96 protein-coding genes, 1 tRNA gene and 4 pseudogenes (1 of these 101 running past the window's edge) are annotated in these 115,343 nt (G+C 58.3%); 54 read left to right on the forward strand and 47 right to left on the reverse strand.

Annotation, left to right across the window (positions count from 1 at the left end):
• Together BR48_RS25125 and BR48_RS0120345 are read left to right on the forward strand one after the other, a co-directional pair.
• Positions 1–255: pseudogene (locus BR48_RS25125) on the forward strand (homoserine dehydrogenase); the annotation flags it as partial.
• A 188-nt stretch (positions 256–443) separates the two neighbouring features.
• Positions 444–818 (forward strand): hypothetical protein, encoded by a 375-nt coding sequence (locus BR48_RS0120345; RefSeq protein WP_027232992.1) that lies wholly within the window; start codon positions 444–446, stop codon positions 816–818.
• A gap of 26 nt (positions 819–844) precedes the next feature.
• Here BR48_RS0120345 and kynA read toward each other — a convergent pair whose 3' ends face one another.
• The 3 genes from kynA to BR48_RS0120360 are packed head-to-tail and all read right to left on the reverse strand — an operon-like array spanning position 845 to position 3,686.
• The gene (gene kynA, locus BR48_RS0120350) at positions 845–1,684 is read right to left on the reverse strand and encodes a tryptophan 2,3-dioxygenase (RefSeq protein WP_027232993.1); all 840 of its coding nucleotides are present in this window, start codon (positions 1,682–1,684) and stop codon (positions 845–847) included.
• On the reverse strand, positions 1,681–2,928 hold the full coding sequence (gene kynU, locus BR48_RS0120355) for a kynureninase (RefSeq protein ID WP_027232994.1): 1,248 nt from the start codon (positions 2,926–2,928) through the stop codon (positions 1,681–1,683). The genes kynA and kynU overlap by 4 nt, the downstream gene beginning before the upstream one ends.
• Before the next feature lie 14 nt (positions 2,929–2,942).
• A complete protein-coding gene (locus BR48_RS0120360; RefSeq protein ID WP_027232995.1) occupies positions 2,943–3,686 on the reverse strand; it encodes a GntR family transcriptional regulator in 744 nt (247 codons plus the stop codon).
• A gap of 106 nt (positions 3,687–3,792) precedes the next feature.
• Here BR48_RS0120360 and BR48_RS0120365 point away from each other — a divergent pair, with 106 nt between their 5' ends.
• The 4 genes from BR48_RS0120365 to BR48_RS0120380 all read left to right on the forward strand — a co-directional run bounded on the left by BR48_RS0120365 (position 3,793) and on the right by BR48_RS0120380 (position 7,433).
• On the forward strand, positions 3,793–4,767 hold the full coding sequence (locus BR48_RS0120365) for an ABC transporter substrate-binding protein (RefSeq protein ID WP_027232996.1): 975 nt from the start codon (positions 3,793–3,795) through the stop codon (positions 4,765–4,767).
• A 97-nt stretch (positions 4,768–4,864) separates the two neighbouring features.
• Positions 4,865–5,659: an ABC transporter ATP-binding protein gene (locus tag BR48_RS0120370; protein ID WP_228020643.1), complete on the forward strand. Its 795-nt coding sequence runs from the start codon at positions 4,865–4,867 to the stop codon at positions 5,657–5,659.
• A gap of 3 nt (positions 5,660–5,662) precedes the next feature.
• A complete protein-coding gene (locus BR48_RS0120375; RefSeq protein WP_027232998.1) occupies positions 5,663–6,574 on the forward strand; it encodes an ABC transporter permease in 912 nt (303 codons plus the stop codon).
• Between the two features lie 25 nt (positions 6,575–6,599).
• Entirely contained in the window at positions 6,600–7,433 is an 834-nt protein-coding gene (locus BR48_RS0120380; RefSeq protein WP_027232999.1) for an alpha/beta hydrolase, read from the forward strand.
• A gap of 73 nt (positions 7,434–7,506) precedes the next feature.
• Here the strand turns inward: BR48_RS0120380 and BR48_RS0120385 are convergent, their stop codons facing one another.
• Complete coding sequence (locus tag BR48_RS0120385; protein ID WP_027233000.1) at positions 7,507–7,767, reverse strand: helix-turn-helix transcriptional regulator; 261 nt, start codon at positions 7,765–7,767, stop codon at positions 7,507–7,509.
• A 779-nt stretch (positions 7,768–8,546) separates the two neighbouring features.
• On the opposite strand from BR48_RS0120385, the gene BR48_RS0120390 reads away from it, so the two are divergent.
• From BR48_RS0120390 to BR48_RS0120405, 4 genes are all read left to right on the forward strand, one after another.
• A complete protein-coding gene (locus BR48_RS0120390) occupies positions 8,547–9,503 on the forward strand; it encodes a sugar-binding protein (RefSeq protein ID WP_027233001.1) in 957 nt (318 codons plus the stop codon).
• Positions 9,504–9,582: 79 nt separating this feature from the next.
• A complete protein-coding gene (locus BR48_RS0120395; RefSeq protein ID WP_197030376.1) occupies positions 9,583–11,151 on the forward strand; it encodes a sugar ABC transporter ATP-binding protein in 1,569 nt (522 codons plus the stop codon).
• The gene (locus tag BR48_RS0120400; RefSeq protein ID WP_027233003.1) at positions 11,148–12,146 is read left to right on the forward strand and encodes an ABC transporter permease; all 999 of its coding nucleotides are present in this window, start codon (positions 11,148–11,150) and stop codon (positions 12,144–12,146) included. Before BR48_RS0120395 ends, BR48_RS0120400 begins: the two co-directional genes overlap by 4 nt.
• 17 nt (positions 12,147–12,163) lie before the next feature.
• Positions 12,164–12,928: an SDR family oxidoreductase gene (locus BR48_RS0120405; protein WP_027233004.1), complete on the forward strand. Its 765-nt coding sequence runs from the start codon at positions 12,164–12,166 to the stop codon at positions 12,926–12,928.
• 32 nt (positions 12,929–12,960) lie between these two features.
• Here the strand turns inward: BR48_RS0120405 and BR48_RS0120410 are convergent, their stop codons facing one another.
• Together BR48_RS0120410 and BR48_RS0120415 are read right to left on the reverse strand one after the other, a co-directional pair.
• The gene (locus BR48_RS0120410; RefSeq protein WP_027233005.1) at positions 12,961–13,602 is read right to left on the reverse strand and encodes a 3-oxoacid CoA-transferase subunit B; all 642 of its coding nucleotides are present in this window, start codon (positions 13,600–13,602) and stop codon (positions 12,961–12,963) included.
• 1 nt (position 13,603) lies between these two features.
• Entirely contained in the window at positions 13,604–14,326 is a 723-nt protein-coding gene (locus BR48_RS0120415) for a CoA transferase subunit A (protein WP_027233006.1), read from the reverse strand.
• Between the two features lie 80 nt (positions 14,327–14,406).
• On the opposite strand from BR48_RS0120415, the gene BR48_RS0120420 reads away from it, so the two are divergent.
• On the forward strand, positions 14,407–14,994 hold the full coding sequence (locus BR48_RS0120420; protein WP_155810942.1) for a LuxR C-terminal-related transcriptional regulator: 588 nt from the start codon (positions 14,407–14,409) through the stop codon (positions 14,992–14,994).
• On the opposite strand, the gene BR48_RS0120425 is transcribed toward BR48_RS0120420, so the two are convergent.
• On the reverse strand, positions 14,991–15,539 hold the full coding sequence (locus tag BR48_RS0120425; protein ID WP_027233008.1) for a cupin domain-containing protein: 549 nt from the start codon (positions 15,537–15,539) through the stop codon (positions 14,991–14,993). The two genes, BR48_RS0120420 and BR48_RS0120425, sit on opposite strands and share 4 nt — an antisense overlap.
• A gap of 136 nt (positions 15,540–15,675) precedes the next feature.
• Here BR48_RS0120425 and BR48_RS0120430 point away from each other — a divergent pair, with 136 nt between their 5' ends.
• Positions 15,676–17,007: an aspartate aminotransferase family protein gene (locus BR48_RS0120430; RefSeq protein WP_027233009.1), complete on the forward strand. Its 1,332-nt coding sequence runs from the start codon at positions 15,676–15,678 to the stop codon at positions 17,005–17,007.
• Position 17,008: 1 nt separating this feature from the next.
• Here the strand turns inward: BR48_RS0120430 and BR48_RS0120435 are convergent, their stop codons facing one another.
• Positions 17,009–18,223, reverse strand: a complete 1,215-nt coding sequence (locus tag BR48_RS0120435) for an ROK family transcriptional regulator (protein ID WP_027233010.1) — start codon at positions 18,221–18,223, stop codon at positions 17,009–17,011.
• A 218-nt stretch (positions 18,224–18,441) separates the two neighbouring features.
• Between BR48_RS0120435 and BR48_RS0120440 the strand changes: the two genes are divergently transcribed.
• From BR48_RS0120440 to ugpC, 6 genes are all read left to right on the forward strand, one after another.
• On the forward strand, positions 18,442–19,680 hold the full coding sequence (locus tag BR48_RS0120440; RefSeq protein ID WP_027233011.1) for an extracellular solute-binding protein: 1,239 nt from the start codon (positions 18,442–18,444) through the stop codon (positions 19,678–19,680).
• A gap of 90 nt (positions 19,681–19,770) precedes the next feature.
• A complete protein-coding gene (locus BR48_RS0120445) occupies positions 19,771–20,652 on the forward strand; it encodes a sugar ABC transporter permease (protein WP_027233012.1) in 882 nt (293 codons plus the stop codon).
• Positions 20,652–21,497, forward strand: coding sequence for a carbohydrate ABC transporter permease (locus BR48_RS0120450; RefSeq protein ID WP_027233013.1), 846 nt, complete (start codon positions 20,652–20,654; stop codon positions 21,495–21,497). The genes BR48_RS0120445 and BR48_RS0120450 overlap by 1 nt, the downstream gene beginning before the upstream one ends.
• 8 nt (positions 21,498–21,505) lie before the next feature.
• Entirely contained in the window at positions 21,506–22,516 is a 1,011-nt protein-coding gene (locus BR48_RS0120455; protein WP_245273648.1) for an SIS domain-containing protein, read from the forward strand.
• A complete protein-coding gene (locus BR48_RS0120460; RefSeq protein ID WP_027233015.1) occupies positions 22,516–23,451 on the forward strand; it encodes a PfkB family carbohydrate kinase in 936 nt (311 codons plus the stop codon). Before BR48_RS0120455 ends, BR48_RS0120460 begins: the two co-directional genes overlap by 1 nt.
• Complete coding sequence (ugpC, locus tag BR48_RS0120465) at positions 23,448–24,524, forward strand: sn-glycerol-3-phosphate ABC transporter ATP-binding protein UgpC (RefSeq protein WP_027233016.1); 1,077 nt, start codon at positions 23,448–23,450, stop codon at positions 24,522–24,524. Before BR48_RS0120460 ends, ugpC begins: the two co-directional genes overlap by 4 nt.
• Before the next feature lie 4 nt (positions 24,525–24,528).
• On the opposite strand, the gene BR48_RS0120470 is transcribed toward ugpC, so the two are convergent.
• Entirely contained in the window at positions 24,529–24,957 is a 429-nt protein-coding gene (locus BR48_RS0120470; protein ID WP_036815146.1) for a YbaN family protein, read from the reverse strand.
• 74 nt (positions 24,958–25,031) lie between these two features.
• Positions 25,032–25,748: a hypothetical protein gene (locus tag BR48_RS0120475; RefSeq protein ID WP_027233018.1), complete on the reverse strand. Its 717-nt coding sequence runs from the start codon at positions 25,746–25,748 to the stop codon at positions 25,032–25,034.
• 1,019 nt (positions 25,749–26,767) lie between these two features.
• Between BR48_RS0120475 and repA the strand changes: the two genes are divergently transcribed.
• The 3 genes from repA (at position 26,768) to repC (ending at position 30,421) form a co-directional block, all read left to right on the forward strand.
• Positions 26,768–27,970, forward strand: a complete 1,203-nt coding sequence (repA, locus tag BR48_RS0120480; RefSeq protein ID WP_027233019.1) for a plasmid partitioning protein RepA — start codon at positions 26,768–26,770, stop codon at positions 27,968–27,970.
• A gap of 68 nt (positions 27,971–28,038) precedes the next feature.
• Positions 28,039–29,043: a plasmid partitioning protein RepB gene (gene repB / locus BR48_RS0120485; protein WP_027233020.1), complete on the forward strand. Its 1,005-nt coding sequence runs from the start codon at positions 28,039–28,041 to the stop codon at positions 29,041–29,043.
• 157 nt (positions 29,044–29,200) lie between these two features.
• A complete protein-coding gene (repC, locus tag BR48_RS0120490; protein ID WP_027233021.1) occupies positions 29,201–30,421 on the forward strand; it encodes a plasmid replication protein RepC in 1,221 nt (406 codons plus the stop codon).
• Between the two features lie 25 nt (positions 30,422–30,446).
• On the opposite strand, the gene selD is transcribed toward repC, so the two are convergent.
• Positions 30,447–31,514 (reverse strand): selenide, water dikinase SelD, encoded by a 1,068-nt coding sequence (selD, locus tag BR48_RS0120495; RefSeq protein ID WP_027233022.1) that lies wholly within the window; start codon positions 31,512–31,514, stop codon positions 30,447–30,449.
• A gap of 368 nt (positions 31,515–31,882) precedes the next feature.
• Between selD and fdnG the strand changes: the two genes are divergently transcribed.
• The 8 genes and pseudogenes from fdnG to BR48_RS25600 all read left to right on the forward strand — a co-directional run bounded on the left by fdnG (position 31,883) and on the right by BR48_RS25600 (position 41,567).
• Positions 31,883–34,969 (forward strand): formate dehydrogenase-N subunit alpha, encoded by a 3,087-nt coding sequence (gene fdnG / locus BR48_RS0120505; protein WP_155810943.1) that lies wholly within the window; start codon positions 31,883–31,885, stop codon positions 34,967–34,969.
• Between the two features lie 11 nt (positions 34,970–34,980).
• A complete protein-coding gene (gene fdxH, locus BR48_RS0120510) occupies positions 34,981–35,925 on the forward strand; it encodes a formate dehydrogenase subunit beta (protein WP_027233025.1) in 945 nt (314 codons plus the stop codon).
• Positions 35,922–36,623 (forward strand): formate dehydrogenase subunit gamma, encoded by a 702-nt coding sequence (locus BR48_RS0120515; protein WP_027233026.1) that lies wholly within the window; start codon positions 35,922–35,924, stop codon positions 36,621–36,623. The genes fdxH and BR48_RS0120515 overlap by 4 nt, the downstream gene beginning before the upstream one ends.
• A 59-nt stretch (positions 36,624–36,682) precedes the next feature.
• Positions 36,683–37,600, forward strand: coding sequence for a formate dehydrogenase accessory protein FdhE (gene fdhE, locus BR48_RS0120520; RefSeq protein ID WP_027233027.1), 918 nt, complete (start codon positions 36,683–36,685; stop codon positions 37,598–37,600).
• 9 nt (positions 37,601–37,609) lie between these two features.
• Positions 37,610–39,034, forward strand: coding sequence for an L-seryl-tRNA(Sec) selenium transferase (gene selA / locus BR48_RS0120525; RefSeq protein ID WP_027233028.1), 1,425 nt, complete (start codon positions 37,610–37,612; stop codon positions 39,032–39,034).
• A pseudogene (gene selB, locus BR48_RS25970) lies at positions 39,031–40,857 on the forward strand (selenocysteine-specific translation elongation factor); the annotation flags it as partial. The gene selA and the pseudogene selB, both read left to right, overlap by 4 nt.
• A gap of 126 nt (positions 40,858–40,983) precedes the next feature.
• A tRNA-Sec gene (locus BR48_RS0120545) sits at positions 40,984–41,079 on the forward strand.
• A gap of 26 nt (positions 41,080–41,105) precedes the next feature.
• Positions 41,106–41,567 (forward strand): hypothetical protein, encoded by a 462-nt coding sequence (locus BR48_RS25600; RefSeq protein WP_051615305.1) that lies wholly within the window; start codon positions 41,106–41,108, stop codon positions 41,565–41,567.
• A 10-nt stretch (positions 41,568–41,577) separates the two neighbouring features.
• On the opposite strand, the gene BR48_RS0120555 is transcribed toward BR48_RS25600, so the two are convergent.
• Positions 41,578–45,042 carry an autotransporter outer membrane beta-barrel domain-containing protein gene (locus tag BR48_RS0120555; RefSeq protein ID WP_155810944.1) on the reverse strand — a complete coding sequence of 1,155 codons (3,465 nt, stop codon included), beginning with the start codon at positions 45,040–45,042 and terminating at the stop codon, positions 41,578–41,580.
• 397 nt (positions 45,043–45,439) lie between these two features.
• Here BR48_RS0120555 and fae point away from each other — a divergent pair, with 397 nt between their 5' ends.
• The gene (gene fae, locus BR48_RS0120560; protein WP_027233032.1) at positions 45,440–45,979 is read left to right on the forward strand and encodes a formaldehyde-activating enzyme; all 540 of its coding nucleotides are present in this window, start codon (positions 45,440–45,442) and stop codon (positions 45,977–45,979) included.
• Between the two features lie 358 nt (positions 45,980–46,337).
• On the opposite strand, the gene BR48_RS0120565 is transcribed toward fae, so the two are convergent.
• Positions 46,338–47,792 carry a sensor domain-containing diguanylate cyclase gene (locus BR48_RS0120565; RefSeq protein WP_027233033.1) on the reverse strand — a complete coding sequence of 485 codons (1,455 nt, stop codon included), beginning with the start codon at positions 47,790–47,792 and terminating at the stop codon, positions 46,338–46,340.
• 118 nt (positions 47,793–47,910) lie between these two features.
• Positions 47,911–50,181 (reverse strand): NADP-dependent malic enzyme, encoded by a 2,271-nt coding sequence (locus tag BR48_RS0120570; protein ID WP_027233034.1) that lies wholly within the window; start codon positions 50,179–50,181, stop codon positions 47,911–47,913.
• A 241-nt stretch (positions 50,182–50,422) separates the two neighbouring features.
• Between BR48_RS0120570 and BR48_RS0120575 the strand changes: the two genes are divergently transcribed.
• The gene (locus tag BR48_RS0120575) at positions 50,423–50,764 is read left to right on the forward strand and encodes a PilZ domain-containing protein (RefSeq protein WP_027233035.1); all 342 of its coding nucleotides are present in this window, start codon (positions 50,423–50,425) and stop codon (positions 50,762–50,764) included.
• Between the two features lie 7 nt (positions 50,765–50,771).
• Here BR48_RS0120575 and BR48_RS25135 read toward each other — a convergent pair whose 3' ends face one another.
• From BR48_RS25135 to BR48_RS0120610, 7 genes are all read right to left on the reverse strand, one after another.
• Positions 50,772–51,245 carry a hypothetical protein gene (locus BR48_RS25135; protein WP_036815149.1) on the reverse strand — a complete coding sequence of 158 codons (474 nt, stop codon included), beginning with the start codon at positions 51,243–51,245 and terminating at the stop codon, positions 50,772–50,774.
• Positions 51,242–51,670, reverse strand: a complete 429-nt coding sequence (locus BR48_RS0120585) for a hypothetical protein (protein WP_027233036.1) — start codon at positions 51,668–51,670, stop codon at positions 51,242–51,244. The genes BR48_RS25135 and BR48_RS0120585 overlap by 4 nt, the downstream gene beginning before the upstream one ends.
• Before the next feature lie 26 nt (positions 51,671–51,696).
• Complete coding sequence (locus BR48_RS0120590) at positions 51,697–52,269, reverse strand: rod-binding protein (protein ID WP_027233037.1); 573 nt, start codon at positions 52,267–52,269, stop codon at positions 51,697–51,699.
• 70 nt (positions 52,270–52,339) lie between these two features.
• Positions 52,340–52,735: a hypothetical protein gene (locus BR48_RS0120595; RefSeq protein ID WP_027233038.1), complete on the reverse strand. Its 396-nt coding sequence runs from the start codon at positions 52,733–52,735 to the stop codon at positions 52,340–52,342.
• Position 52,736: 1 nt separating this feature from the next.
• Positions 52,737–53,486, reverse strand: coding sequence for a flagellar biosynthetic protein FliR (fliR, locus tag BR48_RS0120600; protein ID WP_027233039.1), 750 nt, complete (start codon positions 53,484–53,486; stop codon positions 52,737–52,739).
• Between the two features lie 10 nt (positions 53,487–53,496).
• A complete protein-coding gene (gene flhA, locus BR48_RS0120605) occupies positions 53,497–55,587 on the reverse strand; it encodes a flagellar biosynthesis protein FlhA (protein WP_027233040.1) in 2,091 nt (696 codons plus the stop codon).
• Between the two features lie 98 nt (positions 55,588–55,685).
• The gene (locus tag BR48_RS0120610) at positions 55,686–55,991 is read right to left on the reverse strand and encodes a hypothetical protein (protein WP_027233041.1); all 306 of its coding nucleotides are present in this window, start codon (positions 55,989–55,991) and stop codon (positions 55,686–55,688) included.
• Positions 55,992–56,130: 139 nt separating this feature from the next.
• On the opposite strand from BR48_RS0120610, the gene BR48_RS0120615 reads away from it, so the two are divergent.
• Positions 56,131–56,538: a nuclear transport factor 2 family protein gene (locus tag BR48_RS0120615; protein ID WP_027233042.1), complete on the forward strand. Its 408-nt coding sequence runs from the start codon at positions 56,131–56,133 to the stop codon at positions 56,536–56,538.
• Positions 56,539–56,584: 46 nt separating this feature from the next.
• Here BR48_RS0120615 and BR48_RS0120620 read toward each other — a convergent pair whose 3' ends face one another.
• From BR48_RS0120620 to BR48_RS0120635, 4 genes are all read right to left on the reverse strand, one after another.
• Positions 56,585–61,246 carry a hypothetical protein gene (locus BR48_RS0120620; protein ID WP_027233043.1) on the reverse strand — a complete coding sequence of 1,554 codons (4,662 nt, stop codon included), beginning with the start codon at positions 61,244–61,246 and terminating at the stop codon, positions 56,585–56,587.
• A gap of 11 nt (positions 61,247–61,257) precedes the next feature.
• A complete protein-coding gene (locus BR48_RS0120625; RefSeq protein WP_197030377.1) occupies positions 61,258–65,562 on the reverse strand; it encodes a hypothetical protein in 4,305 nt (1,434 codons plus the stop codon).
• A 423-nt stretch (positions 65,563–65,985) separates the two neighbouring features.
• Positions 65,986–67,497, reverse strand: coding sequence for a mechanosensitive ion channel family protein (locus tag BR48_RS0120630; RefSeq protein WP_027233045.1), 1,512 nt, complete (start codon positions 67,495–67,497; stop codon positions 65,986–65,988).
• A gap of 197 nt (positions 67,498–67,694) precedes the next feature.
• Entirely contained in the window at positions 67,695–68,624 is a 930-nt protein-coding gene (locus BR48_RS0120635; RefSeq protein WP_245273650.1) for an adenylate/guanylate cyclase domain-containing protein, read from the reverse strand.
• A gap of 198 nt (positions 68,625–68,822) precedes the next feature.
• Between BR48_RS0120635 and BR48_RS0120640 the strand changes: the two genes are divergently transcribed.
• Positions 68,823–69,608 carry a phytanoyl-CoA dioxygenase family protein gene (locus BR48_RS0120640; RefSeq protein WP_245273652.1) on the forward strand — a complete coding sequence of 262 codons (786 nt, stop codon included), beginning with the start codon at positions 68,823–68,825 and terminating at the stop codon, positions 69,606–69,608.
• A gap of 83 nt (positions 69,609–69,691) precedes the next feature.
• Here BR48_RS0120640 and BR48_RS0120645 read toward each other — a convergent pair whose 3' ends face one another.
• The 3 genes from BR48_RS0120645 to BR48_RS0120655 form a co-directional block, all read right to left on the reverse strand.
• Positions 69,692–71,812, reverse strand: coding sequence for a catalase (locus BR48_RS0120645; RefSeq protein ID WP_027233048.1), 2,121 nt, complete (start codon positions 71,810–71,812; stop codon positions 69,692–69,694).
• A 48-nt stretch (positions 71,813–71,860) separates the two neighbouring features.
• On the reverse strand, positions 71,861–72,364 hold the full coding sequence (locus BR48_RS0120650) for a DUF892 family protein (RefSeq protein ID WP_027233049.1): 504 nt from the start codon (positions 72,362–72,364) through the stop codon (positions 71,861–71,863).
• A gap of 216 nt (positions 72,365–72,580) precedes the next feature.
• Positions 72,581–73,198 (reverse strand): Type 1 glutamine amidotransferase-like domain-containing protein, encoded by a 618-nt coding sequence (locus BR48_RS0120655; RefSeq protein WP_027233050.1) that lies wholly within the window; start codon positions 73,196–73,198, stop codon positions 72,581–72,583.
• A 312-nt stretch (positions 73,199–73,510) separates the two neighbouring features.
• On the opposite strand from BR48_RS0120655, the gene BR48_RS25140 reads away from it, so the two are divergent.
• The 6 genes from BR48_RS25140 (at position 73,511) to BR48_RS0120680 (ending at position 83,489) form a co-directional block, all read left to right on the forward strand.
• A complete protein-coding gene (locus BR48_RS25140) occupies positions 73,511–74,725 on the forward strand; it encodes a glycosyltransferase (protein WP_081815972.1) in 1,215 nt (404 codons plus the stop codon).
• Positions 74,726–74,826: 101 nt separating this feature from the next.
• Positions 74,827–77,079, forward strand: a complete 2,253-nt coding sequence (gene glf, locus BR48_RS0120665) for a UDP-galactopyranose mutase (protein WP_155810946.1) — start codon at positions 74,827–74,829, stop codon at positions 77,077–77,079.
• Positions 77,072–79,135: a glycosyltransferase gene (locus BR48_RS26865; protein WP_348625700.1), complete on the forward strand. Its 2,064-nt coding sequence runs from the start codon at positions 77,072–77,074 to the stop codon at positions 79,133–79,135. The genes glf and BR48_RS26865 overlap by 8 nt, the downstream gene beginning before the upstream one ends.
• A 16-nt stretch (positions 79,136–79,151) precedes the next feature.
• On the forward strand, positions 79,152–80,252 hold the full coding sequence (locus BR48_RS26870) for a zinc-binding alcohol dehydrogenase (protein ID WP_348625701.1): 1,101 nt from the start codon (positions 79,152–79,154) through the stop codon (positions 80,250–80,252).
• Positions 80,245–82,494: a glycosyltransferase gene (locus tag BR48_RS0120675; RefSeq protein ID WP_036815152.1), complete on the forward strand. Its 2,250-nt coding sequence runs from the start codon at positions 80,245–80,247 to the stop codon at positions 82,492–82,494. The genes BR48_RS26870 and BR48_RS0120675 overlap by 8 nt, the downstream gene beginning before the upstream one ends.
• A gap of 257 nt (positions 82,495–82,751) precedes the next feature.
• Positions 82,752–83,489, forward strand: coding sequence for an SDR family oxidoreductase (locus BR48_RS0120680; protein WP_027233053.1), 738 nt, complete (start codon positions 82,752–82,754; stop codon positions 83,487–83,489).
• Here BR48_RS0120680 and BR48_RS0120685 read toward each other — a convergent pair.
• Positions 83,452–84,375, reverse strand: coding sequence for a LysR family transcriptional regulator (locus BR48_RS0120685; protein WP_027233054.1), 924 nt, complete (start codon positions 84,373–84,375; stop codon positions 83,452–83,454). The genes BR48_RS0120680 and BR48_RS0120685 overlap by 38 nt on opposite strands.
• A gap of 220 nt (positions 84,376–84,595) precedes the next feature.
• Between BR48_RS0120685 and BR48_RS0120690 the strand changes: the two genes are divergently transcribed.
• Together BR48_RS0120690 and BR48_RS0120695 are read left to right on the forward strand one after the other, a co-directional pair.
• The gene (locus tag BR48_RS0120690) at positions 84,596–84,946 is read left to right on the forward strand and encodes a hypothetical protein (RefSeq protein WP_027233055.1); all 351 of its coding nucleotides are present in this window, start codon (positions 84,596–84,598) and stop codon (positions 84,944–84,946) included.
• Positions 84,947–85,014: 68 nt separating this feature from the next.
• On the forward strand, positions 85,015–85,677 hold the full coding sequence (locus tag BR48_RS0120695) for a hypothetical protein (RefSeq protein WP_027233056.1): 663 nt from the start codon (positions 85,015–85,017) through the stop codon (positions 85,675–85,677).
• 86 nt (positions 85,678–85,763) lie between these two features.
• On the opposite strand, the gene BR48_RS0120700 is transcribed toward BR48_RS0120695, so the two are convergent.
• Positions 85,764–87,068 (reverse strand): sorbosone dehydrogenase family protein, encoded by a 1,305-nt coding sequence (locus BR48_RS0120700; protein WP_027233057.1) that lies wholly within the window; start codon positions 87,066–87,068, stop codon positions 85,764–85,766.
• A gap of 779 nt (positions 87,069–87,847) precedes the next feature.
• On the opposite strand from BR48_RS0120700, the gene BR48_RS0120705 reads away from it, so the two are divergent.
• The 10 genes and pseudogenes from BR48_RS0120705 to BR48_RS0120750 all read left to right on the forward strand — a co-directional run bounded on the left by BR48_RS0120705 (position 87,848) and on the right by BR48_RS0120750 (position 98,064).
• The gene (locus BR48_RS0120705) at positions 87,848–91,276 is read left to right on the forward strand and encodes a response regulator (protein ID WP_036815155.1); all 3,429 of its coding nucleotides are present in this window, start codon (positions 87,848–87,850) and stop codon (positions 91,274–91,276) included.
• Positions 91,273–92,112 (forward strand): CheR family methyltransferase, encoded by an 840-nt coding sequence (locus BR48_RS0120710; protein ID WP_027233059.1) that lies wholly within the window; start codon positions 91,273–91,275, stop codon positions 92,110–92,112. The genes BR48_RS0120705 and BR48_RS0120710 overlap by 4 nt, the downstream gene beginning before the upstream one ends.
• Positions 92,112–92,675, forward strand: coding sequence for a chemotaxis protein CheB (locus BR48_RS0120715; protein ID WP_027233060.1), 564 nt, complete (start codon positions 92,112–92,114; stop codon positions 92,673–92,675). Before BR48_RS0120710 ends, BR48_RS0120715 begins: the two co-directional genes overlap by 1 nt.
• Before the next feature lie 7 nt (positions 92,676–92,682).
• Positions 92,683–93,741 carry a response regulator gene (locus BR48_RS25150; RefSeq protein ID WP_036815158.1) on the forward strand — a complete coding sequence of 353 codons (1,059 nt, stop codon included), beginning with the start codon at positions 92,683–92,685 and terminating at the stop codon, positions 93,739–93,741.
• A 309-nt stretch (positions 93,742–94,050) separates the two neighbouring features.
• Positions 94,051–94,669, forward strand: a pseudogene (locus BR48_RS25155) (NAD(P)H-dependent oxidoreductase).
• A gap of 76 nt (positions 94,670–94,745) precedes the next feature.
• Complete coding sequence (locus BR48_RS0120730) at positions 94,746–94,979, forward strand: hypothetical protein (protein ID WP_027233061.1); 234 nt, start codon at positions 94,746–94,748, stop codon at positions 94,977–94,979.
• A 153-nt stretch (positions 94,980–95,132) separates the two neighbouring features.
• Complete coding sequence (locus tag BR48_RS26360; RefSeq protein WP_155810945.1) at positions 95,133–95,471, forward strand: hypothetical protein; 339 nt, start codon at positions 95,133–95,135, stop codon at positions 95,469–95,471.
• Positions 95,472–95,996: 525 nt separating this feature from the next.
• Complete coding sequence (locus BR48_RS0120740; protein WP_051615310.1) at positions 95,997–96,407, forward strand: MarR family winged helix-turn-helix transcriptional regulator; 411 nt, start codon at positions 95,997–95,999, stop codon at positions 96,405–96,407.
• Positions 96,408–96,477: 70 nt separating this feature from the next.
• Positions 96,478–96,861 carry a hypothetical protein gene (locus BR48_RS25160; protein ID WP_036815163.1) on the forward strand — a complete coding sequence of 128 codons (384 nt, stop codon included), beginning with the start codon at positions 96,478–96,480 and terminating at the stop codon, positions 96,859–96,861.
• A 189-nt stretch (positions 96,862–97,050) separates the two neighbouring features.
• Positions 97,051–98,064: an IS30 family transposase gene (locus tag BR48_RS0120750; protein ID WP_027233064.1), complete on the forward strand. Its 1,014-nt coding sequence runs from the start codon at positions 97,051–97,053 to the stop codon at positions 98,062–98,064.
• A gap of 133 nt (positions 98,065–98,197) precedes the next feature.
• Here BR48_RS0120750 and BR48_RS26805 read toward each other — a convergent pair.
• A pseudogene (locus tag BR48_RS26805) lies at positions 98,198–98,317 on the reverse strand (ABC transporter ATP-binding protein); the annotation flags it as partial.
• 32 nt (positions 98,318–98,349) lie between these two features.
• Here BR48_RS26805 and BR48_RS25165 point away from each other — a divergent pair.
• Complete coding sequence (locus tag BR48_RS25165; RefSeq protein ID WP_051615312.1) at positions 98,350–99,570, forward strand: hypothetical protein; 1,221 nt, start codon at positions 98,350–98,352, stop codon at positions 99,568–99,570.
• Between the two features lie 117 nt (positions 99,571–99,687).
• On the opposite strand, the gene BR48_RS0120765 is transcribed toward BR48_RS25165, so the two are convergent.
• The 14 genes from BR48_RS0120765 to fliF form a co-directional block, all read right to left on the reverse strand.
• Positions 99,688–99,957, reverse strand: a complete 270-nt coding sequence (locus tag BR48_RS0120765) for a flagellar biosynthetic protein FliQ (protein ID WP_027233065.1) — start codon at positions 99,955–99,957, stop codon at positions 99,688–99,690.
• 2 nt (positions 99,958–99,959) lie between these two features.
• Positions 99,960–100,361 carry a flagellar hook assembly protein FlgD gene (gene flgD, locus BR48_RS0120770; RefSeq protein ID WP_027233066.1) on the reverse strand — a complete coding sequence of 134 codons (402 nt, stop codon included), beginning with the start codon at positions 100,359–100,361 and terminating at the stop codon, positions 99,960–99,962.
• The gene (gene flbT, locus BR48_RS0120775; RefSeq protein ID WP_027233067.1) at positions 100,358–100,798 is read right to left on the reverse strand and encodes a flagellar biosynthesis repressor FlbT; all 441 of its coding nucleotides are present in this window, start codon (positions 100,796–100,798) and stop codon (positions 100,358–100,360) included. Before flbT ends, flgD begins: the two co-directional genes overlap by 4 nt.
• 2 nt (positions 100,799–100,800) lie before the next feature.
• Complete coding sequence (flaF, locus tag BR48_RS0120780) at positions 100,801–101,145, reverse strand: flagellar biosynthesis regulator FlaF (protein WP_027233068.1); 345 nt, start codon at positions 101,143–101,145, stop codon at positions 100,801–100,803.
• A gap of 43 nt (positions 101,146–101,188) precedes the next feature.
• Positions 101,189–102,238, reverse strand: a complete 1,050-nt coding sequence (locus tag BR48_RS0120785) for a flagellar hook-associated family protein (RefSeq protein WP_027233069.1) — start codon at positions 102,236–102,238, stop codon at positions 101,189–101,191.
• A gap of 2 nt (positions 102,239–102,240) precedes the next feature.
• Positions 102,241–103,713 carry a flagellar hook-associated protein FlgK gene (gene flgK, locus BR48_RS0120790; RefSeq protein WP_027233070.1) on the reverse strand — a complete coding sequence of 491 codons (1,473 nt, stop codon included), beginning with the start codon at positions 103,711–103,713 and terminating at the stop codon, positions 102,241–102,243.
• 31 nt (positions 103,714–103,744) lie between these two features.
• The gene (locus BR48_RS0120795) at positions 103,745–105,007 is read right to left on the reverse strand and encodes a flagellar hook protein FlgE (protein WP_027233071.1); all 1,263 of its coding nucleotides are present in this window, start codon (positions 105,005–105,007) and stop codon (positions 103,745–103,747) included.
• A 125-nt stretch (positions 105,008–105,132) separates the two neighbouring features.
• The gene (locus BR48_RS0120800) at positions 105,133–105,804 is read right to left on the reverse strand and encodes a response regulator transcription factor (RefSeq protein ID WP_027233072.1); all 672 of its coding nucleotides are present in this window, start codon (positions 105,802–105,804) and stop codon (positions 105,133–105,135) included.
• A 231-nt stretch (positions 105,805–106,035) separates the two neighbouring features.
• Positions 106,036–106,635, reverse strand: coding sequence for a transglycosylase SLT domain-containing protein (locus BR48_RS0120805; protein ID WP_027233073.1), 600 nt, complete (start codon positions 106,633–106,635; stop codon positions 106,036–106,038).
• On the reverse strand, positions 106,568–107,791 hold the full coding sequence (locus BR48_RS0120810) for a flagellar hook-length control protein FliK (protein ID WP_027233074.1): 1,224 nt from the start codon (positions 107,789–107,791) through the stop codon (positions 106,568–106,570). Before BR48_RS0120810 ends, BR48_RS0120805 begins: the two co-directional genes overlap by 68 nt.
• Positions 107,788–109,011 (reverse strand): hypothetical protein, encoded by a 1,224-nt coding sequence (locus tag BR48_RS25170; RefSeq protein ID WP_051615314.1) that lies wholly within the window; start codon positions 109,009–109,011, stop codon positions 107,788–107,790. Before BR48_RS25170 ends, BR48_RS0120810 begins: the two co-directional genes overlap by 4 nt.
• Positions 109,008–110,249 carry a MotB family protein gene (locus BR48_RS0120820; protein ID WP_027233075.1) on the reverse strand — a complete coding sequence of 414 codons (1,242 nt, stop codon included), beginning with the start codon at positions 110,247–110,249 and terminating at the stop codon, positions 109,008–109,010. Before BR48_RS0120820 ends, BR48_RS25170 begins: the two co-directional genes overlap by 4 nt.
• Positions 110,246–110,902 carry a hypothetical protein gene (locus BR48_RS25605; RefSeq protein ID WP_051615316.1) on the reverse strand — a complete coding sequence of 219 codons (657 nt, stop codon included), beginning with the start codon at positions 110,900–110,902 and terminating at the stop codon, positions 110,246–110,248. Before BR48_RS25605 ends, BR48_RS0120820 begins: the two co-directional genes overlap by 4 nt.
• 1 nt (position 110,903) lies before the next feature.
• The gene (fliF, locus tag BR48_RS0120830) at positions 110,904–112,550 is read right to left on the reverse strand and encodes a flagellar basal-body MS-ring/collar protein FliF (protein ID WP_027233076.1); all 1,647 of its coding nucleotides are present in this window, start codon (positions 112,548–112,550) and stop codon (positions 110,904–110,906) included.
• Between the two features lie 169 nt (positions 112,551–112,719).
• Between fliF and BR48_RS0120835 the strand changes: the two genes are divergently transcribed.
• Positions 112,720–113,289 (forward strand): DJ-1/PfpI family protein, encoded by a 570-nt coding sequence (locus BR48_RS0120835; protein WP_027233077.1) that lies wholly within the window; start codon positions 112,720–112,722, stop codon positions 113,287–113,289.
• A gap of 43 nt (positions 113,290–113,332) precedes the next feature.
• A complete protein-coding gene (locus BR48_RS0120840; RefSeq protein WP_027233078.1) occupies positions 113,333–113,683 on the forward strand; it encodes a ribbon-helix-helix domain-containing protein in 351 nt (116 codons plus the stop codon).
• Positions 113,684–113,754: 71 nt separating this feature from the next.
• On the opposite strand, the gene BR48_RS0120845 is transcribed toward BR48_RS0120840, so the two are convergent.
• Together BR48_RS0120845 and fliP are read right to left on the reverse strand one after the other, a co-directional pair.
• Positions 113,755–114,537: a flagellin gene (locus tag BR48_RS0120845; RefSeq protein ID WP_027233079.1), complete on the reverse strand. Its 783-nt coding sequence runs from the start codon at positions 114,535–114,537 to the stop codon at positions 113,755–113,757.
• A 211-nt stretch (positions 114,538–114,748) separates the two neighbouring features.
• Positions 114,749–115,343 carry the 3' portion of a flagellar type III secretion system pore protein FliP gene (fliP, locus tag BR48_RS0120850; protein WP_027233080.1) on the reverse strand. Its footprint extends 143 nt past the window's final position, so only the last 595 of its 738 coding nucleotides appear in the window; the start codon falls outside the window, past its right edge; the stop codon is at positions 114,749–114,751.

Below are 115,343 nucleotides of genomic sequence, written 5' to 3' on the forward strand. Positions count from 1 at the left end.
GCCGTTGCCAAGAAGGACATGCAGCCCGGAGAGAAGCTCGATGCCATCGGCGAATATTGCTACCGCGCCTGGATCATGACCGCGGCGGAAGCGCGTGAAGCGGGGGCGATCCCGTGCGGGCTTCTGCAGGGCGGCAGCGTCACGGCGCCGATCCGCAAGGGCGAACTCATCACTAGCGCCAATGCCGCGCCGGTGCCAGGCTCGAAGATCGTCGAACTGCGCGCCCGCCAGGACAAGCTCGTCTACGGCGCATGAGCGAGAGAGAGCATCGATGTAGTCGATCCCATTCATTTCGCTTTCGGAACGACTGGAGAAGACCAAGGCTAATCAATACGTTGCTTGAGTGCGTCATCGATAAATTAATCTGTGCAAAACCCCGACATCCTTGAAAAAGACTGCATCGCAAACAATATTAAGAATTGGTTAACGCGGTTGAGTCTTTGATGCAGGAGCAGGTTTTGCCAGCATATCAAGTCAAGTTCGCTTATCTGACGAAGTATAAACAGACACGTCATCTTTATCATCAGCTTGTTATTGAAGATGATGAAGCGAGTGCGCTCAAGCGTGGCCGGCAAATGATGATGAGACGGTCGCCGGATGCGCGCATCGTGCACGAATCCTGTGTACTGCGTCCTGACAGCGCCGATATCGAAAGCGCCGCTGCCCAAGGCTGGAAACTCAATGAAAACTGGTGGTCGCGGCCAATCCGGCCCGATGACGATCTTGCAGCAATTGCCAAACATGGTTTTGCGCACAGTAACCAGGTCCATGCAAAATCGGCGATGGACTGCGTGATGATCGACAAGCGGGCAGCCTAGGCAGCAATTCTATCTCGACGAATAAGCTAAAGCTCGGTCCGCACGTTCCAGAGTTCGGGAAACAGCACCACTTCGAGCATCTTGCGCAGATAGTTGACGCCGGATGTGCCGCCCGTGCCGGTCTTGAACCCGATGATGCGCTCGACCGTCGTCACATGGTTGAAGCGCCAGCGCCGGAAGTAATCCTCGAAATCGACGAGCTTTTCGGCAAGTTCGTAGAGGGACCAATTTGCTTCGGGATCGCGATAGATTTGGAGCCAGGCATTGCGGACGCTCTCATTGGGCTGGTAAGGCCGCGACCAGTCACGCTCCAGTACGGCGTGATCGATGGCAAAGCCCTTGCGCGCGAGGAGCCGCAGGGATTCGTCATAGATGCTGGGCTTGTGCAGGATGTCCTTGAGCCAGGCGTGAATGTCCGGCTTGTGCTCATGCGGGCGCATCATCGCCGCGTTCTTGTTGCCGGCAAGGAACTCGATCGCACGGTATTGGAACGACTGGAATCCAGACGACATGCCGAGGGCTTCGCGGAACGTCGTATATTCGCTCGGCGTCATGGTGCGCAGCACATCCCATGCCGAATTGAGCTGATCGAGAATGCGCGAAACCCGCGCAAGCATCTTGAAGGACGGCGCGAGATCATCGCTTGCAATGTGCAGGCAAACCGATGTCAGTTCGTGAATGACGAGGCGCATCCAGATCTCTGATGCCTGGTGCTGAACGATGAACAGCATTTCGTCATGGGCGTCGGACAGCGGCGTTTGCGCTGAAAGAATCCTGTCGAGGCGCAGATAGTCGCCATAGGACATTCGCCCATCGAACATCATCTGCGCGCCTTCCTGTTCCGGATCGTAAGGCGTACGCGTCATGTCACGGCGCCCCGGACGTGGAATTCCGGCGCATCCCAGGCGCTTGTTTCGAGAATGTCCTTGAGGATTGCTGCCGCTTTTTCGACTTCGGCGAAACTCAGATAAAGCGGCGTGAATCCGAAGCGAATAATATCGGGCGCACGGAAATCGCCGATCACGCCGCGCGCAATCAGCGCCTGCATGATCGCATAACCGTTTTCGCAAGAATAAGAGACCTGGCTGCCGCGCAATTCCGGTTCTCGCGGCGTAACCAGCCGCAAACCAAGACGCTCGGCGAAGCTGTCGATCTCCTGGATAAACAGGTCGCAAAGCGCTATCGACTTGGCGCGGAGCGCCGCCATGTCGACGTCATCCCAGATGGCCATCGCTTCATCCATGGCGACCATCGCAAGAACCGGGGGCGTGCCGCATAGATACTGCTCGATCTTGTTGGAAGGTGTATAGGCGGAGTCGAAATCGAACGGCGCACGGTGACCGAACCAACCGGAAAGCGGCTGTCGGAAGCCGCCGTGATGCCGAGGATTGACGTAGAGGAAGGCCGGAGCGCCCGGGCCGCCGTTGAGGTATTTGTAGCCGCAGCCAATGGCGAAATCCGCCTCGGCTCCGCTAAGATTGACCGGCATTGCGCCTGCCGAATGTGCCAGATCCCAGATGACGAGAATGCCCTTGTCATGGGCGGCGCGCGTCAGTGCCGCCATGTCGTGGCGATAGCCGGTGCGATAATTGACATGCGTCAGCATGAGCACCGCGACGTCTTCATCGAGCAATCCTGGGATATCCTTGGGCGAATCCGACAGAACCAGCCGGTGACCCTTGCCGATCTGCCTGGCGACGCCCTCCGCGATATAGAGGTCTGTGGGGAAGTTTTCGCGCTCGGAGACGATCTTGTTGCGGCCGGGGTTCAAGTCGAGGGCGGCTGAAAGCACCTTGAACAGATTGATCGATGTGCTGTCAGCGGCGACGACGGCCCCCTCCTCCGCACCGATGATGCGGGCTATGCGGGCGCCAACACGTTGTGGAAGGTGCACCCAGTCGGCGGTATTCCAGCTGCGGATGAGATCGACGCCCCACTCCTTGTCGATCGTGTTCAACACACGCTGGCGGACGGATTTAGGCAAAGCGCCGAGCGAATTGCCATCGAGGTAGATGACGCCCTCCGGCAAATGGAAGCGTTTGCGAAAACCACGAAGCGGATCGGAACGATCTGCCGCCGCGGCGTCAATTCTTTGAGTGGTATTATCCATGGTGTCCCTATTCGTCAGGCGGCGGCATCAATGCCGGAAATGCCGCTGGCCTTGGCAAGTTTCAAAAAGGCGTCCTTGGCGAGACGCACGTGGTCGAGCATCAAGGCCTCGGCCTTCGATCTGTCCCGATCGAGCGCCGCCTGCATAAGCGCCGTGTGCGCATCGATACCAAGCGCTTCGCGTGACAGGACGCCCAGCGAGCCGTTGCCATTTTGCGCTGCGGAGCGATTGAGGTGATCGATGCGCAGGATGATGTGTCGGCGGTAGCGTTGCAGCTGGGCATTGACCTGTCGTGCGAAATTCATCAGCCAGAGTGAGGCGGCGCCGTCAATCAGGGCGAAGTGGAACTCCGTATGTGCGGCGTCCCAAAGATCGATTGCTTCCGATTGGGAAAATGAGTTGGGAACCTCGCATTTCGACAGCCGGTAATGGGCGCTGACGAGGCGCGCTTCCCAGTCGCGATCGCCCTTGTCGATCGATCGCAGCAGCAGCTGGGTTTCGATCGCAGCGCGGGCCGATTCCAGATCTTCAAGTTCCTCGAGCGTTACAGTTGCAACACGGAAGCCCTTGTTGGCTTCGGTCGTCACGAAGTTTTCGGCGTGCAGGCGATTGAGCGCTTCTCGAACAGGTGTTGCGCTGCCGCCCAATTCCTCGGCAAGCGCGCGTAGCCGCAACGACTGGCCCGGACGCAATCTTCCATTGAGAATGCGCGATCGCAGCGCCGCGTAAAGGCTGTCCGATTTGACGCTCTCGGCCATCGTTCCCTCTGTGGGTTTGCCCCATTTTGTATTGTATATCATTTCACGCTTGTTATACTATTTTCAAGCCTCAGGGGTTGGAACACACAAAAAAGGGAGACATTCGATGATTGGCGCAAAATATGCGGTGCGCACTGCGCTCGCGGCAGCACTCGGCCTTGGCCTGCACATGGGCGTTGCCTCAGCCGAAACGAAAATCGGCATTGCCCAGTTCGGCAAGCATCCGCAGCTCGACGAAACCGTGACCTCGTTCAAGGCGGAATTGGCGAAACTCGGCGTTGCCGATGCTGTCTATGATGAGTTGCAGGTCAATTTCGATGCGACCCTCATCCCGCAAATGGTCACGAAGCTCGTTTCGGGAAGCCCGAAGCTCATCCTCGCCGTCACCACTCCGGTCGCACAGGGCGCGCGCCAGATCGTCGGCAATTCCGGCACGCCAGTCGTCTTCGCAGCGGTGACCGATCCGGTCGCAGCAAAGCTGACGCCATCCTGGGAAGCTGGCGACACCGGCATGACTGGCGCGTCGGATTTGCAGGACGTCAGCTCAGTGGTCAAGTTCATCCGCAAGCTGCTGCCCGATGCCAAGCGCCTCGCCTATCTCTACAATCCGGGCGAAGACAACGACGTTGCCGTGCTCAAGCTGATCAAGGAAGCCGCTAAGGCCGAAGGCATGGAGCTAGTCGAAGTCGGCCTCGACAACACCAACGATATTCCGATCCGCGTCAGCTCGCTCGCCGGCAAGGCGGACGTCATCTACGTTCCGGGCTCGAACCTGGTTCAGCCAGCTGTGCCCGCCGTTGCCGCAGCCGCCCTCTCGGTCAACATTCCGATCGTCAACGCATCGGCACAGGCGGTACGTGACGGTCTCGTTGCTGCAGCTTTCGAGGTCTCGTACACCAAGGTCGGGCAGAATGCGGCAAAGCTTGCAGCGGAGATCATTGCCGGCAAGTCGCCAGCAAGTCTTGCTCCGATCAAGCCGACTTATGAAGACCATACTGCTTTGATCAATGAGGCCGTGCTTGCCAAAACCGGACAAAAAGTGCCGGAAAGCCTCAAAGATTGCGAGTGCTTCGTCAAATAAGCCTTCTCCTTTCGCCTGCAAACCTATAGTTCCTGCGCCAACCATGACGCAGGAATTATTGCATGGGGCATACAGCTCGGAGTTCGAGGGCTCATCAATGACAAAGAACATGCTTTCCGTAACGGGCGGCACAAAGATTTTCTATCGCGGTACGCAGGACGAGCGCCGGGCGCTCGACGGTCTCAATGTCAACCTTGCACCGGCGGACTTTTGCATCGTCATCGGCAGCAACGGCGCCGGCAAGTCCAGTTTCCTCAACGCGGTCTCCGGCAAGCTGCCGCTCGACTCCGGACGCATCTCCATTGACGGGCAGGACGTCACGCGCCTCAACGCGCATCGCCGGGCCCAGTTTATTGCCCGCGTCTTCCAGGATCCGATGATCGGTACCGCGCCAACGATGACCATTGGCGAGAACATGCTCCTGGCCGAACTGCGCGGCAAACGGCGGGGCTTTTCCTTCGGACTAACGTCAGCGCGGCGTGCCAGATACAGCGAGCAACTCGCCGAACTCAACCTTGGACTCGAAAAGCGTCTGGACATGCCGGTTGGGCTCCTGTCCGGCGGTCAACGCCAGTCGCTTTCGCTGGTCATGGCGGTCTCTACCCAGCCAAAACTGCTGCTTCTCGACGAGCATACGGCAGCCCTCGATCCGCGCACGGCAAAGCTCGTGATGGACACGACGGTGCGCGCGGTGGAAGAGCTCAAGCTCACGACGCTGATGGTCACCCACAACATGGAACACGCGATCAATTACGGCAACCGGATCGTCATGATGGACGCCGGCAAGGTGCTGGTAGAAATCGGCCCCGAGGAGAAGCGCGGCATCACGGTCTCTGACCTCATCGACCGGTTCCACACCAAATCCGACGCTATCGCGCTGCAGGGAAATTGAGCCATGGACGTTTTCACCAGCTTCTACGGACTGATCCCGGTCACGATTGCCCAGAGCCTCATCGTTGCCTTCGTTGTTCTCGGCGTCATGCTGCCCTTCCGAATATTGAACTTTCCGGATTTGACCTCCGAAGGTGCTTTTCCGCTCGGTGGCTGTGTCTGCGGCACGCTGATCGCAGGGGGCGTCAACCCGTTCCTGGCCTGCTTCGTTGCCCTGATCTGCGGTTTCATCGCCGGATGCAGCACGGCGTTCATTCATCTGCGCTTCAAGATTAATACGCTGCTCGCCGGTATCCTGGTGATGACGATGCTCTACAGCATCAACCTGCGCATCATGGGCCGCACCAATATACCGCTGTTCACCTACGACACCGTGTTCACGCTGCTCGCCGGCGCCTCGGCCAATCTGCCCTGGGTCAAGATCCTGATCGTCGGCGTTCTGATCCTGCTCGTCGTTGCGGCAATGCTCTATTTCTTCATGTCGGAGAAAGGAACATCGATGCGCGCGGTGGGGGCGAGCCCGGACATGGCCGAAGCGCAGGGTATCAATGTCGGCACCGCGACGATCGTCGGCGTCGGCGCCGCGAGTGCGCTTTCGGCAACCGGCGGGAGCATCATGGTGCAGACGCAAGGTTTTGCCGACGTGAACATGGGCTTCGGCATTCTGATCAATGGCCTTGCCGCCCTGATCATCGGCGAGGCTATTACCGGACGGCAGACTATTCTGCGCCAGGTGCTCGCGCCGGTCGTCGGCTCGCTGGTCTACTATCAGCTCATTTCATTCTGCCTTACGCTCGGCCTCGCTCCCGCGGACCTGAAATTTGCGACCGGCGCCTTTGTCCTGTTGATGCTGGCCTTGCCGAATCTGCGCAAGTCCGGCGGCGGGTTTGCCGTTCGCGAGAAGGTCAGGGAATAGCGTTAGAGCGCCGGGAGGAAACAGGATGGTCACGCAAGAACCAATCGACTGGGACGACGCCTATTCGAATTTTGCCTATATACCCGATGGCTTCGGATACCCGGCAAAGTGGCTGGAGCAGGCCACGAGCTTTCGCGAGGAAATGGACCGCAAGGGTCTGTTGAAACTCGACGCCAGCTACGGCGAACACGATCGCAATCGGCTCGACCTGTTCATGCCGTCAGGCGACCTGCGCGGCCTAGCGGTCTTCATTCATGGCGGCTACTGGATGGAGGATTTCGACAAGTCCGCGTGGTCGCATTTGGCAAGGGGTGCGGTGTCGAACGGGTTTGCCGTCGCCATTCCCTCCTATGTGCTCTGTCCGGAGGTGCGCGTCAGCGACATTACGGTTCAAGTCGGCCTTGCCATTGCGCACGCTGCAAACGAGGTCGCAGGGCCGATCCACCTGACCGGTCATTCAGCGGGAGGTCATCTTGTCGCCCGGATGATGACTGCAACCTCGCCCCTGCCGCAGGCAGTGCGCCAACGCGTCCGCAAGACGGTCCCGATATCGCCCCTCGTTGACCTGCGCCCGTTGATGAAAACGGAGATGAACGAAACTCTGCATCTTGATGCGGTCGAAGCACGGCTCGAGAGTCCTGCCCTCCTCGAACCACAGGAAGGGATTGACGTGACCGCATGGGTCGGCGCGCTGGAGCGCCCGGAGTTCGTGCGGCAGAATGCGTTGCTGGCCAACGTCTGGTCGGGATTCGACTGCCGGGTGGAAGCAGTCGAAGAGCCCGGCAAGCATCACGCGAACATCATTGAGGGGCTGACGGAGCCCGACCATCCGCTGACCCGTAATTTGCTTGGATTATAGCCAAACAAAAAGCTGCCAGAGTTGGGATATCACCCTGGCAGCTTTTTGAGTCCGATTTATTAATTTAAAGATTTCAGGCGCTTAGGCGCTTCGATTCTTCAATGATCATTGCATTGTTGGGAAGCCCCAATGCGTGGGCAATACGCTCCAGTTTGGCTGGGTCGTTGTTTTGACCGCTTTCGATCGTTTCAATTTCGAGGGAAGTCAGACCGCATGCTACGGCCAAATCCTCGACGGAATATCCGAATTGTTCGCGAAATGCCGTGACAATATTGGTACCTTTGGCTAGCGCCGTGGAAATTGTTTCTGGCAACGTATAGTCGCTGTTGTTCATCGCTTTGCTCCTAACGTGAAAGGTTTGGTTAACAAATCGGAAGGCCGAACTTATACGTCAATCCCGCTCGATCAAGCCTTTTGTGCAGGCTCACGGAAAACGTGAACACAACCTTGACGGGTACTTGCCTTATTCTGGCACCAGATTTTGCTAGACTGCTACGGCTGCCGATTGTCGGTTCGGTCAATTAGTGAAGAATATCAGTGGATTGTTACGCCACTGTGTCACTTTCAAACGCTCATATAGGAACGAGATCAAGGAAAATGAACCACCACGGCAGGAATTATTTCAGGGCCATATTCCTGGTGATTGTAACATTCGCTCCGCTGCTTTCGGGCTGCGCGCGCGTCTATTACGGGACGTTCCGTTATGATGCCGCCTGCGTCGAGCAGGATCCCCAGTACCCTGGCGCAAGCCCCGTCTGCGTCGTGAAACGGACGAGGTAGCGAGCCCCCACTCGTCGACAGCTCTGCGATTTCTGGCTTTCCTGATCTTCGAAGGCTGGTCGCTAGAATCAGATGGACCCAATCTTTGCTCAACCTCTCATGGTCCCGTTCCGCCGCCGGCCACCCCGCAGCGGCCTCGTACGACGCACGTGAAAGATTGATAATACTATATGATAATAGAGTTTACTAATAACAATTACCCAATTAAAGTCATGGTCGGAAAGCCGATTTCATCGGCTCCCCGTTGTGTCGTCGGCCTTGGAGGAAGGAACGACGCGATGGTCAGATTGCCAACGGTCCGGGCGCAATACGGACTTTAATGGGAGGTTAGTTATGAGACTTGCATTAGCTGCTGGCTTAACCGCTGCTCTTGTCCTTGGGGCAGCCGGAGTGCCCATCGCCAACGCCGCGGATAAGCCCACCCTGGCCTTTGTCGTCAACGGCGCCTCCGACTTCTGGAAGGCCGCAGAAGCCGGTGTCAAGAAGGCCCAGGCGGAACTGCCGGACTACTCGCTCGAGCTTAAATATCCGGAGCAATCCTCCGTTGCCATCCAGCAGCGGTTGATGGACGATCTCGTTACCGCCGGCGTCAAGGGCATCATGGTTTCAGCGGTCGATCCCAAAACGTCGACTGACGGGCTGAACAAGATTGCCTCGCAGACCGCGCTCTTCACCACTGACAGCGATGCGCCGCAGACCAACCGCGTCGCCTATATCGGGTCGTCGAACGTCGATGCGGGCAAGCAGGCAGCCGAAATTGCCAAGAAAGCCATGCCGAATGGTGGCAAGTGCATCGGATTTGTCGGCCTGCTCGGGGCGGACAACGCCAAAGAGCGCATTCAGGGCATGAAGGATGGTCTTGCCGGTACCAAGATCGAACTCGTCGATGTGCGCGGTGATGATATCGACCAAACGCGTGCCAAAAAGAACGTTGAGGATGCGCTTGTCGCGAGCCCTGACGTGACCTGCATGGTCGGGTTCTATTCGTACAATACGCCGCGAATCTACGAAGCGCTGCGCGATGCCGGTAAGCTTGGCCAGATCACGGTCGTCGGTTTCGACGATGATCCGATCACGCTGGGTGGCGTCAAGGAAGGGACTGTTGCCGCCACTGTCGTGCAACAGCCGTTCGAATGGGCCTACCGCGGCATGAAGCTGATGGCGGCTTATCTCGGTGGCGACAAGTCGGGTATCCCCGACAACAAGCTGATCATCATTCCAACCGTGATCATCGGCAAGGACGATGTCGACAAGTATGCGGCAAATCTGAAAGCAATGGCTGGAAATTGAACCAGACTATCAGGATAATCAGGAAGACGTCGCCCGGTGGCGGCGTCTTCGATGATCTCGAGTTCTGGTTTACGCAGCTATGTTGAATGTACCTGAAACATCATCGTGCGCCGGCGTCGAAGCGCCTTTCTTGAGCCTTGCTGGCGTGCGCAAGAGCTATCCCGGTGTCGTTGCCCTCGATAATTTTTCCATGGAGGTGGCTCCGGGCGAAGTGATCGGCCTCGTTGGCGAGAACGGCGCAGGCAAATCCACATTGATGAAGATACTCGGCGGCGTGGTGAAGCCCGATCGTGGAACGATCACGGTCGATGGCATCGAACACGACCAATTGACCGTCGAAGGCAGCATGAACGCCGGTATCGCTTTCGTTCATCAGGAACTGAACCTCTTCGACAATCTCGATGTCGCTGCAAATGTGTTTCTTGGCCGCGAACCATTGCGCGCCGGACCTCTGAAACTCGTCGACCGCGCCAAGCTCCGCGAAATGGTGGGTTCGCTTTTGAAGCGCGTCGGTGCGAATTTCAGCGCTGACACGCCGGTCTCGAAGCTTTCGCTCGCCCAGCAGCAGATGGTGGAAATTGCCAAGGCGCTCTCGATAAATTCGCGGCTCGTCATTCTCGACGAACCGACGTCGAGCCTTCCCCTCCCCGAGACAGAGAAGCTTCTGGCGGTCATCAAGAGCCTCAAGGCGGATGGCATCAGCGTCATTTTCATCTCGCATCGCCTGCATGAAATAGAGCGCGTCGCCGATCGCGTGCTGGTCCTTCGAGACGGAATCCTTGCGGGGGTCTTGCCGAAAAGTGCGATTGATCATGACGAGATGGTTAGACTGATGATCGGACGGGCACTGAAGGCCCGGACGGCCGTTTCAATGCAGACACCGGGAGCGGTAGCACTCTCAGCGCAAGATATTCGCACGACAACCTATCCGCACCACCCGGTCAGCCTCGAGATTCGTCGTGGCGAGATCCTCGGACTTGCCGGCCTTGTCGGTTCGGGCCGCACCGAGCTTGCCCGCGTCCTCTTCGGTATAGATGCCAGGCTCGGCGGCGAGGTCTATACCGATGGCAAGAAACTTGGGCTGCACTCTGCTGCCGATGCGGTCGCGAACGGCATCTTTCTTGTTCCGGAGGACCGCAAGCTCGAGGGTATCCTCCTCGATTTTCCGATTGCGCAGAACATTTCACTGCCTGACATGCCCGCGCATTCGAAACGATATCTCGTCTCGGCCCGCAGCGAAAACAAGACGGCGGAAAAGCAGCGATCAAGTCTCGGGATCAGAGCGCCTTCCGTCGCGACGCGGACGGGCTCTTTGTCAGGCGGCAACCAGCAGAAGGTCGTACTGGCCAAATGGCTCGCCATGAATCCGAAAATCATCATCATGGACGAGCCGACCCGCGGCATCGACATCGGCGCGAAGGCTGAGATCTACAATCTCATGCGGGTTCTTGCCGAGGCAGGTGTCGCGGTGCTGATGATCTCGAGCGACATGGAAGAAGTGATCGGCGTTTCCGACCGCGTAGCGGTCATGCACGAGGGCCAGATCTCGGGCATTCTCGACAAGGACGATCTCAGCCAGGAAAACGTCATGCTGCTTGCGGTTGGAAAAAAGCCTAGACTAGCAAAGAGAGAGCCGGAGGGGCGATGAGCAAGAAAGATATCGGGCTATTACTTCTCATTCTGGTCGTGGGCGCGGTCGTTGCTGCGATCAATCCCCGGTTTTTGCTGCCCATTAACCTCGCCAATACGTCCAACCTGATCGGCCTCTTCGGCATCCTTTCGATCGGCCAGGCCTTCGTCATCATAACCGGCGGCATCGAGCTCTCGGTCGGTTCGTCCATCGCTCTCCTCGGCGTGCTGTTCATAGATTTTATTGCGACGAGGGGCATGGATTGGCCCGTCGCGTTCATCCTCATCCTCATACTGGGCGGCCTTATCGGTCTTGCGCATGGCTGGCTGATCGCACGGCTGAAGCTGCAACCCTTCGTCGTCACCTTGTGCGGCCTTCTGATCTATCGCGGCGTTGCCCGCTTCTATACAGCTGACGGCACCGCCGGTTTTGCCTTCGGCCAGAATTTCCCGACACTCGAATTCCTCACCGCCGGCCGCACCTATGGTGTCCCAAACAGCTTTATAGCGCTCATCGTCATCATGGCGATAATGTGGGTCGTCCTGCACCGCTCGGTCTTCGGCCGCTACCTCTACGCAATCGGCAAGAACGAGGAAGCGGCGCGCTTCTCCGGTATCCGTACCGGTCGGATCATCATGGCGGCCTATGTGATCTGCGGTGTCCTTACCGCGCTCGCTGCAATCTACTTCGCCATGTATACCCGCTCGATCTCGCCGGCCAGCCATGGCAATTTCTACGAGCTCTACGCCATTGCTGCAGCGGTGCTCGGTGGCTTCTCGCTGCGCGGCGGCGAAGGCTCCATCGTCGGCGTCATCCTTGGCACAATCCTTTTGCAGGAACTGCAGAACCTGGTGAACCTCCTCGGCATACCGTCTTCCCTCAACTTCTCGGTGATGGGCGGCGTTATTCTCATTGGCGTGCTGGTCGACCAGCAATGGGGCGCGTTCCGCACGCGGCGGCGTCTGGTAAGGGCTGCCCGCGCCGAGCCTAGCACCGAGGGCCAGAGGAGCTAGCCGGAAAAGGACTGGACATGGACCTTTTCGATCTTCAAGGCGAAATTGCCCTCGTGACGGGTGCCGGCAGCGGCATTGGCCAGGCCATAGCTATTGGGCTTGCCGAAGCGGGTGCCGATATTGGCTGCTTTGGCCATTCTTCCGGCAGCGGGCTCGACGAGACGGCCAAGCGTATTCGCGCGACCGGGCGCAAGGTGATTACGATTGAAGGCTCGGTAACGTCGGCCGACGATATCGCAACCGCCGTGGAGCGAATCGAGAGTGAACTCGGCCCGCTGACGATTGCCGTCAACAATGCCGGCATCGGGGCGGGCGGCGCAGCCGAAACGCTGGCACGCGAAAACTGGCAGCATGTCTACGATGTCAACGTCACCGGTGTGTTCCTGTCCTGCCAGGCGGAGGCCCGCGTCATGCTGCCGCGAGGCAAGGGCTCCATCATCAATATTGCCTCGATGTCGGGCTCGATCGTCAATCGCGACCTCAAACAGGCAAACTACAACTCCTCAAAGGCAGCAGTCATCCACCTGTCGAAGAGCCTCGCAATGGAGTGGGTTGATCGGGGCGTGCGCGTCAACTCGATCAGCCCTGGATATACGCTAACGCCGATGAACCGGCGCCCGGAAGTTGCCGATCAGGTCAAGATCTTCGAACGGGATACGCCAATGGGCCGGCTTGCCGCACCCGAGGAAATGATCGGCCCCGCGGTGTTTCTTGCCAGCCGCGCCTCGTCCTTCGTGACGGGAATCGATCTCGTCGTCGATGGAGGCTTCGTCTGCTGGTGAATGGGCGCCGCCTCGCCGGCGGCGCTCAAGGCTCAGATGGCGACGTCGTATTTCGCCTGGGTTTTTGCCTTGATTTCGTCAAGCGTCACGCCGGGCGCAATTTCGATCAACGTCATCTTCGGCTCGCCGTGACGCTCGAAGGAAAAGACACCGAGATCGGTGATGACGAGGTCGGTGACGCGTTGTCCGGTAAGCGGCAGGGTGCACTCTTCGAGAAGCTTGGCTTCTCCCTTGGCCTCATGCTCCATGACGACGACGACACGCTTGACGCCCGCAACGAGATCCATGGCGCCGCCCATGCCCTTGACCATCTTGCCAGGGACCATCCAGTTCGCGAGGTCGCCGCTGCGGGAAACCTGCATCGCGCCGAGAATGGAAAGGTCGATATGGCCGCCGCGGATCATGCCGAAGCTGTCCGCACCGGAGAAATAGCTGGTCGTCGGCAGTTCGGTGATGGTCTGCTTGCCGGCGTTGATAAGGTCGGCATCTTCGTCTCCCTCATAGGGGAATGGGCCCATGCCGAGCATGCCGTTTTCGCTCTGCAACTGAACGCTCATGCCGGTGGGGATGTAATTTGCAACGAGGGTCGGAATACCGATGCCGAGATTGACGTAGAAGCCGTCCCGCAGTTCCTTGGCGGCGCGTTCGGCCATTTGATCGCGTGTCCAGGCCATGTTAGTTCACCTCACTTGCAGCAATGATACGCGGGCGGGTCGTTCGTTGTTCGATATGCTTGACCGGATTGGGCACATGCACGATGCGCTTCACGAAGATGCCAGGCGTATGCACCTGATCGGGGTCGATCTTGCCCGCATCGACAAGATGCTCGACCTCGGCGACGGTGACCTTTGCGGCCGTCGCCATGATCGGGTTGAAGTTGCGCGCCGTCTTCCGATAGACAAGGTTACCTTCCGTATCGCCCTTGAAAGCGTGGACGATGGAAAGATCGGCAAACAGGCCGCGTTCCATGACGTAGGATTCACCATCGAACTCGCGCACGTCCTTGCCCTCGGCAATGATCGTTCCGACACCGGTCTTGGTGAAGAAGGCGGGGATGCCCGCGCCACCGGCGCGAATACGTTCGGCAAGCGTACCTTGCGGATTGAACTCGAGTTCGAGTTCGCCCGAAAGATATTGCTGGGCGAAGAGCTTGTTCTCGCCGACATAGGACGAGACCATCTTGCGAATCTGGCGCGTTTCCAGGAGGACGCCGAGGCCTATGCCGTCAACGCCCGCATTGTTGGAAATCACCGTCAGATCCTTGACCCCTGAATCGCGGATCGCATAGATCAATGCTTCGGGGATGCCGCATAGGCCAAAGCCGCCGGCCATGATGGTCATGCCGTCGAACAGCAGGCCATCGAGCGCGCCGCTCACATCTGAATGAACTTTTTTCAAGGATAATCTCCCATTTCTCCATCCTCTGACAGCAACGGTATGGCTTGTCGAGGCGGTACAGGTAGTCGTATTAATACTGCATGACCGCAGCGGCATCTCTGAGTTCCGACATCGCAAATCCTGAAAGCGCCAAGCGCTTCTGGCTGGCCGACCTGCCGGTGCCGATGGTCTATGCGACGTACCGTATCATACGCGATTGCAATGTCGAATTCGCCAAGGAGTTCGGTTATGAGCGCGATGAACTGATCGACCAGAGTTTTTCCAAGCTCTATCCGAAGCTCAGGGATTTCGTGCGGACCGGCGAAATGTGGCAAACGAACTTCGCCGGCGGCAGGGTCTATTATGACGAGCGGCTCATGCGCCGGCGTGATGGCACGAGCTTCTGGTGCAAGGTTAGGGGGCGTAGCCGCAACCACGCAGACCCTTTCGCTGAGGCGCTATATTGCTTCGAGCCGATGACTCGAACGGTTGCCGCCACGACCAGCCTTATATCGGATAGGCAAAAGCAGGTGCTTACCCTCGTCTCGCAGGGCAAGACCAACTCCCAGATCGCTCAGGAAATCGGTTTGTCTAAGCGGACCATCGAAGCACACCGAGCGCGGCTGATGCGCGCCCATGGCCTGCGCAACAGCGCCGAACTCATCGCCTGGTTTGCGGCTCTCCGCTAAAAAGTCGGCGGAGTGCAAGCGCTGACAACCTCGCAGGGGTTGGGGCCGACGCAGCGGAACCGATGCGGCCTGCGGCTTTCGAAATAGTAGGCGTCACCGGGTCCAAGTATCCGCCGCTCATCGTCGACCGTGACTTCAAGACGCCCGCTTATGACGATGCCGCCTTCCTCGCCTTCGTGAACCAGAGGTATCTTTCCCGTATCCCCTCCAGGCTCATAACGTTCCTTGAGGATCTGCAGCGTTCGTCCGAAGAGATTTTCGCCGATCTGCCGGTAGGAAATATTGCCCTTGCCGATTTCGACCAGGTCGCCCGCTTCGTAGAAGACTTTCTGCCGGCGGTCGGGCTCGAGCGCAAAGAATTCGGCGAGGCCGATCGGAATGCCGTCGAGTATGCGCTTCAATGCACCGACCGAGGGATTGGTCTGGTTGGATTCGATGAGCGAGATGGTGGAATTGGTCACGCCTGCGCGCTTGGCCAGTTCCCGCTGCGAGAGTCCGTGCCTCTCGCGCAGGAAGCGCAGCCGGCCGCCGAGATCGATGCTCATTGCTGTTTCACCTGTTTCGTATAACGCAAATATCCCACGAGGTTTCAACAAAAACAATGGCTTGATTTTACCCAGAAAAGGACTTGTTGGGCAATTCAAAGCGTGGCCTTTTCGTGGAAGAAGAGGAGACCTCCCGATGTTAATGTCAAACACCCCATCGCTTGAAAATTTCTGGATGCCGTTTACGGCCAACCGCCAATTCAAGGCGGCTCCGCGGCTGCTCGCGGGCGCCAAGGGCATGTATTACACCGATGTGGATGGCGGACAGGTGCTTGACGGTACCGCAGGTCTCTGGTGCGTCAATGCAGGTCATGGCCGCGAAAAGATTGCCGATTCGGTATCGCGCCAGCTCATGACGATGGACTATGCGCCCCCGTTTCAGATGGGCCATCCCTACGTCTTCGATTTCGCTGAAAAGCTTGCGGCAATTGCGCCTGGCGGCAAGGCGGCAGGACTTACCAAGGTGTTTTTCACCGGGTCTGGTTCTGAATCGGTCGACACGGCACTCAAGATTGCCATCGCCTATCAGCGCGCAATTGGCCAAGGCACGCGCACACGCGTCATTGGCCGCGAGCGCGGCTATCATGGCGTCGGCTTCGGCGGCATTTCCGTCGGCGGGCTCGTCAACAATCGCCGCGTTTTCCCGACGCTGCCCGGCGTCGATCACATGCGCCATACACACGATCCGGCGCGCAATGCCTTCGTCAAGAATGGTCTGCCTGAACATGGCGCTGATCTTGCTGACGATCTGGAACGCCTTGTCGCCCTCCACGGCGCGGAAACGATTGCCGCTGTCATTGTCGAGCCGGTTGCAGGTTCGACGGGCGTGCTCTTGCCGCCGAAGGGCTATCTCGAAAAGCTTCGGGCCATCAGCAAGAAGCATGGCATCCTGCTCATATTCGATGAAGTGATCACTGGCTTTGGTCGCCTCGGAACGCCTTTCGCGGTCGATTACTTTGGTGTGGTTCCCGACCTCGTCACCACGGCGAAGGGTCTGACCAACGGCGTCGTTCCAATGGGCGCAGTCTTTGCCAGCGAAGCGGTTCATGATGCGCTGATGGTAGGACCGGAAAGCCAGATCGAACTTTTCCACGGCTACACCTATTCGGGACATCCTGTCGCCTGTGCCGCAGGTCTGGCGACGCTTGAAATCTACCGCGAGGAAGGCCTTCTCACCCGCGCCGCCGAACTTGCCGACCATTGGCAGGAGGCGATGCACAGTCTGAATGGCCTGCCGAATGTCATCGATATCCGCACCATCGGCCTCGTGGCCGGTATCGAACTCGCACCTCGCGCCGATGCGGCGGGCGCGCGCGGATATGATGTGTTCGTCGACTGCTTCAACAAAGGACTGCTCGTCCGCGTGCCCGGCGACACGATCGCGCTGTCGCCGCCATTGATCGTCCAGAAAGAACAGATCGACACGATGGCTTCGATGCTTGGTGATGCCATCAAGCGCGCCGCTTGAGCTAGGTGCTCTTCAAAATGGCCGAGAAGCGCGGATCAAAAGTCCGCGCTATCGGTTCGGCCGCCGCGCCAAGCGCCACCGACCATGGATCGGCCAATCCGGCCTGAAGCCGCGCCTCCGGGAAGCGGCTCGCCCGATCGGCAATCGAGGGCAGCAAAGGCCCAATCTCCTTGACGAGACGGTCGATGAGGCGACGCGGGGCGCCCCCGCAAAGGATGATCGTCTGCGGATCGAATATGGATTCGAGCGCCTGAATGGCTCGTCGAAGGCGCTGCGCCACGTCGGCAATCCATGCTTCGATTTGGGGACTGCCCTTTTGCAGGGCATCGCTCACCATTTCAAAAAGCTGCGGCTCCGATGGATCTATGCTCAGTAATTTGCATAGAGACGCCATCGATGCGTAATGCTCCAGCGGCTCGACATCAGCCCCATCGCCAGGAATCAATGCGAGGATCATGCCGATCTCACCGGCATTCGCATGCGCACCTCCGTAAAGTTCGCCGTTCAGAATAAGGCCAGCGCCAAGCCCGTAACCGAAATAGATGCAGATCGCATGGTCGAGACCGTGCGCCGCGCCGAGCAAGCGCTCGGCCGTAGCCGCCGCCGCCGCATCGTTCTGCAAGGCCACTTCAAGGCCGGTGCCCTCGGCGATACGATCGATCAACGGAAAGTTCTGCCACGCGGTCATCATCCATGGGTCGTCATAGAGCGTATTGATCCCGAACGGACCCGGCATGGCGACGCCGAGACCAACGAGGCGCTTGTCCGCGTCGCTCGTCCGGGCGGCAAGTTCCGCGCGCGCCCGCCTGACGAGATCGAGAATCACCAGCACGCCTTCCGCTGGTCCCCCCGGCGGCAGTTTCGCCTCGTACTTCACTAGTACTTCGCCGACTAAGTTCACGATCACCGTGCGGGTGACGTGGCGATCGATCTGCAAGCCGATTGCAAACGCGCCTTCCGGTACAAGCTGGTAGGGGGTGGCGGGCTGTCCCCTCCCCCGCCGCACGGTCGCCTGCGAGCGTACCAGACCGTCGGATGCAAGTTCCTCGATAATGTTGGAGACCGTCTGCGGCGTGAGGCCGGTAGCTCTCGCGAGATCGGCGCGCGACAGGGCGCCGTTGACGCGCAGCGCATCGATCATGATGCGGCGATTATGCGCGCTTGCACCGCCGAGGTTCGTCCCGCTCTTGGCTCTGATCGGTCTCTTGTCCGTCATCCACAGTCCCCACTTGACTCCAGAAGAATATTGAACAACTAATAAGTCAAGACAATTGATTTAATAAAAGACCGCAAGAGTCTTCGGGGAATGAGCACTGGCCGGACGAAGGGAAGTCGCGGGCAGGTCCTGGTTAAAAAGCTCTCGGACTTAACGACCAACCGGCGTCTCTCGCTCGAGTGGCTCCGCAACTGACCAAGGCCAAATAGGAGGTAATAATGTTGAAATCCGTGCAGACCGCGCTTCTCGGCGCGACACTCCTTGGAGCGGCGCTCTTCTCGCCAGCCCATGCGGAGACGAAGATCAATGCGCTGTTCATGGCGCAGGCTGCCTATAGCGAGGCAGACGTTCGTGCCATGACTGAGGCCTTCACCAAGGCAAATCCGGATATCTCGGTCAATCTCGAATTCGTTCCCTATGAGGGATTGCACGACAAGACCGTGCTCGCCCAGGGATCGGGCGGCGGCTACGACGTCGTTCTCTTCGATGTGATCTGGCCGGCAGAATATGCAACCAATAAAGTCCTGACGGATGTAACGGACAAGATCACGCCGGAAATGAAGTCGGGTGTATTGCCGGGAGCTTGGACCACCGTCGAATATGACGGCAAACGTTATGGCATGCCATGGATTCTCGACACCAAGTATCTCTTCTACAATAAGGAAATTCTGGAAAAGGCAGGCATCAAGGCGCCGCCAACGACATGGGCGGAGCTTGCCGAACAGGCCAAGACGATCAAGGACAAGGGCATACTTGCCACCCCGATCGCCTGGAGCTGGTCGCAGGCGGAAGCTGCCATCTGTGATTATACGACGCTCGTCAGCGCCTATGGCGGCAGCTTCCTCAAGAACGGCAAGCCCGCCTTCCAGACCGGCGGCGGTCTCGACGCGCTGAAATATATGGTCGATAGCTATACGTCCGGCGTCACCAATCCGAACTCCAAGGAATTTCTGGAAGAAGATGTGCGCCGCCTGTTCCAGAATGGTGATGTAGCGTTCGCCCTTAACTGGACCTACATGTACAACATGGCCAACGATCCGAAGGACAGCAAGGTCGCCGGCAAGGTTGGCGTGGTGCCTGCCCCGGGTGTCGAAGGCAAGAGCAAGGTTTCGGCGGTCAACGGTTCGATGGGCCTGGGTATTACCTCTACCAGCAAGCATGCGGACGAAGCCTGGAAATACATCACCTTCATGACCTCGCAGGCTACGCAGAACCAGTATGCTAAGCTCAGCCTGCCGATCTGGGCATCGTCCTATGACGATCCGGCCGTGGCAAAGGGTCAGGAAGAACTGATCGCCGCCGCAAAGGTCGGGCTCGCTGCCATGTACCCGCGTCCGACGACACCGAAGTATCAGGAGCTGTCGACAGCACTGCAGCAGGCGATCCAGGAATCGCTGCTCGGCCAGGCAAAGCCGGATGCAGCACTCGAAACAGCCGTCCAGAACAGCGGTCTTTGATTTTTCAGCGCGGGCGGCTGCAGACGTTGCTCCGCCCGCGCCTTTCACAATGATTCAATATTGTCGGATCGCATGCACAGGCGGATTTTCATGACGAACAACTGGATCACCACCCGCGCATGGTTCCTGATGTTGCCGCTCCTGATCGTGATGGTTGCGATTATCGGCTGGCCGCTGTTCGACACGGTGCGACTTTCCTTTACGGACGCCAAGCTCGTCGGCACCGCAGGCAATTTCGTTGGTTTCGAAAACTACGTCCGCATCCTTTCCGGTCCCAATTTTCAGCGAACGCTGATCACCACATTCTGGTTCGCTGTGCTTTCTGTCTCGGCGGAGATGGTCATAGGTGTACTTGCGGCGTTGCTGCTCAATCAGCAGTTCTACGGGCGCTCTCTCCTGCGCGCCCTGATGATATTGCCCTGGGCCTTGCCGACAGTGGTCAATGCCACACTTTGGCGTCTGATCTACAATCCCGAATATGGCGCACTCAATGCGGCCCTCACCCAGATGGGGATCATAGACGCCTATCAATCATGGCTCGGTGAGCCCGGGACCGCACTCGCCTCGCTCATCGTCGCCGATTGCTGGAAGAACTTTCCTCTGGTTGCGCTTATTGCCCTCGCCGCCCTCCAGGCCGTACCGCGTGATATTACGGCGGCGGCGATGGTGGATGGCGCTGGTGCATGGTCGCGCTTCCGCTTTGTCATCATGCCCTATCTCGCCGGTCCGTTGATGGTCGCGCTCGTCCTGCGCACGATCGAAGCGTTCAAGGTGTTCGATATTATCTGGGTCATGACGCGTGGGGGACCAGCCAACAGCACGCGTACCCTTTCAATCCTCGTCTACCAGGAAGCGTTTTCGTTCCAGCGGGCGGGATCCGGCGCTTCCCTCGCCTTGATCGTCACGCTGCTGGTGACGATCCTTGCCGTCGCCTATGCGGCCCTCATTCGTAAAAGCGCAGGTGTATCCTGATGGAACGTAGAAGCCTTGCAGCGACCATTTTCGTACATCTCGCGGCCCTGCTTTTGCTGGCGGTGATCCTTGCGCCGGTGCTCTGGCTCTTCGTCATGAGCATTTCTTCAACGCCCGATCTCATCGCCAAGCCCCTTCACTGGTGGCCGGATACCGTGGACCTGTCCCGTTACGGCGTCTTGCTGTCTTCGGTCGCCAACAGCGCCGGACAGGCCTTTGTCGCCTCCCTCTTCAACAGTATCAAGGTCGCTGGAATGGCGACAATCGCCGCGCTCATCGTTGCGATCCCCTCGGCCTGGGCCGTTTCGCGAACGCCATCCGTCGGCTGGTCGCTCTACGCGGTCATCGCGACCTACATGCTGCCGCCCGTCGCGCTCGCCGTACCGCTCTACATGGCCCTTTCCTGGCTGGGTCTTCTCAACAACGTCTTCGGGCTCGCGCTGGTTTACCTCACGATCCTCGCTCCGTTCACGACGTGGCTCCTCAAGTCAGGCTTTGACTCCATACCCCGTGAGATCGAAAGCGCGGCGACCATGGATGGCGCGCGCCTCGACCAGATCCTTCGCATTATTACGCTGCCGCTGGCCGCGCCGGTCATGGCGACCGCAGCGCTCTTCGCTTTCCTGCTCGCCTGGGACGAATTCTTCTATGCCCTGCTCTTCACCTCCGATCAGCGTGCGAAAACGCTGACCGTCGCGATCGCCGACCTCGCCGGCGGACGCGTCTCCGATTATGGCCTTATCGCCACAGCGGGTGTCCTGGCCGCCCTCCCCCCGCTGCTGATTGGCCTTTTCATGCAACGCGCCCTGATCTCGGGGCTGACCAGTGGCGGCGTCAAAGGATGACCAAGACCATGAACACCACCCGGCCCACCGGACTTGTCGCGATTGAATATGAAATGTCACGCCAGAATGCCGACGCCATCGCCTCTTTTGACGCCGCCTCTTCGCTTGCGGCGACGATTGCCGCATCGCTGCGCAAGAATGGTCGTCTGCTGCTGCTCGGCATGGGAGGCTCGCACGCCGTCGGACGTGCCGTCGAACCATTCTATCGCGCATTGGGGATCGATGCGGTTGCTATCCCGCTCTCCGAACAGCTCGGCCAGCCGCTGCCGCTGTCTGGAAAGACGGTCTTGCTCACATCGCAGTCGGGCGAAAGCGCCGAAGTGTTGCGCTGGTTCGCCGAGGTCGGCGTGCCCGCTGATACGTTCGGCTTGACGCTCGAGGGCGGCTCTACGCTCGCCCGGACTGTTCCGTCCCTCGTCGGAGCCGGCGGCACGGAAAAAGCCTTTGCGGCAACGCGCAGCCTCACGCTGAGTTTCGCCCTGCATCTCGCCATACTGAGCGCGCTCGGCGAAGATGCCGAACCAGCCCTCGCGCTGCTCCGATCCGAGCGCCAGCCCGACGTCAGGGCCGCTGTCGACGCGCTTGCAGATGTTGGTTCGGTGGTAACCTCCGCTCGCCGCCTGCAGGGCGTAGCCGAGGCGATCGCGCTTGGGCTAACCGAGCTTTCGCGAGTTCCCTGCTTTCCGCTGGAGGGAGGCCAGCTCCGGCACGGGCCTATGGAAATGCTTGGACCGAAGATGGGCGTCGTATTGTTCCGTGCGCGCGATGAAACCGCAGAGTTCGTAACACGGATGGCGATTTCCGCCCTCGAGGCAGGATCACCTGTCGTCGTGTTCGACGCCTCCGGGCAAGCGCCCGTCGAAGGCGCGGTGACGGTCGACGTCGGAACCGCGAGCGACATGGCCGCCGTATTTGCACTACTGCCGGCCGGCCAGCACTTCATGCTCGGCTTTGCTAGCATGCGGGTCGAGGATGTCGGTACGCCGGTCCGTTCGAGCAAGATCACCCGGAGCGAATGATGCGCCCGCTTGCCGTCATCGGAAACGTCAATGTCGATCTGATCCTCGGGCCTGCCGATCCCTGGCCGACCCCGGGAACCGAAATCATGGTCGACTATGACGAGTTGCGTGTCGGCGGATCGGCAGGCAATGCGGCCCTTGCCTGGCAGGGCCTCGGTGTCGACTTCCAGATCGCCGCCAATATCGGCAACGACCAGTTCGGCGAATGGCTGCGCCAGGGATTTGGTGCTGTGGCCGCAAATTGGCCCGTCGCGCCCACGGGCACCACGCTTTCGGTTGGCATCACGCATCCGAATGGTGAGCGCACCTTTTTTACCACGCGGGGTCATATCGGAGCGCTCTCCTGGCAGGAGGTGGCATCGATGCTCGACACTGAAACGCTGAAGGGTGGCATCGTCATCCTTTGCGGGGCCTTCCTGACAGACGGCCTCGTTGCCGAGTATGACCAGCTTTTCGCCTGGGCCGATGCAAATGACATTGCGCTTGCGCTTGATACCGGTTGGCCGATCGACGGATGGACGCAGGCAAATCGTGAAAAGGCGCGCCGGTGGCTCTCGCGCTGCACGGTTGCCCTGTTCAACGAAGTCGAAACAACTCAACTTGCCGATTGTGGTGATCCCGTTGAAGCGGCCCGGACATTGAAGGCGCTTATGCCACTCGGTGCGACCGTCGTCGTGAAGCGTGGTCCCGATGGAGCGCTAGCGATCGATCCTGACGACAGGCTCGTCTCGGTCGCGGCGCCGCTGGTTGCCGTTGCCGATACCATCGGCGCGGGTGACGTGTTCAATGCGGCTTTCATAGCAGCGCAAGCCGATGGCCAGACGCTAGAGCACAGCCTGAAATGCGGTGTGCGTATCGCCTCGACAGCCATATCCACTGTTCCGCGCCGCTACGACGGCGAGATCCTTCATTCATCCCTGGAGAACGCGCCATGAGCGCCCTTGAACTCGTCAATATCCGCAAGCGCTATGGCAGCGTCGATACGCTCAAGGGAATTAACCTGTCATTGGCGAGCGGCGAGTTTCTGGTGCTGCTCGGCTCGTCAGGCTGTGGCAAGTCCACTTTGCTCAACATCATTGCCGGCCTTGCGGAGGCGACGGAAGGTGACGTACGCATCGGTGATCGTTCGGTGACCGGCGTTCATCCAAAGGACCGCGACATCGCCATGGTGTTCCAGTCCTATGCCCTCTATCCCAATCTTTCGGTCGCTCGCAATATCGGCTTCGGCCTTGAAATGCGCAGAGTACCGGCTGCCGAACGGGCAAAGGCGGTCGAAAAGACCGCGAAGATGCTGCAAATCGAGAACCTTTTGGGTCGCAGGCCATCGGAGCTTTCCGGCGGCCAGCGCCAGCGTGTTGCCATTGGCCGGGCGCTTGTGCGCGATCCGAAGATTTTCCTGTTCGACGAGCCCTTGTCCAATCTCGACGCGAAGCTGCGAATGGAGACGCGTACCGAACTGAAGCGCCTGCACCAGATGCTCGGTACCACGATTGTCTATGTGACGCATGATCAGATCGAGGCAATGACGCTCGCCACGCGCATCGCCGTCATGCGCGACGGCCATATTGAGCAGCTGGCATCGCCTGAAGAGATCTACAATCGTCCCGCCACACGCTACGTCGCAAGTTTTGTCGGTTCGCCGCCCATGAACATGCTCGATGCGACGCTGGTGGACGACGTTGCTCAGATTTCCGGTTCACAAACGGCAATCCCCCTCCCCTCCTCCCTGCGAAGCCAGGCACCGCGCAAGGTGATCGTTGGCATCCGCCCGGAGAATCTCAGCCTCGCATTGGGCGACCCAAGCAAGCTCACTATCGACGCCAAAGTCGAAGTGGTCGAATTGACCGGACCTGAACTCGTGGTCACCTCATCTGTAGGCCCCCAGCGCCTTACCGCGAGCCTGCCGCCACGTTCGCAGGTGACGGTCGGCTCGCTACAGCGCTTCAGCATCGATGCCGATGAACTTCATGTCTTCGATGCGGTGACCGAAAAGCGGATCGACGCCTAACAGACTACGCTGCAACACTCGGGCGGCTGACGACATAGGCCGCGCAAGCGATGAAGAACAGCGCAACGATGCCGCCAAGCAGCGGCGACGGTCGGGCAAAATAGAAGAACATTGCATAGCCTAATGCCATGCCGCCGCAGGCGAGAAGCTTTACTCGCTTCGGTATCGCGCCATGTTCCCGCCAGTGTACCAGGGTTGGGCCGAAGACCGGGTGCTCCAAAAGCCATTTTTCAAAGCGTGGGGACGAACGGCTGAAACACCATGCGGCAAGAATGAGGAATATGGTGGTGGGCATGACAGGCAGAAGCGCGCCTATGAATCCGAGCGCCACCATCAGCCAGCCGAGTAAGAAATAGACTGTCCGCTTTGTTCGGTTCATTCCTGCGCTCCACACCAGTGGAGACTGTTTACATCGTCGTGGGTTAAATGTCAGCGATCCGGATAGATTTGCCGCGATAAGACTGCCCGGGGCTTACCCGGGCAATCGAGACTTCACTTAATGCAAGACTACTCGGCCTTCAGCCGTGTATTGCATGCGCTCCAATATTGCGGCCATGTCTTGCCACCCGTCTTGTTGCTCGCCTTGGCCTGCTGCCACTGCTCGCCACAAGCGCTGATCCGCTGACGGAAAGCGACCTGGCCGGGGGTCAGCGGCTTTCCATCCGCTGTCGTTGCAGCGGCGGCTGTCTTGGTCGTGGTCTTGGTGGCTGCCGGTGTCGGCTCCGGAGGCGTCGATGCATCGGAATTGTCAGATTTCAGGCTTTCGCTGCAGGACGAGAGAAACTGGTTCCACGTTTGGCCCTTCAGCGTACCGGCCGACTTTGCCGACTGGTATTGCGTGCTGCACTCCTTGGTGATCGCCTTGGCGGACATTCCGCCCGCCGCTGCAGTCTCGGTGGCCTTGGCGGGTTTGGCGGCCGCAGTATCCTTGGACTGCTTTGTCGTGGCCGTGTCCTTCGTCGCCTTCATCGTCGGCGTCGTGGCGGCGGGCGCCGCAGCATCAGTTGCTCCCGCGTCTTTCAGCTTCGCGCTGCAATCTGAAAGGAACTGGGGCCACTTCTGGCCGTTCAGGGTGCCGGCCTCCTTGGCGGCATTATACTGCGTGCTGCATTGTTTGGTGACGGATTGCGCCGCGGTGGCGGCGGAGGCCGGGAGCGTGAGAAAGATCAGCCCTGCGCCGGCGATGACCGTCGCGGCGACTGTAGTGATACGAAATTGAATCATAACGTGAGTTCCCTTGCGATCGTGTCCGCGGTTCCCCCGAGAACGCACCATGCGTTTCGGCTGGCCTGCACTGCAAGATGATCCCGCACCATTGAATGGCCCGCCGAAAAAACGGCGGACATCCCGGGTCATCGCTTGATGATTGCACTTTGATTGTGGCCAAAAATGTCTGACGTCCAATGAGTGCTCAGGTGAAATATGCATCATGCTCAAATAGACCTGCCCAACCAGACTCGTGATCAATGGCATCGCCATGCCAGCATCGCTCTTTCGACACGCGAATGCAAGAAATGCATAGACCGCCGCCGTGCCAATCCACCCGCACCTGACCAAAATGGGTATCACCGCATAGGCGCGTTGTACCAATGGCGAAATATCATTCTATTGTCTGCCGGGCGTAACATCCTGCAGGGCGGATGGGGCGTGCCGATGGCTGTATTGGGGCTGTTGCATTGCCCAGTGACCAAATCCCAAAGCCGACGATATTCACTGTCGCCTTTAGATTTTTGGAAGTCATCCCAATCTGACTGCAACTCGTGCAGTGTGGTTGTTATGAGTAGTCGTGCAAGCGTAACGCGTTGATAAATCGTTAACTATAACGATGAACGGAAGTTAAACTGGAGCTAATTTCTGTTCGGCAGGCTCTGGAGGGGAACGGAGCTTGGGAGGCCGAGTAGCCCGGCACATCGCCGGGCTACTACGGCTCTTGGCGATTTGCCTAGGATGCCACTCCCATCAATGGCCGGCAACGTGATCGCGATATTACCTGCCCGGCCGCGGTTTGTATGCGCGAAGGCTTCTTTAGCATTGTAACAAATAGTCCGCCGTCTAAACGGTGAGAAACCTGTTACCTATCAACGGATAAGCGCTGAAAGCCTCGCCAAGGCAGACGGTATCAGTCGGCCGCATCGTTAACCAGTTGTTAACAGTAAAGTTCTTGCTGTCTCGAGCGAATCGGACATAATGACGGCATTCGGACGGTTTTAATGGAAATGCCGTCATTTGAGGCCGGGTCGACGATGAACATCGCAACAACAGCAAAAAAAGCTTCCTTTGATGACACGATTCTCGCGCAAGGTCGCGAGATTTCGCGGAAGCTCAATATGCTTCGCATGGAAACATTTCCCCCGAATGCCCGCAAGACGTTGCGCCAGTTTTCTCTCGCCGAGGCCGCATATTTTCTTGGCGTTTCGACCAGCAATTTGAAAAAGCTTCATCTCGAAGGCAAGGGCGTCGAACCGACGATTCATACCGGCGGCCGCAGGAGCTACTCAGCCGAACAGATCATGCAACTGCGCCATTGGCTCGATCGCAACGGCCGCGCCGATGTCAAGAAATATGTGCCGCATCGCCGCGGCGATGAGAAGCTGCAGGTTATCGGCGTCGTTAATTTCAAGGGTGGATCCGGCAAGACGACGACTGCCGCCCACCTCGCCCAACATATGGCGTTGACCGGACATCGTGTTCTTGCCCTCGATCTTGATCCGCAAGCCTCGCTTTCCGCGCTCTATGGCATCCAGCCGGAACTCGACCAGAACCCCTCCATCTATGAGGCGATCCGCTACGACGATTCGCGCAAAGCCATTACCGACGTAATCCTGCCGACCAATATTCCCGGCCTTGACGTCGTTCCCGCCTCGCTGGAATTGCAGGAATATGAGTACGACACGCCGCTTGCCATGCAGAGCAAGAATTCGATCGCCGGCAAGACCTTCTGGAACCGCATCGAAAATGCGCTGAAGGAAGTTGATGGCCGCTACGACGTCGTCATCATCGATTGCCCGCCACAGCTCGGCTATCTGACGCTCACGGCGCTTGCCGCGGCGACGGCGGTATTGATAACGGTTCATCCGCAGATGCTCGACCTGATGTCGATGTCGCAATTCCTGTTGATGCTCGGCGATATCCTCAAGACCGTCGGGGCTGCCGGCGGCGATGTCGATCTCGACTGGTTCCGCTATCTGATCACACGCTACGAGCCGACTGACATTCCGCAAACGCAGATGATGGGCTTCATGCAGTCCATGCTGGCGCCGCAGATGCTGAAGCACCAGATGCTCAAATCGACGGCCATATCGGATGCGGGCCTTACCAAGCAGACACTCTACGAAGTGGAGAAGTCGGCAATGAACCGCCACACTTATGATCGGGCGATGGAATCTATGGAAGCGGTCAATTCGGAAATCCGCGAACTCATCCACGAGGCGTGGGGACGAAGGTAGACGGCAGGCTAAATACGGAATTCAGTCAATGAATTCATCGCATTGACGCAATTTCGGGGAAATTGATTATGGCGCGTAAGAACATCTTTGAAAGCATCATGCACGGCGAACCCGATGTGGCGGCCGATGCTGAGCCAAGCGGCGGCTTCCGCAAGTTCGGCGCCGCGAAATCGATGTCGTCATCGATCGACGAGCTGGCGCGCCAGGCCTCGAAACTGGTTGACGGGGAAACGGTCGTCGATCTCGACCCGAACTTGCTGGACGCTTCGTTCGTGACCGACCGGATGCCGGAAAGTGACGACGAAGAGTATCGCGAATTGTTGAACGCGGTCAGGGAGAGGGGGCAGGACAGCCCCATACTTGTCAGGCCCCACCCGAAGGGCGATGGACGGTATATGATTGTCTTCGGGCATCGACGAGCAAGGGTTGCGAAGGAACTCGGGCGTCCGGTCCGGGCTGTGGTGAAGCCCCTCGCCGATCTCGACCATGTGATCAGCCAGGGACAGGAAAATTCGGCGCGCGCCAATCTGAGCTTTATCGAACGTGTGCAGTTTGCTGATCGCCTTGAGAAGCTCGGCTATGCGCGAGACGCCATACAGTCGGCGCTGTCGATCGACTATCAGACGCTTTCGAAGATGCTGACCATTCCAAAGGCCATCCCGGAAGCAATCATTGCAGCAATCGGCCCCGCTAAGGGAATAGGGCGCGACCGCTGGCTTGAGATGCGCAAGCTGATCGAAAACCCCAGGCACGGTTCGCAGGCTCTTCAATTCGTTGAAAGGGCGGAATTTGCTGCGGCGAAATCGGCAGATCGCTTCGACCAACTCTTCGAGTTCCTCAGGGGCGCCGGATCCAGAAAGCCGGTACGCAAGGCCATCGGCGGAAGCGCCGGATCGGTTTGGACGCCTGACGACAAATCGGTGAAGGTTGCGACAAAGCTTTCCGGCAAGACATTCTCGATTGCCTTGAACGAAAAGAATGCCAGGGAATTTGGTGTGTTCATCACCAATAACCTTGATCAGCTCTATGAAGCGTTCAAGGAATCGAAAAAAGTGACTGAAACAGGAGATTAGACCCGCAAAAGAAAAAGGCCCCCAAACGACCCGGTCGTGGAAGCCTCTCTCAAAGTTCTAGCAGACTGAGAATCGCATTTCCACGAATCACTGTCAAGAGTCCCCGACGTCGTTTTGACGAGCAGATTTCTTTTGCCTTTTGAAAAGGGCAATGAGGATGAATGGAAATCTGATAACGACGCCCTTCGGGCGGCGGTCGATGTCGCTTGCACATCTTCGGGCACAGACCCGGGCGCAAGATATTGCGCCGGGAAAGTCTGCAGACAAGTGGCAGGTCTATCGCTGGCTCTGTGAAGGCAAGGAAGAGGTTGGGATCAGCGACAGATCGCTCGCTGTGCTCAACGCCTTGTTGTCGTTTTTGCCGGACAATGAACTTTCCGAAGAAAACGGCACCATTGTCTTTCCATCGAATGTTCAGCTTTCGATGCGTGCGCATGGCATGGCCAACGCCACGCTCCGCCGGCATCTTGCTGCGCTGATCGAATGTGGTCTGATCTCCCGCAAAGACAGCCCCAACGGCAAACGCTACTCGCGCAAGGGCAGGGGAGGGGAGATCACCGAGGCTTTCGGGTTCTCGCTTGCGCCGCTCCTGGCGCGTGCAGAGGAACTCCAGGCGGCCGCTGAGCGCGTGCGCGCCGAACGCCATGCCCTGAAGCTCGTCAGGGAGCGCATCACGCTTCACAGGCGGGACATCGCAAAGCTCATCGAAATGGCGATTGCCGAAGCCATCTCTGGCGATTGGCAACAGTTGTGGACGCGATTTCGCAGCATTGTCGATGCTATCCCGCGCCAAGCGGAAAGGGGAACACTTCATGAGATCCTGGCTCACCTCGTTGCTTTGCACGATGAGGTGGCTATCGCATTGGAAAATAAGCTCAATGAAGAAAATATGAGCGGCAATGAGTCCCGCGATGAACCGCAGCAACAGAATTCAAAACCCGACTCTTTCGCTGAATTTGAACCTGGCTCAAGAAACAGCCAAGGGGCTGAAACTGCGCTACAACAGGAAACAACGGAACACGTCACCCAGACATATCCAGTTGGGTTTGTGCTTAAGGCTTGCCCGGAAATGAACGACTATGCACCTGGCGGCATTGCGAACTGGCGTGATCTGATGGCGACAGCGGCACAAGTGCGCGGTTATCTTGGAATTTCTCCCTCGGCCTACGCGGATGCGCTCGATGCTCTCGGCCAGGAGCGTGCCGCAATCGTCATTGCCTGCATCCTCCAGAGGGCCGAACAGATCAATTCGGCCGGCGGCTATCTTCGGGCGCTGACCGAGAAGGCGAGGGCAGGGGCGTTCTCGGTTGGACCCATGCTGATGGCGTGCCTGCGCTCGACGGGATCGCATCTACGGGTGGTTGGTGATGACGGATGAGCCGGGGTCCAGCGAGGCAAAGCGGCTAGACAACATGCACTGCCGCAGATGTTCCAGTGTCTACGCCGGATACGGTGCCTATAATCCGTGCCGCGGGATAATCGGCGTCAATGATGGTCTCGAGGAGATCTTTGGCTCGCTCGGGACGGCAGGCAATCAGCAATCCGCCCGACGTCTGCGGATCCGTCAGCAGGTGCCTTTGCCAGATGGGAAATCCCGCCGGAAGGACTACCGCTTCGCCATAACTTGCCCAGTTGCGGTGCGAGGCGCCCGTTACGAAGCCCTGTTGGGAAAGGTCGGCTGCCTGCGTAAAATAGGATATGTCGTCCGCGCGCAGGAGGATCGCTGCATTCGAGCCTCGGGCCATCTCAAGGGTATGACCGAGGAGCCCAAATCCCGTCACATCCGTGATTGCGTGCACGTCATTATCGCGAGAAAGTTCTGCACCTACGCGATTGAGCAGCGTCGTCGACGCGATGAGCTCACCATAGGCTTCGTCGGGCAGGGCGCCCTTCTTGAACGCCGCCGCATAAATGCCGACTCCGAGAGCTTTCGTCAGTATCAAGGCGTCGCCGGGTTTCGCGCCACTATTGCGGCGGATATTGGCAACCGGGCATGTGCCGATAACGGCCAGTCCGTAGATTGGCTCCGGCGAGTCGATAGAGTGTCCACCGGCGACCGGAATACCTGCATCCGCACAGACAGTGCTGCCGCCGCGCAGGATTTCACGCACCAGCTCGGCCGGCATCTTGTCGATCGGCATGCCCAGGATTGCGAGCGCCATGATCGGCTTTCCGCCCATGGCATAAACGTCAGAGATGGCATTCGTTGCGGCAATCCGGCCGAAATCGAAAGCGTCGTCGACCATAGGCATGAAGAAGTCCGTCGTTGCGATCACGCAAGTCTCGTCATCCAGCTGCCAAACCGCAGCATCATCGCCGGTTTCCGTTCCGACAAGGAGTTGCGCAAAGGGTCCCGCAATTGGCTGGTCTGCAAGCAGTTGCTGCAGTACCGACGGTGCGAGCTTGCAGCCGCAGCCGCCGCCATGTGCAAGCGACGTCAAGCGGAGCGGCACAGCGGTTCGATCATCCATGGCAGCCTCCTCGCACGTTGAAAGTACAGCAGGTGGCGACATTCTTGTCCATTTTGCGCAGGACGTCAAAGGTGAGCCACGGTTAGCTTATTGCTGCGCTGCAATGACAGTCGCAGGGAGTAAAAGCTTCCGCATGACAAGTAATTGTGGTGTTCGAAGTGATTTGGGCGGGCGTATATAGGACGTTCGTACAACCCAATTAATCATGATTGTTGTACTCATATTATAGGGCATCTTATTGGTTTGACAATTGAACTTCATCAGGTAGCATTTTGTTCGGAACGCTCGCGCGTTCCAAGTTGCCGAGCACTTGAAGTTTCCGGCATGCCGTGTTGGTAGGGCCGGCCCATTAAGGGAGGTGACATGCCATGAACATGGAACTCTCGCGGCGCCAGTTTCTTGCGGCGGCCGGCGCTGGTGTGGCGGGGTCAGCGCTGGGAGCCTTCGGCTTCGGCGCGGTGGAATCCGCCCACGCCAAGGCCATCCGCGATTTCAAATTGGTGAACACGACGGAGACCCGGAACACATGCCCGTATTGCTCCGTTGCATGCGGCATCATCATGTATTCCAAGGGTGACCTGAAGAAGGGCGAGAGCGCCGAAATCGTTCACATCGAGGGCGACACTGATCATCCGACGAACCGCGGCACGCTTTGCCCCAAGGGCGCGGCGCTGCTCAATTTCGTCAAGGCCGAGACGCGGCTGAAGTATCCGATGATCCGCAAGCCGGGTTCGGACAAATTTGAGAAAGTGTCCTGGGATGATGCCCTCGACCGGATCGCGCGCCTGCTGAAGGAGGATCGCGACAAGAACTTCATTCAAAGGAACAATGACGGCGTAACGGTCAATCGCTGGACGACGACCGGGTTCCTCGCCGCCTCCGCAACGACGAATGAAACGGCCTGGGCGACCTACAAGGTCGTACGCAGCGCCGGAATGCTGGTATTCGATAACCAGGCACGTGTCTGACACGGCCCAACGGTGTCCAGTTTGGGCCCAACATTTGGCCGTGGTGCAATGACCAACTCCTGGACCGACATCAAGAACACGGATCTTGTTGTCATCATGGGAGGCAATGCCGCCGAAGCGCATCCATGCGGCTTCAAATGGGTCACGGAGGCCAAGGCCAACCGCGGCGCGAAGTTGATCGTCGTCGATCCGCGATTTACGCGCTCGGCATCTGTCGCGGATTTTTATGCGCCAATCCGCCAGGGGACGGATATCGCATTTCTCCTTGGGGTGATGAACTACTGCATCCAGAACGACAAGGTGCAATGGGACTACGTCAAGGCGTTCACCAACGCGACATACATCGTCAAGGACGGCTTTGAATATAAAGACGGTCTTTTTACCGGTTATATCGAAGCCAAGCGCGACTACGACAAGTCCACCTGGGAATATGTCATCGGTGATGACGGCTACGCCGCGGTTGACGACACGCTGACCAACCCGCGCTGCGTATGGAACCTCCTGAAGGCGCACGTTTCCGTCTACGTACCTGAACTGGTTGAGCGTATCTGCGGCACCCCCAAGGACAAGTTCCTGAAGGTAGCCGAGATGATCTCGGAAATGTCGTCGCCCACCAAGACGATGACCTCCATGTACGCACTTGGCTGGACGCAGCATTCGAAAGGCTCGCAGAACATCCGCTCAATGGCGATGTTGCAACTCGTCCTCGGCAATATTGGCGTGCGCGGCGGCGGCATGAATGCGCTGCGCGGGCACTCCAACATCCAGGGACTGACCGATGTCGGGCTGATGTCGAACCTGCTTCCGGGGTACATGACGCTGCCGACGGAAAAGGAAGTGGACTTCGACACCTATATGTCGACGCGGGGCTTCAAACCGCTCCGGCCGAACCAGATGAGCTACTGGCAGAACTACAAGAAGTTCTTCGTCAGCTTCTTGAAGTCGATGTGGGGAGCGGCGGCGACGCCGGAAAACCACTTCGCCTATGACTGGCTGCCAAAGCTCGACGTCCCCGGCTACGATGTCCTGCGGGCATTCGAACTCATGAACCAGGGCAAGATGACCGGCTATGTCTGCCAGGGTTTCAACCCGCTGCTGGCAGTGCCGAACAGGAAAAAGCTCACGGACTCGCTGTCCAAGCTGAAGTTCCTCGTGACCATGGATCCATTGGACACGGAGACATCGCGGTTCTGGGAAAATCACGGCGACTTCAACGACGTGGAAACCGCACAAATCCAGACCGAGGTCATCCAGCTGCCTTCGACCTGCTTTGCAGAAGACGAGGGTTCACTGACCAATTCCGGCAGGTGGCTGCAATGGCACTGGCCTGGGGGAACGCCGCCCGGAGAGGCCAAGACCGACGTATGGATCATGGCGCAGATATATTCGCGTCTGAAGGAACTCTATCGCCAGGAAGGCGGGGCGTTCCCGGACCCGATCGTCAATCTCGATTGGTCCTATGCGGATCCCGGCGATCCGACTGCGGAAGAACTCGCCAAGGAGATGAACGGCAGGGCCTCGGCTACGCTTTACGATCCAACGGATCCATCCAAGGTGGTCGTGGAAGCCGGCAAACTATTGCCGAGTTTTGCGGCCCTAAAGGACGATGGTTCGACATCTTCCGGATGCTGGATCTATTCCGGTTGCTTCAACGAAAACGGGAATAATATGGCCCGGCGGGATACGTCGGACCCGGACGAGACGGGTGCCTATCTTAAATGGGCATTCGCATGGCCGGTCAATCGCCGCATCCTTTACAACCGGGCTTCGGCCGATCTGAACGGCAAGGCCTGGGATCCGAGCCGGAAGCTGATCGAATGGGACGGCCAGAAATGGGCCGGATACGATGTTCCGGACATTGCGCCGACGGCCAAGCCTTCGGAGGTCGGACCGTTCATCATGAATGCGGAAGGAGTATCGCGGCTTTTTGCCCGTGGCATGTTACGCGACGGACCATTCCCTGCCCACTACGAACCGTTCGAGTCGCCCCTGGCGAACATCGTCGCACCGAATGTGCGCGGCAATCCCGTTGCCCGCGTTTTCAAGGGCGATTTCGCGCAGTTCGCCGAACCGGCCTCGGAGGAATTTCCCTATGCGGCGACCTCTTACCGTCTCACCGAGCATTTCCACTACTGGACCAAGCATGTCTGGGTGAACGCGGTGCTACAGCCCGAGTTCTTCGTCGAGATATCTGAAGAACTCGCCAAGGAGAAAGGCATTACCAAGGGCGGCTGGGTGAGGGTCTGGTCGAAGCGCGGATCGGTTCGGGCAAAAGCGGTCGTTACCAAGCGCATAAAACCGCTGATATGCGATGGTAAGCCGGTTCACGTAGTCGGCATACCGCTGCACTGGGGTTTCATGGGAGCGGCCAAGAAGGGTTTTGGACCGAATTCACTGACGCCCTTCGTCGGTGACGCCAATATAGAGACGCCGGAGTTCAAGGCGTTCCTCGTCAATATCGAGCCCATCGACGGGCCGGTGGCATAGGAGACGGCAACATGTTCCCGCCTGTACCAAACCCTACGATCCGGCCCGAGCCCGCAAGATTTGGCGAGCAGGACCTGATCCGCCGCTCCGCATCCAATGTTACCCCGCCGGCACAGCGCCAGACCGAGGTGGCAAAGCTTATCGACGTGTCGAAGTGCATTGGCTGCAAGGCATGCCAGTCGGCGTGTATCGAGTGGAACGACACGCACCCACCGGTTGGCGAAAATGTGGGTGTCTATGACAACCCGCATGATCTCACCCCCGATATGTTCACCCTCATGCGCTTTACCGAGTGGGAGAATCCCGAGACCAACAATCTCGAATGGCTTATCCGCAAGGATGGCTGCATGCATTGTGAGGATCCGGGGTGTCTGAAGGCCTGCCCGGCTCCCGGCGCCATTGTCCAATACTCGAATGGCATTGTGGATTTCATCCACGAGAACTGCATCGGTTGCGGCTATTGCGTGAAAGGATGCCCCTTCAATATTCCTCGCATCTCTCCGGTCACCCATGTTGCCTATAAATGCACATTGTGTTCCGACCGCGTGGCGGTGGGGCAGGGACCTGCCTGCGCCAAGGCCTGCCCGACGCAAGCGATCGTGTTCGGTACCAAGGAGGAAATGAAGCAGCATGCCGAGGGCCGCATCACCGACCTGAAGTCACGCGGCTTCGATAATGCCGGGCTCTACGACCCGCAAGGCGTCGGCGGCACGCACGTGATGTATGTTCTTCATCATGCGGACAAGCCCGAAATCTATGCGGGCCTGCCGAGCAATCCAAGAATCAGTCCGCTCGTGGATGCTTGGAAGGGCGTTACGCGATATGCCGGATTTGCCGTCATGGGTGTCGCAGCCATAGCCGGATTCATGCACTACCTCGTCTCCGGTCCCAACCGCGTCTCGAACGAAGATGAAGAGCAGGCGGAGAGGCTGGTCGGGGAGGAGCGGCGCCGATGAGTACGCAGTACGACGTGGAAAAGGGCGACAGCGTTCATTCCGGCAAGCCCGTCACAGTCGATCGCTATACTGCCGGCGCGCGTGTCAACCACTGGATCACGGCGGTCAGTCTCGTGCTCCTCGCACTCTCGGGCTTGGCGCTGTTCCATCCTGACCTGTTCTTCCTGACGGGCCTCTTTGGCGGCGGACCGCTTACCCGGATTATCCATCCGTGGATCGGCGTTGTCCTTTTCTTCAGCTTCTTTGGCCTTTTCCTCCGCTTCTGGCGCGCCAATCTGTGGAAGCGCGAAGACGGCACCTGGCTCGCCCGTATTCGTGATGTGCTAACGGCTCACGAGGACCGGCTGCCCGAGGTCGGCAAGTACAATGCCGGGCAGAAATTCGTCTTCTGGTCGATGTCATTGCTGATCATCGTGCTCATCACGACCGGCGTCATCATATGGGACCAGTATTTCTTCGATTTGACCACGATCGAGCAGAAGCGGTGGGCTGTACTGATCCATTCCATGGCGGCGATTGTAGCGATCAGCGTCTGGATTATTCATGTCTACGCAGCGATCTGGGTGCGTGGTACGATACGCGCGATGACGCGCGGTTCCGTTACCGGCGGCTGGGCATGGCGTCACCATCGCAAATGGCTACGAGAGCTGGTGGCGAAATCGCCCAAGGACAAATCGGGAAGTACGCCCGCCGAATAAGCGGGTATGGTAGAAGTTTCATCGGTCCACGTGGCCCGGCGGGTTCGTGAGGGAGCAGCATGAACACCAAGAGTGCGGTTGAGCCGGATCCAACGGCAATCGGAGATATCTCGTCACCGCCCTTTGTCCGACTGCCGGATCCGGGTTGGATCTTTTCCACAAGGGCAGCACGGCTGCGGCAATTGGCTGAAACAAGCCAAGTTTCACCGTACCTCAGGTTCGTTGAGGGACTGGCGCGTGCCCAGCACGATATCCAAGTTGGTTTGCCGGCTCCCGGTGGACCAGACGCGGCGTCCGTTGCGCGTGCCCGCGAATTCGCAATGCCCCTGATCGACCGGAGCGGGATCGAGGACGAGCCGACACTGAACGATATCTTCGATCGCCTGTTTGCGGCTGTTGCCCCGATCGAAAAGCCCGCCGCGGCGGCTGACGCTCTATCCCGCGTGACCGCCGCCAGTGTCCAGGATCGCAGGGCCATGGCCAGAACGGTTTTCTCCAGCGCGTTGCCGGCAGATGCAATTGCCGAGCACATCTATATCTGGGCGGCCCTGCAGGTGCATTTTGCCCGGCTCGCCTCGGCTCTGGACGCAAAGATGCTCGCGCCGGTAGCCGACGGCATCTGTCCAACATGCGGAGGTTTGCCGGTGGCATCGATGGTCGTCGGCTGGCCCGGCTCCCATGGCGCACGCTTTTGCTCCTGTTCCCTGTGCGGTACGTTGTGGAACTACGTCCGCATCAAATGCATGTTGTGCGGCTCGACCAAGGGCATTGGCTACCAGGAAATCGACGGGGATGGCGGCACGATCAAGGCCGAGACCTGTGACGAGTGCCAGGGCTGGATGAAAATCCTCTATCAGGACAAGGCGCCGGATACCGAGCCGGTCGCAGATGACGTTGCCAGTCTCGGACTTGATCTCCTGATGCGAGCGGGACCCTATCGGCGGGGCGGCTTCTCGCCGCTGCTTGCCGGGTTGTGAGGATGTGCGATGGACACCAATTCCAGCCTCCGCGCTCTACCGTCTGTCGATCAGCTGCTGCGGTCCAAATTGGCGATGGCTGCCATAGAGCGCTTCGGACGGCCGGCAGTGACCGAGGTTCTCCGCGACACCGTCGCGGACCTGCGCCGGAAAGTTCTTCAAGGCCACCCTATCCAGGCGTCGGAAATTATTCTCGACAATCTTGTTGCAAGCCTTGAGGAGCGCGAGCGCACCACGCTACGCCCGCTCTACAATCTGACCGGTACGGTGCTGCACACGAACCTTGGCCGCGCGCTTCTGGCTGAGACCGCAATTGACGCTGCGGTGGCAGCAATGCGCTCGGCCGCATCCCTTGAGTTCGATCTTGAGAGCGGCAAGCGCGGCGAACGCGACGATCATTTGCGTGCCCTGATCTGCGAACTGACAGGCGCTGAAGATGCGACCGTCGTCAACAACAATGCGGCGGCTGTCCTGCTCGTGCTCAACAGTCTGGCGGCGGGCAAGGAGGCCATCGTCTCCCGCGGCGAACTCATAGAAATAGGCGGCGCCTTTCGCATGCCCGACATCATGGCGCGTGCGGGCGCCAGGCTGGTGGAGGTCGGCACTACAAACCGGACACACAAAAGCGATTATGCGAATGCTTTGGGACCTGACACCGGACTGATCCTGAAGGTCCACACCTCAAACTACCGCATCGAAGGCTTTACTAAGGAAGTGAAGCCGCAGGAATTGAAGGATATCGCGCACAAAGGCGCCGTTCCGTTGGTCCACGATCTCGGCTCCGGCACATTGGCGGATCTCACGCGCTTCGGACTGGCGCACGAACCGACAGTGCGAGAGGCCATTGATGAAGGTGCGGACATTGTCACCTTTTCCGGCGACAAGCTGCTCGGCGGACCGCAGGCGGGATTCATCGTCGGACGCAAGGACCTTATCCAGGCGATCAACATGAACCCGACGAAACGGGCGCTCAGAGTCGACAAGATCCGCATGGCGGCACTCGAAGCGACGCTGAAGCTCTATCGCGATCCCGAACGACTGAACCAGCGACTTCCCACTTTGCGGCTCCTCAGCCGCCCCCGCGAGGAGATCGGTGCGCAGGCGCAAAAACTGGCTCCAATCGTCGCGAAGGCCGTGCAAGGTGCGTTCACCGTCGTGGTTGTCGACTGTGCCAGTCAAATCGGATCGGGCGCCTTGCCGCTGGCTACGGTGCCCAGCTCTGGTCTCGCCTTGACGGCGCTCGATGGCGGGGGCAGGGCGCTTGAGGAACTGTCCGCCGCTCTGCGGCGCTTGCCCGTCCCGGTCATTGGCCGTATCGAGCGCGGGTCCCTGGTTCTTGACCTGCGGTGCCTCGAAGATGAGGCAGCATTTGCTGCCAATATCGCAGGCCTCGATTTGAGAGCGGGGCAGGCCGGAGGAAACAGCCAATCATGATCGTTGGTACCGCGGGGCATATCGATCACGGCAAGACTTCGCTTGTCAAAGCTCTGACCCATGTCGATACCGACCGGCTGAAGGAAGAAAAGGCGCGCGGCATATCGATCGATCTTGGTTTCGCCTACTTGCCAGTGGAGGCCGAAACCATCGGTTTCATCGACGTTCCAGGCCATGAGAAGTTCATCCACACCATGCTCGCCGGTGCGAGCGGCATCGACTTCGTGCTGCTCATCGTCGCTGCCGATGATGGGATTATGCCGCAATCGCGGGAGCATCTTGCCATTATCGACCTCCTTGGTGTCGAGCACGGTGTCGTTGCGCTGACGAAGGCCGACCTTGTATCAGAGGTGAGGCTTGTCGAAGTCGAGACCGAACTACGCAACGAGCTTGCCGCCACGGCGCTTCGCGCCGCGCCAATTCTGAGGGCTTCGACAGTAACGGGAAAAGGCATTGACCAACTGCGCGACCACATTGTGGAAGCAGCACGCCAGTTTTCAAGCCGCGAAGCCGATGGCCGCTTTCGGCTCGCTGTCGACCGTTCATTCACGCTGCAAGGCACGGGAACTGTCGTGACGGGCACAGTCTTGTCGGGAAGGGTCGCGGTGGAAGATCATGTGATTGTCAGCCCCTCGGGAATCGCCGCACGTGTACGCTCCATCCATTCGCAGAACCGGCCGAGCAGGGAAGGCAAGGCCGGCGACCGTTGCGCCCTCAATCTCGCCGGCGAAGCCATTTCCAAATCCGCGATCAGCCGCGGCGACATGATACTGGACCAGAGCTTGCACGCACCGACGATCAGGATCGACGCAACTTTGCGGGTCCTCGGTTCCGAGCCCAAGCCGATAGGGCACTGGTTTCCAATCCGGCTCCACCATGCCTCTACCGAAGTTGGTGCGCGAGTCGTGCTGCTTGGCGATGCTCCGATCGCACCGGGTACCGCAGCAAATGTGCAACTCGTACTCGACCAGCCGATCGCAGCAGCAGCGGGCGACCGCTATATTATCCGGGACACGTCGGCCCGGCGCACAGTGGGTGGGGGCCGCTTTCTCGATCTACGGGCACCCGCCCGCAAGCGCCGCACACCCGAACGAAGGGCACAGATCGAGGCTCACCTGTTCTCTGATCCGGCCAAAGCCTTGGAGGCCTTGCTCGAGACCGCGCCCTATCAACTCGACCTTACCGCCTTCGTCCGGGACCGGGCCCTTGCGGCAACTAAAACCGATGAGCTCGCCCAGGCATTAGGCGCGATTTTGCTCCCCGCTGCACCTGATTTGAAAGCGATTTCTGCTTCGCGCTGGGCGTCATTTCGTGAGGATCTGTTGGGCCGGCTTGACCTCTTCCATGCCGACAATCCCGATCTTCTTGGCATTGGTGTCGAGCGGCTGCGCACCCAGCTTGAGCCGCGATTGCCGATCGCGGCGTTTCGATCGGCTCTACAAAGGCTTGCCGGGGCAGGGGAGATTGTAATCGATGGGGCGTGGGTACGGCGCGCCGGTCATGCGGTGACGATGGGCCCTGCCGATGAACATTTTTGGCGGAACATCGAGCCATTGCTCGATGGCGCTGAACGATTTCGTCCTCCACGCGTGCGCGATATCGCGACCGCGCTCGCCGTTCCGGAACCCGAGGTGCGCCGCCTCCTGAAACTCGCGAGCCGGATGGGCAAGACACATGAAATCGCGCACGATCATTTCTTCCTGCGTAGGGCGGTAGCAGACATGGTTGCCATTATTGCCGGACTTAGCGCGGAAAGGGAAAAGGGATGGTTTACCGCGGCCGAGTTCCGCGATCAGGTTGAAAATGGCCGCAAGGTTGCCATTCAGATCCTGGATTTCTTCGATCGTCACAGTGTGACCGTGCGTCGCGAAGACCTGCGCCGCATCAATCGAGACCGGCTGGATCTCTTTGGGGTTTCTGCGAAAGTAACGAGCGACAAGCTCGCGTCAGGAGGAGATGCGTCCCCGGTGGGGCGTCCGGACTTCAAATCCGGGAGGGACCGAGAGACGGTCTTTGGTGGGTTCGACTCCCACTCTCTTCCGCCAACGATCAGGCGGTCGGAGCCGCCGCGATGAAATACCTGGAAGCGCTGCAAGAACGGGCCGAGTCCGCACAGGCAGTCGAAACCCTTTACCGGCACGAGGCTGCGGCCCGCATAGCATCTCTCGAGCAGGAAAGGGCATTTGCATTTCGCCGGCTTAATTTGATGCGAACGCTCGCGGCTGCAATGCGACCACAAGCCGGCGATGGCGAGTGGCAGCATGATGACGAGATCAAAGTTGCGCGTGCAATTGCTGCCTTGCTGGCCAAACTCGGCTGGTCATCGGACAGCGACGCGCGCGATGCGATGCTGGATAATTTCACACCTGTGATTGTCGCACTCCACCGGGCAGAATTGATTGGATCCGGCACGGTCGAAGAGGTCGGGGAAGCGCTTGCGCGCTTCGAAGCATGGTACGCCGCGACCTTCAGCGTTTCGTTCTGGATGCTGTTCGAAAATCCTATTCCCGACACGCCGCGTGTCGATTTCTAGAAATCGCGGCCTACCATTTGACGCGGAAACCCGCAGTTCCATTAAAGGCGTAGCTGTCGCCGAAACTCTCAAGGCTGGTATTGGCTGAAACCTCGCCATAGACGGAATACTTGTCGTCGTTCCAGTTATAGCTGCCACCGGTCCCAATCCCTCCCCAAAACCGCTCGGGTCGCGTCTCGAATTTGACGCCGGAGACGTTCACGGAAGATCCGTCAAGGAATTCGTAATAGAGGTTGGCGATGCCGTAGACGTGGCTGCGGCTGGTCTTGCCCGCCTTGTCTTGCCAGCTCTGCTCGCGGTCGGCCGAGATGCCCAGCCGGCCGCGCAGGCTGTCGCCCGTGCCGAGTGAAACGTCAGCGCTGAAAGGATCGGTGAAGCCGTCGAAATCGACATTGGCGTAAATCAGCTGCGCCTGTGGCGTAATCGTCCAGTTCCCGCTCAAGTCGATCTTTTTGCCGGCCTCAACCGACAGGGCATAGCCGAAACCGTCATTGCCATCTTTAAGCGAGCGATTGGCAATATCGGATGTGAGATCGCTATCGAACCAGGTCAGCGATGCTTGCCCATCCACATAAACACCGTTTTGCCCGAGCCATGTCAGCGTGCCGCCAAAACCGTAACCGTCGGTATTGATACCGCCGTCGCCGAATACGGAGGTTACGTCGCTCGAAGCCTGCCCGTAATGGACTGTAATGCCGCCGATGAGCCGGCTGCCGTCTTGCGCTTCATACAGCAGACCGTCGAGCCCGGCTTGAAGCCGCCACATATCGATATCGTAGTCGCTGCCGCTGGTACTGACCGCCGGCTCGATATGACTGTGCAAGCCCTCGATGCGGGTCCATACGCCGTTGCCTTCGAGCACATTTGGCGGAGCGAGCGGCTGTTCCCAATAGCGGTTGCCGACCCGCTGCTGCATCGTCGGCATGCCCATGAGCGCAAGCAGCGCCTGCGGATATGCTTCGTAGATCGGCACGCCCGGCTGGAACAGGGGCTCCGGTGGATTGGGGGGTATTGGACCGGTTGGTATCAATTGCGAGCGGAGATACCAGTTTCCATCGGTGCCATCTGCGCCGACGCCGCCAAATTTAAGCGTATAGGCATATGCCCCGCCCACGACTGCCTGCTCGCCCTGCGTAGTCACATAGTCGCCTGCAAGCGAGAATGCACCTGGATCCGATGCCGCCTTGTTGCGCACCTCGACAAGACCGATACCGTTGCCCGGTGTCAGGACGCCGCTGCCCCCGACATTGGTCACGCCGATTGTCGTCGCTCCTGTGCCGAGCCGGGTGCCATCGACGACCAGCATGTCGGAGTAGGAGTTGGTCTGACCGGCAACAGGTATGCCGCCATTCAGCACCGTATTGACGAGCAACCTTCCGCCGTTGGAAACATAAAGTCCGCTGCCCGGAGCGCCTCCGGCCGTTGGGTTGCCGGTGATGACAAGGCTGTTGCCGACAACGGGTAGGGCGTTGCCGACGGCGGGATTGCGTAGGTCGATGGTACCGGCATTGGCGAAGGTTTCGAGGTTGACAAGCTGGCCCTGAACGACCCCTTCGCGGTTGAGATCGTAAAAGGTGGATTCAAGTGGGCGGCTATCCGCGCCTGTCGTCGGCACGTAGTAGCCGGTCGCATCGGTTATTGCCGCGCCGGTGACGGGCAGGAGTCGCACCACGCCTGCCGAGTCGTTGACGAACTGGTCGTTGCCCGCACCAAAGTCGGAGATGGCAACGGCCTTCGTATCGCGGATGCCGTCACCATCCGTATCGGCAAAATTGCGGATGTCAAAGGAGTTGGGCGTCAGGTTCTGAAAAGTGTCGTTTCCCGAGCCAAGCGTCACATAACCCGTTATCGTGCCGTTGTTGACGATGCTCACGTCGCCGGGAAAGCCCGGCTGAAAATAAAGATCGGCCGAGGCAACGGCCCGATCGGAAAGGGCGCCAATAAGGCCGCTATTGTTCAGCGTTGCCGTCCCGGAGGTTGCGCTCAGGATAACGCCGCTCGCAGGCATCTGATAGATCGGTCCGGCGTCTTCCGCGGAAGATTGCCAACCGCCGGTCACCGATCCCGGAACGCTGACGGTCACTGAGCCGCCGGTCGCCTTGATGCCGACGCCGAATTCGCCGGTCGTCACGATATTCGAGGCAGAGACATCCACCGCACCCGTGGCGGAATTGGCCCATATGCCGTAGGACTCGCTGCCATGGGTCGTTATGGGTGCGGCGCTGAGGACAGTAACCGGCCCACCAATGCCTGACGCCGGATCGTCTGGACCGTCGCCAGGAAAAGAAACACCCGGAGAGGGCAGTGGAAGGCTAGGGCGCGGCTGGCTGCCGCTGTCAGCCAGGATGCCAAAGGATCTGTCGCCATTGGTGGTGATGGGCCCGCTGCTTTGAACGGTGGAAGCGCCGCTCCCTGACTGCGCGACAATTCCCATGCCGCGGCCGCCATCCGTGGTGATGCCTGCGCCGGTATAGATCACCGTGACCGGAACGTCGGTATAAGCAGTCGCGCGAATGCCGATCGGGTTGCGCGAGCGTTCGCCGGCGTCCCCGGCTACTGAACCGGTGTTGTCGATGGTCGAGGCGATCTCTCCTCGTACCATCTGGCCCCCGGCAGCGCTGCCGCCGCGGGCTGTCAACGAAATGGCTGCATGCGGGTTGCCGTTTTCGTCACCGCTCAGGGAAATCGACGTCCCAGGGTCAGTAATCACCGTCGCGGAGCCATCGCCATAGGAGACGGCATTTATCCCGAACACACGCGAGCCGGTGAGGCCGATCTCGCTGGTTTCGCCGACAGCGCCCATACGATAGCGTACCGAGGCACTGCCGCTGCCGCTGCCGGTCGTGTCGGCCTCGGCAGTGATGCCAAAGAGAAGTTGCGAATTCGTGGGCACGTTGCCAATGATACCGCCGCTGGCGTCGATCGAAACATTGCCGCTGCCACCCGCCGAACGGGCTATGATGCCAGCCGCGTCACCGCCCACCACATGAATGCTGGGCCCGCGATAAATTACAGAAAGATTGGCAGGGCTCGGTGTCAAATTGTTGAGGAAGATCCCACGGATATCAGTCTGGCCCTGAGCATCCACCTCTCCTGTGACATCAATGGTGAGATCACCAAACGCCGTGGCGTTCGGATTACTCTGAAGCAGGGAAACGCCATAGATATTCACCTGCCCCTCAGCCTCGAATAGGCCGCTCAGCCTCATTGAAATCGGGCCGCTGATGGGGCCGCTGACGCCGTTGGTGTTGATCTCGACGCCCCTGACAGGATTTGTCAGCACGAGAAGCCCGTCGCCAGTCAAGATCATGCCGGCGTTTGACGTGGAGTACACGATCCCCGTCGAATAAGTTCCCGGTGCGCAGGTGACAGTCGGGACTGCTCCGCTCGTATTGGATTGACCGCATTCATCATCCGCAAGCGCAACGCCGGGGAAGAAAGACGCGACAAGAGCGGGCACGACAATAATTGCCACTTGATGGGTAAGCTTCAGGCTCCACGCGCTACGCTGCGCTGTGCAGCGCCGTGATAGACTGTATTCGCGAGTACGCTTAACATCACGCGAACGGTTGGCGATGGCCTCCTCCTCCGAAGAACGTAGCCGGCGTGCCGATAATGCTTCAACCACGTTCCAGTGTCAAAATATTGCTACTACACGTTGATTGCGGTTGCTGCTGTTAGGAAGCAGATGACAGGTGAGGATGCCCACCTTGAAAAAGAGCGCTCCCTCGTTCACTGCTGTTTGATACGCACCTGTTCTAAAACAAAAATTTCATTTGATGCGTGACAACGGAACTCACTCTCTGGGTTTTTCAACTTTACCGGTCAAGAAGTGGCAGATAGGGTCGTGCCGCAATTGGCAAGGAGGATACATGTCTGAGATTTGGTTTCGCACGGGTGAGGCAACGGTTCTTGCTGCGGAGGGCCAGGCAACGGATGCCATGCCCGAAATAGTGATTGGATCGGTGCGCGGCCCCGTTGGCCACGCGTTCGCCTCGATGATGGGTCAGGTCAAGGGACACACGCGTATGTTCGTGGTCCGCGACCTCAACCAGGCGGTACGTCCCGCCACCATGATGACGAGCAAGGTTACTATCAAGAATATGGCCTATGCCGAACTTCTGGGCGGCGTCGTGCAGGCGGCGATGGGCGATGCGATCGTCGATTGCCTGTCGGAAGGAATTCTTCCCAGGGACGAGGCCGACGACCTGTGCATGATCATCACGGTCTGGCTCGATCCGCGTTGTGTCGATGACGAGAACCTCGATCGCAAGGATTTATATCGCACCAATTATGAGGCGACGAAACTCGCAATTTCCCGCGCCATGACCGGCAGGCCAACGGTGGACGAGCTCATCGCAAATCGCAAGACCATCAAGCACTACGCTCTTGACGGCGTGATCGACTACTGAGTCGCTGGGACGGCACTTCCAAAAACAAAACGCGCTCCGGAGAGCGCGTTGTAGATGGGCGTTAGCCTGTCGTTTTCTAAGTTGTTGTCGGCCTGTATTCATTTACCCGCAGTGCTAAGCCCATATTCTAACTCGAATAAATATAGAATTTCGACCTATGCCCCCCACTGCTGTCCGCTCATTCCTTGCATGGTGGATGCTTCTTATTGTTTGTCCTATGCATCGAATTCACGATCACAGGTTGACGCTATGTTACGCAGCGTTACAGGAGCGTGACTCGAATGCGCTCAAAGCGGTTTTTCCCCGAAATCTGCATAGTTAATTGTAATTAATCTCCCGCATAGCCCTTGAACGCGGACTAGTTCGCGGCTTGTCCGGCCTTCTTGCCCGATGAGTAGTGCGCGCGTTTATCCTCGTACATCAGAAGGTCGGCGCGCTTGGCGACCAATTCCATCTTTTCGCCGATATTGCTGGTCGCCCAGCCGATCGACATGTCGAGTGGAATATTCGAATAATACTGATTGTTGATCTCAACCAGACTGCGGATCTCCTCGACAAGGCTTCCTGCACCCAATTCGTCAATGGCGGGCATCAGCACGGCAAATTCGTCGCCGCCGATACGGGCCGCATAGCAGGGGGCTCTGACAGCCTCGTTGAGCACCTCTCCCACCCGGCGCAGCATGCTGTCGCCGGCGGCGTGGCCCCACTGGTCGTTGATGACCTTGAGCCCGTTGAGATCGAGAATGATAATCGAGACCGGGTGGAATTCGCGCCGTTCCAACCTGTTGAGTTCATCGACGTAAAAGGCGCGATTGTAGAGTTTCGTCAGGACGTCGTGCTTGCCGAGATATTCGAGATAGGCCTCGGCCTTCTTGCGCGCGGTGATGTCGGTGAGTGATATCTGCACAAGAGCCCAGTCGTCTTCGTGGCCGGGCAAGACCGAGAACTGCAGCAATACGTGACGCTCTGTACCGTCCAGCGCGTAGTTGACAGTCTCCCGCTGGTGGAACAGGTTGCCGTTCCAAAGATCGATCAGTTGCTCCCTGAAATGCGCATTCATCTCGTCCTTGAAAACGTCGTTGATGCGGCGCAGCAGCGTCATCTTGTCGGGTGCGAGAAACAGCTTCAACGTCTCGCGATTGATGTCGACGACCCGTATCTCGCTCATGCACTGACGGACGAATTCGGGGTGCACGTCGGTGAAAACGCGAAAATCGGTAATGCCCTTGTCGCGCACTTCGTCGAGGAGGCGCTTGATGCGGCTGAAGTCCTCGACCCATAGGGATACCGGCGAATGTTCGAAGAGCCCCTCGGCGTAGCGCTTGCTCTCCACCTGCTTGCGCCGAGCATCTTCGCGTTCGGTTACATCCTCGATCGAAAGTAGGACCTGGCTCCAGCTGTCTTCGTAACCGGGCAGTACCGTACCGCGCAACTGGATGTCGAGACGCCGCCCGGACAGCGTATAGTTGACGGTGGCGCTGGAAAACTCGGTCTCGCCTTCCCAAAGCGCCGAAAGTTCCTGGACGTGCGATTGCAGCATGTCGCCGCGAAAGATGGAGCCGAGATTCTGGGTGAGATGCTCGAGGTCCTCTGCCTCAAACAGCGTCAGGGTCTTCCTGTTGACTTTGATAACCTTGATCAGGCTCGAGCACTGCTTGATGCGGTTTTCATTTTCCGTGAGGTAGGCCCTGATATCGGTGACGCCAGACGCCCGCCACGTTTCAAAGAGAGAACGAACCTCGCTGAAATCCTCGAGCCATAGTGAGATTGGTGCAAGGTCGAATGTTTCGGCGTGATGAGCCTGATCGTGCATATCGTTTTCGAACTTTCAAAGTCGGGGCCACCCTCCTCAAAGCTGTGGCCCTCCAAATCAGTGAAAGCAAAGTTGGCTCAAAATCGCGTTGCCTACAACCCGTCCGTGTGCGGCATGGTCAACATTCCAATGCTTCGGCCGCTGCAATTGCCGACATGTTGACGATGCCGCGGCTGGTCACCGTTGGGGAAAGGATGTGCGCCGGACGTTTCGTGCCCATCAAAATCGGACCGACCGCCAGCGCATTGTTTAATTCCGTCAATAGGGTCATCGAGACGTTTGCCGCTTCCAGCGAGGGGAATATCAGAAGGTTTGCCTCGCCCTCATAGGCGGTCTTGGTAAGGAAGCGCTCACGCAAGGCCGGGTTGATTGCAAGATCCCCCTGCATCTCCCCCTCGACCAGAAGATCGGGAGCAGCCTTGGTGAGCAGCGCATAGGCGGCCCGCATTTTTTCAGCCGGGGCGCCGCCACGTGAGCCGAAGCTCGAATAGCTGAGCAGCGCTGCCTTGGCATCGATATTGAAGCGCTTGAGGTGGTCTCGCGCCTGCAAGGCGATCTGCACGATCTCCTCGGCACTCGGGTCTATGTTCATATGCGTGTCAGCGAGGAAGAACACGCCCTTGCCCATGATCAGCATCGAGAGTGCCGAAAGCTGCGCCGAATCATCGGCAAGGCCGATGATCGAGCGGATGTCGCGTGCATGTTTGATGAAGCTGCCTTGCAGGCCGCAGATCAAGGCGTCGGCCTCGCCGCGCCGCACGGCCAATGCACCGATGACCGTCGTATTCGTGCGCACGATGGTCCGGGCCGTATCGAGCGTGACGCCTTTGCGCCCGACAAGATCGTGGAACTGGGTGACGTAATCGCGGTAGCGCGGATCATCCTCGGGATTGATGATGTCGAAGTCGCGTTCCGGGCGAATGGTAAGGCCAAAGCGCTCAATACGGTGTTCGATGACCGCAGGACGGCCTATGAGAACCGGCCGGCCAATCGACTCCTCCATGATAACCTGCGTTGCCCGCAACACACGCTCGTCCTCACCATCGGCAAAGGCAACGCGCTTGCCTTGTCCCATGGCGCGCTCGATCATCGGCTTCATCACCAATCCGGAGCGGAAGACGAAGCGCTTCAGGCTGTCCTGGTAGGCGCGCATGTCCGCGATTGGGCGACGCGATACGCCACTGTCCATGGCGGCTTGGGCCACGGCTGGCCCAATGCGCAGAATGAGGCGCTGATCGAACGGGGAAGGGATGAGATAGCCACGCCCGAACGTCGCGGCGGCATCACTGCCCATGGATTCCAGGGCCGGCTCATGGGCAAGCTGGGCAATCGCGTAGGCTGCTGCCCGTTTCATGTCATCATTGATCGTCGTTGCGCCTGAATCGAGCGCACCCCGGAAGATAAACGGGAAGCAGAGGACGTTGTTGACCTGATTGGGATAGTCGGATCGGCCGGTGCAGATCATCGCATCCGGACGCTCGGCAATGGCAAGCTCTGGCATGATCTCGGGTGTCGGGTTGGAAAGCGCAAGGATCAATGGGTCGCGCGCCATTTCGCGAATCATTTCGGGCTTCAAAGCGCCGGCTGACGAGAGGCCTACGTAGATATCTGCACCGGCCATGACGTCGGCAAGTTCGGTCGCATTCGTGTCCTGCGCAAAGGCGCCGCGCCAGCGATCGACCGAGTTAGCCCGCTTCTTGGTGACAAGTCCCTGCCGGTCGGCAAGGTAGATATTCTCGCGGCGCGCGCCGACGGTCTCCAGCATATTCATACAGGCGATCGCAGCCGCGCCAGCACCGGAGGTGCAGATCTTGACCTCGGCAATATCCTTGCCCACGAGTTTCATGGCGTTGAGCACAGCCGCCGCAACGATGATTGCCGTGCCGTGCTGGTCATCATGGAACACGGGTATGTTCATGCGCTCGCGCAGGCTTTCCTCGATGTCGAAACAATCGGGCGCCTTGATGTCTTCGAGATTGATGCCGCCGAAGCTCGGCTCCAGCGGTGCAACGATCTCGATGAATTTTTTCGGATCGGTTTCATTCACCTCGATGTCGATGCTGTCGATGCCGGCGAATTTCTTGAAGAGGACGGCCTTGCCCTCCATCACAGGCTTGCTGGCGAGCGCACCGATATTGCCGAGCCCGAGCACAGCAGTCCCGTTCGAGACCACGGCGACAAGGTTACCCTTGGATGTATAGAGATAGGCCTTCTCGGGGTCGGCTGCGATCTCTTCGCATGGGGCAGCAACCCCGGGCGAATAGGCAAGTGCAAGGTCGCGCGCATTGGCGAGCCGTTTGCTCGGCGTAATTTCGATTTTTCCCGGCTTTGGAAATTGGTGGAAATCCAGAGCCGCCGCGTGAAGGCTTGCTTTTGCGTCTTGTGACATGGCCGTCTTGCCCCTTTCGTTTGGGATGAACCGTCACGCGCGCGTGCCAGCACCGACGAGAATGACCCAAGCAATTAAAAGTGGTAGCGGGCCATAAGGCAAAAGAATTTTTCCTGGAACAGTGCCAATCGGCGTGTCGCACGTTCCCAACTCGCGGCAGCCTAACGGATTTGCAATTTTTGGCTGATAGCGTGATCGCAAACCACCATCAACGGTTGCTTGCAATTCGGATCCCTTGGCAATGCCACCAGCCGCAACGGAACATAAAGCAGAAAAACGGCGCCAGGATCGCAAGCGGACCCGCCTGCGATCCGGCAAGCTTGTCACGTTGGATGGTCACTTCCTGACCGAATGCCAGTTCCAGAACATTGCCCATGGCGGGGCGAGGATAAGGCTGATCGGCTCGTGCGCCGTTCCAGCCCGCTTCTGGCTGTTCGACGATCAATATTGCGGCGCGCTGATCACGGAAGTCGTATGGCACAAGGAGCCGGAATTCGGCGTCCGCTTCGTCCAGGACCCCACCGTCGAACCCCTGAACGACACGCTGCTCCAGACGCTCGCGGGCAAATATTACTCGCTTTGATCCAGTATTAGGGCCGTTCGAGGCCCTTGGTGTTCTGGTTGCGGATTTCCTTGGAACTGATGTAGTTGAACTGCTCGACGAGGAGGTCCTTGAGGAGCGGCTGCGGGAAATGCGCGTTGACGCGGTCGATGATGGATTTCTTCACATCATCGAACTTGACCTGCTGCACGTCCTTTACGTCCGAATACTGGCCGTAGAACTGTGAGAAGATCTCGTCATTGATGAAATAAGAGACGGGCACGGTCACCGACGCCTTGACAGATTTGTCGAGCGTATAGGCAAATTGCGTCACCACATAGCCATGCACCGCATTGTCGATGATGACGGGCACGCTGAAGACATCGGTCTTGCCATCGTCGAGCACGACTTCACCGGCCTTCGGCGCGACTGATGCGGTCGCCGAATTCTGCCAAACGGCAAAATAGAGCGAGCCAAGCGCAACGCCGCAAATCCACAGGCCGATAATGGCGATGCGGATCATGCGCCCTGACCGTCCCGCAATTGCCTGACCGTATAGGTGCCGTCTGCCTCCTGCGTTTCGAGGGCGTCACGGATGAGCCCGGTCAATTCCGTAACGGCGCGCAGGTGCAACTTGAGCGCATCGCAATTGCGATCGAGCTTCTGGCGCAGATTGTCGAGGAACGGCTGCAGGGACCTCAGCGCCGACGTGTCGACGGTTTTGGCGGCTTTGCCCATTGCCTTGTTGAAGTCGCGCAAGCCGCGGCTCTTATTGGCATTGATATCGGCGAGGTCGACCGTCTGGCCATCAAGGAGCAGACGGGTCTCGCGCTCGACGACTTCTTCCAGCCTGCGGATTGCAAAGAGCACTGGATCGAGTGCGGGTTCGTTTCTCTGGGCGAAAGCTGTCATCTCGGTGCTTTTCTGATTATCGTTGACGGTTTCCATATGAATTCCCTCCAAACGTTTCGGCCTCAGCCTTGTCGGGTTGATTCGACGTCATCGGTCGATTTCAATTGCCTGTGAATGAGTTGCCGTTCGATCTGGTACAAAATGACATTTGAATCCTGCTGTTTGAAATTGGGTTGGTCATCAGTTTTGATACTGTTTTCAGTCGCGGCTTCGGCAGCGGCATTTTTTGCCTTCCGCGCACTCTGCGCTTCGAGCATGCGCGCTATACCGATTCCGCCACCGTCGGACATCTTGTTGGCGATCGCCTCGGCCATCATCGATTTCCAGTAGTCGCCGGCAATTCCCTCACCGAAGACGGCCTGATTCTCGCCAGTGAACATCGACTCGACGAAGGATTGCAGCATGAAGGCCTCGAATTTCTTGTAGGCCTTGTTAGGCGCTTCGGCAGCCTTGGCGCTCCGAGCTTCCGGTGCTGCCTGCTGCAAAGCAGCGAAACTGTCGCGCGAAAGCTGCATCTGCGCTGCAACCCGGTCGGATGTCATCGCCCGCAGCTTGTCCGCCGCTGCCCGCATCGCATCGGGATCCGCGGCCATGGCAACATCGAGCACCAGATCGGACGGCGGATTAATGGCCATTTGTTGCAGCTTCGCTTCGTTGTCTCATAGGGTGCACTTTAATCGCCCAAACTTACGGGAGGCTTGAGCCTTAAATTTTCGGCGCTGCCAGTAAATGACTGATACTCTCATCGAGCTCGGCGGCGGCCTCCGCACGTGTGAGCTTTGCGTCAAGGACACGCAGCTTGTCGCTCAAGGTGTCGATCGTGCGCGAAACTCTCAGCCAGTTCTGTCGTTCTGTCATTGCGGTATCAGCCAGTGATGCCTGTCGCGCCTTGTTCGTTTCGAGCTGTCTCATGATAATTCCGACGGGAACGATGCTGGCCTCCGCTCCGAAACGACTCTCATGCATTCTGAAGAGGTCGAGATTTTCCGCTTCGACCGCCGCTGATTGCGCTTGAAGTCGGGCAAGCTCCATCTCGTGTCGCAACTTCGCAAGTTTCTGCAGGCGGATCATCTCGCGATAGGTGGCGCGTGTCGCTGCCATATCAGAAACTCCTCAGATAGGCGCCGGCCTCGTTGGTGAAGAAACGCAAGATGTCCGGGATGGCGAAATAGAGCAGCATCAGACCGCCCGCGAGCACGAAGGGCATCGATATGAAGTAGACCGGGATAGACGGCGTCAGCTTGTTGATCAATCCGATGGCAATATTGACCACAACGGCGAAAACGATGAAGGGCGCGGCAATACGGATGGTGCTGAGGAACGCCCTCGACAATGTATCGGTCAGATTGACCATTGCCGTGGACGCCTGGAAATTTCCGTCGACGGGTATGGCCGAGTAGGATGACAGGAGCGCCCGGAAAACCTCGAGGTGGAGGTCCGAAATAAAGAACAGGCAGAGCGCTGACAGGGTCACAAAGCTTGCGATTGCCGCCTCCGGCTCCTCGGATTCGATGGCGCCACCTGGGGCTCCCGAATATCCGGTCGCCATGGCGATCGCTCCCGCCATGAATTGCAGCGCCCAGAAATAGAGGCGCGCAAGAACACCAATCATGCCGCCGGTAATGATTTCGATGACGATGATCCGCATCAGCGGAATGGGCGCCGACCGCGCGGCTGGCTCGACTTGCGCGAGGACCATTGGCACCACCATCAGCGAGCAGGCGAGGGCGACGAACAGACGGATTTGCATCGGTATTCGCGGGCTGGAGAGGCCCGGCATGACAAGGAGGCATGCGCCCACGCGCGCGAAAACCAGAAAGGCCGCGATAATCGTGTCGCTCATTTGCGGCATTGGCGGCAACTCAGGAAATCGTGCCGAGCGAACGCACTTCGACCCCGCGAGCGATCTCGACGTGGGAGAGCACCGACAGCGTCGCGAAGAGCCGTTCGATGATCATCCGGATATAAGGACGCGCCTCGGGCGATGCGACGAGAACAAAGCGCTCCCCGGCATCGAGATATTTACGGATCGCGGCACTCGCCTCCGTGCCAAATTGTTCTAGCAGCCGTGGGTCGATGTCGAACTCGACGATCTCGCCCTTGGCATCGCGCTTCAGGCTCTGGTGGAAGACGAGATCCCAGCGATTGCCGAGCCTGAGCACCGAGAGCACGCCATTATCGGCAAGATCGCCGCAGATTTGCTGGGCCATGCGCATGCGCACGTGCTCGACGATCATCTCGGAGCGACGCACATGCGGCGCGACTTCGGCAATGGCCTCGAGGATGAGGTTGAGATTGCGGATGGATACCCGTTCCGTCAGCAGCAGCTTTAGGACTGCCTGCAGCCCCGAATAGGAAAGATGCGCAGGGCAAATGTCGTCGAGCAGTTTCTTGTATTCCGGGCCGAGGCGGTCGAGCAGACCGCGCATGTCCTTGTAGGACAGGAGCTGCGCCAGGTTGTTGCGGACGATTTCGCTGAGGTGAGTGAGCAGGACCGAAAGGTTGTCGACGGTCATGTAATTATCGCGCTTCAGCTCCGCAGCAAACGTTTCCGGCACGGAATAGGCCTTCATGCCGAAGGCGGGCTCCCGCACTTCTTCGCCGGGAACGTGCGGGGGCGGCCTGTCGCCCGGGATAACTAGGATTTCGCCGACCCGGACTTCATGGGAGGCAACGACCGTTCCGTGAATCTTGATGCGGTACGTCTTTGGGGGCAGCAGGAAGTCGTCCGTGACCTTGATCTCGGGCACGACAAATCCATATTCGACGGCAAATTTCTTGCGCATCTTGTTGACGCGGTGGGCAAGTTCGAGCTGCGAAGCCAGAAGTTTCGCCGAAAGCTGTTTGCCGAGGCAAAGCTCGATCTGCGCGGTCTCGAGCGAGGCGCGAACCGAGTTGCGATCCTCTTCGGCGGCGGCGTGCTGTTTCTGGGCAATCTCGGCCTGGGCAGCCGCGGCCACCCGCGCCAGCTTGCGGGGAACCGAAATGCCGATCGCTGTCAGGCCGATCGCGAGGATAAAGAAGGGAAAGGCCGGCAGACCGGGCAGGCTGCCGAGGACGAAAAGCAGGAGCGCGGCAACGAAGAGTGCCTTCGGGTAGGCGCCGAGCTGCCCGAACACCGCCTTGTCGGCAGAGCCGCGCGTGCCGCCCTTCGAAACGAGGAGGCCGGCGGCAAGCGAAACGATCAGGGCCGGAATCTGAGTGACTAGGCCGTCGCCGACCGAGAGTTTGGTGAAGACGTCAGCGGCGTGGCTGACATCCATGCCGTGGCGGGTAACACCGATGATGATGCCGCCGAAAATGTTGACGGCGGTAATGATGAGACCGGCGATCGCATCGCCTCGCACAAACTTGGACGCACCGTCCATGGAACCGAAGAAAGCGCTTTCCTCTTCGAGCTCGCGCCGGCGATGCTGTGCCTGCTTTTCATCGATCAGGCCCGACGAGAGATCGGCATCGATGGCCATCTGCTTGCCGGGAATGGCGTCGAGGGTGAAGCGCGCGCCGACTTCCGCGATGCGCGTCGCGCCCTTGGTAATGACGAGGAAGTTGACGATGATCAGGATCGCGAACACGACAAGACCGATGACAAAGTCGCCGCCCATGACGAATTGCGAGAAACCGTGGATCACCTGTCCCGCAGCACCGTAACCCTCGTCGCCGTGGGTGAGGATGACACGGGTTGTCGCGATGTTCAGCGAAAGCCGCATCATTGTCGCGATCAGGAGGACAGTCGGGAAAGCCGAGAAGTCGAGCGGCCGCTGAATCCACAGGGCGACCATCAGGATCAGCACGGACAAGGCGATGGAGAAGGCAAGGCCGATGTCGAGAACGATTGGCGAGACCGGCAGGAAAAGGACGGTCAGGATGACGACGATGCCGAGGGCAAGGCCGACATCACTGCCGGTCAGATAGCCTTTGTCGCCCAGGCGTTTTACTGCAACTTGCTGCACGGTCGTCTCCTATTGTCGCAGTAACAATAGGGGGCGAAGCTTGCGCGAGGCAGGCAGCGGGATGGCGGAGAAGCTCAGCGTATGACGACGCGAGTTCTTTAAATCCCTGAACCGTCCAGCTGCTCGGCGTCTTCACCTTCCCAGGGGGCGGGCATGGAGGTGCGGTTTAGATTGGCTGAGGGCATCGGCATCCAGCACTTCAATTCCGGCTCGGCATATTCGACGACACGGCCGGGTGAGGAATCAGAGGCGCGCCAGCCTTCGGCACCAAACTGGTCGCCTTTGGACCAATATGCGAGGTCAACTTCTGCCTGCCCCTGTTCAGTCGGGCGGATCGTTATAAGGATTCGACTGCCGTCTTTCGGTGCGCTTGCCATGTGGCGCCAACGGTCTGGCTCGTCCATTGTTTTTTCCTCTTGCCTCGGTGGGTTGCAAGTTTCTCCCCGCTATCGAAAGCGGTCAACTAAACTTTTCACAAGCCATCGCCCGAATTCTGCTTTGTAGTTGGGATTTGATGCCCGGAAACGGAGTTCGGAGGTTGGGATGAACGATCAAACCGTGCGGATGGCGCTTCAACGTCATTGGGAAGCGTCGGACGCGAGCGACTTCGAGGTCGAGCATGAGATCTATCGTGATGACGCTGTGCTCTACTATCCGCAATCGAATGAGCGGATTCGTGGCCGGCACAACATTCAAGAGAGCCGGACAGTTCAGCCGAACAAGAAGCGCTTTACGGTCCAGCGAATTATCGGCAGCGGTGATCTATGGGTCTCTGAATTCGTGCTCACCTATGACGGTATACCAACCTATGCGGTGAGCATCATGGAATTCAGCGAAGGACGTGTGGTCAACGAAACGCAATATTTCGCCGATCGATTTGAACCTGCGCCCTCGCGCGCGCATCTGGTTGAACAAGCCAGGAAGGGGACAGTACCGCGTATCCAAAAATAGAGCGAGCCGCGGCGGCTTCCTCCGCGTAGGGCCCGACGCTCGACGTCTACTGGAGATCAAAGAACACGGTATAAACCAGCCTTTCCTCTACCACTTTTCGCCGTCTCGTCGCACCGCCACGTTGTTCGGCGATGGTCCTGTCCGTGTAATAGCGTTCGTATTCACGTATGGCGAGGCGAGCCGGTTTGCCAGCGGTATCTGGCAGGGTCACATTGGCGCTCCATATAACGGGATCGAATAGATCGGGCGGGATCTGGACGACGTCGATCGGGCTCGCGATGTGCGTCAGGTCGAGGCTAATCCGCTGCCCCAACCGGTCGGCGGCGGCCGGAGGTGCTTCTACCCTTACGGCCGGCTGATCGAATAAGATCGTCGTAACGATCGGCCCTATTCCAGCGACAGGCGCCAATATGGCCGAGGTCAGCACCTTCTGATCGATCCAGGCGAGGTCGGAATCGATCGCCGGGTCGCGGGTCTGCAGTACGAGCTCGACCTTGTTTCTTCCGGTTTCGACCGCCTGGCCGGGGAGGGGGATGAAGGAAATGTCCTGGTATTCCGAGTCCGTCGGGAATTTCATTGGACCATGACTTGGTACCGTGCCGCGAAGCTTGACCGCGACCACGGCGCCGTCGCGTTGAAACGATGAGCGGCGGCGCGGCAGGACCTGCGAGAAATCAGCAAGCACGACCTTCGAAATCTTTGCGCCAGAAAGCGCGTTGGGCTGATAGCGGACCAGCGCGAGCCGCACGAACGGCATATAGCTGCTGCCGGGATTAAGCTCGATGTCGCAATACCAGAGCGAGCGCGCCTGATCCCAATGAACGCGGTGGCCGATGATCTGCACCTGCTGCCCTGCCGCTTGCGGCTCAAGCAATGGGACGGCTTCATTGATAACCCGCGAGGGGAAATCGGTGATCCGGATCGCGTTTTTCGGCAGCGACGTATCCCACAAGGGATCGAGACCCCACTGCGTTACCAGCGGCACGACAGGCACCGGAATATCGGTAAAGCGGGCATTGTCCTGGAGGATCACGACGCCGAGCAGTTCGCCGTTCCCCGAGGAGAACCAGGGGCGCTCAAGCCATACGCGCAGGCCGTTGCCAAGCCGTACTGTATCGAGAGATGAATTGTCCGCTGTTTCTTCCCAGCGGAAAGTGGGCATGACGTAGACGATGCGCGGCTCGTCAGGGGCCGCGCTCGATTTGACGATGGTGAGCGGCGCGGCGCCAGGCTGGACAAGGAATGGAGCGCCCGGATCATCATCCGCGCCAAGCTGGAATTGCTGGCCCTCGGCAATAGGCCCAAGGCGCGTAACCTGATCTTTCTGTTCATAGATTGATGGCGGAAGATACTCGCGAAAACGCGTCGTAGCACACACCTTATAATCGACCAGCCGGAATTTTGTGTCGCCGAATTCGTGCCGGTCGCCCCGGGCGCGCGGGCGCGCGGCGTCATATTGCTGGGCGTTCACCGCGCCGTTAAGATCGAATGTGTTTTCGTGGTTCTCGGCAAGCAAAATTTCGCCAAGCGCCCCATGGGAATCGACAAGTTCCGGTCCCGGCTTTTCCAGATCGTCGATCCACTCCTTCCAATGCGCTTCGACTTCGAATTTTCCGGTGCTGGGTCCGTGCAGCCGCACCTGCGCTCGCAAGATGGCAAACTGGTCGTTCATGCTGCGGCCGGCGACGAGCTTGATCATTTCGGGCGCGCATACCGGTTGCTGGGTGGCGTGGACGAGCGTGAGTTCGCGATAGGGCGTCATCATCCACGCGCAGCCGAGTTCGGCCATGCCGCGCAGAAAGTCCCGCTCGCCGGCGGTGTCGATCCATCCCGGCAAACCAAAGGAGTCCATGAATTTTTTATGGGCGAAGCTGGCATAGCGAAGGCGTGCGATACGGCCCTTGGCGATAAATAGTGTCAGGACACGTTTGTCCTCATCCCACGCAGGCGTCCCATCGTCGTTGAATGTTTCGTCACAAGGTGGATCAAGGAGCGATGCACCACGCTCCTGAAGGACGATCCTGAACCCGGTTGAGTCCGGCCATTCCTTGCCATGGGCGACAACGAGAACGAGTTCCTGGTTCGGGGCACGCACCACCGCAGCGCTCGGCCCGAGGACGACGGGCACGGTCACCCCGGGGATCGAATGGCCTTGCATAGCCCGCAATGCGAAGCCTCCCGATGCTCCATCCGGAAGATAGGGTGTGGAAACCTGAGCGTCGCGATGAATCACGTATTGGCCGGCGGCGAGGCGATCGCCGGTGGGGTTGTCCGGCGAGGGCAATCGCAGCGGCAATATCGTCCGCGTGGCAGTTCCTGCTATAGCCGCAGGCGTGATGAGTTCGGGCGTCGATGTTGCCGTCGGATCATTCAAGCTTCCAGCCTCGCGGCTTGCAATCGCGTAGGCTGTCTTGATCGAGGCAGGATCGGCGAAGTAGACGTCGAACAGTCCGTGCTGCTCGCATTGCAGCTGCGAGGATTTCGGTGGCACCACATGCCGCTCGTTGCCGGCGGTGTAATCGAAATCCTGCGAAGCCGGCAGCTTGATCGCATCCTTGAACGGCTTCTTCTTCAGATAGCCTTCAGGGTCGACGTCGAAGTTGCTTCTTATCACCATCCGCTCGAGCGACTCGCCCTCACTCACGCGTGCGCGTTGAACAAGTACGGGAGGGTCCACGGGCTCAAAGCGTAAATAGCCTACGGGTTCGCTGACCTGCTCGTCGTCTTCAAGCGACCTGTCGTCCACGCCGAGGCTGTTGCCGGCCAGATCCACCAACCGTGCCCGGAAGCGGTATTGCGTGCCGAACCTCAGGCGCGGCAAGCTGCCTTTGGCCGCGACGAACGTTGCCGATACGCCATTGCCACCGCTTGTTGCCTCGTCTGCAACCGTCTCTGGGGTTTCACTTTGAACGCCCGAGGTGGGATCGCTGCTCGCGCGCAGCGTTTTTCCGGGGCGCTGCGTTACCAGGCTCCATCCCGTCCAGCGAAACATCGATTCGTGCAGATAATGATCATCCGGGTCGGCATCCTCACTGGCCGAACTTGTCGTCGACGCCCCCTTCACATAGCCTTCATCGTCTTCGAGGGGGAGGTCTTCGTTCGTGGCAATGAGCTTGTAAGTGCCATGCCGGCCGCAAAGGGTATGCCACTTCTCAGGCGAGCCGCTAATTACGGGCTGAACGTCGACTCTATATCCCCGCAACAGGTCTTCAGTGAACAGAACAACCTTCTTTCCTGCGCCGGACTTTACCGCTGCGTCCTTCAGCGCCGCAGATGCAGCACTCTGGGCAATCGTGAGCGCCTTGCCATGGCGGGATATGCCAAGTCCGCCCGTGCGAAGGGCGGCGACCGCCTGCTTGTCGCCAGTCGTATAGGTGACTGCACCGTCGGCGCCGATTGCCAGGCTCTTTCCCACAAGATTCTGTGCGGTAATGACAAAATCCACCGTCTTCAGGGCTGCACCATCCGGGTCGACCTGATAGACGTCGAACAGGGTGCGCTTGTCATTGTTCCATTTATCGTCGGCATACTGCAGTTTCAGTAAGCCCCGCTCGTGATCCTGCGTCCTTGGACGCGTCACAAACCGGTACTTGTCGGCTATCCACGCGGTCTGCGGGCAGGAATCATCCGCCGGATCGTGGGCGCTTCCCCATGAAAGGTTGAGTGACATTCGCCCTTGCACCTGCGGGGCAGCATTGAGCGCGAGATCAATGGGCGAATTCGGCTGGACCACGCAATCGATCACAAGGCCAAGGCGCCGCAGAAGTCGCGGATAATCGCTGTAGGAGGCGATGATCCGATGGAAATCGAAATCGGGCGCTTTGGGCTGGGCAGGAACGTCGACAAGCTTGGGGCGGCGCAATTGCTTTTGCGCGTCAAGCTTGTCGAGCTTTGCTTGTGTCAGAGGCTCGCGGCGGTAGAAGCGATCTGCCTGGTAGAAAGCATATTCTGCCGCGGAGGAGAATTGCCCCATAATGCTTGCATCGGCGCCGCCCCCGGCAGGATTGTGCCAGTCCGGAGGCAAGGCGCGGACCGGAAACTGCCCACTGGACCTGGGGTTTCCCTGCTCATCGACATCCACGCCAACGACCTGTCCGCGGTAAATACTCTTTGTGCCAAAGACGGTATTGCGCAAACGGTTCTCGGTGCCCTCGCGACCTTCATCGTCGAAAAAGCGGTTGAAGCCCGGCACGAGGTATTCGATTTGCCGGTCGCCGAGGTTGATTTTTTCCGTGCGGGTGCCGAGTTCGCCCAGCAGGTCCTTCAGGCCTGGATGGGCTTGCGACCAGGGCAGGAGGGTTGGCGGCGTCCCTGTCGATTGGATCGCGAGGTTCTTATAGTGCTTGCGCAACGTTCCAAGAACGTTGCGCATGGGGAACGAGCGGAGATTGACCTTGCTCATGTCCTTGAAAACGTATCCGCTGACGGGGGTTTGGGCTGAGAACAGCTTGGCCCAGAGATCGACATCGGGGTCGCTTATACGTCGAAGCTCAAGCTCGTCAGGGCCAACCTGCAAGGAAAACTTCACGTTATCGAGCGTTTTTGGCCAGTTGCGCCATTCCGGAAACGCCTTCAACACCTGCTCGTCAGACGCCTCGGGCGTCAGCCGGGGAGACGCGACCAGGGACACGCGCAATTGGCCGGCAAATTCGCCGTCTTCCACGCGCCCATTGGGCAGTACCGTCCAAAGAATGGTTTGTCTTGCCATGCTCCCCTCCCTCAGGCGAACGCCTCTACATATTCACGCCATCCGTAATCGGTATCGGTGTCGATGAGTTCGAGTTCCTCGGCGATCGGCAGCGCCGCGTTGACCCCCATAAGATCGCGGAATGTCGGATCGCCGTTAGCTCCGGCAAATTTTCGTTCGCAGGTTACGGTGACGCTTGTCGAGAACATGAATATTTCAATTTCGATTGTCAGCTGCGCCTTGCCGACGCATTTCCCACTCTCGAATTCGTAGCGAAGTTCGAGATAGAGTTCGAGCGAACAGGAAATCAGCCCAAGTACGCTCACATAACCGCCGAGGCGGAAATAGCCGGTCAACGAACAAGCATCTTTCTCCATGCGGAAGTAGATGCCCGCCATGACATGGACCCCGCCTGAAGCGACGCCGAGATCGATGGAGATGCTCGCACCGAATTCAAAAGACGCCTCGAGGATCTGTATGCCGTGCGGGTCCAGCGTAATGCCAAAAAATCCGCCGCCGCCGAAAAGCGAAACAGTCAGGTTGAACGGTTGTTCGCGGGTGCAGAAATTAAAGCGGACGGACAGCGGCTGACCGATGAACGGCACGGTAAAGCCGGCACCAAGGCTCAGATTGCTGAGGTTGAACAGACCAATGGCAATTGTCGGCAGTGTAAGCGAAAAGCCGGCATCGATGCCCTGAGGTGTAATGTCGAGATAGGGCGGATCGGAGAAGCCATCGAGCGGTATGAGATCGCGCAAGGTCTCGACGAAACTCAGCGGCCCGACAAATTTGATGTCGTTGAGCAGGACGTCGACGTCCATCTTCGCGGCACTGTCGACGCGGAACTCGATCTTCTCGAAATTCAGTTCGATGAAACTTGCCGGTGCGATCAAGACCAGGTCGAAATGCTTCAAGCTGCAGACGACGTTGATCTTCGGCGCGCTGCTGCCGTTCTTCTTGACCTTGGCTTCCACGGCGACGAGGAAGCCGCGTTTGTCATTGGCGCGGAACATCGGGTTTTTCGCTTTGTCGACACCCGGGAGGGCCCAGTTGTCGATCGGCGGGTTCCAGTCGAAGCGGATCGTCAGTTCATCGCCGGTCAGCATTTCGAGGAGTTTTAAAAGGTCGCCTGCAGCGTTGAGGATCTCGACGACGAGTTCGATGGCCGAAAGAATTGCCTGTTTTGGCGCGCCGTCGAGCAGTCGCGATGCTTTGATGGTATCGTGCAAGGGGGTGATCTTAGCCTGCACCGCCGTCAGCAGACCGCCGAGCGTGGCGGGATCGCCCAGCAATTGCGGCAGGTTTTCCGGATGGCCGACAATCGTCTCGAGCGCCAAATAAAGCTCTTTCCCTTGCGTGATGAGGGTGGTGATCGTCGCCACGTCGCTCGCGAGGGTCTTGGTCTGGTTGGCGATCTGCTTCAACGACTGCCGGAAGCCGGCCGGGAGGGATACACCCCCGACCTGCGCATCGGCGGCAGCGAGCAACTGGTCAGCGGCGTTGTTGACATTGGTGAGAGCGCCGGCAAGTCCGCCCAGCGGCAGGGCGAGGTCGACGCTCGTTACCGCCAGCAGCGGGGCGATTTCCGATTTCACTGCAAGGACTGCATTCTTCAGATCATTTACACGCGCCTTGGCATTGGCAACGAGCGCGGCTTGATAGGCTTCGGCCTGCTCAATGAGGTCGTCCAAAGTTTCGCGGACAACCTCGAGGGCCGCATCGGCGATGCTACCCGGACTGTCAGCCAGGTGCGTGACAAATTCGAAGAGACGCACGAGCCCGTTGATGAAGCTTTCGACCTTGGTGCTGGCTTCGCTTGCAAATTTCGGGACCTGTTCGGGCTTGTCGCCAAGGTTGGTGACAGCCTGGATGACATCGCCGAGCGGAATGCAGCCAAACAGCAGCGGCAAGGGAAGATCAGACAGGGTGGCCGGAAACGCATTGCTGCCGGTCATTTTCCCATCCATGAAATCGGATACGTTGCCGGTTACAGGACCGGTCAGACGCGAGAGCGCGCTCGGCGTGAGATTCGGCTGGACAAAGCCTCCCGACCTGTCTCCCTGGGTCGAAAAATTAAGCTGAGCCATGCCGGGCTCGCTGACGACGTCGACAAAGACTTCGCCCTGATTGTTGGTAAAGCCGGCGCTCAGATAGCGTGCGTTCCATTTGACCGTGTTCGATGCGGAACTGCCGGTTAACTGCGCAAGGGCGGCGATGCGAACGCCGGCTTGTTGGACCATGGGGTAAAAGATGGGTTTGGAAAGGTTCTCGCTGTAGGCGCGGAGCTTGAGGTTCTGTTTCTCGACAAAACCGTCAAACGTTATCGATTCCGCCTCGACCGAAGTGTCGCCGGCTTTGACGCTTGGTGCCAGCGCTACGCGTTGGCGCTTGAGCGGGGCAGTCTTCCAACCTGAATGAGAAGGATCGTTCCAGGCGCCGCGGGCCTTATCGGCATTGGTTTCGGCAAGATCGAAATTGGGTTTCAGAACCGGGGCTGAGCCGTCCTTCACCGGGCTTGCCAAAGAAAAATCGATGAAGATCATCGGGAGTTCGAATTGTACCGTGCGCCCGTCGATGTCGGTGGCCGACATCTGGAACTTGAAAGGTTGCCCGCCAACGCAGGGCCAGAACATGGTCTGATTGCCGACGATGGAGCCCGGCCCCTGATTCGGCCTGTCGAGGCTTGGCGTGACGGCGGTCAGAATTCGAACACTCGAAAACGGCATTTGCCGGTGCAGCGCGATAGTCTCGTCCTTGTTGGTAAGGTCCGGATCCACGAATGTGCGTTCGCGCTCACGCACTATGATGAACAGCCGCTGACGCAGATATGCCGTATTGCCCGGCATCGCCTGGTCCGATCCCTTGCCATTGTGGAATTTGCGCTCGCTAACCTTGATGAGGGAGACGCGATGACCGAATGGGAATAGGAAACCCTTGTAGACGACACGCACATAGTGATCCCGCCCCATGGTGGCGCGATGAGCCCATTCCTCCACCGACAGGCCAACGGGATCCCAGCCGCCCCTTGAATCCAGCCAGCCACCAAGGGCAGAGAGCATCATGAGGTTGGCATTGACCGGCAAAGGTGCGTAGTTCGATTTCGAGAAATTCGACGAGAGATGGACGATCTGAAAGCGATCGAAATCGTCCATGGGCATACGGAACGGGCTGTTGTTGGGATTCGGCAAGTTGCCCGCGGGATAGTCCGATTGCATCGGCTTGGGCGATCCCTCGCCGGTAAGCGCCCACACGGCTCTCACGGTCCGTTGCGAGTCAGCATTTGGCGGCTCGATCGTCGGTCCGGTTTGGGATGGTGCGACCAGACGCGAATGCCACAGTTCGGTCCGCCCGGTCTGCTCCGAATAAATGGGAAGCGCTGCATGGCGCCAGCGTTCCGCGCCGTGCGGACTGAGGATCAGCCGCCATGGCATTTCGATTGCGGTCTGGTTCAGGCCAGGCAGGGCCGGGCGCGGACCCCGCAACGTCGGGAAAGTGCCGGCGTCGATGACAGGTCCGATCTGGACAAGATCGGATGCGCCGAGCCTGCCGGGTTTCAGCGCCTTCAATCCGGGACCACCCGTAGCCTGGCGCAGTTCAAACGCGCTGGCATTGCCCTGGACAGCGGCGATGCGCAGGCTTCGCGCCGCAAAACTGGTCAGAGATGCTCGTTGACGTGCACTCAGCTTGCCGAGATTGGAAGCGAATATATCGGTAAAGACAATCGGAGGGCGGGGCGCTGCGGGCGGCCGTGCATTGGCGGGAACGGAAAGCTCGAGCGTTTCGCAGGCGGCAAGGACATCCTCCAGCGTATAGGGAATGTCGAAGCCGTCCGGAACTTTGAACGCGAGCCTCGATTCGCCGGCAATTCGTGCACGGACCGGTGGTCCCGTGAGTGCTTCCGCCCCGCCAGGCTCGGGTTTTGGCGGAGTGCCGGGGCGGGGAGGGTCCGGGTTGTGCGTGGCAGTGGGAGGCGTTTCGAAGAAGGTCTCCTCGGTGATGGTCTGCGGCGGGAAATGTACGATCAGGCTCGCAGAGCCGGCGGCTGACTTCTTCAGCCGCGGCTTTGCCCCGCCTGATACGGTAAGGTTGATAAATTCGAGGCGCAATACCAGCATGTCACGCGGCCGCACCACCGCATCACCCCGGCGATTGATATCGAAGAAATTCTCGTTGGGATCCGGAATGAAGATGGGGTGATCAGGAATTCGGTCGACGATGGGGCCAATGGCTCCCGTAACAAGATCGGAGGCTTGTTGCGAGGACGGCGCTTGTGTTCCACGCACCAACTTTGACGGAGCGGAACTCACCGTCGTTGAAATCGGCTTCTTTGGAGGCATGGCGAACTTTCCTTCACGTAAGTCCGGCCATCCATCCAACAAAGCTATCCATTGAAAAGGTACGCCGGGCTCGTTCGAACCACGCCGCGTTTCCCAGGATAATGGCTCACCACCCGGATCTGGGTAGCCAACTCGTCTTCATCAAATGTCATGTGCAGCTGCGAATGGCATGCTTCTCAAGAGTCTTGCAGCGTGCACGGCATGGCCGGATAACAGGACAGTGCTTGTCTTGTGATTGTTTGCGAATGCGGCATCGATGTTGGACCGGTGTGGTCCGACGCTTCGGTTCAGGCGAAATCAACAATTCGATCTAGGGCATTGGGCCGAAGTCACACTAACCGCACAAGTGCCGTTTGAACATTAGCCCATAGGGAGTATGCGTGACGTTGATGACACTGCAGTCCGTTTAGCTGAGCCGGATGGTCAATTCCTCTCGAGATGAGAGAGCTCAAACAGAAGCCTGATTTTTTTGACGAGACCAGGCATGGCATGGATGCCAGCAATCTCGGTGCTGTTTTCGAACAAATGCTTCTCCGATTGCGCCCGCCTGCACAAAATGAGGCCCAGTTCATCAACGAGGCTTGGCCGATCGTGGAGCAACGGGGCCAGGGTTGACTTGGCGATTTCATAAACCACGGTAGAAGCGAGCGCACGCACGGTTCCTGGTTCCCCCGCGCCGGCGAGCAGGCTGGCCTCGCCGAAATAATCGCCAGGTGCCAGCTTGCCCAGATCTACTTTCCGACGACCCTCTTCACGTGTGACTACCAACACACCGCTTCGAACGATGAGCAGCGATTGCATCTCACTGCCCTGTTCGGCAACGACATCCGCCTTGCGGTACGTCCGGCGCGACATAGATTTAGCAAGGATTTCCTTTTCATCCTCGGTGAGCGTTTTGAACAGCGGTATTGCATCAAGGAGCCGCATCTGGCTCGAGCGGTTGCTGGCGGAAGGTTCCGTCTTTGCGCCGGATGCAGGCTGAACAACGACGGGTGTTGCCAGGGGTATGCCCGCTGCCATGCTGTGACGATAGATCAAATCGAAGATCTCATTTTGGGCCGTTCCGGCCACCGCAATATCTGCGACGCGAAAGGAGAGTTCGAGTTCCACCGCCGAACCGTCCAGTGATTTTATCTGAATGAACGGTTCCGGCTGATTCAGTATCGTTGTCGAACTCAAAAGAACGGAGTGCATCATATCCACGATGGCACTCGGCAATGTCGTACCGGCAAAGCGGACAGTGAGGCTGATGCCATGGCTCCGGTCCGGACTGCTGACATTGATCAGCCGTGCCTTGGCCAAGTCGCTGTTGGGAACGATAACCAGATCGTTCCTGCTGTTCAATAAGTGCGTCGCTCGCCAGTTTGTCTCGACGACTCTTCCCTCAGTGCCGTCGCTGAGAACAATCAGGTCCCCGATGACATAGGGCCTACCGAGGTTGAGGGCGATACCGGAAAAGACGTCGCTCAAGGTGCTCTGCAGTGCAAGGCCGAGAATAATGGCAAGCACCCCGGACGTCGCGATCAAGGTGCCCACGGGCAGGCTGAAGACGTTGGCGACGACGGATAGAACCGCCCCGAGATAAATGATGCCGACGACCAGATCCTGGATCAGTCTGCCTTCGCGTGGCCGCCGCTCGAATATCAGGAAAACACGTGCGAAACCGACGAGGGCCCAGGCGGCATTGATCCACCAGATGACCTTTGCGATCCCGATGAATACCTTCTGCACGGCTGAAGCAGTTGGTGGCCCTGCCTCGTAGGGAACGATACCGTGATAAAGCAACAATGTGGTAAGGACGATAAAGAACGTTACCTGAAAAATCAGGTGCAAGCGGGGATTGTTTCGCAGGGCCACCCGCGAGACAATGGCCCCCGTAGCGGCGAGGGTTCCGGCCTGGATTATCGGATCGGTGACCGTCTCAAGAAATGTCATTCTGCTTTTGACGCTAGAACGCTTCGCGGCGCCTCACAAGCCGGAACTTGCAGTAACGGAGCGCTCGCTTCAGCCAAATTGCCATTCAAGGATCGGGGCCATCAATTTTGGAGTTGGGTTTAGCCAGTCAAAGCTGTCGATCGGTATGCAATCTAGGTGGCACAACTGCCAGACGCGTCGGCCATCCCGACCCTAGTTCAATCAATCTCCGAAATTTCCCTCAGGCGAATTGCAGCCAGACTTTTGAACTCACCTTCCGGATATTTTTGAAGGTAGGCTTCGAACGCGGCCGGGGAGTTGCTCTCTTTTATCGAGTTCCAAAACTCGAGTTCCACCGCCCGGTCCGCAGCGGGGACAGCCTCTGGTTCCTTAGCTTTTGCCAGGCGGGCGCGGGCGAGCGCCACAAACTCGCCGTCGGGAAACCGTTCAAGGTAAGCCTCGTATTCCGACGGATCCTTAGTCTCCTGTATCGACTGCCAGAACGTCAGTTCCACTTGGTTCGACGTGCCCTTGATCGCGTTGCTGTCGTCGGATAGTTCAATGCTTCCCCTGGAAGGCGTGGCGCGAACATCGAGAAGATCAGAGCTTGCCTCGGGATCAAAGCAGACACGAAAAATCCGAACGGGGCGGGCGATATTCTTTACGGCGTGTTCCCCAAGATCCTCGAATTGGTAGTCCACCCTGTCGCGCAGATGGTCGCGCACGCCGCGCGTGACGCAAATTCCGCCGGGTTCCGCCTGTGCCTCAAGGCGACATGCGACGTTGACACCGTCACCAAAGATGCCGCCATCCTTGACCATGACGTCGCCCACATTGATCCCGATCCGCCAGAGCATTCGCGCCTGTTGGGGAAGGGACTTATTGGCTACAGCTAAGGACCGTTGAATGGAAATTGCACAGTTAACGGCGTCGACGATACTGCCGAACTCTGCGAGTACGCTGTCGCCAGCCGTACCGGATATCCCGCCGCGTCCCGTCGCAATAATCTCGTCTATGATGGCCCGGTGCGATGACAATGTCGCAAGGGTGCCTTCCTCGTCTTCGTGCATGAGCCGTGAATAGCCCTCGACATCGGCAGCAAGGATGGCGATCAACTTGCGATCGAGCGGAGGTGCTTCCATGGCCATGTCTCAACGCGCTCCGTCTGCACGGCCAGGCTGGTTTTGGGATGGTTGGCGTGCTCCCTGAAACGATTGTGAAAGGTTGTGGTTCCGCCAGGCCTATGGGATGCTTATTGTTATAAATCAAAACGAGCACACGCATGTTTTTGTGCGCATGGAGGGGCAATGGACAGTTACGGTAACATTCAACACGATGTCTCGACCTTGAAGACCGATGGAATCGTCGGCAAGAAATCAGCCTTTCCCCGCGCGTGGGCTGAACAGATGCGCGAAGACATGATGACCGCCTTTTGGTCTGCGATACAGCGGCCGGGTGGAGCTGTCGGACGTGGTCCGCGGCGGTGGTATGTCGAAATTCATCCAGAGGAGTTCGGCGGATTCGTTGATCTGGTCGCGCATCCTTGGGTCACTGCGATGTGCGAAAATGTACTTGGCCCGGATTATCAGATCGTCGAGATCGGGTTTGATGTTCCATTTCAAGGCGCGAAATTCCAGCCATGGCATCGGGACTTCCCCTCGCCTGTGGACACCTATGTCGAGCGGCGTATTACATCTCTCGCGTTTAATTTGACAGGCGTCGATGTCACCGAGGATATGGGCCCGTTCGAAATTGCGCCCGGAACACAATATATCGACGGTCGCGAGTGGAAACACGAGATGTTTCCTGCAAAGGCCGTGTGGCCGGAGTTTCAGACAAAAGCAGTGCGCAAGTTCCCGCAGCTTGGCGATATCTCCTGTCGTTCGGCGCTAACGGTACACCGTGGCACGGAACACGCCTCTCCAATAGCGCGGCCAGTGATGGTCCTTGGCGTGGACGCCCCGGGAGCGGGCCACGCGGAACTGCACGATCTCATGGTGACGAAGGGCTATTTTGAAAGCTTGCCGGACTCGGTGAAAAGGCATTTGGTCTGCCGGGTGGTCGATGAGTTGGTGCCGGTGAGGCAAAAGCACGATATCGAAGGATTGGTGATGGGCGCCGATCCGGTCTGAACCACGCGATTGCAATTCCGGTTAAGGAGGATTTGCGTCCTTGCCTGACCGCGGCGCTTCAGCTGCGCCGCGGTCAGGGCCTATCATTTCATTTTAACATTTGGCTCGCGTGACCACAGGCGTAGCTTGCCCAGTGCCGCAATAAAGGTCGCAACATCCTTGCCGTCGGATAATAGGATCACCCCTTCATCAAGGTCGCCGGCAATACCGGCCTTATCGAATAAAGGCAGGGCGGCGTCGTTGTGACCGATGAATTTGCAGTGTGCGAAAGCATCGGCGACGAAATCCCTGGCCGTGGATTCTTTGACAAGAGCGGCCGCACCTTCAGGGGAAGGCAATATGGCCACTGCATCATACAACACCGATGGCCCACCATCGATCATCTGGTCACCTTTTATCAGCGTACCATCGTTGCCGCGAACTCCCCCAACGACGGGGGTAATAATTTCAAACACCGCTTTCTCGGCGACAATGGCCTCTTGCAGTTCCTTGACGACTGCCGCATCGAATCCGTCCGTCAACAGAATGCCGAGCTTTCGTCCCTCGAACCGCCTCGGACCTCGTTCCACGATGCTTAGCGCCGGGGAGGGGTCGAGATCCTGCCTGGTGGGAATGGCGGCGTCCGCGGCCTGTGGCATGGTTTCAAGTCCAAGCCCTTGGGCAACTTTGCTTGCCAACGAATCGTCGATATTGAGAAGATGCGAGACGACACGTTCGCGGATTACCGGGGTTTTGACCTTGCTGAGTTCAAACGTCAGGGCCGCGGCGATATGTTTCTGCTCGGGCAGGGTCTGACTGATGAAAAACTGTCGCGCCTGGCTATAGTGATCTGCAAAGGACTCGGCCCTCAGCCTGATCTTCTGACCAGATTCTCCATCAGCAAATGACCGGAAGCCTCGCGCCGGCGACTCGCGCGGACCTACTCCCCACGAGTTTGGTTGGTAATTGACGCGGCCCGTCGGATTGCGCATGGCCATGTGACCGTCCTGCTGGAAATTATTGAACGGGCATTTGGGCGCATTGATTGGAATATGCGTGAAATTTGGTCCGCCAAGACGCTTTATTTGCGTATCGAGATAGGAGAAATTCCGACCCTGCAGCAACGGATCATTGGAAAAATCGATCCCTGGGGGAACGTTCTGCGTCATGAACGCAACTTGTTCGGTCTCGGCAAAGAAGTTGTCAGGCATTCTATCGAGCACGAGACGGCCAACGGGTATCGGCGGCAGAATCTCTTCAGGTATTATCTTTGTCGCATCCAAAATGTCGAAGTCGAAAGCATCGGCAAAATCCTGGTCAAAAAGCTGGACCTGAAGTTCCCATTCCGGAAAGGCGCCGGACTGGATGGCGTCCCACAAATCGCGCCGATGGAAATCGGGATCGGCACCATTGATCTTGACCGCCTCATTCCATGCCACCGACTGCAAGCCAAGCTTTGGCTTCCAGTGGAACTTTACGAATGTCGATTCATCATTGGCGTTCACCAGGCGGAAGGTATGAACACCGAAGCCTTCCATGAAACGGAAGGAACGCGGGATGGCCCGATCCGACATCACCCACATGATCATGTGCATGCTTTCCGGCGTCAGGCTGATAAAATCCCAAAAGTTGTCGTGGGCCGACTGGGCCTGCGGAAAACCCCTGTCCGGTTCTTGCTTGACCGCATGAACCATGTCGGGAAACCGGATTGCATCCTGAATGAAGAACACTGGAATATTGTTTCCGACCAAATCCCAGTTGCCCTCCTGCGTATAGAGTTTAACTGCGAACCCGCGCACATCGCGTGCAAGGTCGAATGAACCCTTGTTCCCCGCGACTGTTGAAAATCGAACAAACGCCGGCGTTTTTTCTCCCGGACGTTGAAAGATGTCGGCTCGGGAATATTCCGCCAAAGACAATGTGTCGTATGTCTCGAAATACCCGTGGGCCCCATATCCGCGAGCGTGCACGACGCGTTCGGGGATGCGTTCGTGATCGAAGTGAAAGATCTTTTCGCGAAAATGGAAGTCTTCCAGCAAGGTGGGCCCGCGATCCCCGATCTTCAACGAGTTTTGATCGTCTAGGATGGGTCCCCCCTGGGCTGTGGTCAGTATGGGCGTATCACCGGCGGCTTCCTGATGAAGTTCGCCGCCCGCGCCCCGCCGCAGCTTTTGATCGTGGATCGTGGCTTCGTTTTTGGGATTGGATTTGTTGGTCTTTGACATGTGTGTTCCTTGGATTGCCTGCTTGATCGGCAAAGTATTTTTAGGATTTTACTTTGATGACTTCTTTGTTTTTGCCGATCCCAAGGTGTCGGAGAGAGCATCCAGATCGGCATCGGTCTCGATTTCCTCCTGCAACGTGGCGTGGAGTAAATCGGCCGCATCGGTTAGACCCAGCAGCATCGCGAGCTTTTTCAAAGCGCCGTATCGGGCCATTTCATGATGCTCGACTGCTTGAGCTCCGGCAGCGAGCCCGAGGTCCAGTGCAGCACTGTCCTTGTATTCGGCGATAATCTGCTTGCCTTCCTCGATAAGCGCGTCAATCGCAGGGCAGGTTTTACCTTTTGCGGGTTTGCCGGATAATTCAAAAACTTGATCAAGACGATCAACGTGAACCTGCGTTTGATCGTAGTGCTTTTGAAACGCCGCGCTAAGTTCCTGGGATTTTGCAGCAGCTGACATTGTTGGCAGCGCTTGGAGGATTTTCCGCTCAGCGTAGTAAATTTCTTTTAATCCGTCGTAATATAGGTCTTCCAGTATCTTGGATTGCATCATTTCACCTCTCCTGTTGTAGTTACTTAACAGGTGGGTCGGGCTCTTGTTCCGCAGCAGACAAGTTTAGATCTGACTTAATTTTCCGAGGGACATTCGAGCGCAGCGCCAGGTTGCCACCTGCACTGCGGTAGCGGCGGTGGCCCTCCTTGTGGAACCGACCGTCCGAGTTCAACCCCAGCCTCCAAGGCTCGCTTAAGCGCGGGCGCTGAACTTGGGTCAGATAACCTTGAATGAGCCGCCCACAACGTGAATGACCTGATCGTCGTTAAGACCGAGACACATTGTGCCGTTGCCTTCGAAGGCTTTGTAGGTCTTCTGAACCAAGGCGCTGAAGCTGGGATGATCCATATGCGGCAGGATCGAAAAATTGACCAGATTGAGGCCGATATCGTTGGTTTCCTCCGCCTTTGAGCGGTCATCCAGCGCGTCGGCATAACTGATTTCCGGTGTCGCAACGATCGAGCCGGCGCTAGAGCCGATATAGACCAGTCCTTCGCTAATACGCACCCGCACATGGTCAAAGAAGCCGCTTTTGCGCATATGATGCAGAAGATAGAATGTGTTTCCTCCGCTCATGTAGACTGCGCTGACCGTATTCAGTGCAGCCTTCACCTCGTCCGGGGTCTTGCCGACGAGGTCGTAGTCAATGACCTCGAAGCCCATTTCTTCAAAGGGGCGATAGTGGCTCTCATAGTCCGGCTTCCATCCTTCGCCGTATGCCGCCGTCGGAACGATCATGATTTTTGTGCCCGCAAATCTGTCTGCGAGGATCGTTCGGATCTTCGGAAAACCCGACGTGAGTTCAGAGGCCAGCAGTAATTCCTGTGCTTTCATGAAGTCTAACAAAACTGATTGTTCTTGGAGGAGCAACCCGTTTCGCTCGACATCAGCTTCTCCGATCAGCGATTGAGCACAACTTTGATGCAGCCGTCCTTCTTGTCGTGGAACGTTTTGCTTTCCTGTGACCGAATTCCGTCAATCTGGCGGAGACTAAAATTGGAGGGTGGCGATAGTGACACCGCCCGACCCAAGTCGATCAGACGATGATGCCGTACGGTTTCGGACAAAACGTAAGTGTCCGGAACATCTTGAGAGTCTCCCAGTTTGCTTTCCTCGTGGCTGAAAGCGCGCAATGGGAGAGGTTGAATGACATCCATGATCGTTATCAGTGACTTTCTGGATGACAGCCGGCCTAACCAACAGCACTCCAAGGAATACCATCTGAACAAATGGCAGGACCGTCACGGCTCTGCCCCGTCCTTGTCTGTAAAGCCTCGGGTTATGGATGTGCAGGGCGGGTATCTGCAACGGCTCCCGCTGGCTTGCATCAACGCCGGCATCGTCGAGCGTGCCGAGATTTGGCATCATACCCGCTCGGAAGGCAACCATGAGCTGTCGCCCACTGATCATGAATTGATCCGCCGATCGTTTCAACTCAGCGGCGAGGGCGCGCCTTACGTGTCGGACGACATGCTGGCGTTTCTCGAGGTCTTTGGACCGCCAGATATTCTCGTCGTTCTCGGACTTGGGGTATGCGAAGACGTTCTGGAAGCCTGCGCCGCGAGCTTCAAAATCTACAACTCGATCGACGCTCCGGCTCTCCGTGTACCCGAGGCCGTTAGCCGGCACTTCGACCTGGTCCTGACGGGAGCGGAATGGCAGTCGGAAGATGTGGCGCGCCGGCATCCGGACATGGAAACGGCAATAATGCCGATCGGACCGGAGTTTGCTTCCGATACCACGTTTTTTCCAACTGGCGCAGATAAGCTTTACGACATCATTTATGTAGCTGCCGCACAGGCTTACAAGCGTCACGACATCCTTTTTAACGCCCTTGCCAGACTACCGCGCACGCTCCGTACATTGTGTGTGTTCGGCTACGGGGAAGATGCAGAAAAATTACAAGATCAGGCAGCGGCCCTCGGCATTGATGTCGACTTTATAGGCCCGCCCGGCGTCTCGATCGAAGCAGTCAACGGCCTTATGAACAGCGCCCGGATCGGCGTGGTTTGCGGGGTCGATGACGGCGCTCCAGCAATCCTGACCGAGTATATGCTGGCGGGTCTTCCAGTTTTGGCCAATGAGGAACTGTGCTGCGGAACGCAATACATCACGCCGCGCACCGGGGAACTGGCGTCAGCCGAGCGCTTCCATCTGGCCATAACGGAAATCCTGGGCCGCGCCGAACAATTTTCACCGAGGAGCGAGGTGCAGAATAACTGGACTTGGCAACACACGGTCGAGCGGTTGCGAGGGCTTATCGCTTCTCACAGAAAGTTTCACTCCGACAGGAACATTGAAAGCAAGCGGTCGTTAGGCCTAGACAACCAACAGGAGCGAATATGCTTTGGTCCAATGTGAACCGTCAATTTTCCGCCGACATGTTGCCGGTTCTGGAAGGCCCGATAATCTGCTTTTCACACTTGCGATGGGACTCGGTTCGTCAGCGCCCCCAGCATTTGATGGAGCGGTTCGCCAACCAACGGCAGGTGTTTTTCTTCGAAGAATACATACCCACCGATCATCACCTGGCATATTTCGAGATCCATAGTTTTGACGACTCTCCGATAAAGTCGATCCGGCCCCGCATACCCGGAGAATGGGACAATGCCCGGCGCGAAGCGGCATTGGCGAAAGTACTCGACGAGATGATTCTGCTTCTGTGTTCGGCCAAACCCATCCTTTGGTTCTATACGCCGATGATGTTTGCATTCGCCCGGCACGTTGACAGTGCTGCAATCGTTTATGATTGCATGGATGAGTTGGCGAGCTTCAAGTTTGCCCCCTCTGAACTCAAGCATATGGAGCGTTTGCTTATAGGCCACGCTGATGTCGTTTTCACCGGCGGATTTAGCCTTTACGAGTCAAAACGACTTCTCCATGAAAACATTCATCCCTTCCCATCGGGGGTTGAAACAGATCACTTCAAGGCGGCACGAAATCCTCTCCCCACTCCCGTTGACCAGGCGGTTATTGGAGGCCCCCGACTTGGATTTTACGGGGTTATCGACGAACGGCTTGATCTTGAACTGATTGCCTTTGCAGCGCGAGAGCTTCCCGAGTGCTCCTTTGTTTTCGTAGGTCCCGTCGCCAAGATCGACAAAGCTGATCTGCCCGTTGCGCCGAACATCCATTATCTCGGGCAGAAGGATTATGCTGAGTTGCCCGCTTACTTGGCGGGGTGGGATGTGGCCCTCATGCCATTTGCTCTCAATGAATCGACGCGGTTCATCAGCCCCACCAAGACGCCCGAATATCTTGCCTCAGGCCGGCCGGTCGTCAGCACGAAAATAACCGACGTAGTTCGTCATTACGGCGATGTCGACGGCGTCCTTACCGCCGCGACACCGAGCGAATTCGTGGCCGCCTGCCGCAAAGCTCTCAAGTTGCCGAAAGGCGACGCGAGGCGGATTGCCGCGATCGATGCACGTCTGGGCGAGATGTCATGGGACAGTATCCAGCAACGTATGCAGGCCATCGTAGAGGAGGCAATTGAGCACAGAGGACACCCGCTTGGCAGAGAGAAACTCCGCGGCAATCGGGTCTTCTCGATAGCAAATCCGGCCAAGCCCCCTTTTGACTATCTGATAGTGGGTGCGGGGTTTGCTGGCTCAGTGTTGGCCGAAAGGCTGGCGTCAGCCGGCCACCAAGTGCTCATTTCGGATCGCCGGTCTCACGTCGGCGGCAACGCCTACGACTACTACAATGAAGACGGCCTTCTCGTTCACAAATACGGGCCTCATATATTTCACACAAACAGCGAAGAAATATTCCACTATCTTTCGCGGTTCACACAATGGCGAGCTTATGAACATCGCGTGCTTTCCAATGTGAAAGGCCAATTGTTACCGGTTCCTATCAACCGCACCACGCTCAATCGGCTTTATGATTTGCGCCTTTCATCCGACGCGGAAACCGCCGCTTTTCTCCTGAGCAAGGCGCAAGCTATAGAGACGATCCAAACGGCCAAAGACGTTGTGCGGGCTCAAGTCGGCGACGAACTCTATGAACTGTTTTTTGAGGGCTATACCCGCAAACAATGGGGCTTCGACCCATCGGAACTTGATAAATCGGTCACCGCCCGCATTCCGACGCGCACCAACGACGACGATCGTTATTTCCTCGATACGTTTCAGGTAATGCCTCTCCACGGATACACACGAATGTTCGAAAATATGCTCGACCGTCCAGGAATTACGATTGAGCTCTCCACCGATTTTGAACAGTTGAGGGATCTGCGTCTGGCAAGCCATACGATATTTACGGGGCCGATCGACGAATACTTCAACTTTCGTTTGGGGAAACTTCCATACCGCAGCCTGAATTTCCTTCACGAGACAATTGACAAAGAACGGTTTCAAGATGCGGCCGTGATCAACTTTCCGTCCGAAGACATCCCCTATACGCGGATAACCGAATACAAGTATCTCACCGGCCAGTCACATCCGAAGACCAGTATCTGTTACGAAACGCCTTGCGCAGATGGTGATCCCTACTATCCGATCCCACGTCCTGAAAACCAGGCGATCTATAAGCAATATGAAGCGTTAGCCAAGCAACAATCCGATGTAAGCTTTGTCGGCAGGCTCGGAACGTACAAATACTACAATATGGATCAGGTCGTTGGTCAGGCGTTGGCCACTTTCAAACGCTTGATGCAGCAGGCCGGACATGTAGACCAGATGCGAAGCGCTGATCAGGCATCGAATGCTTGATTGCGCGAAAGCCCACATCGTCCTCGCGACAGATAGTCTTGATCCGTCGGGCATGGGCGAGCACATGCTGGCATTGGGTCGCGCTTTGTCGGATCGTTTCAAAATGACGCTGGCGCTGCCGGGCTTATCCCGCGGCAGGCCGATGATGGCCCGTGCAAAGCGATACGGCATGGCGGTAAAAGTCCTTGATCGCGACTTTTCCGCCTGGCTGTCGGGGGCTGACGTCGACCTGCTTCATGTTCACGCCGGCATCGGTTGGGAGGGACACGATCTTGCCCGCTCGGCCCTTGCCATTGGATTGCCGGTGATCCGTACGGAACACCTGCCGTATGTCCTTACGGATGACGAACAAAAAGAACGCTACTTTGAGGGAATAGCCAATATCGACCAAATCGTTGTCGTTTCAAAAGCGTCGGAGCAAAGCTACCGCGAAAACGGCATAGCGGGCCTCAAACTGACGACGGTGTTCAACGGCGTTTATCCGCTTGAGACGACGAGACCGCCCAAAAGCATAGTTGAAGATCTCGAACTTGAAGGGGCGCGGGTGCTGCTGACAACGGCAAGATTCACGCAGCAGAAAAATCATGCAATTTTGATGGAGGCGCTCCCGGCGATTGTTCGCAACCATCCTGATGTACTCCTTCTCGCGGCGGGCGAGGGGCCGCAGCTCGACGCGATACGCTCGCTCGCTGACAATCTGGGTCTAAGCAAGCATGTGCGTTTCCTTGGCCAGCGCAGCGACATCGGCAATCTGATGAGCATTGCTGAGTTTTTTGTTTTGCCTTCGCTTTTCGAAGGGCTGCCCCTCGTTCTGCTTGAAGCGATGGCAGCCGGGGTTCCGGTCGTTGCCTCGAAAGTAGGTGGGAATTGCGACGCTCTTGGAGAAGATCATCCTTTCTACTTTTGCCCGACTGACGCAGTTGGGCTTGGCGAGATGGTGTGTTTTGCCCTGTCCCGTCCGGACCTTGGTGAAACGACCGCCAAGGCAGCACGACGCCGGTACCGCGCGCAGTTCAGCGCAGAGCGCATGGCGGCCGAAACAGCAAGCATCTACTTGCGGCATCTGCCCCAAGGGTCCCCAATCCGGAGAAAGACAACCATGGAAACTGTTCGCATCGGGTTCATAGGCGCCGGCGGAATTGCCCGACGGCACCTTGATATCATCGCCGGTTTCGATGACGTGCAATTGGTAGGACTCGCGGACCCCGATCTGGAACGGGCCAACAGCGCCGCTAGTGTCTTTGGTATGCGTGGCTTTACTGACGCGCTGGCAATGCTGGCGGAATGCGAGATCGATGCCGCATTTGTCTGTGTTCCGCCCTTTGCGCATGGCGATATCGAGCGGGAGCTTGCAGAGCGCAGAATTCCATTCTTTGTCGAAAAGCCACTGTCACTCGACATTGAGACCGCTGAAGAAGTCGCTTGCCTTGCCGAAGACCTTGTCACCGCGGTCGGCTATCACTGGAGATATCTTGATACAGTGGAAGAAGCACGCAACCTGCTGATTAGTAACCCGGCGCAACTGGTGGCAGGCTATTGGCTAGATCAGACGCCTCCGCCGCGCTGGTGGTGGAAACAAGCTGCAGCGGGCGGACAGATTGTCGAACAAGCCACCCATATCATCGACCTTGCCCGCTATCTCGTGGGTGATATCACCGAGGTTTCGGGGCTATCCAACCACCTCGAAAGGGCCGACTTCCCTGGTCTCGATGTGGCGACTGCCTCGGTCTCAAATCTCAGGTTCGCAACCGGGGCCGTTGGAACCATAAGTTCGACATGCCTGTTGCGTTGGGGCCACCGCATCGGGCTGCACCTCTTCGCAGACGGACTGGCAATCGAATTGTCCGAGCGCGACATCATGGTTGATGTTGGAGCCGGACGCCCCTCCCGAACCGCTGGGGGAGACCCAGTATTGCTGCAGGATCGCCACTTCATCGACGCAGTAAAAGGAAGACCCAACAATATTCGCTGCCGATACCGGGATGCACTTCAAACCCATCGTGTGGCGCTTGCAATAAGCGATTCGATGCGCACCTGCCAAACCGTAACGATTTAGCCGGAGAACGAACGCAATGTCGTACCGTCGGTCCATTCGCTCTTTGGGTATCGAAGCCCCGGAACGCGCCTACTACTTCGAATATGAGGAAGAACCGCCAAATGGCGAACAGCTTCAGCTTGATACGCTCTTCAGTGGCCTTTCAGCGGGGACCGAGCTCACGTTTCTGAAAAACACCAACCCATTCTTCCACAGCCGCTTTGATGCCGACCGGGGCGCCTTTATCTGCGGCGAGCCCGCTTTGCGCTATCCAGTTCCCTTCCTTGGATATATGGAGGTCGCTCGCATTTCCCGTTCGCAAGCGCCTGATTTTACGGAAGGTGACATTGTCGCCACAACGTACGGCCACAAATCCGGACATATCGCCAATCCGGATTCGGAATTATTGGTAAAGCTTCCGGATAGTCTCGAGCCAATACTTGGAATCTTCGTTGCCCAAATGGGGCCAATAGCCGCCAACGGCATCCTGCATGCCGATGCCGAGACCGCAGGGCAAGATATCGCCCGACTGGGACAAGGCATCGAGGGGCGTCCAGTCATCGTAATGGGAGCCGGCACGGTCGGCTTGATGACTGCGCTCTTCGCCCGCCATTGCCACGCGGCCGATATCATCGTTGCCGATCCTTCACCGTTTCGGAGGGCGAAGGCTGAGGCGATGGGATTTGAGGCAATGAGCGAAGAACAGGTGTCTGCACACGCCAAACGATCGTGGCACCATGGCGGCTGCGAAAGAGGCGCCGACTTCGTCTTTCAAACGCGCGCCCATTCAAAAAGCCTCGATACTGCATTGAAAGCCCTGCGCCCGCAGGGAACTGTTATAGATCTTGCATTTTACCAAAATGGCGCGAAAGCCTTGCGCCTCGGAGAAGAATTTCACCACAACGGCCTCAATATACGATGTGCGCAGATCAATCGCGTCCCCCGGGGCTTGTCGCACCGGTGGGATCGCCGGAGGCTCGCCCGCGAAACCATCGTGATGCTGCAGCGTGAGGGATCGCTGATTTTGGAACATATGATCACCGACATCATCCCATTCGATGACGGCGCAAAGTTTTTGAACGATCTCTCGAGCCGGCGCCGCGACTTCATCCAAGTGGTATTCAAAGCCGATGTCTGACGCGAACGCACCTTCCCCGGTCCGTCTCCTGTTCGTGTTTGCCTGGCTCGTCGTCGGGGGTGAGGAAACTGAAGTGCGCCTTCTTGCGCGCCACCTTGATCCAAAGCGTTATGTTGTAGATGTCGTTGCCTGCTTTCATCGTCCTGGAATGACGGAGCAGACGCGCGACCAGCTTATTGCGGCGGGGATCGACGTCGACACAACACCTTACGAGCTGTCTTTCGAAGACACCGTCGGTTATCTCGCGTCGAAAATCCCGAACTATGACATTGTCATTTCCTGCCAAAATGTTGCCGACATCTATCCTGCGTATGAGCGCTTGCATCTGCGTCCACCGCTGATCGAGCACGGCGGGTTGGTGTCCGAGGCTTTGGCCGGACCCAAACACTTCACAGCGCGGTATGTAGGTGTCTGCCGGTCCATTCGCGATGCTGCTGCGTCGAAGATGCCAAGGCGGCCGCATCACGCTCTCGAGATACCTTCAATGGTTGACCTCCCGGCATTTCGGCCAAGCGTAAGGCCATCTGTCCGCGCGATGTTAAAGCTTGGCGAAGACGATGTCCTGATAGGGTGGGTGGGCCGTCTGGACCGGAAAAAGAAGGTGGAGAACTTCATCGAGGCCGCCGCGATTGTGCATTCGAGTAATTCGAAAACACGCTTCATCGTTGTGGGTGGCCCGGACGCTTTCATGCCGGATTACGAAGTCGAACTCAAACACCTGGCGCGACAACGCGGCCTCGACACGGTTTTGACATTTCTTGGGGATCGCGACGACGTTCCCGACCTGATGGCCGCGATGGATATCTTCGCTTGGCTTTCGACTGGCGAGGGCATGCCGCATGTGATTGCTGAAGCGGGGGCGGCGGCGTTGGCGGTGGTGGCCACTGCGGATAATGGCAGCATTCAACAAATCACGGACGGAACGTCGGGCTATTTCGTGCCGCATGATGACGCGGCGGCGGCTGCGGCAAGAATTCTCATGCTGTCAAATTCGCCGGAAGCGCGGATCAAGACAGGCGCAGCGCTGCGCCGGCGAGTAGAAAGCGAATACAGTGTCGAAGCAGTGGTACCCATGTGGCTCCGGCTGTTTCGAGAAGTCCTCGCCGAGCGACCGTGCGGGATACGCTCGGGTTTATTCGCTTCATTCATGCAGGTAGGCTTCGAGTGTTCTACACACCGCTTGCGCGCTCCCGAAACCGGCATCCCGGGCAAACGTCTTGACCTGATCGCATCGACGGGCCACGACGTGATGGCAGAACAAGATTATAATCTCGTTTCCCGTTACAACATCCGAACGGTCAGGGACGGCTTCCGCTGGCATCTCGTCGAAAATTCGCCGGGACAATACGATTGTTCCAGCGCACTTCCGATGGTTCGGGCCGCAGCGAACGCCGGCACTCAGGTAATATGGGATTTGCTCCATTATGGCTGGCCAGATCACATCGATCCGTGGCGCCCGGAGTTCGTCGGCAAGTTTGCGCGATTTGCAAAAGCTGCCGCCAGTCTCATTCGTGGAGAGAGCGACGAAACCCCGTTTTATTCTCCAATCAACGAGATTTCATTCCTTGCATGGGCCGGGGGAGACGCCGGCTATCTCAATCCATTTGGGACCCGGCGCGGCTTCGAACTCAAGGTTCAACTTGCCCGCGCTGCAATTGCTGCGATGGATGCCATTCTGGAGGTCGATGCACGCGCGCGTTTCGTTCACTGTGACCCCGTGATCAATATCCCTCATGATCCATCGCGTCCCCATGAACGATCTATTGCCGAAGGCCATCGTCAAGCGCAGTTCCAGGCGTGGGACATGTTGTGCGGGCGCGCTTGGCCGCAGCTTGGCGGGGATAACAGATATCTCGATATTATCGGCGTGAATTATTACTCCAACAACCAATGGTTGTATGGGGGCGAAACGATAGACACGGGCCATTCCCGGTATAAGCCGTTTCGATATTTTCTCACCGAGACCTATGCGCGCTATGGACGCCCCATATTTGTTGCGGAGACTGGAATAGAAGGAGACCGGCGCGCATCGTGGCTTGCCTATATGGGCGACGAAATAAATGAGGCCATGCGGGCTGGCGTACCCATGGAAGGCATTTGCCTTTATCCGATCATCAATCATCTTGGCTGGGACGACGACAGGCCGTGCGAGAATGGCCTATTTTCTTGGGATCACACGCGAACGGTGCATTTACCGCTCGCCGACGAACTGTCAATTCAGAGCCGTCGTTTTGGGAATTGATGCGAGACGACTCGCATGGCAGCACGGCAACCAGAATACCGGAACTCTGAATGCGCAAATCGCGCGCATGCCGTGATACAATGTGGCGGCCAAGTGTGCGTTGAGGTGGTGGTAAACTCTGAAGGATTTGCGATCGGGGCAGGTACAAAATTTTGTCCCATCTCTGTCATCGGAAAAAGCGGTGACCCCATCTGTTTCTTCCGTTTTTCTTTGCGCACCGTCCGGTGCATCTCTTGCAGCGAGCAAGGAGACGACAGATGACTCATATCAAAATCGAAGACGCAGAAATTATCGTTGTTGGCGGCAGCTCGGGCATGGGGCTGGCGGTGGCGCGGCGGTTGCTTGCAGAAGGAGCGCGTGTGACGATTGCCGGCCGAAGTGGAGAAAAGCTGGCGGCGGCGCAGCGGGATCTCGGTAATCATTCCGGGCTGTCGACCGCGATCCTTGATATATCGCGCGAAGAGGAAATAGCCGCCTTCTTCCTGGATCGCGGTCCAGTTGACCACATCGTCAGCACCGCGGCGGATATCGAGGGCGCCTACCAGCATATGCCGGACTTGCAGATATCGGCGGCGCAACGGGTGGTAGAGAGCAAGCTTTACGGGCCTTTGCTGCTGGCGAAATACGGTGCGCCAAGCCTGCCACCTTCGGGTTCGATCACCTACACATCCGGTGTGGCGGCATATCGGCCGGTAGCGCGCGGTTCGGTCGTTGCAGCCGTCAATGCGGCCCTGGAAGGCTTGGTGCGGGCGCTCGCGGTGGAGCTTGCGCCGGTGCGCATCAATGCCGTGTCGCCCGGATGGGTCGATACGCCTATCTGGAGTTTCGTTGCGGGTGAGGCCAAGCAGGCAACATTGGAGGCGATGGCAAAACGCCTGCCGGCGGGCCGTGTCGGTCAGCCAGAGGATATTGCCGATGCGATCCGTTTCCTAATCGGCAACGGCTTTACTACGGGTTCTATACTGCATGTCGAGGGCGGACATCGACTGATCTGAGCGAACCCAGATCCTGGCTCGCCGCAGCAAGCAGCAGGGACAGCGCCTCCGGCTGGATGCGCCGACGCCGCCAAGCCATGATCAGCGAGGTGGTGGGGGTTGCACCCGGCCAAGGCAGTATCCTGATAGTGCCTTGCTTCGCCTCCGTGCCGAGCGCGAGGCGGGGCACGACGCCATAGCCTGCGCCGGATGCAACGAGCCGCATGATCGTCGCGATACTATCGGCCTGTGTGGCGATCCGCGGCGCCGCGATGCCGGCGTCGGCAAACGCCTGATCGAAGAGGTGGCGGTAGACGCAGCCCGTTTCGGTAGCGATGAAGGGCAGGTGGATGAGATCCTCAAGCTTCTCGGGCGGGGCGGACTTAGAATTACCGCCCGCTATCAACGCCAGTGGTTCGCGCGAAAGCAGGCGCTTGACGAAACGTTCGTCGCGAAGGCCGCGATCGAAAGTGATTGCCATGTCGATCGAGCCTTCTTCGAGTTGGCGCTGCAGTTCACCGCTGCCCCCGATTTTCAGTGTCAGGTCGATATTGGGGTTCACGTGCCGAAAGCGCGAGAGAAAGACGGCGAGCTTTTCGGCCGCAATCGTCTCGAGCGTGCCGATCCTAAGCGCAGATTCCTGTAGTTGCGCGGCGGCGCGAATTGCCGCCTTCGCCTCGTCGTTCAACGCCATGATCTCCTCGGCATAGGCCCTTAGTACCTCACCCGAGGATGTCAGGATTACGCCCAACCGAGAGCGCTCGAAAAGTTGAACGCCCAATTCCGCCTCGAGTGCCTGCATCTGGTCGCTGAGGCTTGATTGCGCAAGGTTCGATTCCTTGGCGGCGCGGGTGAGGTTGCCAAGCCGTGCGACCGTTAGGAAAGTTTTCAGTTGGCGTGGGTTCATTATCTGCTCTGCTTATCGGGAAATTGGTCAATGAGCCTATACGAGCGGTTGTCCGCAGGCGACCGTCTTGCGTGATGAAGGATGTTCTGCTTTTGCGCAAGCGGACTTCACGATGGTGAACCAGATGGGCGGGCACCCAAACGTTGCGAAATGCGGCGTGACTTCGAGCAGCGGAGAGGCTAGGCTCGGATACCATTCGCCACCACGAAGAGCGCGCCACATGCCCCGCTTTCTCGCCGTCTACACCATGAAGCCCGAAGATGTCGCCCGCTTTCGCAGCCTGCCCAAACAGGAGCAGGACGCGATCGATACCGTCGGGTTTAAGCAGTGGACTGACTGGGAGGTGAGAAACGCCGCCTCGTTCCCCGATCGTGGCGGCATGGTCGGCAAGACCACGCGTGTGACAAAGGACGGCATCGCCGGCGCCGTGAATCCGTTCTGCGGCTACATCGTCGTTGAGGCCGAGACTATCGAGGCCGCCGCCCGTCTCTTTGAGAACCACCCGCATTTCACTGTCTTTCCAGGAGACGGCGTGGATATCATGCCCTTCGTCACCGAACCCGCGTCTTAGCCTTCGCCTAGGTCGCATACGTGATGGGAACAAGATGACGCGCAGACGAATTTCACAGGACGTCTAATATGGGTGCGACCTCAAGCCCGAGAACCGTTGGCGTGCGGCAATTCCTTGACCTTGAACAGCAGCGCGACTGGATAGCGGGCAAGATTGACTTGCCAGACACGAGCGACCGCTCGGAGTCCCTGGAACAGCGCTTCAAATATGTCGCCCGCTTTGAGAAGCTCCTTGGTCGCCCGCAAGCAGGGGAAGTACTGGCGCTTCTCGGACTCTACGGTGCAAACTGCATTCCGATACCGCGCAGGACCGAGCGCTACTACTGGTCGGTTTCCTGTCTGCCGTCGACCTCGGACAAGCCGCTCGTACGCGTCAATGCAAGCTGGATGGAGCTTTTCACGCTCTATGCCCACGGCGAAGACATCCGCGCCAGATTCATCGTGCATCTCTCGGATTTCACTACAGATCGTTCGGCCACGCCAAGCCGCGTGGATGAACCATTTCTCGAGCAAAGTGTCTCGATGCCGGAGCATGTCAGTTATTTCTTCCCGCGTGGTGCGGACATTTTTGGCATCAATGTGCACGGCTCTTTCTCGATCCGACAGTTCCTTGCCAGCCGCCGCTTGGTGAGCGCCATTCGCACGTTCAACCTTACGCATATGAACCGGGGGCGGAACGCCTATCAGGCGAGTCATTGTTACAGCGTGGCAGATTACATGCTGGCAGATTGAGGAATTCTCTGATGCGCGCCACCTGAGGCCGGATGCCTAATCTGATATCAGGCGAATGCGTTCAAACCCGGGGAAAGGTTTCGTTGTCACTCCGCGCCTTTAACGCGCCAGATGACGTCGCCCACATCGTCCGCCATCAACACAGCGCCGTCGGCCGCCAGCGCCACTCCGACCGGGCGGCCATAGGAATATTTCTCATCCGGCGACAGGAAATCGGTGAGAATATCTCGTGGCATTCCCACGGGCTTGCCCTTCTCGAAGGCGACGAATGCCAGCTTGTAGCCCGAGAGCTTCGAGCGGTTCCACGATCCGTGCTGACCGATGGCCATGCCCGGCGGAAAGCCCGGCAGTGTGCCCTCGGGTAGCCAGCAAAGACCTAGCGATGCCGTATGACCGCCCAGCGCATAATCGGGCTGCAGCGCCAAGGCCACTTTGGCGGGATCCTGCGGCACCCGATCGTCCACCACCCGGTTCCAATAGCAATAGGGCCAGCCGTAAAACCCGCCGTCGCTCACCGATGTCAGATAGTCAGGCGGCGTTTCATCGCCGAGCCCGTCACGCTCATTGACGACTGTCCAAAGCATCCCTTTCTCGGGCTCCCAGGCCATGCCCACGGGATTGCGCAGTCCACCCGCAAAAATGCGGGACCGCCCCGATGTGAGGTCATATTCGTGAATGCAGGCGCGGTTTTCTTCGGCGGCCATGCCCGCGTCGGCGATATTGCTCAAAGACCCCACGGCCACGTAAAGCTTGGTGCCATCCTTGCTGGCAATCAGATTGCGCGTCCAATGCCCGCCGGGCACCAGATCCATTAGCTTTCTGGATGGTTTGGAGATTCTGGTCGCGCCCGCCTCGTAAGGATAGGCCAGAAGCGCGTCGCTGGCACCGACATAAAGCGTCTCCCCGACGAGCGCGATGCCAAAGGGCTGCCGCACGTTCTCGATATAGGCGTGACTTTCCTCAGCCACCCCGTCGCCGTCGGCATCGCGCAGCAGGGTCACACGGTTGGGGCTGTCGCCGGAAGCGCGCGCCCTCTGCATCGTGGCCGACATGGCATGGTCGAAGAAGGTGCGTGGATTTCCTGTCTCGCCCATGGATTCAGCCACAAGCACATCGCCGTTAGGCAGCACATATATATTGCGGGGATGCACCAGCCCGCGCGCAAAGGCATTGACCTTTAGCCCCGCCGCGGCCGTCGGCTTATGCTCGCCTTCCCAGCCCTTCGCCGTCGGCATCTTCAACGTCGGTATCCTCCCTTGCGGCTTGGCCTCCGGAATGGCCGGCGCTGTGCCATAGACAGGCGCGCGCTCGCCATCCCCAGAATGTCGAATGGCAGCAATGCCTCTGCTGACAAAGGCAATAAACCGGGCGAACGGGGAAGACTCGGCCATGGATCGTCTCTTGTTATGAGGGAGATAAGGGGAGCCCGGACGCTAAAGCCTTTACGCGCCCAGCACTAGAGGGGGCAGAAAAAATATCGAGGTGAGGGAAGAGGTTACGGGAGGAATCGGCAAAGGGGCCGACAGCAGGCCATCTTCATACATGGCCGGAATAATAGGACTGGCACGGGTCAGAACTCGAATCAATCAAATTCCCTACTCGCTATGGAACCTGTATTCGCCGTATCTCTTATGCGCTTAGAGGGACGAGATCATTGACCGACGATGAGGAAAAGCGCCGCAAAAACATAAGAGACCAGGTCTTACAGCGTGGTTTCCAAAATGTTGTGCGCAGTGCGAGTGCCCCGCCTCTTCCAACAAATGGCAGGTTCAAAGAGCTGCTCGAGCGACTCGAAGAAAGCGAAGAGCGTGCAGCCCGGGCGGCTAAACCCCCTCGCGACTAGTATCGCAAAACCGATCTATTCTATCCGAATGATTTGACAATTGGACAGTTCGAAGATGCCGCTACTACCTCCTTACGGTCGAAAGGTGTTTCTGCTCGCGTCACCTATAAAATACTATACACGTCAGAGCTGTGTCTGATATTGCCTGTTGACACCATATAGCTGTCGGCGTTTTTGCGGGCGCGACCGTTCCCAAACGGAAGTGAGCGAAGACATCGGTTTGGCTATCCAATTTCGCTCGTTGGCTGACCCGCTCCTCCGGGAGAAAGTGGTCCGACGACTCCATTATTCTCCCCTCCGGGGGCTCTAACGCTGACGAGAGCTGCTATGAACCAGAGCCGAATGCCGCAAATTTCCGGGCGCACCCTGGGCCTCGATCCCGGCGTTGCATTTGGCCTCGCAGTCGCGATCGTTTTTTTCATTCTTAGCGGGCTTGTGGCTTATTTCAATCTTCAGGCCTTGCGCGAAGGTAATGAACGCGTTGTGCAAACGCACGTCGCCATTGTTACGCTGGATGAGCTGTTGTCGCTTGTTCAAGATGCCGAGACTGGCCAGCGTGGTTTCCTGCTCACCAACAAGGAGACATATCTGGCGCCGTACAACACGGCGCTTCAGGCCATACCGAAGAAACTCGATGAGATCGGCCAGCGGACCGCCGGCAATTCGGGTCAGGGCCAAAGGCTGGTCACGCTCCGACAACATGTCGAAGCCAAGCTCGCAGAACTCGCCGAAACCAACGAGCTTCGGCGCACCCAAGGTCTGGATGCGGCACTTGCTATCGTTAATTCCGACCGCGGCAAAATTGAAATGGATGGGATCCGCTCACAGATCGCGGCCATATCGGCCGGGGAGGGCGAAGTCCGCCGCCAGCGGCTAGCCGAGATGGCGAGCGCTCAGAAGACGGCCTTCCTCAGCACATTATTCTCAGGGATTCTTGGCATTGCCCTGACCGCCACGATCGGCTTTTTGATCCGCAGGGCGACCTTGGCTCGCCGACGCGACGAATGGCTGCAAAACGGCCAGGTCGGATTGACCTCGGCCATGATGGGAGACCAACCTGTTGAGCAACTCGGCAACAGCATTCTCGACTATCTGGCGCTCTATGTAGGTGCCGTTGCCGGCGCCGTCTTCACCGGCGGTGGCGGTCAATTTCAGCGCGCCTCTGTCTACGGCGTTCCCGACGAGGCAAGCGTGCCGAACGCCTTCAAGTCGCGCGAAGGGCTGCTCGGTCAGGCAGTAGCGGAAGCCAGATTCATGGTGGTCGGCGAGGTGCCGGATGGATACCTGGCTTTCGGCTCCGCGCTCGGCAAGGACAAGCCGAAGCATCTGGTCATTTTTCCAGGCAGCGTCGACGGCATCGTTAATTCGGTTATCGAGCTCGGCTTCCTGCAGCCGGTAGACGAGCGCGTCCTCGCGCTTCTTGACCGCGCTTCCGAAGCGGTCGCCATTGCCGTGCGGTCGGCCAACTATAGGGGCGAACTGCAAAACCTCCTCGAAGAGACCCAACGACAGTCCGAGGAGTTGCAGACCCAGTCCGAGGAGCTCCGGGTCTCGAACGAGGAGCTGGAGGAGCAGAGCCGCGCCCTGAAAGAATCGCAGGCTCGCCTTGAGCAGCAGCAGGTCGAGCTCGAACAGACCAATGCCCAGCTCGAGGAACAGGCCCAGCAGCTGGAGGGACAGCGCGACGATCTCGAACGCGCCAACGCGGAAGTGCAAACCAAGGCGCGCGAGGTGGAACAGGCGAGCCAGTACAAGTCGGACTTCCTCGCCAACATGTCCCACGAGTTGCGCACGCCACTCAACTCCTCGCTGATTCTTGCCAAGCTGCTCGCTGACAATCCGGACGACAACCTCACGGAAGAGCAGGTCAAATTCGCCAAGACAATTCAGTCGTCGGGCAACGATCTTTTGAACCTCATCAACGACATTCTCGATCTGTCGAAAATCGAGGCTGGCCACGAGGAGATCCGCCCCGAGACGCTCTCGGTCGAGCGCCTGGCCAACAGTCTCCGGCAGGTCTTCGAGCCTCTCGCAATGGACAAAAAGCTCGACTTTGCCATCGACATTGCTGCGGATGCCCCTGCGACGATCGAGACGGATGCGCAGCGGCTCGAACAGGTGCTCAAGAACCTGCTCTCCAATGCGATCAAGTTCACCGAAGCTGGACAAGTCCGGCTCTCGATTCGTACCGCCGGCGACGGCAATGTAGCGTTTGCCGTGTCTGACACCGGCATCGGCATCGCCAAAGAGCAGCAGCGCAGTGTCTTCGAAGCCTTCCACCAGGCCGATAGTACCATCAGCCGCCGGTATGGTGGCACCGGGCTTGGCCTATCGATCTCGCGACAGCTGGTGCGTCTCCTCGGTGGTACGATCGGGTTGGAGAGCGAGCCGGGGCGTGGCAGCACATTCACTATTACAATTCCCCAAAACTACAGTTCCGCAAATGTCGCGCCCCGAGAGCCGCTGGCGGGCGTGCCGGTGGCCTTGAGCCTTCAGCAGCCGGAGGCCCCTCGGCCCGCAGCGCCATCAAGTCCGTCGCGCAAGGTCGACGACGATCGCGATGCGCTGACGGACGCCAAGCGCATTTTGCTGGTCATCGAGGACGACGACACCTTTGCCGCGATCGTGCGCGACGTATCGCGTGACATGGGCTTCCAGTCCATCGTGGCCGGGACGGCCGAAGAGGCATTGAGGCTCGCCAAGCAATACTTGCCAAGCGCTATCGTGCTCGATGTCGGCCTGCCGGACCAGTCCGGCCTCGCGGTCCTCGACCGGCTCAAGCATGACGTCAAGACCCGTCATATCCCCATTCACGTGGTGTCGGCGACCGATCAGGTCGAAACCGCCTATTCCCTCGGCGCAGTCGGCTTCGCAACCAAGCCCGTGACACGCGAACAGTTGACACAGGTTCTGCAAAAGCTCGAAACCAAGCTGTCACAACGTGTGCATCGCGTCTTGATCGTCGAGGACGATCCAGTCCAGCGCGAGGCTGTGGCTAAACTTCTGAAGGCGGGAGACGTCGAAACACAAACTGCCGGCACAGCCGCCGAATGCCTCGACCTTTTGAAGGATCAGACCTTCGACTGCATGGTGCTGGACCTGTCCCTGCCAGATGCTTCGGGCTACTCGCTGCTAGAGACGCTGAGCCAGGAGAGCGCCTATGCCTTCCCGCCGGTCATCGTCTACACGGGCCGGGAACTATCGGCGCACGACGAGCAGAGGCTGCGGCGCTACTCCAAATCGATCATCATCAAGGGCGCCAAGTCCCCCGAACGCCTGCTCGATGAGGTAAGCCTGTTCCTCCACCAGGTCATCGCCGAGCTACCGGCGGAACAGCAGAAAATGATCCGCAGGGCCCGTAACCGAGATGCCCTGCTCGAAGGGCGCCGGATACTCGTGGTCGAGGACGACGTGCGCAATGTCTACGCGCTCACCAATATCCTCGAACCACGTGGCGCCATCGTCGATATTGCCCGGAACGGCCGTGAGGCCATCGAAGCACTGCAGAAAGAATCCGGTGCACCGATCGAGCTGGTGCTGATGGACGTCATGATGCCGGTTATGGACGGGCTCGCCGCTACCCGCGAGATCCGTAAGAACCCGGCTTGGAAGAAACTGCCGATCATCACGCTCACCGCCAAGGCCATGCCGGACGATCAACAGCGCTGCATCGAGGCCGGCGCCAACGATTACATGGCCAAGCCACTCGACGTGGAGAAGCTGCTGTCGCTGGTTCGCGTCTGGATGCCCAAATGACAGAAGTCACCGTGCCAGAGAAGATTGAGGACATCGAGATCCGGCTCCTGCTTGAGGCCCTGTTCCTCAAGTACCACTACGATTTCCGCAACTATGCGATGGCGTCGATCAAGCGCAGGCTTAAACAAGCGCGCCAGCAACTGGGCTTTGCGACCTTCTCCGCGCTGCAGGAGAGCCTGTTGCACGATCCCGCGCTGTTGCCGCGGCTCCTGCGCTACCTGACCGTGCAGGTCAGCGAGATGTTTCGCGATCCCAGCTACTTCAAGGCAACGCGTGAGAAGGTGGTGCCGCACCTGCGGACCTATCCTTCACTCAAGGTCTGGATCGCCGGCTGCAGCACCGGCGAGGAACTCTACTCGCTCGTCATTCTGTTCCGCGAAGAAGGGCTCGAAGACCGCACGATATTTTACGCTACGGACATCAATCATGAGGCGCTGCAGGCTGCCGAGGCGGGCATTTTCGCCCTCGACCGGGTGGCGCTCTTTACCGAGAACCATCGGAAATCGGGCGGAAAATCCTCGCTTTCCGACTACTATCAGGCGGCCTATGGCCGCGTGTCCTTCGACAAATCGCTGCGTCGGAACGTCGTGTTTTCCGACCATAGCCTGGTCACGGACGCCGTATTCGCCGAAATGCATCTCATCTCCTGCCGCAACGTAATGATCTACTTCGATAGCGGCCTGCAGGACCATGCTCTCGGCTTGTTCAAGGATTCACTTGTTCGCAAAGGTTTCCTGGGGCTTGGCTCCAAGGAGAACCTGCGGTTTTCTCGCCACGCCAACGCTTTCGCCGACTTCGTGCGGGAGGAAAAAATCTACCAGAGGCGGGCCGAATAATGTCCGTTCAACCCGAAGCCATCGTCATCGGTGCGTCGGCGGGGGCGGTGGAAGCCCTTTCGGTCGTGCTGACGGCGCTCCCCGCCAGCTTTCGTTTGCCTGTCATCGTGGTCGTCCACGTACCGCCAGACAGGCGCAGCGTCATGGCCGAACTGTTCCAGGCCAAATGCGTGCTGCCGGTACAGGAGGCCGAGGATAAGCAGCCGATCGTCGGCGGCACGATCTATTTTGCCCCGCCGGACTATCATCTCCTCATCGAAGTCGACAGGTCTCTCTCGCTTTCGAGCGATGAGCCGGTTCTGTTTTCTCGCCCATCGATCGACGTGCTATTCGAGAGTGCTGCCGATGCCTATGGCCCCACGATGATCGCCATCGTACTGACCGGCGCCAATCACGACGGCGCTGCCGGACTGCGGGCCGTCGTCGACGCGGGCGGTAGGGGTCTCGTCCAGGACCCCGAAACCGCTTTTGCCGCTGCGATGCCCGAAGCCGCTATTCAAATGTGCCCAAGCGCCCGGGTTATGTCGCTTGAGGCAATCGCCCAATATCTGAAAGAGGTTTGACGCAAGCATGGAACCTGTCCCTTTTCTGCTGGTCGACGACCTTGAGGAAAACCTGCTGTCGCTGGAGGCGCTGTTACGGCGGGAAGACATTCTCCTGTTGAAGGCCCGGTCGGGCGACGAGGCTCTCGAGCTTCTGTTGGAGCATGACGTCGCGCTCGCACTTGTCGATGTTCAGATGCCTGGACTCAACGGTTTCGAACTCGCGGAGCTGATGCGTGGCAACGAACGAACACGTCGCATTCCGATTATTTTCGTTACGGCCGGCACCGGAGATAATCAGCGCCGGTTCCGCGGCTACGAGGCGGGGGCGGTCGATTTCATTCAGAAGCCGATCGAGCCGGACATCCTGCGCAGCAAGGTCGACGTCTTCTTTGAGCTCTATCGGCAGCGGCAGCATTTGGCAGCGCAGCGGGACGAGCTGGCGATGCAAGCTGACGCGCTAAAGGAGGCAGCGCGCCACAAGGACATCCTGCTGCAGGAGATCAACCACCGGATCAAAAATCTGTTCACCCTTGCGGCCGGGCTGATCTCCTTGAGCGCCCGTCCCGCCAAAAGCGTTGCCGAACTCGAGACAGACCTCAGGTCGCGCATGCACGCATTGGCGCGGGCACATGAACTGACCTTGCCTGACTTCTCGCGCAACAGTGATGGTGCACAGACCGCCACCACCGTAACTGCGTTGCTTAAGGCCATTGTTGCGCCGCACGATCATGACGCCGATTCACGCATTATGATCACCGGCACGGACGCTCCCTTGACGGGGCAGGCACTGACGTCCTTTGCGCTGCTCCTGCATGAGCTGACGACGAATGCCGCGAAATACGGCGCTCTATCTTCCCCGGCAGGGAAACTGACGGTCGATGTTTCTGCGGCCGACGAACAGCTTCATCTGACGTGGGATGAGCGCGGTGGCAGCGTCCTTTCTCCGGCCCCCGATCGGGCTGGTTTCGGCACGACGCTCGAAACCGCGGCGCTACGCGGTCTCGGCGGCACAATTACGCGCGACTGGCGGGCCGACGGGCTCACTTTGTCGCTGAGCGTGCCGCTGGCAAGTCTGGTTGTCTGAAGCCGAGTCGATCGCCGAACAAGGCGGCTAAAGAACGAGCGGCGGGACTTCGCGCCGATTTTTTGAGCCGCCAATCGTGCTCAGCCACGCTCTCTGCAGCGGCGCCGACGATACCCACGATGCTCCAGTTTGCTGGGCGATCACTGCTCGGTTCAGCGCGCTCTGATAAAGACCGAAGAATTTTTGTCGTCGAGGAACTCGCGGGCCTTTCAGACCTTATCCGGGAGAATTCCCGGCTGCCTACGAGGCCTTCTCGGACCGACATTTCGAATACAGCGTTCTGTAAACAGTCAATTGAAAGGAATTTTCATGACCCTGAAGGCCTTCGCTTTTAACAGCACGCTGAAGTCTTCCGCTTCTTCGGAGCCGTCCTCGACAGGCAGACTGCTGCAACTCATCGCGGAAGAGTTCAAAAAACACGGGGTTGAAATGGAGATCATCCGGCTGGCGGATCATGACATCAAACCGGGCGTGACATCGGATGAAGGCGAGGGTGACGCATGGCCAAAAAATCAGGGAGAAGGTTCTTGAGGCCGATATCCTGCTGATCGGCACACCGGTCTGGCTGGGACAGCCCTCGAGCGTCTGCAAGCGGGCCCTGGAACGGATGGATGCTTTTTTAGAGGAGACCGACGATTGGGGGAGGATGGTGTCGTATGGCAAAGTGGCGGCTGTCGCCATTGTTGGCAACGAAGATGGCGCTCACCATGTCTCGGCCGAGGTGTTTCAGGCCGTCAACGATGTCGGCTTCACAATTCCTGCCAATGCAGTGGCATATTGGGTCGGGGAAGCGATGGGCTCAACGAACTTCATTGATCTCGAAGAAATCCCGGAAGAAGTCGAGACAATGATCGCCATGCTCGCCCGCAACACCGCTCATCTCGCCGGAGTGATGAAACAGTCTCAGTATCCCGGCGAGGAAGAGTGACACATCGCCCCGCCCAATCCATGCATACCGAAGCGGAATTCTGAGTTTGAAAATTGAGCAATCGACGGAGGAAGCCATGACCCAGCTCAAGGATATTTATGGCGCGTCGAAACCGCCCGAGAAGGAAGATTGGGTCCTGATCGAGAAGGTTGACGGGAAGTTCGTTGCGGATGGATCGTTATCCGCGATCGACGGGCCCGCCTACTTCCAGCCGGAGCCATTTGATACGCTCGATGAAGCTGTCACCGCCTCGCTGGCTTGGGCCGAACTGAACGACATTCCATTCGTCTATGTGCGCGGCACCAAATAGTTGCGCGATGCCGCTGCTCTCTCCGCGAGCTTCGACAGCACAACAAAGACCACTTGTCGGCCCCATACTTTCGCATGAGGAAGATCAGACTCGGAACTTTAGCTCAGACCATTTGTTAGCTCCGAGTATCAATCTGCGAAAGGAGACCGAGACATGACAAAATCTATCTTAATTGCATTCTTCAGCCTGGCCTTGGCCAGCGCCGCTGTCGCTCAAAATTCGGGCAGTGGCAATACTTCCGGTGGTGCATCCGGCAACACCGGATCGTCGGACAGTTCTGGCGGCTCCAATTCCAACTCCAATAAATCGGGTGGGGCTTCGGGCAATACAGGAACGCCCGACTCATCTGGCACTGCAACCCCGAACACAGGCTCCGGCTCGTCGAGTGACAAGCCTGCCGGCAGTGGAGCTCTCGACTGCCCGGACTCCTCCGGGACTGCGTCAGGAACGCAATCCACGACCGGCCAGCCACCGAAGGATTGCCCGAAATAGGCGAGAAAGCAACGACACCCGTCGTTGAAAACATCGGCGGGTTTCGCTCATTCAGTGATGGGCTGGATCCCTACTGGTTCGATCAAGAAGACAGTTCTGCCAGTTGGGGTAGCGTAGAAAGCTTTGAATTCGTGCACTATGATTAGCAATGTATGCTCACGCCGTCGCTTAAGCGTTAAAAGCAGATTGTGATCAAGGTCGCTCCTGCCGAAAGAGTAGTATTGATCCGCCCAAAAACTCCTCCGCTGTATGATACGGCGCCACACGCTCATCATTGTGATTTCCAAGGCATGCATCGGGCTTAAGCAAATCTGTGGCCATACGCCAGGCGGCGCTCGGCGATCAATCCACGATCCCACGAACCAAAGCGCGTGGGGCAAGCCGGAAGGGGCTATGTTGAACGCGAAGTCGGAAGTTTTTGACTGGCTAACGGCACGCGTGTCTCGCAAAGCACTTTGACATACAACAAATGTTGACAAAGTGCATATGCACATATATGCTTCTCGTATGAGTGAAAGATCATCAATGGCTGCCTGCAACAGCTTCGCAACCCGGCAGGCTTCCAGGTACATAACCCGAATTTACGACCGTCACCTTTCAGCTGCTCAAGTGACCAACACCCAGTTCGGGATACTGGTGCTGCTCTCGGAAACCCCGGGCATGACGATGAGCGAACTTGCACTTGCGATGGTGATGGAACGAACCTCGCTGGTGCGCGCCATCAAGCCGATGGAAAGGGACGGCTGGTTGAAAACTGAACGGGCCGCACAGGAGAGCCGAAAGTTAGTGCTGTCGCTGACTGAGTCCGGACACAACAAGGTGCAGGCAGCTTTGCCCCTATGGCAAAAAGCCCAGCAGGAATTCGAGGCCCAGGTAGGGCCCGAAAAAGCCGCGCAATGGCGGCATGATTTTCTAGAGTTGACGCGCAACACCTAGGATCAGTCAGAATAACAAGTTTGCGCTTCGAAAAGTGTGTGTATGCACACAAAAAGTTTATGAGGAAAACATGACTAGGTATTTTAGAATCGCCACTGCCGCCAGTCTTCTGTACGGCATTACAGTTGCCAGTTCGCAGGCTCAGGCCGCCGAACCAAAGATCGCAACTGAAGGGCAGGGCATTTCCACGGTGTTCGGCGCAGATGCGTCCGCAGTCACCTATTGGGTTAAGCAGCCAGACGGCTGGCATGTGGTGACCACGGTCGGCACAAACGGTGCAGATAACACTTATACCGAAAGTCGCGCTGTCGCCCGGTTCTCCGCAGTGCTGTTGCCCGGTCAGTCCCAATCCATCTCAGTCCCCGCAGAATTAGGTAAGCCGCAGTCTACGCTGCTTATTCGCCGCGTGGCCGATCGCATTGAAGTAGAGACCAACTCGGACCTGGTAAATTAGGACGTGGCCGTTAGCTCCGAGCCATGCGAGAGAGGACGAAGTGGGGGGGCCATGCTGTTTGCGTATCCCATGGCCGCCCCAAGAGCGTAGTTCCATAATTGGTCTTATGCCGCAAAGGTGTGTAGTCGGGGCACATTCTATTTTCAATTGCGACACGTACAAAACCCTCTTTATTTTCAGGAGGATGGAATGCCCCGCAGTTTCACGCAATTGACGCTTGATGAACGCCGTATGGTTTCACAGATGCTACACGCCAAGGCACGATTGGCGCAGATCGCCTCGGTTCTTGGTCGCCACCGCTCCACGGTCCACCGCGAGATCAAACGCAACTGGTGGCACGACAAGGAAGTTCCGCAAGCGGATGGCTATTGGCACGTCACGGCACACAGTCTTTATGAACAGCGGCGGCGGTCATATCGCAAGCTGCATCAGCATCCGCAGCTGCGCCATGTCGTCATTGATCGTCTGAAGGCCGGATGGTCTCCGGAGCAGATCGCCGGCCGCTTGAAGAGAGAGCCTGATGTTCAACACCGGCTGTGCCACGAGACAATCTACCGGTACGTGTATTCTGAGGATGGGCAATCCCAGGAGCTTGCGCGTCACCTGCCCGAGCGTCGTCGCAAACGCAAGCCACGCTATGCACGAAGACCGAGAGGCCTTGTGTTTCCCGCCTTTATGGCCATTCGCCACCGTCCAGAACAGGTCAATGACCGTGGCCAGTTCGGGCATTGGGAGGGTGATCTGATGATCTTTCGCAAGGATTATGGCAACGGGAATATTGCGACACTGGTGGAACGCAAGAGCCGCTATACCATCCTGTTTCGCAACAATGACCGGCAATCGAAACCGATCATGGGGCGTCTGATCAATGAACTTTCTGCACTGCCGCATTCGGCAAGACAGAGCATCACCTTCGACCGCGGCTTCGAGTTCGTGTCCTGGCGCGATCTGGAGACCGGGATGGGGACGAAGGCATGGTTCTGCGATCCGCAAGCACCCTGGCAGAAAGGCTCGGTCGAGAACATGAACAAAAGAGTGAGACGCTACCTGCCGCGTGACACCGACCTCTTGTCCCTTCCCCATCAATCAGTGCGATCAATCTGCGAGCGTCTCAACACGACCCCGCGAAAGTGCCTCGACTACATGACCCCGACCGAAGTGTTCAGAGCGCAGCTTGTTGAAATAATATCGCTGCCGGAATAGCCTGCCCCACCCCGCCGTTGCATTTGAGATAGAACCCACAGGCAAAGTCAGAATGTCCTTCAACCACATTGCACGATTGGCCCGCGATGGTGATGTCGTCGCTGATTGCGCGCAGGCCCATCGTATATTTGACCTAGTGCGCTGCCCCATCCACGATAACGTGATCGTAGTTCATCGAACACTTCTCGATCCGGGCATATACCTTGTAGACCTCGCGCAGCATGGCGACCGAAACCACCTCGCCCGGTTTTCCTTGGAGATGGCGCACGTATCAACAAGGGCTCCATGATCGACGGCAGCCAAGTCGAGTTGTCTCCCGCATCTGCAATCATCGCATCTGGCATCACGTCGCCGGCTCGCCTCCGCATATTGGAAGTAAATGGTCAGGCGATGTACGTCATCCAGCCACCGAAAGGTCCACAAGTGATCGTTTCGGCTAAAACTGGCGAGGTCGTAGCAGGCATTTCCAGCGAAGCTGCCAAGTCGATTGCCCAGTCTTTTTCCGGAACTGCGGTCAAAACGGCGTCGAACCCGCTGAACTATGATCAATGGATGGTTCACCATCAGTACGATAGGTATCGCCCATTCTACAAAGTCTCGCTTGCCGATGAGGCGGGGACAGACCTCTACGTATCTCAACGCTCTGGCGAGGTAATGCAGCGTACGACAACCTTCGAGCGATCCTGGAACTATCTGGGATCTGTGCTTCACTGGATCTACCCAACGGTCCTGCGCCAAAACTGGGTAGCGTGGGACCGTACCGTTTGGTGGATGTCACTTGTTGGCATCAGCCTGACAATCGCGGGCATCTGGCTGGGTATCGTTCGCTCGTACAAAAGCGCCAAATTCAACCAAGGGGCAATTTCTCCCTACAGAGGTTGGATGAAGTGGCACCACGTCGGGGGGCTGGTCATGGCCACTTTTGTCTTCACGTGGATACTGAGCGGCTGGCTCTCAATGGATCATGGAAGGATCTTCTCGACCGGCGAAATGACCGACGCTCAAGCTGAGGCGTATGTCGGGTTGACGGTAGCCCAAGCGGCAGAATCGGTATCGCCTGACACAATCAGAGCCATTCTTCCTGCCAGCGAGGTGGAAGTATCTGCTGTGGCGGGTAAGCCATACCTGCTTGCCCGTGGGCCCGAGGCCGCTCCCCAGATCGCGGAAATTCGTGATGGTAAGGTGGCTGCCCAATCCAACGCCTTTCCCAATGACGTCATCTGGCAGGCCGCTTCCATGGCGTACCCTGGACAAACAGCGGAGCGACCAACCCCGATCCCAGCCGACGATGTCTATGCGAACCTTCGATCGAGCGATGGTGTGGGCGGAGACGGTCTGCGCATCATTCTAAACGACGCCGCCAATACAGCCGTATATGTCAATCCGGTGACCGGCCGCGTCATTGAGGTCATTGACGCCAGCCGACGAACCTATCGCTGGCTATTCTACGGTCTGACACCCTCGATTTTCCGTTCCTCTCCAACAACGCGATTTGGAAACCGCTAATGCTGACGCTTCTCGCTGGCGGGTTCGCTTTTAGCGTAACAGGCGTTTTGATCGGATGGAGACGCTTACGTCGCAAATTTGCCAGATAGAAAGACCTCCAAGCATGACGTGCGCCCTTCACGAGAATCCGTGCTCGATGCGTGAGTAGACGAGCAAAGTGAGCGTGTTGATCTGCGAGCCGACGAAGGGCGCCGTCAGCGCGAGCACGGCGAGAATTGCAAGGATCTTCGGCACGAAAGTCAGCGTGATCTCCTGGATCTGCGTCAGCGCCTGAAACAGCGCGATGCACACGCCAGCAAACATCGCGGCGCCGACGGCCGGTCCGGAGGCGACAATCACGGTCCAGATGGCCTGATTGACGATATCGAGGGCGTCGGCTTCGTTCATCGTCAGCTGACCACGATGCCGGCGGTGATCGGCAGCGTCGCGCCGCCCTTCAGTGTTGCGATCATGCCGTCATTGTAGATGCGCACGGATTCGACGACACCGCTGATCTTGCCATCGGCGCTGGTGACAGTCCGGCCGATGATGCCGTCGGCCTGCTGCAGCGATGAACTGGCCAGAAGCTGGTCGAGTTTCGTGTTGGTCTGCACCGCCTGTTCGACACTGGAGAACTGGGCAAGCTGCGTGACCTGCTGGGTTGCATCCATCGGCTGGGTCGGATCCTGGTTCTTCATTTGCGCGACCAGCAGCTTCAGGAAAGTCTGGTAGTCGACACCCGGACCGTTTGTCTTGCTGGTGTCGTTGTTCGTATTCGGCTGTTGTGTGCCGACGGGCGGAACAGTGGTCATGCGTGTGCCTCCGGCCTCACGGCCTTGTCCGTTTGAGATGGAATGACGGGCGGGGCTTCGCCTGCGAGTATCTGGGCTTCCAGGGTGTAAAGCAGCCGGATCGATTTCAGCGCCTCGAAGACACGGTCGTTGAAGACTAGCTCGTCGATGAGCTTGAGCTCCTTGAGCATCCGCTGATTTTCGAAGGTCGTCAGCAAGGAAGCCAGCATGCGTTTGAACGTGCGATGAGCCTCGTCCTTGATTGCAGGGTTGATCAGCATGATCTGCGCCGCAAAATAGAGCTGGCGCAGCGGCGTCGTGGTCTCATCGGCCTGCATGACGTGCGTTTCAAGCAGGAAACTCACGTCGTTCATGAATTCGAGCGAGACCTTGCGGTCGGCGCGCAGCACGGCGCCGTTGACATAGATCTTTTCACCGGCACGAAGCGAGATCTTCATGATCAGAGTCCGTCCCGTATCGTTCGGGTGATTTCGATGATGCTGTCGTAATCGGTCGACGTTTCCTGGCGGATCGCCTCGAGTTCCTTGAGGATGAAGATGCCGATCGAGATAAGCGAGGCACGCAGCTCTGGCGGCAATCCGTTGGCGGGGCTGCCGAGATCTTCCAGCACGAGCATCCACAGCCGCGAGGTGAACTGGACGGCCTCGATGCCCTTGAACGAATACCCGCCCTCGTCGCGCGCTTCCTCCAGCATCATGATCGACTGATCAAACAGCGAACGCTCGGTTTCCCTGGCGTTGTCGGCGCCGTCGCTCATGATGTCATCGTATCGGGCCTGGTACATGTTTGTTTCCGTTCACCAGCCAGCGCAGTGATTGCGCTGGTCACTATTTCAGATAGTTGAGCAAGCTCAGGCTTTGAATCTTGACGGTCAGTGCATAAGACGCCTGGATCTGCGTCGTAAGCGCATTCACGCGGGTGGCGGCCTCATTCGGATCGACGGCTTCAAGGTCGAGCACGGAGCTGTTGAGGACATTGAGTTGCACAGCCAGCCGGTCAGTCGCATCCTTGGTGCGGGCCTGCGCATTGCCGAGGAACGCCTGCGTGTCGGCGAGTGCGGTAATGGCGTCGGTCGTCGTCTTCGATGCCTTGCCGACGACTTCATCAAGGGCGGATTGGCTGAGCCCGATATTGCCCAGCTCCGCAACCATTGTCATTGCCATCGCCATCTGCCGGAAGCCGGCGCTGTTGGCGCTGACCGAGGTTTCGGCGATTTCGGTGGGTGCAATGCGGCTCTTGACGAGTGTATCGGAGGCCGACGACCAGTTTGCCGACCATGAGGCGGCGTCGAATTCGCCGGCAAAGGCAGTGTCGAGATAATCCTTCATGGCGGCGGGCGTAATATTGGCTGTCTGCGGATCCGTGGTCGGAAAGCCGAAATAGTCCTGGAACGACTGCAGGACAGCGGCGCGAGCCGGACCTCCCGCAGCGTCATAATCGGCAAGCGGCTTCACGTCGGTGTTGACACCCGCAAAAATATACTCGCCATTGAAGCTCGAATTGAGCAGCTCCGTCGTCGATTGCATCAGGTTTTTGGCCTTGTCGACAGCGACTGCCCTGCCCGCTGCACCACCTGACATTGCCGTCACCGTGCTCAGAAGGTCTTGCGTTCCCTTGATGATGCTGGTGAGCGCATTCTGCGACGTGGTCATTCGTTCCTTGATGACGCCGTTCGTGTCGGTCAGGACGGACAGGCGGTCATATTCCTTGCGCAGTGAGATGGACTGGCCGGTGCGGCTGCCAAGGGTCAGCCCCTTGTCGAAAACGAAGCCGGTCGTTCCCTCCTGCTGTGCCTTGATCAGCTCGGATTGGGCCTTTGCCAGAATGTTGCGGGTCGCATTTGCCAGCATATAGGAGGAAACGGATTGGGTTTTCATATCTATGACGCCGCCTGAAGGAGTTCTTTCAACATGGAGTCGATCGTGGAGATGATCCTCGCCGACGCACTATAGGAATGCTCGAGATCCAGGAGCGACTGCATTTCGGTGTCGATGTTGACGCCGGTCGCATTGGAGATGGCATCGCTCGCCCTGGAAGCCAGAATGCCATTGTATTCGTTGGTCTGCGTTGCAGACTGCCGCTTTGCCTCAAGCGAACTTATGGAGGCAGAGGAGAAGTCGAGCAGGCTCTTGTTGTTGCCGCCGTTCGCCGTTGGATCGTAAATGCGCGGTGAGGTGATCGCGCCGATCAAATTCTGGAGACGTACCGAGAACCCGGCGGAGCCATCGGGGTTCTGGACGTAGTCCGGATTGGCCGGCACCGTACCGCCGTCGCGCAGAAGCGCGGGATTGCCGCCTTCGCTCAGCACATAGGCCGATGAAACCTTGATGGTGCCGGCGAGACCCGGAAGGATCGTGCCATCCGCTGGCATTGCCGGTGCGCCGGGATAGGTGAACAGGCCCGGCACTGTCGGCAGCGTCGGCGGCGTCTTCTGATCGGACTCGGCGAACATGCTGACAAGGCTGCGCGCAATCTCGTCGAGCTGCTTCTGATAATCGGGCGCGACCTGGTCGCGTAGCTGCAGCAATCCGGAAAGGCGTCCCGTGCCGTAGGGCTGCTGGAACGTGTCGTGCGTCAGCGGCACGCCATCGATATAGACCTGGTTGCCCGAAGTGCCGGCGCTGAAGGCGCTGGTTGGCGTGAAGCTGACGGCGCGCGGCTTGCCTTCGAACAGCGAGACGCCGTTCTGGGCAAAGATAACCATATCGTTGTCGCCGCGAACGAGCGTCGTGATGCCGATTTCGCCGGAAATCTGCTTGAGCAGGCCGTCGCGTTCGTCGAGCGCGTCCGACACGTCAGCGCCGGAACGCGTGCCGTTGATCACCTTGGTGTTTACCGTTTCGAACTTGGCAAGCAGCGTATTCAGGTTCTTGACGGAGTCCGCGATGTCGGTATCGGCGTCCTGCCGCAGTTTCTGGATTTCGTCGTTGCCCCGGTTCAGGGCATTGGCAAGGTCGGCGGCTTTCGTGACCGCGGCCTGTCCTACCGTCGTATCGCTTGGCTTGTTCGCATAGAGCTGCAGGGCATCGCGCAGATCGCCAAGCAGGGCACTTGGCGATCCCGATGCGTCATTGGCGGAATAAATACCGGAAAGGCGGTCGAGACCGCCTTGAAGCGTGTCTGAGGCGCCGAGCTGGCTGTTGCTCTCGATATACTTGGACAGGAGGGCATCATCGGCAGAGCGGGTGACCGAGAGATATGTCAAGCCGCCTGGACCGCTGACCACCGAACCGATGCGCCGGGTAAAATTGGGATCGTTTGCGCCGGCAATATTGCGCGACACCAAAGCAGTCTGCTTCGAAACGGTCGTTATCGCACCTTGAGCGGTGTTGAGCGCCGAAGTTAGTGACATACCCTTTGTCCAATCGCCATGAGTTGTTCAACTACCTTTTTAGATTGACCAGCACGTCCATCAGGTCCGCGCCCGTCTGGAAGACCTTGGAATTCGCCGTATAGTTGCGCTGGGCCTCGATCATGTCGGTCAGATCCTGCGCGATATCGGCCGTCGACTGTTCGAGAGCACCCGAGTTCAGGTTGCCGAAGCTGCCCGTGCCGGGGAATCCAACCTGGATGTCGCCGGAGTCAGCACTCGGCGAGAACACGTTGCCGGACATAACGAGCAGATTGTCGGGACTTGGGACATCGGCAAGCGCGATCTTGTAGATCGCTCGCTTGGCGCCGTTCTTGTAGATCGCCATAACGGTGCCATCAGCACCGATGTCGACATTGTCGATCGGGCTCGGAGAGTTGCCGTCAACCTTGACCTGGATAGGCGTATAATCGCCTGCAAGCTGTTTCGTCGCGGAGAAATCGATCTCGAGCGCCTGGCCATTTGGGACATTGATCGAGATGGACTGGTCGGTGGAGTTCAGCTTTCCGGTCACCGCGTCGAACGTATAGTTCTCGGTCGTCAGCGGCGTTGCCGGCGTATAGGGGAAGCCGCCCGAGGCCGCCGCATTGGCATGGTCATAGGCCGCGACTTCCCAGGCATTATCTGCGGTCTTGGTGAAATAGAGGTCGACGACCACGACATTGCCGAGATTATCGAATGTCTGGATCGACGTTTTCGCCGTGTACTTGGCCGAGGCGGTGGCGTTCGCCGGCGGACGGTCAGCTGCTGCCACGATGTCCGCGCCTGCCGGAAGATTGGCGGTGAAGATACCGGTCCGACTGGGATCCGCAATGAGGTCGTTCTGGGCAATGCTGATTTTTTCGAGACCCTGGTAGCCGTTGGCGACAGGATTTACGTTGCCGTTGGTGATTGGATAGCCCATCAGGTAATAGCCCGCCGTATTCACCAGGTTGCCCTGCGGGTCCGGGACGAATGAACCTGCACGCGTTAGGTACGGCGTGCCGCTCGAATTGCTGACGATGAGAAAACCCTTCCCCTGCAGGGCGAGGTCGGTCGAAGAGGTCGTGTAACGCAGGGACCCATCTTCGGAAATGTGGTGGCGGACCGTGGTTTCGATGCCACCCGAATTATACTCGCCGCCCGAGCTTGGCAGCACGAGCGAGGAAAACTCGGTGCTTGCCCGCTTGTAGCCGGTCGTACTGGAATTGGCGATGTTGTCCGATACGGCCGACAGGCGGTTGGCCTGGCCGTTCATGCCCGAAATGCCGGTTCGCATCATTCCATAGAGGCTCATATCCGTCTCCTTGCGTCACACCTTGCGTACAAGATCGTTATCCTGCGATTCTTGCGCGAAGCTGACGCCTTGTAGTCCTTTGGGATTAAGGGGTTCGGCGCTTCCGCCACTGGCGAATACAGCGCCTAGTCGAGATTGATGCTGTATCCGAGGAAGCGTTTCGAATCGATCGGGTCGTAGCCGAGCTGCTCGCGCAATTTCTTGCGCAATTTGCTGATATGGCTCTCGACCACGCTCTCTTCGACATCGCTGTCGAAAATGCCGTAGATGGCGCTGAATATCTGCGCCTTGTTGAGCCGGCGGCCACGGTTGGCGATCAGGTATTCAAGGATACGGCGCTCGCGTCGCGGCAAGGAGAAATCGATGCCATTGACCTGCGGATCGCGCCCGTCCGAAAAGACCCGGATTGGACCGATCTGCGTGCCGGCATCACCGTTGCCGTAACGGCGGCGGATCGCGTTGATGCGCGCCAGGATTTCCCGCACGTGCATCGGCTTGCGGACGACGTCGTCGACACCTGCCTGAAAAAGCTCCAGTGTATGCTCGAGAGACTGTGTCTCGTTGACGGCGATAACCGGTGCCGCACAGCGTTCACGAATTTTGTGTGGAAACTTGTTCCGATCGGCGCATTCCCCTAGCAGAAATGCTTCGACGGCCATAATGTCGTTCTCCTGAACAGTGGCGACCCAGTCGCCAAAATCGTCAGGAGCAAAGCCGGTTGTCGTAATGCCCTCGCGGGCGAACCACGCAGAATACCCACTCGTCACCAAACTTCGTTCGTCGACGACTACGATCACAACCCCACCTTTCGAATCAATAAGTTGCCCCAAGCAACACACAACTAGCGGTGGTGGTGACTCGTGGACAATTCCCAAGAAATAGACCCCAATTTATAGGGAAGCGCTGGCCATTCCGAGCGTACGATTTTTCCTTGACTGTGTCCTGTTTTCTGATTCGTTTTTGGGTCAGAACAAGCTTCGCAAGAATCCCTTGAAGGGAATTCACGTTTTCTTACCAAGTGTTACGGGTCATGGTTGATTCTTGCCGCAGAACTGGCGTGCTTTCGAGGTCCAGTTACCGAAGCCACTGGCCACCATGTTTTCGATCACGCGGCAGACATAATATTGCTGGGCGGGATCATTGTTGGGCCCGGCGTGATAGCGGGCGACCGCCATAGTCCAGCTTCCCTCGCGCGAACGGAGCCCCTTTAGAAACCGCGCTGCATAGTCGACATTGGCCTTGGGATCGAGCATTGCGGCGACGGAGGGAAATGCGTCCGCATGATAATGCTGGTTGATCTGCATGCAGCCGAGGTCGATGAGTTTGGCGCCCTGCATCTGTGCTTGGGCGAATTTGGCCGCTGCGGCGGCGGCAGACGGCATGAAGTATGGCGTGCCGTCGATATTCATGGCGTAAGGCTGGAGCGATTCCTTATGCCCGGTCTCGGTGAGGCCGACGGCATAGAGAATGCCGAGCGGAATGCCATACTTCCCCGACGCCCGGTGCATTTCGCGCTCGCAGAGGTTTTCGGATGATGCGGGGTTCGCGATGGCAAGAAGGCTAGACAACCAGACCGCGTGAAACGTGGCTTTCAATACCAGGCTTACCGGCTTTTTCCTCGCGCTCATCTGCTCTCGTGTCTCCCGGATATTGCTGGCCCGCCGATCCGCCCTGCTTGGCGCCTCCGGATGCAGCCTGTCCCTGCCCATAGGCCCGCGCATCCGCTTGCGCGTCCTGCCCGCCGGAATTGAGCTGGCCACCGTGCGCATTCGAAGACGGGCTCGACCGGTCGATCACGGCGATCGTAATCGACGAGCTGTCGTCGCCAACACCAGCCAGTTTCAGTGCCTTGCCGAGGGCCTCATGATCGCGGGCGAGATGCTCGGCCGCCACATTGTTCTCGGCGTTCAGCTGAATGTGCATGCCTTCGGACGTCAGCCGCAGCCGTGCTGTCACAGTGCCGAGTTCTATGGGTTGAAGCTGGATCACGAGCGTCCGCGTGGCGCTGGTGCTGCGATCGGAAATGACATGGACATCGCTGATACCGGGACGCCCGGCAACCGGCGCGGCAGCGGCCGGCGTTAACGGCGTTGCGATCCTGAGATCAGACTGGCCTCCAGCGCTCGCGTTCGCCATCGCAGCGTTTGTCGATGGCGCAGGAGAAGGCTCCGCCAGGCGCGTAACGCTTCGTTCCGTCGAAGGCGACTGCACGTTCGCTTCGCCTGCTTCCGGACGCGCGGAAGGCGGCGGGGCCGCAGGCGTAGTCTCTCCGTTGCGGGGCTGCGCGGCCTCGGTCTTCACCGGGGGTGCTGCCGGGCCTGTCTCAGCCGCTTTGTCAGGCAATGCAGCTTCGGAAGCGGGCTTGCCGACGGGTTTCACCGAAGTCGTGCCGTCAATCAGCGCCGCTGCGTCGTCGACGATGCTGGCCGCAAAACGCGGGTCGGCTGTAGCGAGGGACTGTTCCTGTGCCTGCTGCTGAGTTTGGAGCAATTGCTCGAGTGCCAGCATGGTCTGGCCGAACATCCCCTGCCCGGCGGCGGGGCCAGTCTCTTCGTCGTTTTCGGCTTCAGCTTCTTTGTCCGGCGTATCGCGCACGCCTTCCTTCACCTCGCAGCTCTTTCCGCGATGATGTTTCGGCGCCGTCGCCTTTACCATGGTCTCAAAGTCGAGAGCCGCCTTGCCGTTCGCCGGCAACAACAGTTCGATAGGGGATTCGCCTTTGCCGCTGTCCTTGATGCGGGCTCCGATCAGCGATTTCAACGGCATGTCGGCTCCAATCGTCATTTGCCTGTCCTCCCGAGGAGCGCGTCAATAGCGTCTAGCTTCTTTCGTGTCTCAAGGACGAGTGGATCTGGCTCATCCGTGGTCGGCGCTGCGCTGGCCGCCGCTGGCGCGCTGGACTGCGCACTGGCTTGTACGGGCGCGCTGCGGGCTGCCGGCTTTGGCGGTGCTGCCAGTTCGGGAATCGGTTGCGCCAAGATCCGGCTCGACATGGCAAGCGCTGCGTCGAGAAGCTTGGCATCGCGTTCGTGCAGGCGGTCGCGCGGCAGCTTCGACAGCATGAACTTCGCATCGCCGGTCTTGTCGGAGCCGACATTGCTGACTGCAAGATAGAGCTTGGCCTGTGTATCGTCGGTCTTGAGTTCGGCCGCCAATTTATCGGCTCGCTCCGAAACAAAACGAGCGCGTGCAAGATCGCCTGCGACCAGTGCTCCCCGCGCTATCCGCAGGTAGAGGGGCAGCCGCGCGCGCGGCCAGGCCAGTGCTGCGATCTCTTCGATTTCGTCGTTGCTGACGCGATCTTTCAACTCCATCAACGCGTCGACGAGCTGGCGGAAGAAATCTTCCGAATAGGGCGAATAGGAAAAACGCTGCAGGTAGTTGCGGGCGAGAAGCCTGACCTTGTCCTTGTCGCCGAGGCGAGCGGCAATCGTCAGTCCGCGGCGCAGCGCCGCTTCCTCAAGGAGCGTGCCCGGCGCATTGAGCCGGATATAATCCAGACGCTTCAGCGCTGTTCCAGCATCGATGGCGGCAAGCTGGGTGGCGGTCACGAGATAGATCGAAGCGACGAGTTCGCTTGGAACATTTGGCGGAATTTCCTGGAAGTTCTCGACGAAGTGCAGCGTATCGCCGTCAGCATAGGCCAGTGAGCCCGCGACCAGCTTGGGATCAACCTGGTCGAGCTTCGCCGAGGCCAGGATCGCACGCACCACCTCCGGGTTACCGCCGTTCAAGAGGTAAACGAAGATCGCATAGGCATTTGCCGGCTTCTGCCAGACTTCCGGTTTCGCCGCCCGCAGCTGTTCGGCGATATGGCCGAGCACCCGATTGAGCATCGGCAAGGCTTCCGGTTTGCCCGACGCGACCTGATCCTGCAGCATCCGCATGGAGCGCACGAGGAGATAGGGTTCGGGCGTCGGCAGATTGACCTGCGCGGCCGCGCCGGCAAGCGGCAGGCTGAAAAAGCCGAAGACCAGCCAATGGATCGCGCTCCCTGCCCTCATCTGGACCCCGTCTTCAGGAAGATGTCGATACGCCGGTTCTGGGCCGCATAGGGGGCGGATGCGATCTTCGGATCGCGGTCAGCGTAACCCTCGACGCGTAGAACGCGCTTGGCGTCGAGGCCCTTGCGGGTCAGCATGTAATAGGCCATCTGCGCCCGGGCGGATGAGAGCCGCCAGTTGTCGTAGGTATCGCTCTTGAATGGCCGGCTGTCGGTATGTCCGCTGATGACGACCTCGCCGTCGCGTTTACCGATGATCTTGGCGATTTCGTCGATTACCTGGATGACGCGTTTGTCGGGTTTGGCCGATCCGATCGCGAACATGCCGTAATCGACCTTGTCGGTCAGCTGGATCAGCAAGCCGTCATTCCTGGCGACGACGGTGATGTCTGGCGCCTTCGCATCGCTGGCCGCACCGGTTTTCTTGGCGATTTCGTTGGCAAGCTCCCGCGCCGATTCAACCTGTGCGGCATCCGGTGCTTTTTCATCCTTTGAAGGAGCAGCCGGTGTTTCGGCGGTGATGGGAGGCTTGGCCTCCGGCTGATCGGGCGCCGATCTAGCCTCGCCCGCGGCGATGCGTTTCTCGAGCGCCGCCTGCTGGGCATCGGCATCGGCCTTGGCATTCGACGCCGATATCCTTTGCTCCTGCGAAGGCGGCGGGACGGCGGGGCTATCGGTCAGCGGGAAAATGTCGTCCTCGACATGGGTCGACCAGTAATTTGGATTGAACGGATCGCGGTAGGCGTCGCCACCCTTGGCGCCCGTCGAAGGGCCGGCCTGGCTCGAGCCGCCTTCGCCCTTGGCAGAGCGGTTCTGGAGAACGCCGGAGTCGGTGGCGATCTCGGCGAGAACCGCATAAGGATCTTTGAAAATCTGCCGCTCCTCACGTTCGGGGACGGGCTCGACCTGTTTTTCGTTGCGGGCGCTCTTGGTAATGGGATCGACGGATTCGGGCCGCTCGAAGCGAACCTTGCCCTCCTCGTTGTCGATCTCCTCGATGCCCTTCGGCTGCGCCTGCCGGTCCATCAGCTTTACAGGATTGAAGTAGCTGGCAACGGCGGCCTTCGTCTCCTCATTGGCGGCATTGATCAGCCACATGACGAGGAAGAACGCCATCATCGCCGTCATGAAGTCGGCATAGGCGATCTTCCAGACGCCGCCATGGTGGCCTTCCTCACCGTCGCCGCGACCGCGCCGGACGATGACGATTTCGCGATGCGTTTCAGGGTCGATGTTCATCGGGTTTGGTCCTTCAACGCGTCGATCAGGTGGCCGAGGCGTGTTTCGATCACGACATCATCGAGTTTCATCGTTAGCTCGGATTGGTTTGCCTCGCGGAACGTAAATCGGATCGGATCGATCTCCGGCCGCGTGCGTAGCGCGTCAAGCAGGTAGCGAGGCCCGGTTACGTCGATAAGAACGCCTTCGAGCCCTTTTGTAAGGCGCTCGAGTTCACCGACAAAACCACCGATCGCCCGTTCACGCAGGTTCGCCTCGACGAGAGGAGTGAGCGCAGCCGCAAGGGAACCGGAAAGATCTGCAGCAATGCCTGACAAGCCATCGGCAAGTTGCGCGGCAAGGCGCGCGCCAGTATCGGCAAGAAAGGCGGCATCCGCAGCGGCGAGTTGTTCCTGGAACTCGCGCTCCAGCCGGACTTTCTCGGCTTCGAAAAGTACCGCCGCTTCCGCCTGACCTGACTCCCGCCCGGCTGCGAAGGCTTCCTTCACCTTGAGTTCGTAGTCGATGATGTCGACGATTTCCTCGGCCGGCTCGATGACCTCGTCAAGCGTAGCTGCTCGCTCGCGAACGCTGGTGAAAACCGTCACGCGATCTGGCGGCACCCGTTTCGGGGTAAAATCGGTAAGAACGCTGGCGAGGGATCGTGCGCTCATCTCAGGCGGCCTCGTGGACCCATTGCTTCAAAATCGCCGCAACCCGTTCCTCGTCCATGTCGATCATCTGTTCGAGACGATTCTGGGCAGGAACGCGCATGCGGCGCCTGAGTTCGCTCAGATCGTCATAGGGCATGCTTTGCTCGGAGCGAGCGGGCGCGACGGCAGGAAGATTTGCTGCCATTGCAACATTCGGGACAGCAAGCTCTGACACGCCGGCAATTTGCGGGACCTCCGCGGCCTTGCCCATTTCGCGCATCAAGGGCCGGACGCCAAGCCATAGAATGAGGGCAACAGCGGCGATGAGCGCAGCCGCGTTGACGAAGCTGCCGGCCTGGCGGAAGACCATTTCCGATATAGGCGTCGAGGTCGGCTGCAGTTGCTCGTCGGTCGTTTCCATGAAATTGACGGCGGTGACGTTGATGACGTCGCCGCGCTTCTGATCGAGGCCCGCCGCCGTTGCTACAAGCTCGGTGATCTTGGCGATCTGCTGGTCGACGAAATTGGCCGGCGGCGGCGTCGCGCCAGCCGTTTGCAGAAGGCGCGCCTGATCGATGACGACCGCGATCGACAGCCGCTTGATCTGGTAGCTGTCGCTGGTGGTCGATACGGTTTTCGAGTTCAGCTCGTAATTCGTCAATTCCTCGCGCTTGTCGGTCTTTTCAGACGAACTGTCTCCGTTCTTGCTGGCGATCTGTTCTTGCGGGATGTTCTGTTCGACACCCGTGGCATTATCGCTGGTCGAGTTCTGCGAATCGCCGCTCTCACGGACGACCCGAACCGAGCGTTCAACCCGGGACTCCGGATCAAATACCGTCTCATTGGTCTGTCGCTTGTCTGTATCGAGCGCCACCTGGACGCTCGTCTGGAAGTGTCCGACGCCGAGATAGGGGGCAAGCGCCTTGCGAATGTTTTCATCGACGGAGGTGGAAACATTCTGTTCAAGGGTCGCCGACATGACCGCACCGGCGCTCGTTCCGTCGTCCTTGGAAGCGAGGAGGCGGCCATTGGTATCAAGGATGGTCACTTCGGCGGCGGTCAGTTGCGGCACCGCGGCGGCCACAAGCTGGCGGATCGATTGGGCGGATTCGATCGCAAAGTCGCCCTCGGTGCGGATGACGACCGAGGCGGATGGCGCCTGATCACCGCGGCGGAAACTTCCTTTCTCTGGAAGAACGATATGAACGCGCGCCGCCTTGATGCCGCGGATTGCCTGGATCGTGCGGGAAATCTCGCCTTCAAGCGCCCGTACGCGCGTAATTTCCTGCATGAACGACGTAAGACCCAGCGAGCCCATATTGTCGAAGAGTTCATAGCCGGCATTGTTGCTGGTGGGCAGACCTTTTTCCGCCAGGTACATGCGGGCCTGGTCGGCCTTGCCGAAGGGAACGAGAATCGAGGTGCCGTCGGATTTCACGTCGAAGGGGATGCCGGCCTCGCCGAGCGCCATGCCCATTCGGTTCACATCATCGCGGCTGAGGCCGACATAAAGCGTCTCGTACTGGGGACGATTGAGGTAGAAACTCGACACGAGAATTACGCTGAACAGCGTCACACCAACGATGCCAAGGGCAATGAGCCGCCGCGCCCCGAGCTTCTTCAGCGCTGCAAACAGCTGCTCAAATGTGTGCCTGATATTCTTTTCCATCGATTCCCACCACGATCCCGTAACCGAACCATAGAGGTCGAAGCTTGCGCGAAGTTAGAGCCGCGCGTCACCATGTACCGATGAAAATTCTCCCGTAGTATCCGGCTAGTACCGATAGGCGATCTGCATTTGCTAGGCTTTCCTTCGTTGAAACCTTGGGAGGAAAAACATGCCAAGCGCCAAGATCCTTATGATTACCGGTGACTATACAGAAGATTACGAGACGATGGTGCCGTTTCAGACACTGCTTGCCTGCGGCCACACGGTGCATGCGGTCTGTCCGGGGAAAAAGGCCGGCGACACGGTCGCAACGGCCATTCACGATTTCGAAGGCGACCAGACCTACTCCGAAAAACGCGGCCACAACTTCGCACTCAACGCAACGTTCGCCGAGATCCGTCCCGAGGATTACGATGCGCTTGTCATTCCCGGCGGACGGGCGCCGGAATATCTTCGGCTCGATCCGAACGTGATCAAGGCCGTCCGCCACTTCTTCGACGCCGACAAGCCGGTTGCCGCGATCTGCCATGGCGCCCAGCTTCTTGCCGCAGCAGGGGTAATCGAGGGGCGCAAATGCTCGGCCTATCCCGCATGCCGCCCCGAAGTCGAACTCGCCGGCGCAAAGTTTGCGGAGATCGCCATCAACGATGCCGTTACCGATGGCAAGCTCGTAACCGCCCCAGCTTGGCCGGCCCACCCTGCCTGGTTGCAGCAGTTCATGGCTGTGCTCAACGCGTAAGCGCTGCTAAGCTCAATGGGTGTTTGCGGGTTTGGGAGGCAGCATGTGTGAATTGTTCATCAAGGCGGATGCGCGTCTATGGGAAAGCACGACGCGCTCGCTGCGAATCGACGGTATGGTCACCAGCGTGCGGCTCGAGAATTTCTTCTGGTCTAAACTGGAGGAAATCGCACGGCGTGACGGAATGAACGTCGTGCAACTCATTACGCGGCTGCATCATGAGTCGATTGACGCCGGTCATGATCTCGGCAACTTCACGTCGTTCCTTCGCGTCTGCTGCGCGCGCTATCTCGATCTGCAGCTGTCGGGGGATATACCTAGGGATCTGGCGCAGCCGATTGCGGGTCTCAATGCCCGAGCGATCCTTGGCCGTGAACGCGAAAAATATCACTGAGGTTAGCAAAACGAAAAAGCCCCGGATTTGAAGTCCGGGGCAAATTTCTTGTAACGATATTATTTATCCGATTAGCCGCGGAAGAGCGACAGGATGCTCTGGTTGCTCGAGTTTGCAATCGAGAGAGCCTGTACGCCGAGCTGCTGCTGAACCTGGAGAGCCGACAGACGAGCCGATTCCTTGTTCATGTCGGCATCGACGAGCTGGCCGACGCCGCGATCGATGGCGTCCATCAGGTTGTCAGTGAAAGCCTGCTGCGTGTCGATGCGGGTCTTGGCAGAACCCAAAGCGGCAGCTGCGTCCTTCATCGTGCCGATTGCAGTTTCAACAGCCGACGAGGTCGTTGCAGACGTCAAGGCAGCTTCGAGGTCGAAAGCGGCAACGGACATGGTGGTGACGCCGGTACCGGATGTATATCCCGTCACGATGCTCTGTGCGGTGCCACCGGTAGCAAGCAGATTGACGCCCTGGAAGGTTGCGCCCTTGGCCATTTCGACGATCTGAGCCTTGAACTGGGCAATGTCGGCGTCAATAACGGTGCCGTCGGTGCCCGGCGTTTCCTTGGCGACATACTTTGCCTGAATCTTCTGAGCGAGATCGATAGCGCTGTTGAGGGACGTGTAAGCCGTATCGACGATCGAAGCGCCGAGACCGAGGCCGTCCTTGACTGCGGACAAAGCCGTGTTCTGGGTGCGCATGCCGGTCGCGATCGACCAATAGGCGGCATTGTCAGAAGCCTGGGCGACGCGCTGGCCCGTAGCGATACGGTCCTGCGTCGTAGCAAGATTCTTGTTCGTTGTGTTAAGCGTCTGCAGCGCCGTCATTGCCGACGCATTGGTAAGAATGCTGGTCATGGAAGTAGGTCCCTGATGAGATACAAAAAAGGGGACATACCGGGTTTTCACCGGTGTGACGGAGCGGCCTGATGCCTATTGCCCTGAAGGCAACCCGCCATATTGTGATCAGTACGTCTAATGTATTACCGTTTTAATAACAAGGTCCTATGGATTTTATCTAATATGAAAATTCCGCCGGCGAAAGGAATTTCGCCGGCTAACTGACGCGTCACGTATAGGAGCGGATCAGGCTCCCGACCAGGATGTTCCATCCGTCGATCAGCACGAAAAACAGGATCTTGAACGGCAGGGAGAGCACTGTCGGCGGCAGCATCATCATGCCCATCGACATGGTCAACGTTGCCACGATGAGGTCGATGACAAGGAATGGCAAAACAATCAGAAAGCCGATTTCAAACCCGCGACGCAATTCGGAAATCATGAATGCCGGGATGAGAATGCGCAAATCGACGACGCCGGCGGCCTTGGTGCGAAATGATTCGTCGGCGAGGTCTTCGAACAGGCGGAGATCCTTGTCGCGTACCTGCCGGAGCATGAATTCACGAAACGGCGTCGTGATTTCATTCATCGCGACATCCTGGGTGATCTGGTTGTTGACGAGCGGCTGGACACCATTCTGCCACGCGCGATCGAACACGGGAGCCATGACGTAAAAGGTCATGAACAGCGCAAGGCTGATCATCACCAGATTTGCCGGTGTGGTCTGCAGACCAAGGCCTGCACGAAGTAGGGAAAATGCAATGGCAAAGCGGGTGAAGCTGGTCACCATGATCAGGAGGCCTGGCGCAATCGACAAGACCGTG

The organism is Phyllobacterium sp. UNC302MFCol5.2, assembly GCF_000686005.1.
Classification (GTDB): domain Bacteria; phylum Pseudomonadota; class Alphaproteobacteria; order Rhizobiales; family Rhizobiaceae; genus Phyllobacterium; species Phyllobacterium pellucidum.

What these genes read in the sequence shown, in the direction of transcription:
- BR48_RS0120565 (WP_027233033.1), bottom strand. Translation starts at nt 47,792, where the DNA reads ATGCACGATCAGGCTCATCACGCCGAAACATTCGACCTTGCACCAATC.
- BR48_RS0120750 (WP_027233064.1), top strand. Translation starts at nt 97,051, where the DNA reads ATGCCCCGCAGTTTCACGCAATTGACGCTTGATGAACGCCGTATGGTT.
- BR48_RS0120635 (WP_245273650.1), bottom strand. Translation starts at nt 68,624, where the DNA reads ATGGCCATGGAAGCACCTCCGCTCGATCGCAAGTTGATCGCCATCCTT.
- flgK (WP_027233070.1), bottom strand. Translation starts at nt 103,713, where the DNA reads ATGTCACTAACTTCGGCGCTCAACACCGCTCAAGGTGCGATAACGACC.
- BR48_RS0120460 (WP_027233015.1), top strand. Translation starts at nt 22,516, where the DNA reads ATGCGCCCGCTTGCCGTCATCGGAAACGTCAATGTCGATCTGATCCTC.
- BR48_RS0120425 (WP_027233008.1), bottom strand. Translation starts at nt 15,539, where the DNA reads ATGAGCATCGATCTCGGCGGCCGGCTGCGCTTCCTGCGCGAGAGGCAC.
- BR48_RS0120570 (WP_027233034.1), bottom strand. Translation starts at nt 50,181, where the DNA reads ATGTCACAAGACGCAAAAGCAAGCCTTCACGCGGCGGCTCTGGATTTC.
- BR48_RS26865 (WP_348625700.1), top strand. Translation starts at nt 77,072, where the DNA reads ATGCTTGATTGCGCGAAAGCCCACATCGTCCTCGCGACAGATAGTCTT.
- BR48_RS0120675 (WP_036815152.1), top strand. Translation starts at nt 80,245, where the DNA reads ATGTCTGACGCGAACGCACCTTCCCCGGTCCGTCTCCTGTTCGTGTTT.
- BR48_RS0120595 (WP_027233038.1), bottom strand. Translation starts at nt 52,735, where the DNA reads ATGGCAGCGACACGCGCCACCTATCGCGAGATGATCCGCCTGCAGAAA.
- BR48_RS0120650 (WP_027233049.1), bottom strand. Translation starts at nt 72,364, where the DNA reads ATGATGCAATCCAAGATACTGGAAGACCTATATTACGACGGATTAAAA.
- BR48_RS0120345 (WP_027232992.1), top strand. Translation starts at nt 444, where the DNA reads ATGCAGGAGCAGGTTTTGCCAGCATATCAAGTCAAGTTCGCTTATCTG.
- BR48_RS0120645 (WP_027233048.1), bottom strand. Translation starts at nt 71,812, where the DNA reads ATGTCAAAGACCAACAAATCCAATCCCAAAAACGAAGCCACGATCCAC.
- BR48_RS25160 (WP_036815163.1), top strand. Translation starts at nt 96,478, where the DNA reads ATGACTAGGTATTTTAGAATCGCCACTGCCGCCAGTCTTCTGTACGGC.
- BR48_RS0120840 (WP_027233078.1), top strand. Translation starts at nt 113,333, where the DNA reads ATGTGTGAATTGTTCATCAAGGCGGATGCGCGTCTATGGGAAAGCACG.
- BR48_RS0120450 (WP_027233013.1), top strand. Translation starts at nt 20,652, where the DNA reads ATGGAACGTAGAAGCCTTGCAGCGACCATTTTCGTACATCTCGCGGCC.
- BR48_RS25600 (WP_051615305.1), top strand. Translation starts at nt 41,106, where the DNA reads ATGAAATACCTGGAAGCGCTGCAAGAACGGGCCGAGTCCGCACAGGCA.
- BR48_RS26360 (WP_155810945.1), top strand. Translation starts at nt 95,133, where the DNA reads ATGACAAAATCTATCTTAATTGCATTCTTCAGCCTGGCCTTGGCCAGC.
- BR48_RS0120785 (WP_027233069.1), bottom strand. Translation starts at nt 102,238, where the DNA reads ATGAAAACCCAATCCGTTTCCTCCTATATGCTGGCAAATGCGACCCGC.
- BR48_RS0120845 (WP_027233079.1), bottom strand. Translation starts at nt 114,537, where the DNA reads ATGACCAGCATTCTTACCAATGCGTCGGCAATGACGGCGCTGCAGACG.
- kynU (WP_027232994.1), bottom strand. Translation starts at nt 2,928, where the DNA reads ATGGATAATACCACTCAAAGAATTGACGCCGCGGCGGCAGATCGTTCC.
- BR48_RS0120805 (WP_027233073.1), bottom strand. Translation starts at nt 106,635, where the DNA reads ATGAGCGCGAGGAAAAAGCCGGTAAGCCTGGTATTGAAAGCCACGTTT.
- BR48_RS0120395 (WP_197030376.1), top strand. Translation starts at nt 9,583, where the DNA reads ATGTTGAATGTACCTGAAACATCATCGTGCGCCGGCGTCGAAGCGCCT.
- ugpC (WP_027233016.1), top strand. Translation starts at nt 23,448, where the DNA reads ATGAGCGCCCTTGAACTCGTCAATATCCGCAAGCGCTATGGCAGCGTC.
- BR48_RS0120420 (WP_155810942.1), top strand. Translation starts at nt 14,407, where the DNA reads ATGACCGCAGCGGCATCTCTGAGTTCCGACATCGCAAATCCTGAAAGC.
- fdhE (WP_027233027.1), top strand. Translation starts at nt 36,683, where the DNA reads ATGAACACCAAGAGTGCGGTTGAGCCGGATCCAACGGCAATCGGAGAT.
- BR48_RS0120380 (WP_027232999.1), top strand. Translation starts at nt 6,600, where the DNA reads ATGGTCACGCAAGAACCAATCGACTGGGACGACGCCTATTCGAATTTT.
- fliR (WP_027233039.1), bottom strand. Translation starts at nt 53,486, where the DNA reads ATGCCGCAAATGAGCGACACGATTATCGCGGCCTTTCTGGTTTTCGCG.
- BR48_RS0120375 (WP_027232998.1), top strand. Translation starts at nt 5,663, where the DNA reads ATGGACGTTTTCACCAGCTTCTACGGACTGATCCCGGTCACGATTGCC.
- flaF (WP_027233068.1), bottom strand. Translation starts at nt 101,145, where the DNA reads ATGTACCAGGCCCGATACGATGACATCATGAGCGACGGCGCCGACAAC.
- BR48_RS0120435 (WP_027233010.1), bottom strand. Translation starts at nt 18,223, where the DNA reads ATGACGGACAAGAGACCGATCAGAGCCAAGAGCGGGACGAACCTCGGC.
- BR48_RS25170 (WP_051615314.1), bottom strand. Translation starts at nt 109,011, where the DNA reads ATGAGGGCAGGGAGCGCGATCCATTGGCTGGTCTTCGGCTTTTTCAGC.
- BR48_RS0120740 (WP_051615310.1), top strand. Translation starts at nt 95,997, where the DNA reads ATGGCTGCCTGCAACAGCTTCGCAACCCGGCAGGCTTCCAGGTACATA.
- BR48_RS0120655 (WP_027233050.1), bottom strand. Translation starts at nt 73,198, where the DNA reads ATGAAAGCACAGGAATTACTGCTGGCCTCTGAACTCACGTCGGGTTTT.
- BR48_RS26870 (WP_348625701.1), top strand. Translation starts at nt 79,152, where the DNA reads ATGTCGTACCGTCGGTCCATTCGCTCTTTGGGTATCGAAGCCCCGGAA.
- BR48_RS0120585 (WP_027233036.1), bottom strand. Translation starts at nt 51,670, where the DNA reads ATGGAAACCGTCAACGATAATCAGAAAAGCACCGAGATGACAGCTTTC.
- BR48_RS0120820 (WP_027233075.1), bottom strand. Translation starts at nt 110,249, where the DNA reads ATGAACATCGACCCTGAAACGCATCGCGAAATCGTCATCGTCCGGCGC.
- BR48_RS0120615 (WP_027233042.1), top strand. Translation starts at nt 56,131, where the DNA reads ATGAACGATCAAACCGTGCGGATGGCGCTTCAACGTCATTGGGAAGCG.
- BR48_RS0120405 (WP_027233004.1), top strand. Translation starts at nt 12,164, where the DNA reads ATGGACCTTTTCGATCTTCAAGGCGAAATTGCCCTCGTGACGGGTGCC.
- BR48_RS0120685 (WP_027233054.1), bottom strand. Translation starts at nt 84,375, where the DNA reads ATGAACCCACGCCAACTGAAAACTTTCCTAACGGTCGCACGGCTTGGC.
- BR48_RS0120430 (WP_027233009.1), top strand. Translation starts at nt 15,676, where the DNA reads ATGTTAATGTCAAACACCCCATCGCTTGAAAATTTCTGGATGCCGTTT.
- BR48_RS25165 (WP_051615312.1), top strand. Translation starts at nt 98,350, where the DNA reads ATGATCGACGGCAGCCAAGTCGAGTTGTCTCCCGCATCTGCAATCATC.
- BR48_RS0120385 (WP_027233000.1), bottom strand. Translation starts at nt 7,767, where the DNA reads ATGAACAACAGCGACTATACGTTGCCAGAAACAATTTCCACGGCGCTA.
- BR48_RS0120680 (WP_027233053.1), top strand. Translation starts at nt 82,752, where the DNA reads ATGACTCATATCAAAATCGAAGACGCAGAAATTATCGTTGTTGGCGGC.
- BR48_RS25140 (WP_081815972.1), top strand. Translation starts at nt 73,511, where the DNA reads ATGACATCCATGATCGTTATCAGTGACTTTCTGGATGACAGCCGGCCT.
- selD (WP_027233022.1), bottom strand. Translation starts at nt 31,514, where the DNA reads ATGGATGATCGAACCGCTGTGCCGCTCCGCTTGACGTCGCTTGCACAT.
- BR48_RS0120690 (WP_027233055.1), top strand. Translation starts at nt 84,596, where the DNA reads ATGCCCCGCTTTCTCGCCGTCTACACCATGAAGCCCGAAGATGTCGCC.
- BR48_RS25135 (WP_036815149.1), bottom strand. Translation starts at nt 51,245, where the DNA reads ATGATCCGCATCGCCATTATCGGCCTGTGGATTTGCGGCGTTGCGCTT.
- flgD (WP_027233066.1), bottom strand. Translation starts at nt 100,361, where the DNA reads ATGACCACTGTTCCGCCCGTCGGCACACAACAGCCGAATACGAACAAC.
- BR48_RS25605 (WP_051615316.1), bottom strand. Translation starts at nt 110,902, where the DNA reads ATGAGCGCACGATCCCTCGCCAGCGTTCTTACCGATTTTACCCCGAAA.
- fliF (WP_027233076.1), bottom strand. Translation starts at nt 112,550, where the DNA reads ATGGAAAAGAATATCAGGCACACATTTGAGCAGCTGTTTGCAGCGCTG.
- BR48_RS0120360 (WP_027232995.1), bottom strand. Translation starts at nt 3,686, where the DNA reads ATGGCCGAGAGCGTCAAATCGGACAGCCTTTACGCGGCGCTGCGATCG.
- BR48_RS0120810 (WP_027233074.1), bottom strand. Translation starts at nt 107,791, where the DNA reads ATGACGATTGGAGCCGACATGCCGTTGAAATCGCTGATCGGAGCCCGC.
- BR48_RS0120590 (WP_027233037.1), bottom strand. Translation starts at nt 52,269, where the DNA reads ATGGCCATTAATCCGCCGTCCGATCTGGTGCTCGATGTTGCCATGGCC.
- BR48_RS0120710 (WP_027233059.1), top strand. Translation starts at nt 91,273, where the DNA reads ATGACAGAAGTCACCGTGCCAGAGAAGATTGAGGACATCGAGATCCGG.
- BR48_RS0120575 (WP_027233035.1), top strand. Translation starts at nt 50,423, where the DNA reads ATGCCACCAGCCGCAACGGAACATAAAGCAGAAAAACGGCGCCAGGAT.
- fdxH (WP_027233025.1), top strand. Translation starts at nt 34,981, where the DNA reads ATGTTCCCGCCTGTACCAAACCCTACGATCCGGCCCGAGCCCGCAAGA.
- repC (WP_027233021.1), top strand. Translation starts at nt 29,201, where the DNA reads ATGAATGGAAATCTGATAACGACGCCCTTCGGGCGGCGGTCGATGTCG.
- BR48_RS0120390 (WP_027233001.1), top strand. Translation starts at nt 8,547, where the DNA reads ATGAGACTTGCATTAGCTGCTGGCTTAACCGCTGCTCTTGTCCTTGGG.
- BR48_RS0120795 (WP_027233071.1), bottom strand. Translation starts at nt 105,007, where the DNA reads ATGAGCCTCTATGGAATGATGCGAACCGGCATTTCGGGCATGAACGGC.
- BR48_RS0120440 (WP_027233011.1), top strand. Translation starts at nt 18,442, where the DNA reads ATGTTGAAATCCGTGCAGACCGCGCTTCTCGGCGCGACACTCCTTGGA.
- BR48_RS0120515 (WP_027233026.1), top strand. Translation starts at nt 35,922, where the DNA reads ATGAGTACGCAGTACGACGTGGAAAAGGGCGACAGCGTTCATTCCGGC.
- fae (WP_027233032.1), top strand. Translation starts at nt 45,440, where the DNA reads ATGTCTGAGATTTGGTTTCGCACGGGTGAGGCAACGGTTCTTGCTGCG.
- glf (WP_155810946.1), top strand. Translation starts at nt 74,827, where the DNA reads ATGGAGCGGTTCGCCAACCAACGGCAGGTGTTTTTCTTCGAAGAATAC.
- BR48_RS0120705 (WP_036815155.1), top strand. Translation starts at nt 87,848, where the DNA reads ATGAACCAGAGCCGAATGCCGCAAATTTCCGGGCGCACCCTGGGCCTC.
- BR48_RS25150 (WP_036815158.1), top strand. Translation starts at nt 92,683, where the DNA reads ATGGAACCTGTCCCTTTTCTGCTGGTCGACGACCTTGAGGAAAACCTG.
- BR48_RS0120620 (WP_027233043.1), bottom strand. Translation starts at nt 61,246, where the DNA reads ATGGCAAGACAAACCATTCTTTGGACGGTACTGCCCAATGGGCGCGTG.
- BR48_RS0120365 (WP_027232996.1), top strand. Translation starts at nt 3,793, where the DNA reads ATGATTGGCGCAAAATATGCGGTGCGCACTGCGCTCGCGGCAGCACTC.
- repA (WP_027233019.1), top strand. Translation starts at nt 26,768, where the DNA reads ATGAACATCGCAACAACAGCAAAAAAAGCTTCCTTTGATGACACGATT.
- BR48_RS0120610 (WP_027233041.1), bottom strand. Translation starts at nt 55,991, where the DNA reads ATGGACGAGCCAGACCGTTGGCGCCACATGGCAAGCGCACCGAAAGAC.
- BR48_RS0120730 (WP_027233061.1), top strand. Translation starts at nt 94,746, where the DNA reads ATGACCCAGCTCAAGGATATTTATGGCGCGTCGAAACCGCCCGAGAAG.
- BR48_RS0120410 (WP_027233005.1), bottom strand. Translation starts at nt 13,602, where the DNA reads ATGGCCTGGACACGCGATCAAATGGCCGAACGCGCCGCCAAGGAACTG.
- flbT (WP_027233067.1), bottom strand. Translation starts at nt 100,798, where the DNA reads ATGAAGATCTCGCTTCGTGCCGGTGAAAAGATCTATGTCAACGGCGCC.
- BR48_RS0120370 (WP_228020643.1), top strand. Translation starts at nt 4,865, where the DNA reads ATGACAAAGAACATGCTTTCCGTAACGGGCGGCACAAAGATTTTCTAT.
- selA (WP_027233028.1), top strand. Translation starts at nt 37,610, where the DNA reads ATGGACACCAATTCCAGCCTCCGCGCTCTACCGTCTGTCGATCAGCTG.
- BR48_RS0120445 (WP_027233012.1), top strand. Translation starts at nt 19,771, where the DNA reads ATGACGAACAACTGGATCACCACCCGCGCATGGTTCCTGATGTTGCCG.
- BR48_RS0120625 (WP_197030377.1), bottom strand. Translation starts at nt 65,562, where the DNA reads ATGCCTCCAAAGAAGCCGATTTCAACGACGGTGAGTTCCGCTCCGTCA.
- BR48_RS0120400 (WP_027233003.1), top strand. Translation starts at nt 11,148, where the DNA reads ATGAGCAAGAAAGATATCGGGCTATTACTTCTCATTCTGGTCGTGGGC.
- repB (WP_027233020.1), top strand. Translation starts at nt 28,039, where the DNA reads ATGGCGCGTAAGAACATCTTTGAAAGCATCATGCACGGCGAACCCGAT.
- BR48_RS0120455 (WP_245273648.1), top strand. Translation starts at nt 21,506, where the DNA reads ATGAACACCACCCGGCCCACCGGACTTGTCGCGATTGAATATGAAATG.
- BR48_RS0120835 (WP_027233077.1), top strand. Translation starts at nt 112,720, where the DNA reads ATGCCAAGCGCCAAGATCCTTATGATTACCGGTGACTATACAGAAGAT.
- BR48_RS0120475 (WP_027233018.1), bottom strand. Translation starts at nt 25,748, where the DNA reads ATGATTCAATTTCGTATCACTACAGTCGCCGCGACGGTCATCGCCGGC.
- BR48_RS0120695 (WP_027233056.1), top strand. Translation starts at nt 85,015, where the DNA reads ATGGGTGCGACCTCAAGCCCGAGAACCGTTGGCGTGCGGCAATTCCTT.
- BR48_RS0120715 (WP_027233060.1), top strand. Translation starts at nt 92,112, where the DNA reads ATGTCCGTTCAACCCGAAGCCATCGTCATCGGTGCGTCGGCGGGGGCG.
- kynA (WP_027232993.1), bottom strand. Translation starts at nt 1,684, where the DNA reads ATGACGCGTACGCCTTACGATCCGGAACAGGAAGGCGCGCAGATGATG.
- BR48_RS0120630 (WP_027233045.1), bottom strand. Translation starts at nt 67,497, where the DNA reads ATGACATTTCTTGAGACGGTCACCGATCCGATAATCCAGGCCGGAACC.
- BR48_RS0120700 (WP_027233057.1), bottom strand. Translation starts at nt 87,068, where the DNA reads ATGGCCGAGTCTTCCCCGTTCGCCCGGTTTATTGCCTTTGTCAGCAGA.
- BR48_RS0120765 (WP_027233065.1), bottom strand. Translation starts at nt 99,957, where the DNA reads ATGAACGAAGCCGACGCCCTCGATATCGTCAATCAGGCCATCTGGACC.